Source organism: Massilia sp. PAMC28688, from assembly GCF_019443445.1.
GTDB lineage: Bacteria > Pseudomonadota > Gammaproteobacteria > Burkholderiales > Burkholderiaceae_D > Telluria_A.
The window spans coordinates 4,648,193-4,763,535 of the sequence record NZ_CP080378.1; the positions used below are offsets into that span (position 1 = coordinate 4,648,193).

Here is a 115,343-nt window from a genome sequence, read left to right on the forward strand (position 1 = left end):
GCCTGGCAATCGCCGCAGCTGTTGCGGCGTTGTCGCCGGTGATCATGGCGACCTTGAGGCCAACGGCATGCAGCGCCTTGATCGCTGCCGGCGTGGTCTCCCGGATCGGATCGGCGACAGCGATGACCGCTGCCAAGCGGCCGTCGATCGCCGCATACAGAGGACTCTTTCCTTGATCGCCGAGACGCTGCGCTGTGGGCAGGAAACTCGATACGTCAAGACCGAACTGCGTCATGAAGCGGTCCGCGCCGACGGCCACGGTTCGCCCGCCGACTGTGGCCGCCACGCCGAAGCCCGGTGTCGCGTCGAAGCCCTCGATGGGGACGATCGTAATGTCCCGTTGCTTTGCGGCGGCGACGATCGCTTCAGCAATTGGATGCTCGGAGCGGGCCTCAACCGCCGCCACGAGCGCCAGAACCTCGTTGTATTCGAAGCCCTCGGCAGTGACGAGGTCGGTCAGCTCGGGCCGTCCCTTTGTCAGCGTGCCGGTCTTGTCGAGCGCGATGACGCTCACGTCGCGCAGTCCCTGCAACGCTTCGCCCTTGCGAAACAGAATCCCGAGCTCGGCAGCGCGGCCGGTACCTACCATGATCGAGGTCGGCGTGGCCAGCCCCATGGCGCAAGGGCAGGCGATGATCAGAACTGCGACCGCATTGACGAGCGCGAAAGTTAGCGCCGGTTCCGGACCGAAGATCAGCCAAGCCAGGAAGGTCAGGGCGGCCGCCGCCATTACCGCGGGGACGAACCACATTGTCACCTTGTCGACCAGCGCCTGGATCGGCAGCTTGGCCCCCTGCGCCTGTTCGACGAGACGAATAATCTGCGCGAGCACCGTGTTTGCGCCGACCTTGGTGACGCGGAAGCTGAACGCGCCCGTTTTGTTGATCGTGCCGCCCACCACTTCGGCGCCCACACCCTTCGATACGGGCACCGGCTCGCCGCTGATCATGCTTTCGTCAACATATGATGCGCCCTCGACGACCTCGCCGTCGACTGCAATCTTCTCGCCCGGACGAACAAGCACGACGTCGCCGACCGCCACCTGATCGAGCGCAATCTCGACCGTCTCGCCGTTGCGCTCGACACGGGCGGTCTTGGCCTGAAGTCCGACCAACCGTTTGATCGCCTGTGAGGTCCGTCCCTTGGCGCGCGCCTCGAGCGTGCGTCCGAGCAGGATCAAGGTCACGATGACAACGGCGGCTTCGAAGTAGACGTTCGCGGTGCCTGGCGGAAGCAAGTCGGGAAGGAAAGTCGCGACCACCGAATAGCCGTAAGCGGCCGCCGTGCCGAGCGAAACCAGCGAGTTCATGTCGGGTGCGGCGCGCAGCAGCGCCGGTACGCCCTTGCGGAAGAAGCGCAGACCGGGACCGAACAGCACAAGGGTGGCGAGCGCGAACTGAATGTACCAGCTCGTCTGCTCGCCCAGGACGCCCATTACCCAATGGTGAATGGCCGGTACGAGGTGAGAGCCCATTTCGAGAATGAACACTGGTAAGGTGAGGATGGATGCAATGAGCAAAGCGCGGCGCAGTTCCCGTGCCTCGGTCTCGCGACGCTCGGCCTCGTGATCGCCCGAATCACGGTTTACGTCGGACAAGCCGCGGGCTTTGTAACCGGCCTGTTGGACTGCGGCTACAAGGTCGGCCGTTGAAACGACCCCTTCGAGGTGGCGCACGCGCGCACGCTCGGTCGCCAGGTTGACGGCTGCTTCCAGCACGCCCGGGATTTTTGCAAGCGCGTTCTCGACCCTGCCGACGCACGAAGCGCACGTCATGTCCGCGATGGCAAGCTCGGTGATCTCTTCTCGCACGGTGTAGCCTGCGCCCTCAATGGCACGGAGAGCCGCCAGTGGGTCGGCCAGGCCTGTGAAGGTGACGTCGGCGCGATCGGTGGCGAGATTGACTGCGGCCGACTGCACGCCGGGTACCTGATTCAGCGCACGCTCCACGCGGCCAACACACGAAGCACACGTCATCCCGGCGACAGGCAGGCTCAGGCGAGTGCCTGAGGAAATGGGCGAATTTGCGCCTTGTTGAGCAACGGAAGTCATTGAAATACCCCTTGATTGTCTTTGTTAATAAGAAGCTTCAAGCATCCCACGATGGGAAGGTCAAGGCCCGGCGAGCGATTTTTTTCACGACGGCGAGCATCCGATCGCAGATCCAGACAAGCGTCGTGGCTTGGGCCGTCCAGCCGGCGCCTCCTTCATGCGCTCTCAAGTATCGCCCTGCTAAAATGCTGGCAATCCGAACAATGTCATTTTTTCCGGGAGCGCCACATGAACCGCAGTTTTCGAGCCATCTCGTCCTCCGTCCTACTGGCTGTGCCGGCGCTGGCCAGCGCAGCAATGCCAGTCATAGAAGTTTTTAAAAGCGAGTCCTGCGGTTGCTGCGAGGCGTGGACGAAGCACCTGAAGGAGCATGGTTTCACAGTCAAGATTAACAATGTGGCCAATCCCTCGGACTACCGCCAGAAGTTCGGGATACCGACCGCGATGGGCTCGTGCCATACGGCAAAGGTCGCGGGATACGCAATAGAAGGGCACGTCCCGGCCAGTGAAATCAAGCGTCTGGTGGCGTCTGGCGTCAAGGCGCGCGGCCTAGCAGTGCCGGCGATGCCCCTTGGTTCGCCCGGCATGGAAGCTGGCCGAAGCGACCCGTACGATGTGTTCCTGGTGCAGCCGGATGGGCGGCCGACCGTGTACAAGCACTACAGCGGCAAGTCCTGATCTCCAGGGCCGTCCAGCTGGAAACGGGCGCGAGGGTGGCGAGAGCCTTCATGCCCGGCCTGTTCCGGGACCGAGCATCGGTTTGGGCGAAGCGGTCCGCAGGGATTCCACTGGCTCTAGGCGCGTAGGATTAGACGCGTTGCGGTCGCTGCCGCGTAGCCGCCGGATAATTGATTTGACTTGAAACGTTTTCGACATAAAGCGATACAGAGTTGGGCTTTTGCGTTACGATACGCGCTCAAACTGAATCACGTCATGGAAAAAACGTTTCAATGCCGTTCCCTCACCTATCCGAAGTTCTGAAAATTCTCGACGGGGCGTTGAAAGCCAACGCCACCATGTCGACCAATTACGCTGGTTTGTTAGCTGACAAACTGGAACAAGAGGGCGAGCGTGAAACGGCCGGGCGCATTCGCGAGCGCCTGGCACGCGCGCCCGTCGCGGTGGCCCACACCCAGGATGCGTCGCGCATTTCCGCGGGCTTGCCCGTCGATCAGGAAAGCCGCCTCGATACCGTCGACATCAGCGCCCCCGTCCAGGGCGCGGTGACTCTCTATCTTCCCGGGGGAACCGAGAACCGGATAAACGAGTTCCTGCAGTCGGTCCGGCACTATGACCGTTTGCGTGCCGCCAAAGCCGCGCTTCCGCTGCGCTTGCTGTTGTATGGCTTGCCAGGCACTGGCAAAACCCAGACGGCGCGCTGGATCGCGGGCGAGCTGGGCCTCCCATTGCTCACCGTGCGCTGCGATACGTTGATCAGCAGTCTGCTCGGCCAGACCAGCAAGAATCTGCGGCGCGTCTTCGACTACGTGGAACAGCGGCCATGCGTCCTGTTTCTTGACGAATTCGACGCTCTGGCGTCGGCCCGTGGCAACGAGCGCGATGTTGGAGAGCTGCAGCGGGTCGTAATCGCCCTGCTGCAAAACATTGATGCGCTATCCGAAAACACCATCATGCTGGCGGCGTCGAACCACGAACGCCTGCTCGACCCGGCGGTCTGGCGTCGCTTTCCCTTCCAGCTCCCCTTGCCGTTGCCCGATGTCGAGCTGCGCTCGTCCATGTGGAAGGCGATGCTCGGCGCCTTTGCTCCTGAAAACCTAGACCTAACCGCCGTGAGCGCCAAGGCGGACGGGGCATCGGGGGCATTAATTGAATTGGTGGCGATGGACACCAAGCGGCACGCGATCATGGCAGGGCAGCCCCATGTTGACGAGGGCCAGCTGTTTCGCAGGCTTTCGCTGGCCATGGCCTTGAGCCAGGGTGAAACGCTGGCATCGCTGCGTGACGAAATTTGCTGGCTACGCCAGTGGGACGCAAAAATATTCTCGATCAGGGAACTGGCTCGGTTATATTGTGTTTCGACTAGGCAAATAAACCATCATCTCGTCCAAGGCAAAAATGGCAACGCAGGCAAATCGTCCCGCAAGAAGTAGCGCCAAGACCAGTAATCCGATCGCCCACGTCGCCTACCAGTCGCGCGACCTGTTCGGCGTGGTCACCCAGGGGGGCGGGGGCAAGGAGCTCGTCACCGTCACCGACGAGCTGCGCGGGATATTGCAGCGCTCCATGGGCGCCGCCGGCGCCGAGATCTTGGCGGAGGCGACAGCGCCGGATGTTCCGGGTGTGATGGTTATCCGCATGCGCGATATCGCAGTGGCGAAGTCGCATCGGCCGATGACGCTGATCTCCGAGGCGGGCATGCCGCCTGCGGGGCATGGCGAAATCAATGAAATGCTGGTTGCGGTCAATCCAGTGAGCCTCGCTCAGCTCAAGGAAGTGATCGGCAAGCGTACCACCAAAGCCATCCGTGCCAATCTGTCGGCGGTGGACGGTTTCGACGCTTGGAACGCTGAGCGCCGCTTGCCCAGATCCCTGCGCGGCTTGTCGTTTCCAGAAGTGCTGCTAAGCCTGCAGCGCATGCAGCGGCGGCTGATGATCAAGGTTTTCTCGCATCAAGCAGCTGCAACCACCCAGCTGGTCGTGGAGCGCCTCCTTCAACTCCTGCGCGGCTACCAACTCGTCTTTACGTCAATCGACCAGCGCGTCGGGCCGCCATTATTTATCGTCGAGATAAACGACGCCTTCACACAAGAGGCCCTCGGCGCAATTTTGCAGTACCAGGGCATTCGCTATGTGCGGCCTGAGCCGCGCGTATTGCCTGCGGCGGCGGGCATGCCGGCCCCCGCGGCAGCGCCGCAGTTCACCGCGGCGCCACCGCCGGCAGGTCTTCCGACGGTGGCCGTGTTCGACTCGGGCGTCGATCCCGATGGCGCCGCGCTTGGTCCTTGGGTGATTAGCCGCGACATCTACGTCCTTCCGCCCGACACCGACTACGTGCATGGGACCGCCGTGGCATCCCTGATTGTCGACAGCTCCGGCATGAACGGATCGCACCCGTACTTCCCCCAGGCTGCCTGCCGTATTCATGACGTCTGCGCCCTCGAGGCGAATGGCGCACCCGAGTCGGATCTGATTTTGCGTCTGCGCGAAGCGCTGGTGAAGCATCCGGGCATCAAGGTCTGGAACCTGTCGCTCGGCGGCATCGAAGTCGGCGACGACGAGTTTAGCGATTTCGGCCGGGAGCTGGATGCCTTGAGCGATGCGTTCGGCGTGCTGTTCGTGGTCGCTGCGGGCAATTACACGCTGCAGCCGCGGCGCGGCTGGCCGGCTGGCTCGGGGGTGCTCGCGGACCGCATCACCAGTCCTGCCGATTCGGTACGCGCCCTGACGATTGGCGCGGTTACGCACCGGGGCAACGCGACAAGTCTGGTTCAGGCCGATGAACCTGCACCATATTCCCGGCGTGGCCCGGGGCCTGTGTTTACCCCCAAGCCGGACATCGTGCATGTGGGTGGCAATGCGGACATGCATATGAATGCATCCGGCGTCGGCGTCCATGTGCTCGCTCCCGGGGTCAACTTCACGGTTGGTTGCGGCACAAGCTATGCGGCGCCAATCGCCGCCGCGATGGCTGCCCGCACGTGGCAAAGCCTCGCGCTGCCAGGCAGGCCCTACGATGTCGCGGTGTCGCCGACCATGGTCAAGGCGCTGATGGTGCATAGCGCGCAGCTCAATTCGCCCGAGCGCGCGATTGCCGAACGCCGCTACTTTGGGGCCGGAATGCCGGGCGACCCCGATATCGTGCTCTACGATTCCGATTCCAGTTTCACGATGCTCTTCGAACTCGACATCATCGACACCATGAAATGGCGCAAGGCTCCGTACCCGATCCCGCCGTCGTTGATGAAGAACGGAAAATTGCGCGCGGAAGTCATCATCACTGTGGCCTATGCGCCGCCGCTTGACCCGGCGGCGGGCGCCGAATATGTCAGGTTCAATGTCGATGTCGGTTTCGGAACCTTTACTCCCAATCCCGGCGGTGAGGCGCGCTTTCACAGCTGCGTGCCTTTCGAAGGGGAACGGGGTACAACTGGCCTCGAAGCAGCCCAGGTGGAACACGGCGGGAAATGGTCGCCGGTCAAAATCTACCGGCGCAGCTTTACAAATGGTGTTGCCGGCGACACGTGGGGGCTGCAGGCGACCTTACTTCGCCGGGCCGTGGAACCGCACCTCGCCCAGCCCCTCCGGGTCGTCATTGCGGTCACGCTGCGTTCATTGGACGGCAATCCGGACGTGTACGGAGAAGGCAGGACGCTGCTTGCTGCGAGCAACTGGATCAACCAGGATCTGTCGTTGCGCGTCGACGTACCCGTGCGGGCCTGACAATCGGACCCAATGAATCAGTCTTGACGCGGGAGAGTCCCCACAATTAGTTGGGGGAACGGTGGTTGGCACACTCGCGTACGCCCCCATCGTTTTGCGCATAACTGTAATCCACAGAGCCCCTGGCACTTGCGGTTCAGTTCCTGCGAAGGTCGTTCACTTTCAGAAAAGGATATAAGTTGGGACAGGCAAAATCAAAACAGCGGGCTGCGTTCTCGCCGGCGCAAATACACTGTTGGGAGGAAACCGACTGTGTCAACTTTGCAGTGGCGCTAGCCAGGATGACCGGGTGGCTGCTGCACGTGGACTGGTGGTCGACGTCGACCCAACACAGGGAAGACATACCTATTGAGGAATTGCGACCGCTGCGAGTTTATGTCGCCGACAATCACGACAGGGTATTCGATGTGCGTGGCATCAAGACAATAATGGAATTTAATGAAAGCGTGATCCGCAGGAAGGCGCAACAGGCGTATCCGGGCAACGGCTGCGTTTATACCCGCTATTACGCCGAGGACCGTCTTGCATCACTTCCCTTGCGCGTACAGCCAGATCCGCTCTTGATTTCCTTGGCTGCGGACGCGGTTCGGGGCAATGTGCTGTACCTCGCAGCCATACCTGCGAGAATGATGCCGTGCATTCCAGCGCACCAGGCAGCGCGCTACTCGTATGGGGCTTGTGCGGCATTTGCCGAGGCGATGCGCGAGGTTTATGGACTTCGCGCAACGGCGCTGCTTGCAACTCGCTTTTCGCCCATGTTCGAAGGGACTAAGCGGGGAAAGAGCGGATATTTCCACAGCGTGGTCCTCCATGATGACGGGACCGCCGAAGACGCCTGGGGTAGGGGGACTCTCGAATCGATAGCCGCGCGCTTCGGTGCCGTTGAATTTGAGGTAAGCGTTGAAGAGCACCTTGCCGTCCTCGAAAGATTTCGACAGACGTCGAGTGAAGCTTATGGAAATGCATTCAACGATGCAGTTCGCCTGATTCGAAGCATGACCGAGACCAGTGGGGCGGGGGAGGGAACATAGGATGGTAGACCCACACGACGCTTTAGTGAGTTATCAGCAGGCTTTCAAAAACGGGATAATTTCTCCCACTCCCGGCGCACTTCACCGGGACCTCGTGGTGTTGATGGACGATGCGAACGGCATGCGACGAATCACTTATGCCATCGTTGAAGCGGGCGTGGTCAAGGCAACCGTGGTTTATTTGGCGTTGGAACCACTAGAAGGCAAGCCATGCTTTCAAGCCGGATATGCCGTAGCGCTGCCGTTCAGGGGCAAGGGGCTCGCAACATCCATCCTGTCCAAAAGTATTGAAGAAATGCAGCACGGGTTCAAACGGCATATGAAGAAATTCTATATCGAGGCAGTCGTAAATGTCGACAATGAGGCCTCCAAGCGCGTTGCGGAGCGAGCATTTCCAGAGCTCCCGAGCGAGATCGTCGATTCATATTCCGGCGAGCGTGCCCTGCGGTTCTTGAGACTAGTCATCAATGAGTAGTTCACTTCATTCACCAATATTACGGAGCGAGCATGTCGCAGAAGATTGTTTGTCCAGAGTGCCATGCGGCTCTTGTGGTGACTGATTTTTCCGGCGGGACTCCTGGTGGCAAAGAGAAGGAACAGGGCCACTGTCCAAACTGCTCGGCGCTCGTAGTAGAACGCGTGACTTCCGGCCTGATCTCTGTTCGGCTCGCTGAATCCGGACCAGCGCCGGAGCGCTGAAGATCCAGGCGGTTTTGGCAAAAGTAGAAGCTCGCCGGACGCTTTGCACAATAGAGAGGGTCGGCCGGGATTCGTGTAAAAATACCCAGTTTAAGCTGTAAGTATCTGTTTTATTGAAGAATCTTGGTTTTGTAGTTCATTGGCGGCAGCTTTCTCTCCAAGTCTAAGGTGTAATCGCCGTACCGATTAATGTGTTCCGTTCTATAGGGCGCAAGGCCGGCAAGGATCTCTTCATCGATCGGCAACCCCTCCCCCTGCATTTCCTTCAATACACCCGTCATCGCCTCAACATTGTGCAGAATGGCCAGGTTGGCCACCAACTGATTGTATTTCACAACCTTGCGCTGCTCGTGCCGCACGTTTTCGGCGATGATGCCCTGGTTGCCGAAAAACAGCCACTTGATGAACTGGTTGAATTCCTAATGGCAACCGCCCGTATGCGATCCTAAATTAATTGCGTCCGCGCTTTCACCCTGAGCAAGTCCCTGCAAAATCCCGCAGTCACGTACCGATTGACTCGCACTGCACTGCCTGCGGAGTTCTTTCAGTTGTCCCTGCAGCGCCTTTAGTTCCTTAATGCGGCGCGCGACATGCCCGATGTGCCGATCGAGCAAGTCGTTAACGCCGGCACAGTCCTCGTTTGGTCCGTCGCGAAAATCGAGCAGCGCGCGCACTTCTTCCAGCGTCATGTCCAGAGACCTGCAATGACGGATAAATTGCAGGCGCTCAACATGGGTGGCATCGTAGAGCCGATAGTTGCCTGAAGTACGCGAAGGACTGGGAAGCAATTTTTGCTTCTCGTAAAAACGGATTGTCTCCACCGACGAGCCGGTGTGGCTTGCCAATTCACCGATTTTCATATGTGCAAGCGCCATGATTTATTGATCCCGAGTACCATACCTGTGAAACAACTTTACTCTGTAATAGCTACAGGGTTGCCGGTTGATAGTGTAACGCTGTTTTGGCGTTGGCGCCGGTGGAAAATTAATGCTTGACCCTGTACCTGCTACAGGCTGTCCAATAGCGTTTGTACTGTCGAAACTTTGAAGCTGTCTAGGATAAATCATGCAATGCTGTGACCACGAAAAGAAAATCCCGAACGGGGAAGCATGCGCTCCCGCAGCGGTGGTTGAAATTGCTTCTGGAGCCACTGCCGTCCTCCTGATCCATAAAATGGATTGTCCGACCGAGGAAAAGCTGATCCGGGACCGCTTCGCTGGGATGCCTGGTATCGACGGCATGCAATTTAACCTGATGCAGCGCGAGCTGACGGTTCGGCATCATCTCCCGTCCACCGACCCGATCGTTGCGGCGCTCAAGGCACTCGACCTGGAGCCGGTGCTCAAGGCCGATTCACTCGCCGCTCCCGGGGCAGTGTCGGCGGAAGCAGCCGATCTGTCCGCGGACTACCGCATCTCGACCACCAAGTGGGTGCTCATGGGCATCTCCGGCGTCGCCGCGGTGACCGCAGAGGTGGTCGCCTGGTCGACCGGGACGGATTCGTCGCTCCCGGTCGTGGCGCTGGCCCTGCTTGCCATCGCCACCGGCGGGCTCGACACCCTGAAGAAGGGCTGGATCGCTGTGCGCCATTTTTCCTTGAACATGAACTTCCTCATGTCGCTCGCCGTGATTGGTGCCGCAGTGATCGGGCAATGGCCCGAGGCCGCTGTAGTGATATTTCTATTCTCGGCGGCCGAAATGATCGAAGCGCTGTCGCTCGATCGCGCGCGCAATGCCATAAAAGGCTTGATGGCCATGGCTCCGGATATGGCCACGGTTCAAGGCGCCGACGGCCAGTGGGCAGCGGTGCAGGCTGGCACTGTGGCGCTTGCGGCGGTCGTGCGCGTAAAGCCAGGCGAACGAGTTCCCCTGGACGGCGAGGTCGTTGCCGGTCAGACAACGATCAACCAGGCGCCGATCACCGGCGAGAGCATGCCGGTTTCGAAACAGGCAGGCGACCCCGTGTACGCGGGCACCATCAACGAGCGTGGGGAGATCGACTACCGCGTGACGGCCGTGCAAAGCAATTCCACGCTGTCGCGAATCATCAAGAGCGTCCAGCAGGCGCAAGGCGAGCGAGCGCCGACGCAGCGTTTCGTCGATGAGTTCGCGCGCTACTACATCCCGGCAGTCGTCGTCATGGCGTTGATCGTCGGCCTGGCGGTACCGCTGTTGATGCAGGCGCCGTTCCAGCCGTGGCTGTACAAGGCGCTCGTGTTGCTGGTCATCGCCTGTCCATGCGCGCTGGTCATTTCGACCCCGGTCACGGTCGTCAGCGGCCTGGCTGCTGCCGCTAAACAGGGAATGCTCATCAAGGGCGGCGTCTACCTCGAACAGGGACGCAAGCTGAAGGCGCTAGCGCTCGACAAGACCGGTACCATCACGTTGGGCAAGCCATCGGTGACGGACACCATCGTCGTTGGCGATGGGGATCAGGCGAAATGGATGCGCTACGCGGCCAGCCTGTCGAACCGTTCAGATCACCCGGTGTCTACGGCTGTGGTCGCGCATTGGAAGGGGCTGGGTCTCCAGGACGCCCTGTTCGAGGTAAGCGACTTCGAGGCCATTACAGGCCGCGGCGTTAAAGGCACCATCGACGGAGCCACCTACTACCTGGGCAACCACCGCCTGATCCACGAACTGGGAATTTGCACCCCGGAGCTTGAAGCAAAACTGGAGACGTTCGAGAAAGACGGCAAGACGGCCGTGCTGATTAGTTCTGCCACCGCCCCCATGATGATTCTCGCCGTCGCCGATACTATCCGGGACAGCAGCGTGGCGGCCATCGCACGCATTCAAGCCATGGGCGTGCACGTCATCATGCTGACCGGCGACAATCCGCACACCGCGAAGGCGATCGGCGCGAAGGTCGGCATCGACGACGCCCGCGGCAATCTGCTGCCCGAGGACAAGCTCACGGCCATCAATGACATGGTGAGCAAGTACGGCTATGTCGGCATGGTAGGCGATGGTATCAACGATGCGCCGGCGCTGGCCAAGGCGGATATCGGATTTGCCATGGGGGCGGCGGGGACCGATACCGCACTGGAAACTGCCGACGTCGCGCTGATGGACGACGACTTGAGCAAACTCGCCGACTTCTTGACCTTGAGCCGAAGAACCAGCCGCATCCTGATGCAAAATATCGCTGTGGCACTGGGGATCAAGGCTGTTTTCCTCGTCCTGGCCCTGACGGGACTGGCAACCCTTTGGATGGCCGTGTTCGCCGATATGGGCGCCAGCCTGCTGGTCGTTTTCAACGGCTTGCGCCTGCTGCGGCGGTCGAAGTGAACCGCAGAAACGTCCTAAACCCCGTCGTATTGCGTATAACGCTATAATCCGAGCCATGGTCAAACGTTTTCTCTACATGCTAGCACTTGCATTTGCTCTTCAGATGAGTGCTGGCGTGGCGAGTGCGTATTGCATGCATGAAACCGGCAAGGCGAGTGAACATTTCGGTCATCATCAGCATGAACATCAGGACGCTGGCGGCGACGAGGACAGTTCGGCGCCGACCAAAAAAGCGGGCTTCGATCCCGACTGCGCATCGTGTTCGCACGGAACATCGGTTACGCCGTCATGGTCATCGGATATCTCACAGCATCTGCTTCCTGCCCACCTGCAGCGCGCCCAGCTTCCCGCGCGTCCCACGCCCTACCTCGGTCTGCCCGAACGCCCCAATTGGATGGTCGCCGCCTAAGTTCGGCGCCGGTCCAGCCATAAATTCCTGATACAGGTTCCCAATACGCTCACGCGTAGGCTTGTCGTCGCCGAATTCCTTCCATTACCCACTGGAGAATTCGATGCGATCAATATGTTTCCCTATCGGGCTCGCGTTGCTATGCGCGCAGCCTTTGCTGGCCGCCGCACAGGCGCCGGCCCCGCTATACCCGGAACTCAAGCCATCTTCGGCCCAGTCTTCATCGTTGACGCTGGAAGCGGCGATCAGCCGTGCCTTTGCATCAAATCCCGGTCTGCGAGCAGCCGGCCGCGATCTCGACATCGCGGCAGGCCAGCGCGCGCAGGCTGGCGCATTCCCCAATCCGGAGCTTTCTTACCTTTCTGAAGGAATCAAGAAAGACGCTCGTACTACCACCGTCCAAGTCAACCAGGCCGTCGAGTTGGGCGGCAAGCGCGGCGCCCGGATCGCGCTGGCCGAACGCGAGCGCGACGTTGCGTCGGCGGATCTGGCCACTTATCGCAGCGCACTGCGAGCCGATGTCGTCACCGCATTCTTCGATGTCCTGACGGCGCAAGAACGGTTATTACTCGCCCATGCGACGCAGGAACTCTCGCAAAAAGTGACAGGTGTCGCAGCACGGCGGGTGATTGCGGGAAAAATTTCGCCGGTGGAGGAAACCCGCGCCCGGGTCGCCGAGGCAAGCACCAAGATTGAACTGAGCCAGGCTGCCAACGATTTGGCGCTGGCCAAGCGGCGCCTGTCGGCCACCTGGGGCAGTTCGGAGCCCATGGTGGGCCCGGTCGAGACACCCGCGATGCCGGCTGGCGTCAATCCGACAACGGACGAGCTGCTCGCACGCCTTCCTGCGGCGCCGCAAATCATGCGGTCGCGCCGCGAGATCGATCGGCAAAAAGCCCAGGCCGACGTCGAACGCAGCCGCCGTTACCCTGACCTGACGGTCAGCCTGGGAAGCAAGCGCGACGAGCAGATCGGCCAGCGCCAGACCGTGGTTGGCCTTGCGATCCCGTTCCCCTTGTTCGACCGTAATCAGGGCAACCTGGCAAGTGCATTGCGGCGAACCGACAAGGCGCGCGACGAGCTGCTCGCCGTACAAAACAAGTTGTCCGCGGAATTGGCGCAGGCGTCATTGCGAATGAACGCGGCCGCGTCTGAACTGGCGATCCTGCGCGACGAGATCCTGCCAGGTGCGCATAGCGCGTACGAAGCGGGTACCAGGGGTTTCGAGGCCGGCAAGTTCAGCTTTATGGAGGTACTAGACGCTCAGCGAACCCTGTTCCAGGCAAAGACGCAGTACGTCCGTGCACTGGGAGAGTCGCATCGCGCCGCAGCCGACATCGAACGCATCATCGGAAACGTCGAGCAGCACGGCGGCTTGACGCCTCCCCAGCTCCAAAACAAGGAAATGCAATGAAAATCTCGAACATCGACAAAAAAACGCGCATCGCGATCGCCATCATCCTGGCTGTCGGCGCGCTACTCCTGGCCGTCATCCTAATCCCAGGCAAGAAATCGGCAGGGTCCGAGGAAGCTGGGGAGGCCGGGCACAGCGAAGCGGCGGAGCACGCTGACGGCGACCAGCATGGCAAGAAGTCCGAGGCCGCACATGGCGACGAAAAAGCCCATGCAGGCGAGGAACAGCATGCAGAGCCTCCAAAAAAAGGCCCTCACGGTGGATCCCTTTTCTCCCAGGGAAGCCTGAGCGTGGAAGTGCTCCTGGCGGAGCAAAACGGCGAAGCCAGGCATCAATTGTGGGCTTACCAAAATGGCAAACCAATTCCGCCCACGGCTTTCAGCGCAACCGAGCAGGTCAAACGGCCCCAGGGCGACGTGCAGGACCACACCTTTGCAGTCCAGGGCGACAGCCTGATCACCACCAAGACAATCGCCGAGCCGCACGTGTTCGAAGCCGCCTTTGTCGTGAAACGAGGCAAGGATGTCGTCAAGTTCAACGTCGAGAGCGAGGAAGGCAAAGTCGAACTGAGCGACGCCCAAGCCAAGGCTGCCGGAATCAAGCTCGAAACAGCGGCGCCAGCGCGCATCCGTAGCGCGTTCCAGCTTGCTGGTGAGATCAGGTTCAACGAAGACCGTACGGCGCACGTGGTGCCGCGCCTGGCAGGCGTGGTCGAAAGCGTGTCGGCCAATCTCGGGCAGCAGGTCAAGAAGGGACAGGTCCTCGCAGTCATCGCCAGCTCGGACGTGTCCGAAATGCGCAGCCAATTACTGTCGGCACAACGACTGCAGACCCTGGCGCGGGTGACTTACGAAAGGGAGAAAAAACTCTGGCAGGACAAAATTTCGGCAGAGCAGGACTATCTGCAGGCGCAGCAGGCGTTCAGGGAGGCCGAGATCGCCACCCAGAACGCGCGCCAGAAGCTCGCTGCGATCGGCGCCTCTGCTGGCGCCGCCGGTGCACTGAACCGGTATGAACTGCGGGCGCCGTTCGACGGCGCCATCGTCGAAAAGCACATCGCGTTGGGCGAGGCAGTCAAAGAGGATTCGAATGTTTTCTTGATTTCGGACCTGTCCTCAGTGTGGGCGGAAATCATCGTCCCCGCCAAGGACCTGGGTATCGTCCGGGTTGGCGAGCGCGCCACCGTCAAGGCCACTTCCATCGGGTCCGTCTCGACCGGCACGGTGTCGTACGTGGGATCGCTCCTCGGAGAGCAAACGCGCACGGCCAAGGCCCGCGTGACGCTGGCAAATCCCAACATGGCCTGGCGCCCGGGTCTGTTCGTCAATGTCGAGCTCACTTCGGATGAGAGGAACGCAGCTGTCGCCGTGCTCGCCGATGCGATCCAGACCGTCAACGACAGCCCGACCGTCTTCGTCAAGGTTGATGGCGGCTTTGTCGGCCAGCTGGTCACGACCGGCCGCAGCGACGGGAAGTACACAGAGATTCTCACCGGGATCAAACCCGGGACCGCTTACGCGGCCAGCGGAAGTTTCGTCGTCAAGGCGGAACAAGGCAAGGGCAGCGCCGAGCATGCACATTAAGCGGGAGAGATCACATGTTTGAACGAATCATTCGCTTTTCCATTGAACACCGCTGGCTGGTGATGCTTGCCGTCGTCGCCATGATGGCCATCGGCGTCTTCAGCTACAAAAAGCTGCCGATCGATGCCGTCCCCGACATCACCAACGTCCAGGTCCAGATCAACACGGCGGCGGCCGGCTACTCTCCGCTAGAGGTCGAGCAGCGCGTCACGTTTCCGATCGAGACCGTCATGGCAGGCCTGCCGGACCTGGAGCAGACGCGTTCGCTGTCTCGCTACGGTTTGTCGCAGATCACCGTCGTCTTCAAGGACGGTACCGATATCCACTTTGCCCGCCAGCTGGTCAACCAGCGGATCCAGGAAGCGAAGGAAACCCTGCCGGACGGCGTCAGTCCAATGATGGGCCCGATCTCGACCGGGCTTGGCGAGATTTACCTTTGGACTGTCGAGTCGCTACCCGGCGCCAAAAAGGCCGATGGTACGCCTTACACGCCGACCGATCTGCGCGAGATCCAGGACTGGATCATCAAGCCGCAGCTGCGCAATGTCATTGGGGTTACCGAGATCAACTCGATCGGGGGCTACGCGAAGGAGTATCACGTCACGCCCAACCCGGCGAAGCTGGCGTCCTACAATCTGACCTTGCAGGATCTCGTTGTCGCGCTGGAACGCAACAATAGCAATGTCGGCGCCGGCTACATCGAGAAAAAGGGCGAGCAATTCTTGATCCGCGTCCCAGGACAGGTGCGCAACATCGAGGACATCCGCAACGTCATCCTGAGCAACGTTCAAAGCGTGCCGGTCCGCATGCGCGACGTGGCCGAGGTCGACGTGGGGCGCGAATTGCGTACCGGCGCCGCGACCGACAACGGCCAAGAAGTCGTGCTGGGCACCGTGTTCATGCTGATCGGGCAAAACAGCCGCGTCGTGTCGCAGGCGGTGGACAAGAAGATGGTCGAGATCAACCGCACCTTGCCCGCCGGCGTAAAGGCTTACACGGTCTACGATCGGACGGTACTGGTCGACAAGGCGATCAGCACCGTCAAGAGGAACCTGCTGGAAGGCGCGGTACTCGTCATCGCCATCCTGTTTCTCTTTCTCGGCAATATCCGCGCAGCGCTCATCACGGCGATGGTTATCCCCCTGTCGATGCTGTTCACCTTCACCGGCATGGTGACGTACAAGGTCAGCGCCAACCTGATGAGCCTTGGGGCACTCGACTTCGGCATCATCATCGACGGCGCGGTCGTGATCGTCGAGAACTGCGTGCGGCGTCTGGCGCATGCCCAGGAACACCACAAGCGTTCGCTGACCCGCGCCGAGCGCTTTCATGAAGTGTTCGCCGCCGCCAAGGAAGCGCGCCGGCCGCTGCTGTTCGGCCAGCTCATCATCATGATCGTCTACATCCCGATTTTTGCGCTCACTGGCGTGGAAGGAAAGATGTTCCATCCGATGGCGTTTACAGTGGTCGCGGCCCTGGTGGGCGCAATGATTCTATCGATGACCTTCATTCCGGCCGCCGTGGCGCTGTTCATTGGCGAACGCGTGTCCGAGAAGGAAAACCGGCTGACGAAATGGGCAAGTCAAGCATATGAGCCGACGCTCGCGCTGGTGATGCGTAGCAAGGCCGTCGTGTTGACCCTGGCAGCAGTGCTCGTTATCCTGTCGGGGGCGCTTGCGACCCGCTTGGGGAGCGAGTTCGTGCCCAGCCTGAACGAAGGGGACTTCGCCATCCAGGCGCTGCGCATTCCCGGCACCAGCCTGACGCAGTCACTCGCGTTGCAAAGGCAGCTTGAGAGCGGCCTGAAAGCGAAGTTCCCGGAGATCGAGCGTGTCTTTGCCCGGACCGGCACCGCGGAGATCGCTTCCGATCCCATGCCGCCGAATATCTCGGACGGCTACGTCATGCTGAAGCCGCAATCGCAGTGGCCAGCGCCGAAGAAAACGCGGGACGAGCTGCTGGCGGCGGTGCAGGCCGAGGCCGCCAGGTACCCGGGGAACAACTACGAGTTCTCGCAGCCGATCCAGCTGCGCTTCAACGAACTTATTTCGGGAGTGCGCAGCGACGTCGCCGTCAAGATCTTTGGCGACGACATGGACGTGCTCAACGACACCGCCGCCAAGGTGGCAGCGACACTGAATCGCGTGCCCGGGGCAGCGGAGGTGAAAATCGAGCAGACGACCGGGCTTCCCATGCTCACGGTGAACATCGACCGGGAAAAGACCACCAGGTACGGCTTGAACATTGGCGATGTACAGGAAACGATCGCCATCGCCACCGGCGGTCGCACCGCCGGCACGATGTTCGAGGGCGACCGGCGGTTCGACATTATCGTGCGCCTGCCCGAGCACTTGCGCACCGACCTGGAGGCGCTCAAACGCCTGCCTATACCGCTATCCGGTTCAAAGGCGGGTGCGGAAGGTGGGGATGCCGGCGCGACGAGCTACATTCCGCTCGCGGAGGTGGCCACACTCGATTTCACGCCCGGCCCGAATCAAATCAGCAGGGAGGATGGCAAACGGCGCATCGTGGTGAGCGCCAATGTACGGGGGCGCGACATCGGGACGTTCGTGCCGGAAGCCGAAGCAATGATCTTGAAAGAAGTAAAAATCCCACCCGGGTATTGGACGCGCTGGGGCGGGACATTCGAACAGCTGCAGTCGGCGACACAGCGCCTGCAAGTCGTGGTGCCGCTCGCGCTGTTCCTGGTGTTCACGCTGCTGTTCGTCATGTTCAACAACGTCAAGGATGGGTTATTGGTCTTCACCGGGATCCCGTTTGCCCTCACGGGCGGCATCCTGGCCCTGTGGCTGCGCGATATTCCGATGTCCATTTCAGCAGCGGTGGGGTTCATCGCCCTGTCAGGAGTGGCGGTGCTCAATGGCCTGGTCATGCTGTCTTTCATTCGCACCCTGCGCGAGGAGGGAATGGGACTGGACGATGCAATCAATACGGGCGCGCTTACGCGTCTGCGGCCGGTGCTGATGACCGCGCTGGTCGCTTCGCTCGGGTTTATTCCAATGGCGATTGCGACCGGTACTGGCGCGGAAGTGCAGCGGCCCCTGGCCACGGTGGTCATCGGTGGCATCCTCTCGTCGACCATATTGACGTTGCTCGTTTTGCCACTGCTGTATCGGCTGGCCCATGGCAAAGACAGCGAAGAGGAAGTTTATACGACCACCAAGAATGAAGTGGTCGCGTAACAGGTATTGAGCCGACAAGTGTTTCAATTAGATGTGCCGGTCGCCCGCCAAACAAGGCCACGCGACCGGAAATGCAAAGCGATCAGAGGAGAAGAGGATGAGTGCAGGACATTCGCATGGTGTGAGCGCTGGGCAAAGCGAGAAGCCGCTATGGATAGCATTGACGTTGACATCGTTATTTTTGACCGCGGAATTAGTGGGGGGAATCCTGACCAACAGCCTGGCCTTGATCTCGGACGCAGCCCACATGTTTACCGATGCGGCGGCTCTCGGAATATCGCTGGCTGCCATGAGAATCGGGCGACGGCCGGCCGATAGTAAGCGCACCTTTGGCTATTATCGTTTCGAGATTCTTGCGGCTGCATTCAACGCGATATTGTTGTTCATGGTTGCGCTCTACATCGTCTATGAGGCTTACGAGCGCCTGCAGACGCCCGCGCAAATCGAGTCGGGCCCGATGTTGATCATTGCCGCCATCGGACTGGTCGTCAACCTGATCAGCATGCGCTTGCTCAGCGCAGGGAAGGATACCAGCCTGAACATGAAAGGCGCCTATCTGGAAGTCTGGAGCGACATGCTCGGGTCGATCGGCGTCATTGTCGGGGCGCTCTTGATCCGCTACACCGGTTGGAGTTGGGTGGATTCGGTGATCGCCGTAGGCATCGGACTATGGGTATTGCCCCGGACGTGGACCTTACTCAGGGAAAGCATGAACGTGTTGCTGGAAGGCGTGCCGGAAGGAGTTGGCATCGAAGAGATCGGCGCCGCGATTCGCGCAAAACCGGGCGTTACAGGCATCCACGATCTGCACGTGTGGTCCATTTCAAGTGGCAAAACCAGCCTGTCTGTTCATGTGGTCAGCAACGGCACGCCGGCGACCTGGCCAGCCCTGGTCGCATCCGTGCGCGATATGCTGGCGCACGATTTCGAGATTCACCATACGACCGTTCAAGTGGAGGATTCGCCATGCGAACAAGCCGCCGAGCTGCACGAATTCACCCCGGACCACGGGCCGAAGGAGCTGCACGATGATTAAATTTTTGCCCACGCTTGCAGACAGGGTGACGGTGCGCACGTGAGCCTTAAGGAGCATGCGGCGGCGCCCGACTGGCTGGTCGAGGCCTGCCTTGCCATTTTTATTTTGGCCATCGTGATAATGGGCGCAATCGCCGTGGTGGCTCGGTTGCGTCGCGGCCCAGACAAGCCTGGCCGGCCAAAAGCTAAGCTGCGGTTCAAAAGAAAACGACGCCGAGGCCGGAAATGAATGGCGGACGAAGCGTCAGATCCACCGCCGGGTGCGGCCGCTGTAAGCACGATAACTTTCGCCGTGCTGTTCTTGCAAGAATGCCTCTTCCAGGCGCACTTGCACTTGCATGATCACGTCACCGACAAGCCAGAGCGCCAGCGTTACCGCGTTCGGCCGAATCAGCACCAGGCTCAGGAGGCACACACGCATCGCCAGAAAAATCGGATTGCGGGACCACCCGAAGAGGCCGCTGGTCACCAGTGCAGTGGTGTGGTTGGTGTCAATCCCGATGCGCCAGGAACGGCCCATCTGCGCCTGAGCGATGACGGTCCACAATATGGCAATCGACAATCCAAACCAGCCGGCGATTTTTACGGGGGTGTGCAACAGCCAAAGCAGCGCGCCCATCCCTTGTTCGATATTGGGCCAGATTAGCTGCCCGACGATATATGCGAAGAGGCAGATCATCAAGGCGCGCATCGCCGACGTCACGAAGCCGTAAACGTCGTCCGATGACGGCAGTACGTAAGGGTTCAGATTGCTCAGGCGCCACACTCGAACGGTCGGCCAGACGAAGGCTACGGCGAAGTACATGACAAAGACCAGGGCGAGCATGACGCTTTCCGACATTAAAGTCATTGGTAACTCCTCAAAAATTAAAGCGGTCGTGACCACTTGGCTAGAACCCTATTAGAAACTCTATAGCTACTATAGGGTCAAGCTTTTCGTTCGAGCACTTTTGAGATCGGCTTATTTGCTGCTGCTTCGCACTCGCTGCGGGCGAAACGGATATTGAGGGGCGGCCGGGATATAGCGTAAAACTCCGCAAAATGTCTCGTATCTGATTGATTGCAATAACTGACTCGCTTGACCTTCGCCCGCCGGCATGGCCAGTAGCCGGAGGCATGCGTTTTCATTCACGTTCAGTGATCTGCCCGCCAGTGGTCGGGCATGATTGCTCAATGCGGTGCCGTGCAAACGGATCGGCGCCTTCGACGTAACGCAGCGCCGACTGTACGTTTTTCCAGCCGACATATTCCATAAGCGTCTTGATGTCCCAATCGTTTGCGGTGGCCCACTGGGCGAAACCACGCCGTAGCGAATGCCCGCTGTACTGAGCGGCGAAGGCGATGCCGGCATCGCCAAACAGCGAGCGCAGCAGTGGAACGAAACTATTAATGTGCAATCCTTGGGCGCCTATGTGCCCCCAGCGATCGATGCTGCGAAATACCGCGCCTTCGGTCAGTCCGGCTAGGGCGATCCAGGCGGCGTAGGCTTCGACCGGACACAGCCGGGCGAGCGCCGGCGCTTTGAACGTGGTGCCTTTGTGGCTTCGGTCGCCCTTGGACTGGGGCAGAAAGCACGTCATCCCCTCGCCGTGCGTAATGTCGATGTATTCGACCTGCAACCGCGTCAATTCATCCCCGCGAAATCCGCGCCAGAAGCCCAACAGCAGAATAGCCTTGTCGCGCGCGCATCGCAACTGCGCTGGCCTATCCCCCGCCACTGTCGCGGTAGCGATTTGAACGTCGAGCCACTGGGCTACTAGTGCCAGTTGCTCGAGCTGCAGTGGCCGCGCGCGCTTTTCCTGCGCCGGGTGCAGTGCCTGAATGCCCCGCAAGACCTTGCGCACCACGGGCGCTTTGGTCGGATCGGGAAACCCCTGGTCAATGTGCCACTGCGCCAGCGCGGCAAGACGCTGACGCAACGTGTTGATGGCCAATGATTCGGCATGGTCGACCAGGTAACGGGCGATCGAATCTGCCGTCGCGGGCAGGAAGCCCCCCCATTCGATTTCAAAATGCCGGGCTGCCGCTTGATAGCTGCGCCGCGTGTTCTCGCGGGTCGCTGCGTGAACATAGGTATCGATTTTGCTCATTGCATTCCAATCCGATGAAAGGACGTCCAGCGCCGGCCAGATTTCATTCGGGAATCAGCCTCTTGATTTCCCCCTCGGCGCTGTATGGCATATCTTCCCGTTCCATGCGCCGTACTTCCGCAATGATCGCTTTGGCCCGCGCCAACTTGTCCTTGCGCCACTGGGCTTGGTCATAGTTCAGGGTTAGGTTATCAAAGATCGTAAACAGGTAATCGCGCAAATTTAGCGCCGTGGGAAAAGAAAGGGTAATCACCCACCGTTCTAAACTGAATGAATCGTAGACATAGCCGTTCTGCGCGTTCCAATACTTCAGCAGTCGAATGGCGGGCTTGATTTTGGAAAGTTCCGCATTGTTCTTTGTGACCAAGCTGGCATTGAAATCGTTGGGGTTCGTCGACTGCCAGGCAGTCGCTCCATTTGGGATTCGGTATCCGGCCGCATATTGTTCTTTCAGTGCGGGCACCAGGTCGAATCGGATGTGGTTTAGCAAGAGGACAATCGTCGGCGACGACTGTTTGATGTCGGAGCGCGAGTAATGAGTTTCCGCGAAGCGCTTGAGGCGGTCCAGGTAGGTTTGCGGAGAATAGCTGCCCTCGGCAAACACCACCATGTAGTCGATGTCGGAGTGCTCATCCATTGCGCGGGGCAAGATGGTGCCGCGGGTCGACGACCCGAATCGAAACTGATCGCTCAGGCCGCTTCCAAAGTATGTGGTGAGCCTTGATTTGAGGGTGCTGATCGACGTATTGATCGAACTCTGCTCGCTGCTCGAAAGCACCGCGTCACTCGCACGCTTGTCCAGATAGGTGATGAGCGACATTTATGCGCCTCCAGGCAGGTCGACGCGATGTGCTCCCTCGCCCTCGTCGATACCTTTGCGCGCCAGTTCGAAGTCCGCGCGTGAGAACTGCGCGCTTGCTTGGTTGAGCTCGTTCCGTCGCTTTGTGAACTCGTCCAACCCGGCGATCGCAGCCAGCTCGTCACACGCGTACTGCAGGCGGATCTCGCGAAATACGCGCGCATCGTTACGCAGTGTCAAATACTGGTCGCCACTGCCTTTATGGGCTGCGGCCCGCTCCGACGGCTTCAGAAAGGTCATCAGAGATGTGAGTACGGCGACTACGGATGACATCACGCCGGCTGCGCTGCCGTAATCCTTGAAAAATGCCGCTCCCGCCAGGGCGCTCAGAACGACGGACGGAACGCCGAGCCAATAGTGGTAACGCGCCCACCGGTCGCCGGCGTTAAAGTGCGCTTTTCCTGAGTGGATACAGTCTTCCTCGATGCGTTTAAGTTCAGCCCCGATGGCCGATTTGGATGCATTTGCGTTTTCCACGTATTCCTCTCTATTGGTTTCGGATCTGGCCGGGAGACGCCCCCATCAAGGGAACGCATGGGCCAAAACGGACCCGTACGCCATTGTTGCGACAAATATCCATCCATTCTCGGATCACATGGGATAAGAATACATTATCCATTATTAGAAATTGCTATCCGACCACGAACTCTTGAGCTAGAATCCCATGTTATTACGTGGTATGTAATCCAGTACGCTATTTCGTGGAGGCCCGATGGCCCGGACCGGACTGTATCAATCGGAAGTGAAGAAGGCGCGGGACGCCCTGATCGCGCAGGGCAAGCATCCGTCGGTCGACGCGGTGCGGGTTGCGCTCGGCAACACAGGGTCAAAGACGACCATCCACAAGTACCTGAAGGAACTCGAAGAGCAGGACGGCGGGGCCGGTGACCGCAAGGCGTCCATCACGGAGGCATTACACGATCTTGTCGCCAGGCTGGCGGCCCAATTACACGAGGAAGGCAATGCGCGCGTCGTCGAGGTCGAGGCGCAGTCCCTTGAGAAGGACCGCGTGCACGCCGCAGCCCTGGCCGCGCTGCGCAGCGACATCGAATCGCTGGGCGGTCGGCTCGAACGCGTCCAGGCCGGAGCAGATCGGGAAAGTGCAGCGCACGCCGAGGCCCGCGCGAACCTTCAAGATGAGACGATTGCGCGACACACGGCCGAGCAGCAGGTGGCCGACCTCAAGGAGCGGGTGCTTGAGAACGATGCGCACCGGCTCTCGCTCGAAGAAAAACATAAGCACGCCCGCGAGGCGCTGGAGCACTACCGCCAATCGGTCAAGGAGCAGCGCGAGCAGGACCAGCGCCGCCACGAGCAGCAGATACAGCAGCTGCAGGCCGAAATGCGCCAGCTGCAGCAAAGCCTGATCGTCAAGCAGGACGACATCACCCGGCTGAACCAGGAAGGCGCGCGCCTGGTCTCGGACCTCTCGCATGCGCAGGCGGCACTATACGCCCAACAAGCCCAGGGCCGGCAATTGGTGCAGCAGATTGCGACGCTCCAGGATGCCGCCCAACAGGCATTGATCCGGCTCGCAGCCAAGGATGCACAGACAGGGGCGCTGCACGAGCAGGCGGCGGCGGCCGTGTCGAAGGCGGAGGCGGCATTCGGCCGGGTGCGCGAGCTCGAACTGGCGCTGGCGACGGCGGACGCGACGCTGGCGTCGCAGCACGAGGTGGCCAGCGAACTTCGCGCCCATCTGGCAAGCCGGGCTCAGAAAGCGGATAACGAACCAGAAGCCCGGACCTGATTCGCGCAGCGAGCTAGCCCAAAGCCATCTGCAACATCAATGCGTATGCCTAAGTCTCAGAAGCGGGCGCGTTTGACAAGCTACATGTAACGGCGTAGTCTAAAAAAGGTCAATATCCCAGTTCGCATGAAAACATCCTATTCCAAACGTCTACTGACGGCCATCGTAGCAATTTTCAGTATGCTGTTCATGCAGCTGGCTGTAGCTTCGTACGCCTGCCCAGGGATGTCGGCGGGAAGCAATACGGGCGTTTCGACTGCCCCAACAATGATGGAAGACATGCCGAACTGCGACGGTATGGATCCCGAGCAGTCGACACTGTGCCATCTGTACGCATATGGCGAACCAGCCAAACAGTCACTTGATAAGACACCAGCACCGGTCGTGCCGCCTTTTGTGGGCGTCGAGTTGGTGTTGAGCTTGGCCATTTTCGATGTAATTGTCATTCCCTCCCTACCGGCCTATCCGCCAATCGCTTTGACGCGAACGTCCTCCCCGCCAATTGCGATCCGCAATTGCTGTTTCAGAATCTAATATTCCAGACTGCCTAGTTCGTCATCGCATCGCCGTTCGCGGTGAGTGCGCTGTTGTTCGTCGCATTCTGGAGGTTCCATGTCATTCCCTTTATCAGCGCGTCTTGACGCGCGCTCGAATCGTCTTCGCATCGTGTCGAAGATTTCGCTTGTCCTGTCGCTGCTCGCCAGCGAAGCAGCAATTGCGGCGCCGCAGCCGTTAACTCTTGGGCAAGCCCAGAAACAAGCGGTCGCCCGCTCCCGTCAGCTGACGGCCGAGGACCATGCAATCGCGGGAGCACGCGACATGGCCATAGCCGCCGGTCAGCTTCCAGATCCGGTTCTAAAGGCTGGTATCGACAACCTTCCTGTCAGCACCAGTGACCGCTTCAGTTTAACCAAGGATTTCATGACCATGCGGCGCATTGGCATCTCGCAAGAGCTGACGCGCGCCGACAAGCGGCAGTCGCGCTTTGCGCGTTATGAGCGCGAAGCGCTCAAATTCGCGGCCCAGAAAGACGTCGTGCTCGCCACGATCCAACGCGAAACGGCAATCGCCTGGTTGGAGCGCTATTACACCGAACAGATGGCTGCGCTGATCTCTGTGCAATCCGATCAGGCGCGGCAAGAGATCGAAGCTGCAGAGGCGGCTTATCGCGGCGGTCGCGGCACGCGTGCCGATATACTTGCGGCCCGCTCAGGGCTATTGCTCCTGGATGATCGGGCCAGCGAAATTGACCGCCGGCTCCACGTTTCACAGACCATGCTCGCGCGCTGGACTGGCGTACATGACAACTCGGCGTTAGCCGGAACCCCCGATATCGACCATATCCGTCTTAATACCGCGACGCTCGATAAGGACCTGGCCCATCATCCAAAGATCACCGTGCTGAACCGGCAGGAGGAAGTGGCGCGCGCTGAGGCCAATGTGGCGCGGGCAAACCAGCGCGCCGACTGGAGCGTGGAAGTTTCGTTCCAGCAGCGCGGTTCTGAGTACTCGAACATGGTCTCTGTCGGGCTTTCCGTGCCGCTGCAATGGGATCGAAAAAGACGGCAAGACCGGGAACTAAGCGCAAAGCTTGCCATGGTTGAGCAGACGACGGCCGAACGTGACGAGATGCTTCGGGACCATGTCGCTGAGACGCGCGCCCTGATCGTCCAGTGGACAAGTGGACGGGAGCGCATTTCCCGGTACAGGAGTCAATTGATTACGATTTCTGGCGAACGAACCCAGGCCGTTTTAGCCGGATATCGCGGCGGAAAGGCGACGCTCAGCGAGGTGCTTGCAGCAAGGCGCAACGAGACCGAGGTCCGCATGCAAGCGATCGAGCTGCAACTGGACACAGCCAGGATATGGGCGCAACTGAACTTCCTCTTTCCCGAGGCCCAAGGTTTCCAGCATGCCACTACATTCAACCCAAAGGACCCAAAATGAAGAACAAGAAGGTTCTCGCGCTGATCATCGTAATCATGGTCGCAGCCGTCGCCTACGGTGCCTACCACCTCGGCATGCGTCAGGGTATGAAGGAGATGCCGATGGCATCAGGCGCGACAGCAAACGGCGCTCACGCGGCCGCCAACAGCGGTGGAAAGAAGCCGTTGTACTGGCACGATCCGATGGTCCCCGGCCAAAAGTTTGACAAGCCGGGTAAGTCGCCCTTCATGGACATGCAACTAGTTCCCGTGTACGGCGGCAGCGAGGGTGACGACGGCACAGTGTCGATCAGTCCCCGGGTCCAGCAAAATCTGGGCGTGCGCACCGCGGCAGTCACGACGGGCAAACTTTCTTCAGGCGTCGTCGCGGTGGGAAGCGTCGCCTATAACGAGCGGGACGTCGCATTAGTCCAAGCGCGCAGCAATGGTTTTATTGAGCGGCTCTACGTACGCGCCCCATTAGATCCCGTCAGGAAGGGGCAGCCCCTGGCCGAGTTGTACGTGCCGGACTGGATCGCCGCTCAGGAGGAATTTCTGGCAGTGCGGCGGATGCGGGGAAGCGGCATGGCATCCCTGGTCGACGGTGCGCGCCAGCGCATGCGTTTGGCTGGCATGACAGCGGAGCAGGTGCGCCTGGTCGAGTCAAGCGGCAAGGTGCACTCGCGTGTGACGATTTCGGCCCCCGTAAGCGGTGTCATCGCCGAGCTTGGCACGCGTGACGGGATGACTGTGATGGCGGGTGCCCAACTATTTCGCATCAATGGAACCAGTTCCGTGTGGGTCAATGCCGAGGTGCCGGAGAGCTTGGCTGCGAAGGTGCGGCCCGGCGATGCGGTCGAAGCTCGTGCGCCGGCGCTCCCGGGGAGCGTATTCAAGGGTAAGGTGGGCGCCATTCTGCCCGAAGTGAACGCCGCGACACGTACGCTAAAAGCGCGAATCGAGCTGGCCAATCGGAACGGCAAACTGGTGCCAGGTATGTTCGCATCCCTCACCTTTTCCTCTAGTGGTGGAGACGACGTCTTGCTGGTGCCCTCGGAGGCAGTGATACAGACCGGCACCCGCAGCGTCGTGATGCTTGCCCAAGACGGCGGCAAATTCATTCCTGTCGAGGTCGAGCTTGGCAGCGAGAACAATGGCCAGACCGAGATCCGCAAGGGTCTGGCACTTGGGCAAAAAATAGTCGTGTCTGGTCAGTTCTTGATCGACTCGGAGGCCAGCCTCAAAGGGGCGGCGACTCGCATGATCGATATCCCGGCACCAGCGGCCGAGCAAGCGGCTCGGCTGCACCATGGGGAGGGCAAGGTAGAGGAAATCAGCAAGGACGAAGTCACGATATCGCACGGCCCCATCCCTTCTTTGCAGTGGGGGCCAATGACAATGCCTTTTACATTGACCGCAGCGATTCCCAGCAACGTGCGCGTGGGCGATCATGTTGCGTTCGATGTTAAGCAGCGCAAAGACGGCAGCTTTGAAATTGCCGCGATTTCGCGCCTTCCCGCCCAGCCTGCAAAAACTGCCAAACCCGCGGAAAGCGCCATGGAGCCAGGCATGAAGATGCCGGCGCCGACGGGAGTCAAGAAATGATCGCCAAACTGATCCGCTGGTCGATTGTGAACCGATTCCTGGTGCTTCTCGCAACGCTCCTGTTAACCGCATGGGGCATCTGGTCGCTCTCGAAAACACCGCTCGACGCCATTCCCGATCTGTCGGACGTGCAGGTCATCATCCGTACGACATTTCCAGGGCAGGCGCCCCAGATCGTGGAGAACCAGGTCACCTATCCCCTGACAACGACCATGCTGTCGGTGCCAGGCGCCAAGACGGTGCGTGGCTACTCGTTTTTTGGTGATTCCTTCGTCTACATCCTGTTCGAGGACGGCACCGATCCCTACTGGGCCAGGTCGCGCGTACTTGAATACCTGAACCAAGTACAAGCCCGCCTGCCGGCGCAGGCCAAGACGGCGCTAGGGCCGGACGCGACCGGCGTAGGATGGGTTTATCAGTATGCGCTGGTCGACCGTAGCGGCAAGCTGGACCTATCGCAGTTGCGCGCCTTGCAGGACTGGTTCCTGAAATTCGAGTTGAAGGCGGTTCCCAACGTTTCGGAAGTGGCCAGTGTCGGCGGAATGGTTCGGCAGTACCAGATCGTCCTCGACCCCGACAAGTTACGCGCCTTTTCGATCACGCATGGCAAGGTAATCGAGGCGATTCAGCGCGCTAACCAGGAAACGGGAGGCTCCGTGCTCGAACTGGGCGAGGCCGAATACATGGTGCGCGCCTCCGGCTATCTGCAGTCGCTCGACGACTTCCGAAAAATACCGCTGACGAGCACCGACGCCGGCGTCTCGGTACGCTTGGGTGACGTGGCGCGCGTGCAACTGGGACCCGAAATGCGGCGCGGGATCGCCGACCTGAACGGCGAAGGCGAAGTCGCAGGCGGCGTGATCGTCATGAGATCGGGCAAAAATGCACTTGAGACGATCGAGGCCGTAAAGGCCAAGCTGGCTGCGCTCAAGTCGAGCTTGCCCGCGGGCGTGGAAATCGTCCCTGTGTATGACCGTTCCAAGTTGATCAAGCGCGCCGTGACGAATTTGGAACACAAGCTGATCGAGGAATTCATTGTCGTCGCGGTCGTTTGCCTGGTCTTCCTGTTTCACATCCGCTCGGCTCTCGTGGCCATCGTGTCCCTTCCGCTGGGTATTTTGATCGCTTACATCATCATGTCCTACCAGGGCGTCAACGCCAATATCATGTCCCTGGGGGGCATTGCGATCGCGATCGGCGCCATGGTTGACGCCGCCGTTGTGATGATCGAAAACGCCCACAAGCACATCGAGGCATGGAATCACGCAAATCCTGGCCGCAAGCTGGAAGGTGAGACGCAGTGGACCGTCATTGGCGACGCGGCGGTCGAAGTGGGCCCGGCACTGTTCTTCTCGCTGCTGATCATCGTGCTGTCATTTATCCCGGTGTTTACGCTCGAGGCACAGGAAGGACGTCTGTTTGCACCGCTGGCATTTACCAAGACTTATGCGATGGCGGCGGCAGCCGGCCTGGCGGTCACGTTGATCCCGGTCCTGATGGGATACCTGATCCGGGGACGAATCCCAGACGAACAGAAAAATCCGATTAACCGTGGGTTGATCGCCTTATACCGGCCGTTGCTGGAAATCGTGCTGCGCAGGCCGAAGGCGACCTTGGTCGTGGCTGGACTACTCGCCATGATCACGCTCTGGCCCATGTCGCGCCTGGGCGGCGAATTCATGCCGCCGCTGGACGAAGGCGATTTGCTCTATATGCCGTCCGCGTTGCCGGGCCTGGGAACGGGAAAGGTCGCCGAGCTGCTCCAGCAAACCGATCGTCTCATCAAAACGGTGCCGGAGGTGGAAAGCGTGTTTGGCAAGGCCGGCCGAGCCGAGACTGCGACCGATCCGGCGCCGCTGGAAATGTTCGAGACAACGATCCAGTTCAAGCCGCGCGACCAATGGCGCTCAGGCATGACGACCGACAAGCTCGTGGAGGAACTGGACCGCATTGTCAAGGTGCCGGGCCTTTCCAACATCTGGGTGCCGCCGATCCGCAACCGTATCGACATGCTCGCGACGGGAATCAAGAGTCCAGTAGGAATTAAGGTCGCTGGCGTCAGTTTGCAGGAAATCGACCGCATTGCAGGCGAGATCGAGCGCGTCGTCAAACGCGTACCCGGCGTCTCCTCCGCTTTGGCGGAGCGCCTAAACGGGGGCCGCTACATCGACATTCAGATCGACCGCGACGCAGCCGCGCGATATGGCATGAACATCGCCGACGTTCAAAGCATCGTCGCAAGCGGCATCGGCGGCGACAACGTTGGCGAGACTGTGGAGGGACTGCAGCGTTTTCCCATCAATGTGCGCTATCCCCGCGAAGTGCGTGATTCGGTGGAAAAGTTGCGGGAGTTGCCCGTTCTGACCGAGCGCGGCGCGCAAATCCGCTTGGGCGACGTCGCGGCGATCAAGATCAGCGATGGTCCGCCTATGCTCAAAAGCGAAAACGCCCGGCTGTCGGGCTGGGTATATGTCGATATTCGCGGACGCGACCTCAGTTCGGCGGTACGCGAGATGCAGCAGGCGGTGAACAAGGAAGTAAAACTTCCAGCCGGTTATTCCGTGTCCTGGTCGGGGCAGTTTGAATACCTGGAGCGCGCGACGGCAAAGCTCAAGATAGTCGTTCCGGCAACGCTGCTCATCATTTTTGTACTGCTGTATATGACGTTCAAACGCTTCGACGAAGCGGCGCTGATCATGGCCACGCTGCCGTTCGCCCTGGCAGGCGGCATCTGGCTGTTGTGGGCGCTGGGACACAATCTTTCGGTTGCAAGCGGGGTGGGTTTCATCGCGCTCGCCGGCGTGTCGGCTGAATTTGGCGTGATCATGCTGCTCTATCTGAAGCACGCCTGGGAGGCGCGTCTGGTCAAAGGCACGCCAGACGAGTCCGACCTGCTCGACGCCATCAGGGAAGGCGCCGTGCTGCGCGTGCGACCGAAGGCAATGACGGTGGCCGTCATCATCGCGGGCCTGGTGCCGGTCATGATTGGTTCGGGCACGGGTTCCGAAGTCATGCAACGCATTGCCGCCCCAATGGTGGGTGGGATGATCACCGCGCCGTTGCTGTCGATGTTTGTGGTGCCAGCAGTCTACTTGCTCATGCGGCGCAGGCAGCTGCGCGCACCAGCTCCTTTGCCCACCGCAGACGGTAGTCGTGGCGACAAGGTGCCGAGCCACGTTGGCCCGGGGAAAAGTACCGCAAATCACACTACTAACTAGGCGCAACAGGATTCACTTCTCAATTTCTGAAGGATTTTTATGAATAGGCTTACTACCGCAATTACCACCATTGGCGTCGCCGTGCTTCTGTCAGCCTGTGCCAGTCCAAGCGGGACCAACAGGGTTGTACTGCCACTTGATCATGGGCCTCGCGCGCAAACGACGCCGTGGGAAAACAAGCAACGCTTGCTGCGCGCCGAACTGAAGGCTAAAGCAACTTTCGAAAAGCCGGTCCCTGGGGCAGTCCCTGGGGTGCAATGAGCGATCTGTTCGGCCCCATTTAGCCTGATTAATTTTCTACTACCGAAAGGAAATATTATGAAATTTACCGCCATCCGCTCACTGGTTCTTGCAACGATCATCTCCGTTCCTGCGCTGGCGCAGGCCGATACCATGAAGGGAATGAACGACGCAGGGATGAAAACGAAGGATATTGGCATGCAGGATTGCATGGCCATGAAGGGCATGAAGATGGATGCAAAGAATATGAAGAATATGGACGCGCACAAGTGCAAGACCATGATGTCTGGCATCGATGGAAAGCACGCCTCAAAAAATGCCACGATGAAGACTCACAGAACAGCCGCAGTCGTCAAGGAAATCGATACGGCCAAGGGAAAGGTGATGCTGGCGCACCAGGCTGTGAAAAGCTTGAACTGGCCGGCGATGACGATGGGGTTCAAGGTCATGGACAAGGATCTTTTGCCCAAGCTGTCTGTAGGCAAGCGAGTAAACGTCGAATTCCGAAAGGAAGGGGCAGACTATGTCGTAGTGGCAGTCAATTAATTCTGGCGATAGATGGCGGAGCACCCTTTATGAATATCGCAAAAGTGTCAGGGTAGCTGGCCATGCAAATCGGTGTCTGTTCAAAAGAGCATTTTGTTGCGGCATGTCCCCGAGACGCCTCCCCCTGTGGACGAGGCGTGATCGATTGAGTTGTGGTCATGTCGCAGTGGAGGACTACTGCTCAGACATCATAAGCAGGCTAATTGGCGTACATGGGGTTTTCACCCACATGGACGGTAACGTCCGACGAGCCAGGCAGAATTTTTGATAATGGAAACGTCGGCAGGCCAAACGTATCAAATGTCCAAACCACAACAGAGGAACCATTGACAATACGGTAAGTCTCAAGTCGAACTACCCTGATGTGACGTGTCTTGCCCGCCACAATAGTGATTTCCTCGGCAGCAGTACCAGAGGCGGCCACATACCCCAACGGGCTATCCTCACGAACTTCCTTATTGGTCCTGGCTTTAGTGGCCGCCGGCGCTTGCGACGAACTAGCGTCAGCGGCCGATGTGGTCGACGAAATGACGAGTGCGGCAGCTGCCACGCATGGGAGAAATATAGATGACAGTTTCATTTTTTGAGTCCTTGTTTTCAGTTAAAAGGCGGCAAACGCCGTCTGGTGGAGCGATATCTCGTCTTGTCCGAAAAGGCCGTGCGAAACTCGCCGGCTAGTCGGACATTTCCCACCATCGGATTTCCGAAAGATGGGATACGAATTTAGAGATCGAGGCGCAAACCAGGAGCTGGCGAGCGGATCTCGACGTTGAATGAGGGATGCCTGGAAGGATTCAAATAGTCTGGGGATTGGCTTTAGGAGCCAGATGGCCAGACTTGATGTGCACTCGTTGCAGGCTTAGCGACGAGAAAACCACTTGGGCCGGTGGGGGCCGTCGGAAATGTGCGACTCGAAATCGAGTTCGGGAGGCAGCCGAGTATGCTCAGCATTTGCGAGTGGACTCAGATTAAGCGAGCTTGATATAACAGCGGCCGACAGGGTGCAGCCTGCAGGGCAGACCGTCCCACAACCTGGCTCCGCACTTGTGTCTGGCTGCGCTTCAGCTGCACTATCGGTCAGTATCACGATAGTACCGGCCACGTCTACGCTCCCCACGATACTGCACAGGCCTGCCGACCAGGCCGTTTGAAGCGGCAACAGGATGATCAGAAAGATGAGGAGAAGGCGTTTCATGACCGCATTATACAATCACATTCCGATGATAAGTCGGCAATGTCTTGGCCAACTGACGAGACTCAACTACGCCGGTTGCGAAGCGCCGCGCGCATTTGGAAAAGCCTTGACCTTCAACCCGCTACAAGGTGTGTAATACCCGCAATAACGTCGCTGTGAACGGTCAAGAATGAAACACCCCGTCTGGAAATTATTTCTCCATCTCGCATTTTGCTGCAGTTTTGCGCTGAACTATGCCAACGCTGCCCCCCAGTCAAACGAGTCGGAGATCCGACAACTTTGGCAACTACTCGACTATGTCGCCGTGGACTATGCCGGCGCCGTCCAAAACGGGACGGTTATCAGCGAGATGGAATACAAGGAAATGCAGGAGTTTTCTGGGCGCGCCCGCTCACAGGTTGTCGCACTGCCACCCCATGCTTCGCACGCTGAGTTGACTTCGATCGTAACTCGCCTGCAACAGGCGGTTGCACGTAAAGACCCACCGCTGCGCGTCGGCGAGCTCGCCAGGGACGCGGGCAAGCTGCTCCTGGCGGCTTATCCTTTTCCGGTGGCGCCTAGAAGCGTGCCGGAGCTATCCCGTGGTGCCGCGCTATACAAGGTGCAGTGCGCGTCCTGCCACGGCGCGACCGGAGCCGGTGACGGCTCGCTCGCAAGCAGGCTTGAACCGAAGCCAATCGCGTTCACCGATAGGGAGCGGGCTCGCTCGCGATCTCTCATGGCACTACACCAGGTGATCAGCCAAGGTGTTGCAGGTACCTCCATGCCGGCTTTTGCCAGTTTGTCAGACGCGGATCGCTGGTCCCTGGCGTTCTATGTCGGAACACTCGGCTTCAACGATACGGACTTAAAAACGGGCAAAGAAGCGTTCGCTCGCGATACTGCGCTAGGTAAAACGCTACCGGACATGAGCGCACTTGTAACCGTGACGGAGGAGGAGCTTGCAAAGGCAATGCCGCCAACTATCGCCCGGGCGGTAGTTGCGCATACACGGACCCATCCGGAAGTGATTGGTCAGCAACAGGGGCAGTCCGGAATTGCTCTGGCTCGCAAACTGCTTCAGGGCAGCTTGCAGGCATTGAAAGTCGGAAACCGCGCCACGGCCACCGAACTGGCGTTGTCGGCTTACCTGGATGGCTTCGAACCACTTGAAGCGACGCTTGATGCTACCGACCGCCAACTACTGATCGACGTGGAAAGAACCATGCAACTGTACCGGGGGGCCGTCACCAGTGGCAACCTGGCAGCTGCATCGGAACACGCACGGCAACTCGATGTCTATTTTATCCGTGTGGAAGCGGTCACAGGCAAAGACAAAACCAACGCCACCACAGTGTTCGTTGGCGCCCTCACCATTCTCCTGCGCGAAGGGGTGGAAGCCTTACTGATCGTGATCGCGATGGTTGCATTTCTACGTAAAGCCGAGCGGCCACGGGTACTACGCTATGTACATGCTGGATGGATCTCCGCGCTGGCGGCCGGCGGCGTCACGTGGCTAGTTGCGACCTACGTTGTCAGCATCAGTGGCGCCAGCCGGGAGATTACAGAGGGTTTGTCGTCGCTTTTTGCAGCGGCGGTGCTGCTGTCCGTCGGGCTGTGGATGCACCAGAAGGGCCAGGCAGGGCAGTGGCAGGCATATTTGCAGGGGCAGCTCAGCGCAGCGATGCAGAAACGCTCGGCGTGGGCACTGTTTGCCCTTGCCTTCATCGCGGTGTACCGAGAAGTGTTTGAGACGGTCCTTTTTTACTCGGCACTCGCTGCCGAGGGCAACGGATCTGCATTGCTCGGCGGATTCATGACCGGGCTAGTTCTGTTATCGGTGATTGCCTTCGTGTTTCTGCGCACCAGTGCGCGCATGCCAATCGGAAAATTCTTCTCATACAGCTCGGTGCTGATCGCCGCGCTGGCCGTAGTCCTCGTTGGAAAGGGAATCGCTGGTTTGCAGGAAGCAGGCTGGCTGATGGCGACACCGGTGGACGGCCTGCGGCTACCTATCCTTGGCATCTATCCAACCTGGCAGACCTACGGCGCGCAGCTACTCTTGCTTTCGGCTGCAGTGATCGGATTTGGATTCAACATGGTCAAAGCACGGCGGTAATCCTCTTTGCCCCTCAGCATTACGCTTTGTCGGAAGAGGAAACGTTCTCGCTGGCGCGGAAAAGCTCGTTCAAGATGAGCACAGTGGCGCCCAGCGTAATGCCAATGTCAGCAATGTTGAAAGCTGGCCAGTGATGTACCCCGGCGTACAAGTCGATCCAGTCCACAACTCCCATGCGGGCGGTACGATCAGCCAGGTTTCCAACGGCGCCACCGAGAATCATCGCCAGACCAAGCCTTTCCACAGAGCCGATCCCGGGCTTCCTTATCATGTGAATCAAAAATGCCGACGCCAGCACGGCTATCGCTATGAACAAATAGCGTTGCCACCCTCCCGCTGTGGCGAGAAGACCAAAGGCCGCACCTTCGTTGACCGCATGAACAAGGTTCAGTGAGGGCATCATCTCAATTTTCTGACCGTACGCCAGGTGTTTAATCACCAGAGCCTTGCTTCCGAGGTCGGCCGCACAAATCAGGCCGGCAAACAGCATAGCAACGAGGGGCGTTGAAGGCTTACGCATATGTTTTTTGCTAACAGAGAACATCAAATGTTGAGGGCGCGCTTATCAACGGCGAGGGCCGCTTCCCTGATCGCTTCATACAGGGTCGGGTGTGCGTGGCAAATCCGGGCGATGTCTTCGGACGAGGCTGAAAACTCCAATGCCATCGCCGCCTCACCAATCATTTCGGACGCGAGTGAGCTGACAATGTGCACGCCCAACACCAAATCAGACTGAGCGTCAGCAAGTACCTTCACAAAACCCTGTGCCTCTCCGCCACCGAGAGCGCGGCCATTTGCCGAGAACGGAAACTGCCCCGTCTTGAAAGAGCGGCCCTCACGCGTCAGTTCCTGCTCCGTCTTTCCGACCCATGCCGCTTCGGGGCTGGTGTAGATGATTGAGGGAATGGCGTGATAGCTCACATGACCGGATTGCCCGGCGATGATTTCAGCCACCATGATGCCTTCCTCCTCGGCCTTATGCGCGAGCATGGGGCCGCGAACTACATCGCCGATCGCAAACACGTTAGGCACTGCTGTTCTGCAATGCTCATCGACTGGAATATATCCGCGCACGTCAAGTTGCAGGCCAATGACGCCGAGCTCAAGGCCATCTGTATTTGGTACCCGTCCAATCGCGACAATTACCTTGTCGCTGGTAAGTTGCCTCGGCGCGCCGGATCCGTCCCGATACGAAACGACGGCCTCCCCAGTGGCAAGCGCTATGCTGTCAATGCTTACGCCGAGATCCAGCTTCAGCCCCTGGCTTGACATCAACTTGAACATCTCTTTCGAGACGGCGATATCGCAGCCAGGCAGGAAGTCGGACATGGCGTCAAGCAAAGTTACCTCTGCGCCCAGACGGCGCCAGACCGAGCCCAACTCAAGGCCGATGACGCCTGCCCCGATCACGCACAGGCGCGATGGCACTTCCCGGAAATCCAAAGCTCCCGCGTTGTCGCATACAGTCTGATTGTCGATCGGGGTGCCCGGCAGCTGCCGCGGCGTCGATCCGGTAGCGATAATGATGTTGCGCGCCGAGATCCGTTGCGTTAAACCGTCCTTCAACACCTCAAGCTCGTACAAGCCGTCGCCCACGCCCACGAATTTCGCGCGCGCCTTGATAAATTCGACTTTGTTCTTCTTGAACAGGTATTCGATACCTTTGGCCATCTTGGTCACCACACCATCTTTGCGATCGACCATCTTGTTGACGTCGATCGTCGCATTTCCAGTGCTAATGCCGTGCTCGGCAGTGTGGTGTACCACCTGCTCATACAGGTGACTGGACGCAAGCAATGCTTTAGATGGGATGCAGCCCACGTTCAGGCATGTCCCGCCGGGCCGCGGTTGGCCATCCGGCGCCGCGTAAGGATTCGATTCAATGCACGCGACCGACAACCCGAGCTGTCCCGCCCGAATCGCGGCGATATACCCGCCCGAGCCCGCGCCGATAATCGCTACGTCATAATGTTTTTCCATGTCCTGTCCTTCAGGTTCAATAACAACCGAGTTTCGATCTCATCAGATTCCCTCGGCAACGCTTTCCTCGGGCCGAGCAAAACGCCGGTACAGAGTAGGCAGCATAAACAGCGTCAGGATCGTGGCCGAAATGAGTCCGCCAATGACTACGATGGCCAACGGGCGCTGGACCTCGGCGCCCGCGCCGGTCGCCAGGGCCATCGGAACGAATCCCAGCGAGGCAACCAATGCCGTCATCAATACCGGCCGCAGTCGCCGCAACGCACCTTCGCGCACGGCTTGATCCCACGGCAGCGTTTTCGCCAGGTCGTCGATCGAGCCGGCCATCACCAGACCGTTTAGCACCGCCACACCGGATAGCGCGATAAAACCCACCGCTGCCGAAATGGAGAATGGCAAGCCACAAATCCACAGTGCTGCGATACCACCGATCAGAGCAAGTGGCACTCCGGTGAAAACGACAGCAGCGGCGCGCCATGAGCCTACGGCCGAGTAAAGCAACACCACGATAAGTGCGAAGCAGGCTGGAATCACCACCGCCAGACGTAAGCGCGCACGCTCAAGGTTTTCGAACTGGCCGCCCCACGTGAGCCATACGCCCGCAGGCACGCGCACGTCAGCGTTGATACTGCCCTGGGCTTCCTTGACGACGCCGGCGATGTCACGACCGCGCACGTTCGCTTGTACCACTACCCGGCGCTTGCCGTTTTCACGGCTGATCTGATTGGGGCCCTTGGCCGTGGCCAGTACCGCGACCGATCCCAACGGCACAAATTTGCCGCTCGGAGTAATGACCGGCAGTTGGCGCAGCGCCTCCACATCATTTCGTATCCCTTCACCCAGCTTTACCACGACATCGAAGCGCCTATCGCCCTCGTAGATCGAACCGGCCTCGCGCCCCGCGACAGCCGCCGCCAAGGTGTCGTACACGTCCTGCGCAGTGAGCCCGACCCGCGCCATGGCGTCTCGATCAAGACGGGCATCGAGTAGCGGTAGCCCTTGCACTTGTTCCACGCGCACATCCTCAGCTCCCTCCACGGCACGAAGCTTCGTCGCGATCTGTTCCGCAGTCCGTACCATCACGTCGAAATCGTCACCATAGACCTTGACGGCGATATCCCCGCGGACGCCGGCAAGCAGCTCGTTGAAGCGCATCTGGATCGGCTGTGTAAGTTCGTAGTTTTGACCAGGGATGCTCGCTACGGCATGCTCGATCTTCTCAACCAATTCAGCCTTGCTCATCTTAGGCTTTGGCCACTCAGCGCGGTCTTTGACGATGACAAAGGTGTCCGTGATATTCGGCGGCATGGGATCTGCCGCCAGCTCCGCCGTCCCTGTTCTCGAAAAGACCAGCTTTACCTCTGATAGCTTCGCGACAGCCTTCTCCACTGCGAACTGCATGGCTTGGCTTTGATCGATGGAGGTTCCTGGAATGCGGGCCACCTGTAGCAGTACGTCTCCCTCATCGAGCGTCGGAAGAAATTCCTGGCCTAGTGTAGAAAACAGTCCCATGGCACCGGCAAAAGCGGCGACGGCGATCACGCCGATCAGCTTGGGCCGGGTTAGAGCCCGGTCCAGCCAAGGCGCGTAAGTCGACGAGACGGCTTTCACCATCCTGTTTTCCTTCTCATCGACATGGCGGGAAAGCCATAGTGCGATAGCCGCTGGCACGAACGTCAGGGACAGAACAAAGGCAAACAAGAGCGCGAGTATGACCGTCAAGGCCATCGGCGCGAACATGCGGCCTTCTACGCCTTGAAAGGTCAGCAGCGGTACATACACGAGAATGATGATTGCCTGGCCGTAAACGCTCGGCCTGATCATTTCGCGCGCTGCAGCCGCTACCGTTTCAAGCCGCTCGGACTTTGACAGCACTTTGCCGAGAGAATGCTGGCGTTCCGCGATGCGGCGCAGCGCGTTTTCCACGATGATCACAGCGCCGTCGACAATCAGTCCAAAATCGAGCGCGCCCAGACTCATAAGATTGGCCGATAGACCTGCTTTGAGCATGCCGGCGGAGGTCAGCATCATGGTGACCGGGATGACCGCTGCGGCGATGAGTGCCGCGCGCAGATTCCCGAGAAGCGCGAACAGGACGGCGATCACAAGCAACGCACCTTCGGTCAGATTAATCGCAACTGTCTTGATAGTCGCATCAACGAGCCGGGTGCGATCAAGCACCGGCCGGATCAGCATGTCAGGAGGGAGTGAGCGCGCGATTTCCTTTAATCGCAAGTCCACCGCAGCGGCAACCGTCCGGCTGTTCTGGCCAATGCGCATCACGGCAGTTCCAACAACAACTTCCTGCCCGCCTTCGGACGCGGATCCGAACCGCACCTCCTGTCCGAGGCCGACGGTGGCGACATGCGACACCAGAACCGGGGTACCGCTCCGGGTCGTGATGACGGTCTTGGCCAATTCTTCCGTCGAAGTGATGCGCGCATCGGCCTTGACGGTGAGTGCTTCCCCGTTTTGGAAGACTACGCCAGCGCCTACACTGGTATTGTTGCGTTCAAGTGCTTCGCCAAGCATCGACAAACTGATTCCCAGAGCCGCCAGCCGTTGTGGATCGGGCGTGACCACATACTGTTTGACATAGCCGCCAATGACGTCGACGCCGGCCAGGCCTTCCGTGTTTTTTAGCTGGGGCGCGACGATCCAGTCCTGTACCGTACGAAGATAGGTCGCCTTCTCTGCGGCGCTGCGCAGCACCTCGCCTTCGGGCGTGACATAACTGCCATCGGTCTTCAGGCCGGCACCTGAACTTGCCTTCGCGCCTGGCTTCGCCGCGAACTCGACGGTCCACATATAGACGTCTCCAAGACCGGTCGCGATCGGGCCGAGGCTTGCGTTCGCGCCTTGGGGTAGTGATCGTTCGACAGCCCGCAGTCGTTCGGCTATCTGCTGGCGCGCAAAATAGATGTCGGTCCCATCCTTGAATACGGTTGTCACCTGCGCGAACCCATGCCTTGTTAGCGAGCGCGTAGATTCAAGTCCTGGGATGCCGGCGAACGCGGTTTCGATCGGGTACGTTACCTGGCGCTCGACATCGGCTGGCGAGAGGGCCGGTACCACGACGTTGATTTGGACCTGCGTATTGGTGATGTCCGGTACCGCGTCGATGGGAAGACGGGTTAGCGCGACAGCACCGATTATCGACAGCAGAATTGTCACGATGAGTACATGCCACCGGCGAGCGACAGAAAAATTGACGATGCGTGAAATCATGGTTGGAAATCCTGGGAATGTTCTGGGATGAGGAAATTAGTCATCGTCGCCAGCCTCACCTTTGCCGTGTTCGGCTTTCAAAAGATATGTATTGCTCACGGCAATCTGTTCATTTCCTTCCATGCCCGACAATATCTTCACGTAGCCAGCTGCTGCAGCCCCCAGGACGACATGCTTGATCGCGAACCCATCTTTCGCGCGAACAAACACGCTTGGCTTGTCCTCGACGGTTTGTACCGCAGTGCGTGGGATTGCAAGCTGGCCACCATCGGCCTTGCCCGAAAGAGCGATCGAGGCGCGCGCGGTTTCTCCGATGCGCCAGGTACCGCGCTCATTGGGCAGCATCGCGATTGCGCGCACTTGACGCGTTGTTGGATCCAGAATTCGCGACATACTGGTGATCCGGGCGGATCCGGTACGACCATCCGTCGAGACATCAACGGTCGCGCCAACTGCCACGCGCGCCGCGTCATCGGGCGATAGGGACAGCTCGACGGACAGCTTGTCGAGATTGGCGATCTCGAACAAATGCGCGTTCGGTTCGACAATGTCGCCAAGCGCAATCTGCCGGGCTGTAACATTTCCCTTGATGGGCGAGCGCAACATCAGGCGGTTCAGCTGCCCCCCGCCCGCGCCGCCTGCGGCTGACAATTGCTGCTCAGCCAAGCGCAAGCGCGTTCCTGCCTCTTGCGCCGCGGTACGGGCCACTTCAAACTCCTGGCGGGATGTAACTTTTTCGCCGTACAGGCGTTCTTCCCGCTTGAAAGTTGCCTGGCCCAGTTCATATTGGCGTCTTGCAATCTCGATGTCGGCGCGCAGCTGGGCAATGTCGCGGCTTTCGATGACAGCAAGCACGTCGCCGCGACCGACCGCTTCACCCAGATTGCGCCTCACTTCGACCACCCGGCCGCCGACCGAACTGGACACAACGGCCGCCTGCTTGGGATCGGCGGCGATCACAGCCGGGGCCTCAATGGCGCCAGCAAAGGATTGTCGTACCGGCGCAACGTCAATTCCAGCGGCTCGAATCTGCTGATCAGAAATAGTGACAAAATCTTCCTTGCCCTCCGACCCACCTTCTTTCTCTTCGCTTCCGCCGCTCTCCTTAGCCTCGCTCTTGGCCTCGGACTTGGCTTCCGTTTTCTCTTCCTTCGCGTCCTTATCGTTTTTCTTATCGTCGCTCTGTGCCACGACCGATTCTTTTGGCTTTGCCGTTTCAGGCTTGGGGGAGCACGCGCTCAACAGAATGATGGCGGCGCATAGGCCAGATCGATATACCGCTTGCATGGTCAGTCCTTGTAGATTGGAGAGTTGGAACCTTGTAGCCGCGCCAGCCGTGCACGTGCAGTGTGCAATGCCGTCAGCGCATCTACAGACTGCTGGCGGGTTTCAGCCAACGAACGCTCGGCCTCGATCAATTCGAGTTGGGGGAATTTGCCTTCGCGGTAGCCAAGCCGTGCGATGCGTGCCGCTTCCTCAGCAGCGGCCAAGGCGGGACCGTTCGCCGCGCGCGCAGCTGCTGCTGCATCAGCAACCTCGGCGTTTGCCTGCTCCATGGACTGTTCAAATGCCAACCCAGCGGCACGGCGGGCGGCCACCGCTCGATCATATTCGGCCCGCGATCGGGATACAGCTGCCGTGCCTGGATTGAACAGTGGAAGGGGGATTGACAGCCCGAGAACAGCGGCCTTATCGGACGTTTCTCCATAGCGGCGCATTCCGGCGGTCAGTGTAACGTCGGGAATGCGATCACTCCTGGCCGCGATAATGCGGGCGTAGGCAGCGTCGACCTCGGTCTCTGCCGCCACAATTGCCAGTCCCGCGCCAGACCCGGCGGGTGTCTCGATATGTTCGACATGCTCAAACCAGGGCGATGCAATCGTAAATGGCTTCGCAACGCCCGTCAGCCGTACCACATTGGACTGAGCCAACTCGGCTGCGCGCACTGCTTTGCCCAGGCGGACTTCCGTATTAATACGCAGGACGTCCGCGCGCTGCTCTTCGATTGGGGATGCCTTACCGGCCCGCACCCGTTCTCGTGCCGCGTGGAAGGCGCGCTCGGCCAACGCGTGACTCGTTTTCGCTATCTGCGCGTGCCGCTCGCTTGCGGCCAGACTAACGAAAGCCTCGGTTACCTGCAGCGTCAGGTCGGCTTGGGCCGCTCTGGCGCCAATCCCAGCAGCAGTACGTTCGGCCCGCGCCACGCCCACCCTGGCCTGACGCTTACCGCCCAGTTCCAAGGGGATCGAAAACGAGGCCGTCTTTTCACCGCCGCCCAAACCGGTGTAGCGGCCTGAACCCATTACGTTCTCAGCCTCTAACGACAGCGTCGGGTTCGGCCGCAGGCCGGATAGCTGCACGTTGGCCTCGGCTGCACGCACGGCAGCATCCGCCCCCTGGAGAGCGGGAGCCTGAAGCTGCGCCTTCGCCACAGCTTCCCTCAATGTGAGGGCAGTACCATTTTCGACGGCCGATTGGGCAACAGCGGTCGTAGCCAGCAAAGTGGCAATAATGAAGACAGAAATCCGGATACGCATAGGTTCCATGGCTTGACGGGATGGCAAAGAGTCTTTATAAACCTTAATGTCACTTTAAGGTCAAGCGCCATGTCAACTACTTTTACGATTGGCCAACTGGCCAGTGCAGCCGAGATACCGGCTGCCACGATTCGCTACTACGAAAAAATAGGACTGCTCGCGTCGCCGTCCCGCACAGGGAGCAATTATCGGCAGTATGGGAATGACGACCTCGACCGTCTTACCTTTGTACGGCGTGCACGCGACATCGGTTTTACGATTGACCAGGTGCGGAGCCTGCTATTTTTTTCTGACCAAGAGAATGGCGACTGCTGTACGGTAACGGCGCTGACCGAGGAGCATCTTGCTGCAGTGGAACAAAAGATTGCCGATTTACTCTTATTGAAGGACCGACTAGCTGGTCTCTTGACCTCCTGCAGGGGCGGCCTGGTCGCCGATTGCCGCATTATCGATGCCCTGACACCTCGCTAATAGTCAACGTGTACAGTGCTTGACGTTAAAGCTGCTTGAAGCTTTAAGCTGAGCGAATTCAACTCGAAAGTCTATCGCCATGACGCCAGATCCATCTTCCGCTCCCGTTGCCTTGGAAACCGATTTATTCGTGTCCAAGATGGACTGCCCATCCGAAGAGAATTTGATCAAGATGGCCTTGGGGAGCGTCCCAGATATTGACCGCATGGCGGTCGACCTGAACACTCGCACGGTAACCGTGTTTCATCGCGGTGCGCCGGAGGCTCTAGTCGATGCGCTGCTGCCTTTGGGACTGGGCGTCGAACTGCGCCAGTCACGCCCTGCAGCCGCCCAAGCAACACGCACGACCAGCACCCTGGGGATTCCCAAAATGGATTGCCCGTCAGAAGAGAACATGATCCGCATGGCGCTCTCCGATATAGAAGATATCAAGTCGCTCAACTTCGATATCGCACAGCGACAGCTCCACGTGACCCATACCGGCACCATCGATCCCATCCTGTCGAAGCTCATTCCCTTGCAGTTTGGTGCGTATATGATCAGTGCGGCAGCAGCAGTCCCCGAAGATGGTGCCGACGCTGACAAGGCGGGGAACCAGTCGGAGGCGAAAGTCCTTCGCTTGCTCCTCGCGATCAATGCCGCCATGTTTGTAGTTGAATTGGTGTGGGGTCTTATTGCTCAATCGGCGGGCTTGGTAGCCGATTCACTGGATATGTTCGCCGACGCAGCTGTATATGGCCTTGCGTTGTATGCCGTGGGCCGCGCCGCATCGCTCAAGACGCGCGCAGCTCATTTTGCTGGTTGGCTGCAGATGGCGCTTGCGCTCGGGGCACTTGGAGAAGTCGTACGGCGCACTTTACTCGGCAGCGAGCCGGAATCCAGCTTGATGATGGGCGTCGGCGCAGTCGCGCTGGCCGCCAATGTGGCGTGCCTGGTGTTGATCGCAAAGAAGCGTGATCGCGGCGCCCATATGAAGGCAAGCTATATATTCTCCGCCAATGACGTCATTGCGAACATCGGAGTGATTGTGGCGGGGGCACTCGTAGCCTGGACTGGCTCCCATTATCCTGATTTAGTGATTGGCACGGTCATCGGCATCATCGTATTAAATGGGGCGCGTCGAATTCTAAAGTTATAATAAATGGGGCGCCTAGCTACGCCACGGCAAGCGACCCTGGCATCGCAGCATGAGATTATTTCAGCGTTACGCAATCGTCTGGCAGAGCAGGGGGATACGGAACGGGACAGCGATGGCCAATGAGTCGACAAAGCTTCCTTTGGCAACCGAAAGATTCACTGTGTGAGAGCATAAGAAATACCCCCACAAAATCAAGCGGTTACAAGATGATTTGGGTATTTTTACACGAATCCCGGCCGACCCTCAATAGAGAGCCGGTTTTTGACGAGCTTGTAGAAGACACCTGCTTGGTTCTGATCGCGTGCCATGCGCCGAAAAACCCCGTCTTTGACAAGCCTGATCTTCTTGTCGCCGCTGCGCACCTCGGTGCGCGATCAAAGAAAACTAGCGGCGGCGCCGCAACCGGCTGATGAATTTTGTATAGGCCGGCTTGGGCGGGTTCCGCTCGGCTCTTAGAATATTCTTGATATGGACAGGCACTCGTCGCACGGCATAGACTTGCCCGTTAAGCCGCACAACGCAATCCATAAAATGCTTGCCGATGTATGAGGTGTGTTCGCGCACGCTTAGCAATCGCATCCCCATTTGCCGATGTCCGAGGTCGCCGATGCCGTCGGCCTCCTGGCCTGCGTTGCGAACCGTCCACTCGACTGTCGCATAGTCCGGAATGATGTGCGCGTTCTTTATCCGGAAATCCAGCCAACAATCCTTGCCGACGTTAGGGACTTCATTCTCGTACGTTGCGTGGGCCACTTTGCTGTCGCCGAGGTAGACAGTGATTACCACATCGGGGATTTGCATGACCGCCCGGCCCGAGGCTTCTTCTTGCACTTCCACAGCTTCGACTTCTGGCAAGGGCATAAGAAAGGAAAATGGCTCAGACCAAATCAGAGCGGCTGCCGCTTCATCGGCAGCATCGACGGCACGGGCAGCCGCATCGTCAAGGGATTGCAGGTTGCTAAGGAATGCATCCCAAGCGCCGGCAGGCATTCGGTTGAGGTCTTCGTTATCGTCTACTGGATTGCGCACTTCTCGTGACGCGAAGAGCCGCTTGTGAATACGGACGACAACATCCACCAAGGCGTCTTCGTCGTCGCAAAGCGCAAACAGGCGGTCTCCCCATCCCTCTTGATATGCCTGGGTTACTACCACCGTTAGCAGGATGGAAGACGGCCGGGACTCAGGCGTCTCCACGAAAGCGACAGCGGCCCATCCCTTCAGGTACCGGATGAGCCTGCGCAGCTGCTCCCGCGCGCTTCCCGATGCGGCATCCTTAAACCATTTGTATATGGGTTTGGGATCACTTTTTTCCCAGGCGTTACTCAAAGTGGCGAGCTCCCGCGCGTCGGTGGACGGGTCGAGATGGTAGACCGGCGTGTCGATGTGAAATCGCATGTTATACACGGCTCTTGAGCATCGCTCTTTTGCGGGGTCCTCAATTTTGCGGACATCACTACACTCGTCCGCATAGCCAACCAGTTCGGTCTGAACCCATGTGCGAAGCTGCTCCGGAGCTGGGAATGCTTCGCCGTCTTTCTTCTCCCACTGGAAGTAGATGCCGACATCGACATCGTATTCCTCATTAATGTGAACGGGCCGGATCAGCGTGCCGTACTTATACGATCCTTGAAGCCATGTGGAAATCGGATAGCCAGATTCCTCTTGTAGCTTGGGACACACATAGTCACGCATAGCGTTCCACTGCTGCTGCAGGAACTCGCGCTGCTCAGCGGTAGGGGTCACGCGGTTGATGAGTGAGTCGGGCGCGTTTCCGCTGAAAAGATGCGCAGCTTTGGCCATGATTAATTTTTAATGATACGCAAGTAAGGTGTATGGGCGAGAAAGGGCGGCAATGTCGTGTTCACGATGTCGGTGACGGCCTTTTTGGCCAGGCTAATGAGCGTCGAGCGCGCACTTTCTGTTGCGATATCGAGCCCGAGTTCTGCCGCCTGTTCATGCGAGGGTTCGCGATCGATCCGAAGGTAGCGCTCACCGAGGCGATGGGCAATCACCTGTCCCACGAACTGCTGCTGTGCTGAAATCATGACGGAAAGTAGGCGTGCGTCGTCCATCCATGTGGCGATACCAAAGTCGCGGCCGGCGGAATGGGCGACTGAATAAGACCGCGTTGTGGTCCCGATGCTTAAAATGTGTACGGAGCTGGAAGGCACACCGAAATAATGTTCAGCCTCATGAAGAGCGATCTGGTCCGGAGCGTTCGCAAACAGTCCTCCATCGGCGTAACGGTCGCCCCCGATTTCGGCCAACTCGAAGAAGGTGGGGGCCGCTGAGGTCGCGAGCGCAACATCGACAACCTTCAACTTGCTGTCGCGCTGCCACTCTGCCTTGTGCCGTGTTTTAAAGACTTGCGGACTTCCTTGCGTAAGATTGACGGCTGGGATTGCTACAGGATGAATTGCATCGCCGAGAAGCGTACCCGACGGTATCAGTGCCTCTACAGCGGCGCGCAGAGGCGAACTTTCGTATCGTGGCTTACCCAAGTGCCTTGCCAGGTCAATTTTCTTAAAGAATCCATCGTCCGGGGCCCGGCGATCGGCAGGAAAGATCAACGGCCCCCGTGATTCGAATACCTCGACAACCTTCGCCATAGGAATCTCAAACGCTGCGGCGACAGCCACTATTCCACCGATGGACGTTCCACAGATGAGATCGAAGCTTCGACCGATTGGCTGCCCGGTGGCTTCTTCAATACTCGCAAGTGCTTGGGCCGTGAACAGGCCCCGATAACCTCCACCAGTAAGTGCTAATGCGTGAAACTGCTGCTTGTCAGGCCATACTTGGGAATCATCTGCCATAGATCGCCACTAAAATTAAATGTTCAAATATACACCAGTATTTCTCCGCATATATTTTTTCGGCGATACCGGCAAATTCAGCTTTGATAGTCCGGCAAGAGGAGAGGGACATATTGATGGGCGATCGCGAAGTCTCAGGTTCGTGCACGGCGTCCGACAAGCATGCGTCGGCCGCGGGGAAGCAGTGGAAGCAGGTAGCTGCGCAGCAGTCTCTACGCAGCCAAGTCCCTTCGTATCAGGTAAATGTGCAAACTAGGAAGGGATCGACTGCTCCACGGCGATCGTCTCGGGGGATGTACGCTCTAGAGCACGTACCAAATCGAGCGCATCCTGGTCGGTGTAGATCATGGTCGTGTCGACACTGGCGTGACCAAGTAGGCTCGCCACTTCCCGCATCGATTGCCCTTTGAGTAAGGCGGCCTTGGCGAACGTATGGCGCAGCCAGTGCGGTGAAGCTTTCTCCAGTTCAGCGGCGAGCTCCAACTTGCCGGAGGCAACCAGGAAGCTTTGGGCCAGAGCAAGCCGTTCCTTCACGATCTTGTAGAGTCCCTGCCTGGTTCCAATCGCATGCCAAGCGCCGAAGAAGCGCCTGTCGCTCACATGCTTGATCTTCTTGTCGCCGATGTGCACCACCTTTGTTCGTGACGAGAGCAGCAAGGGCGTATCGTCACCGTGCGCGGGCAGGGCGGGCAGGCCGAACGCCTGGCGATAGACCATCAGGCTGGCGAGCAGGGCGCGCGTCACCGGAACGCGGCGCTCCTTGGCGCCTTTCCCCGTTTCCGCCGTCACCAAAAAAATCCAGTACCGGTTTCTCGTCGCCGGGTCGGTGAGCTGGTAGAACGCCCCCATTTTCGCGCCAACCAGTTCGCTGGCGCGCAGGCCCAGTTCCCTGAACGCGGTCAGAATGAACACATCGCGCAGCTGACGCTGTCGCTCTGAGAAGGAAATGACGTCGCTGCTGGACAGCGTGCTGAGCACGATGTCGAAGACTGCCTCGCTGATTGACCGTTCGACGTTGATCTTGCGCGCGCTCATGGTTCCTGTCAGCGCCATCGGATTTATGCGGATGTAGCCCATGCTGTGCCAGGCTTTCAGCAGCGCGTGCACGAAGCGCTGGATGTCGGACTGGCTGCTCTTGGCGGGGCGCTTGCGAAACGGCGTGTACCCAGATTCGCCCGGCAACGCGTAGCGGCCGGCGCCCATGGCGCACAGGCCGTCGTCCGGCACATCTTCCAGGAATCTATAGAAGTCCTCGACATCCTGCATGCTCCACCGCGAGGGCGTCACGCGGCCCACATTCTCGCAGTACCAGCGCAATTTCGCCAGGTGATATCCGTAGGTGTCGCGCGTGGCGGTCGAGCCGTTGCCGGACTTGCGTCCGACCGCAGCCAGCCAGACTTCGGCCGCCTCCCAGTCGTCGGCCACCGGGCCGAGAGCGTGGCCGTCCTGCGGCCGGGAAAGCATCAGTTCCTGGCCATCCAGGTTGTCGGTAAAAACATTCATGTCGGTTTGCGTTCGAGGGCAGGGGGGATGTCGGCACCCTGGCGATACGCCAGGCGCCGGAACGTTTCGGTCAGCGACAGTTGTTCCTTGTACTGCGCCTCGGCCGCGGCGCAGCGCTCTTTCCAGGCCCGCGTTTCACCACGGGCCTCGTCGATGGCGAGCAGGGCGAACTGGCGCGCATCGTCAATTGCAACGCTCAGCTTTGCAAGCTCGGCGGTCATGGCGGCGCCGGCGGCGCGCAGCATATCGATCTGTTCGCGGTCGTGCAGTGCCTGCGCCGCCAGGATTTGGCGCTGCGCTTCGACCTGATGGGCGCCATCCTTGGCTTGGGCAAGTTGTTTCTCGCTGTGCGAAAGCCGCTGCTGCAAAAAATCGCATTGGGCCTGCAGGTAGCTGTCCGCCTGCGACGCGCCTCGCGGCGCCCGCAAGGCAGCCAGATCCTCGAGCGCCTGCCGGATTTCCATCAGAAGGTTGCCGCCATGACCGGAAGGCGCCGTGTTCGAATCCGCGCCAATGGTGGCTGGCGCCGCTTCGAGCTCCTTCACGAAACGTTCTCTTTCAAGCGAGAGTGTGGCGGTGGACGGTTTGCGCTGCGGCGCGTAGGCCGACAGCAGCCTGCGATAGATTGCCGGGCTGTAGGTTTTGCCTGTGATCTTATGGATGAGACGGATGAACTCGCGCACGTAGCGGCGGTGGTCGCGTGGGTTGACCGGGCAGCGCGCCTCGACGCCGCCCAGTTCGCGGACCAGCTGGCGTGCTTCGTCGTCGGAAAGGGAAAAGGAGGGCCTGGCCATGAATTCAATTTGGTCGATTGGTGACAGGTACATTAACACGGTTATTTGTACCTGTCAAAATACGGTAGTTTACTTAGCGCACACTAAGTAAACTATAGTTGGGGAGGGGAGTTCAGTTCCACGACATTGCATAACGCGTTGTAAAACCAGTGCATAGCGGCATTACGACGAAATTCCTTGCGCACGAAAAATCACCTTGGACATACGGAAGCACTAGCTATAGTGGTTCGTGTGCGGAATACGTCAACTTATAGTGTTTTGTATGACCCGCGCACTGAGGCGATCGAAAATGGCTGGAAATATCTACGGCGGCTGCCTGTGCCCTGGCCAGTTGACAGGAAAGTCTAAGGAAGCTTGGTGACAACCGGCGTAGGCCAGAGTACCCTTCGAAAGGTATCGGAATGCAGCGGAATTTACTCTTGCAGTTAACGTCAGAAACGAAACCATCATCAGGAGACGAAGATGCAAAAACCAGAAAATATAAGCGCCGACAAAGAACAGGCCGGTTCTCAGTGGCCGGGTAGAGACACCCCGGATCGCCCCTGCAGTATTGGAGACCACCCCGTTTCCATGGGCATCTACCACTGCCCCACCGTGATGTTGGAGGAATTGACTGCATGCGTTACCGCATGGATCGATACAGGGGTTGAAGGGGCTGTCATTTCTTCGCCGCCCGGGTCGGGAAAGACTCACGCAACGCGATGGGTTAGCCAACACCTGGGTCAGCAGTTTCCCGAAGTCGGATTCGCAAGGGTTAGCGCCAGCGCATCCAGCGTGTCAGGACTAGGTGTCGGAACTTTTACCACTTTTTCCAGAGATGGAGAGCCAGTTGGGCCAATTTTTATTAAAAACGGCGGTATGCTTCAGAAGTCTCTGGAGGACTTTGCCGATCGCACGGGGCAACGAACGATTGTTCTGTGGATCGATGACGCGCATTTCCTGACCACTTCGGCCGATGATAAATTGCGCCGAGTAAAGGATGAACTCAAAAATAAGGCGATACGGTTATTTGTGTTTCTGGTTGAACAGGGGAGCGTGCACGGACTGAATGAAAAGCTGGCTTCTTTCTCCTCCGAAATTGCTCCAACTTCGATCGCTGTCGATGAATTTCAATTCAGCGGCCTGCACTCAGTAAGTGATATCGAAACCAGCCTGGACGCGTTCGACGAGACTCTGTTTCCAATCGGCTCTGGCCCCGTTACTCCTATAGAACCTTCATTCGGCGCTGTTGAATTTGAACTCCGCGGCCTGCGCTCAGCAATCGATATTGAACACAGCCTAAACGCGATCGACACGACCTGTTTTCCAAGCGGCTCTAATTGGTCCTTCACACAATTTTTCTTGCCTCAAGCATATCAAAACGGGCTACGTTTGAAGACGCATGCTGCTGCGCTCTGGCGTGTATTTCTCGAGGAGGGCGATGGCGGCGATGAGACGGAGGTGCAAATTCTATATTTCTTGCGCGCAGTGGAGTGTGCGCTAATCAATGGTGCGGAGCTGGACTGTGCAGATCTCGTCCTAGATGAGGAATTCTGGAGAGCTGCAGTCTTACAATCAGGCTGGGTGAACAGCCAAAATTTTCAACGTTCATTCCTACGATCGTACGGGTAAATCAACCCTAAATATCGCAAACCGTTCGCCCGTGCTACCTAAACCGTGGTGCGGAAGCGCTGGGCCTGGAAACGGGCAGCGCCTCACCAAAAAAAGCCATTCGATTGGATTCAGCGCCGCTCGATTCAGTTGATACGCATGCCGTCAAAAATGCCGGATATTGACGTCGCCCATAGAGAGGCACTCGGATGGAGCTCGGCCAAAATAGTCGGATTGTGGGCACTTTCGCTTCAATACATTCGGCTATTGTCAATTTCGCTTCAGCCCACAGGGTACTTTTGCTTCACCGGACGGCGTTGCTGATCTCTGCTGCCCGAGAAATAACACTATTTTACATAATATAAATTATGCGAACCGTGCAATCTGGTAGTAGGCAAAGGCGAGTTTTCACGCCAGGCAAATTCGCTAATCCCCTTGTCCACGAATTCGCCGGCAAGTCTTTAGCTTGATGCAGTCGCTGCCGCCCGCGCCACATGCAGCTTTCGGTAGCTGTCGATCAGCCGCTGGTGCCGGTCCAGCCCTTCGAGTTTCATGCTTGTCGGCGTGAGACCATGGAAACGCACGCTGCCGTCCACGCATCCGAGTACGGCATCCATCCGCTCATTGCCGAACATCCGACGGAAATTGACGACGTAATCGTCAAGCTCCATATCGTCGTCGAGCACGACTTCGAGCACGACCTGCATTGCCTGGTAAAACAACCGGCGTTCTACCGTGTTGTCGTTGTACTGCAGGAATGCGCCTACAAGATCCTGTGCGCCTTCAAATGACTTCAGGGCAAGCTGGATCAGCAATTTCAATTCCAGCACCGTCAGCTGGCCCCATACTGTGTTCTCATCGAACTCAATGCCGATTAGCGTCGCAATATCGGAGTATTCATCGAGTTCGCTGTTTTCCAGCCGTTCCAGCAGTGCTGAAAGCCCTGCATCATCGAGCTGATGCAGGTTGAGGATGTCCGCGCGGAACAGCAGCGCCTTGTTGGTGTTGTCCCATACCAGATCCTCGATGGGATAGACTTCGGAGTAACCGGGCACCACAATCCTGCACGCCGTGGCGCCCAGATGCTGGTAGACCGCCACATAAGCCTCTTTCTCCATCTCTGCCAGAATGCCAAACAGGGTTGCTGCTTCATCGGCATTGGAGCTTTCGCCCTGGCCTGAAAAATCCCATTCAACGAAGTCGTAGTCGGCCTTTGCACTGAAAAAGCGCCATGAGATGACGCCGCTGGAATCGATGAAGTGCTCGACAAAGTTATTCGGCTCGGTGACTGCGTGACTTACAAACGTTGGCGGCGGCAGGTCGTTGAGGCCTTCAAAACTGCGCCCTTGCAGTAATTCCGTCAAACTGCGTTCCAGCGCCACTTCCAGGCTCGGATGCGCGCCAAACGATGCAAACACGCCGCCGGTACGGGGATTCATGAGCGTGACGCACATTACAGGATACTGGCCGCCGAGCGACGCATCCTTCACCAGCACCGGAAATCCTTGCTCTTCCAGCCCATTGATGCCGGCCACGATGCCAGGATATTTGGCCAGCACTTCCTGCGGCACATCTGGCAAGGCGACTTCGCTTTCGATAATTTCGCGCTTGACCGCCCTTTCAAAAATCTCGGACAGGCACTGCACCTGCGCTTCGGCGAGCGTGTTCCCGGCGCTCATGCCGTTGCTGCCGTAAAGATTTTCCACCAGATTGGACGGGAAATAGACCACCTGGCCGTCGGACTGGCGCACGAACGGCAATGAACAAATGCCGCGATCCATATTGCCGGAGTTGGTGTCATACAGATGCGTTCCCAGTAACTCGCCATCCGGATTGTAAATATCGATGCAATAGTCATCGAGAATCTCGGCTGGCAGCGCATCTTTCGGGCCCGGCTTGAACCAGCGCTCGTCCGGGTAATGCACGAACGGCGCCGTCGCAATGTCCTCGCCCCAGTAGGCGCCGGCGTAGAAATGGTTGCAGTTGATCCGCTCGATATACTCGCCCAGGGCCGAGGCCAATGCGCTTTCCTTGGTGGCGCCCTTGCCGTTGGTGAAGCACATCGGGGAATGGGCGTCGCGGATATGCAGCGACCATACGTTGGGAACGATATTGCGCCACGATGCGATTTCAATCTTGATGCCCAGACGCGCCAGCACCGATGACATGTTGGCTATGGTCTGCTCAAGTGGGAGGTCTTTGCCGACAATATAGGTAGCCGAATCGGACCCGGTTTCAAGGCGCAAGAGCGCCTGCGCATCGGCGTCGAGATTGTCGACTTCTTCAATCACGAATTCGGGACCGCATTGCACAACTTTCTTCACGGTGCAGCGGTCAATCGAACGCAGGATGCCCTGGCGGTCCTTGTCTGAAATATCGGCCGGCAGCTCCACCTGGATCTTGAATATCTGCTGATAGCGATTTTCAGGATCGACGATATTGTTTTGCGACAGGCGGATGTTTTCAGTCGAGATATTGCGGGTATCGCAATACAGCTTCACGAAATAGGCAGCGCACAAGGCCGACGACGCGAGGAAATAGTCGAACGGGCCAGGCGCCGAGCCGTCGCCCTTGTAGCGGATGGGCTGGTCGGCAATGACCGTGAAATCGTCGAATTTCGCTTCCAGACGAAGCTTGTCGAGAAAGTTGACCTTAATTTCCATGAGGGTTCCAGATTGATGCGTCGATGATGTAGCCGCTATTATCCTTTATTTGGCGTGCCGCCAAGGATTGATCCCCTCCTCTGCTTACCCGCGCCCCTGTTCGAGGGATATGGCAACGTTGACAAGGCACTGCTGCATCCGCTACTGTGACGCGGATCTTCATAAAAGGAACGCCTTGGATCTGCGTGACGCCACTGCTGACGATGCCCCGGCAATCGTCGTCATCTACAACCATTACGTCCTCAACACGACGATCAGTTTTGAAGAGTCTGTCGTTACCGAGGCAGACATGCGCGCGCGCATTGAAGCGGTGCGCGATAGCGGCCTGCCCTGGATCGTGGCAACGGAGGGTGGTGAGATTGTGGGTTATGCCTACGCGACCAAGTGGCGTGTGCGCCATGCCTATCGCTTTTCGGTCGAAAGTTCGGTGTATGTGGCCAACAATGTCGCGCGCAAGGGAATTGGATGCGCGCTGTACACGGCGCTGATGGCCCAGCTGCGTGACTCAGGCGTGCACCTTGTCATAGGCGGCATTGCCCAGCCCAATCCCGCCAGCGTCGCCCTTCACGAACGCATGGGTTTCGTGAAGGTAGCGCTGTTTGAGGAAGTCGGCTTCAAGTTTGGCCGCTGGATTGACGTGGGTTACTGGCAGCTCAAGCTTTCGGCGCAGCCCGATACAGCGGCATTACCGCCGGAATAAGCTCGCGCAGCTCGGCAATGCGGCTGTCGTTGGCCGGATGGGTCGAGAGGAATTCTGGTGGCCCTCCCCTTTCATTTGCCTGACTCATCTTTTGCCACACGCTGACCGATGCCTGCGGATCGAATCCGGCACGGGCCGCCAGTTCGAGTCCGATCTTGTCGGCTTCAATTTCGGCCTTGCGCGAATTGGGCAGGTTGTACAGGATATCGGCAAACTGGCCTGCCATCTTTACCTGCGCTTCCCGCGATTGCATGGCGCCCAGTGCCACCGAGGTGAGCACGTTTTGGGCCGCCGCCTGGGAAATGCGTTCACGCCCGTGCTCGCGCAGCGCATGGGCAATTTCGTGGCCCATCACCATGGCAATCTCGTCGTCGGTCAGCCGGAGCTGGCGGATCAGCCCGGTGTACACGGTAATCTTGCCGCCCGGCGCGACCGACGCGTTCAGGGCCGGCGAATCGATCAGCACGGTTTCCCAGTTCCAGCTCGACGCGTCAGACCGGAAGGCCGGCGCCTGCCGAATCAGGCGGGCCGCAATGCGGCGCAGCCGTTCCAGTTCGGGGCCCTGGGTGACCAGCTTGCCTGCGGCGCGTGCCTTCTCGTTTTGCTCGTTAAAGCTGATCAGCGCCATCTGTTCGACCGTGGCGGCCGGGACGATGAGCAGCTGGCGCCGGTCCACGTCGACCGCCCCGGGGCTGGTGGTGGAGGCGCAGGCAGCCAGCGTCAGTGCGGCTCCCGCAGCCCCAAGCCTGTTCCACAATGGCGCGGCCATGTCAGTGCAGGGCCGTAACGGCGTAACCCTTTTCCGCAATCTGCTCGGAAAGGTGCTCGATGTCGTAATCGGGAATCTGGTCAGCCTGGTCTTCCACTTCCAGCGCCCTCGCCTCCACTTGCCAATCGGTATTGGTCGCTTCGTTAGGAATGTCGCGGTCTTCGGGCACTGCGAGATAGGAAAACTTGCCGTCGCTCTCGGCTCGGCGGTAGATATCAAGGCGCATGATGAATCCTGTTGACGTTTGGGAGTCCCACTGTAAGGTGGCCCCTTCCCCTCGTCTGTTAGATGCCCCACTTAGATCCACTCGGGCGCCCCGCCAGGCCGCTCAGCGCCCCGGGTTGCCGCCCAGCACGCGGGCCGGCAGCATGACGATGGCGCGCAGGAATTCAAAGACGCCTCCCACGGCAATGCCCAGCAGACGGAACGGCAGCAGCACCAGCCACACCAGGGGATAGAGCAGCAAGGCCAGCAGCGCCAGGGGCCAGCACACAACCAGCAAGACCAGCCACAGCAGGAAACTCAACATCGCAGGCTCCAGTAAGTACGTGAAAGATGGCTTACTGTAGTGGCGCCGCGGCGCCCGGGCAATGTCCATGCGACCGGCTGCATCTAGCGCCGACCGGCGTAGCGAAATGCGGGATAAACGGGGGAGTTACTGCCCGACGCAAATGATCTTGGTCGCGTATTCGCGCGCATTCGGTTTGCGCGCGGTGGCCCAGGCAATGGCTTCCTCGGCCTCGGCCACCGTCATGATGGTGGCCTTTTCCTTGTTCTTGATGAACGAGACACCTTCGAACTTGCCTTCCTTGCTGCGCATCACCTTGGCAAACACGGGCGGCTTGCTGCCCTCGTCGCTGAGTTTATTTTGCTGCACAAGGTAGCGCTGGTCGATGGTGTCCATGGTAAAGCCTTCAAAACCTCTATTTTAATCGATCAGGCGTAGGCTGCCATCTGGGCGGTTGCGGCTTTTTCGCCCACCACCGACACCCGCAAGGCCGCTTCCAGCGCGGGGATGGAGCCGCCCGTACGGTACTGGAACGATACCTGCAGCACGTCGCCCGCCTTGACCTGTACCGGGTTGGCGATTGGCAGTGACATGTAATGGTTGAGCCAGTCGATGGTGCTGTTTTCTTCCGGCACCACCGCCAGAATATTCTTGGTGACAAAGCGCATGGCATTGACGCAGCCGGCTTTTTCGATGCGCATCTGCCCTTCCCAGGAAATGAGCGTGTCATTGGGCTGGCTGAAGTCGAGAATGCTGTACACGGCCGCGGGAGCGAGTTCCACCGTGCCAGGCATTTGGACGTTGGTCGCCTGGAACTGGACGATGGGGGCGTAAAACCCTTCAAAATCGTAATCCTGCTGCAGCGGCTGCACCGCCATGATCACCGCTTCCGGCAAGAACAGGGGCAGCGGGCCGCCAAAACGGGCCAGGTAGCGGCGCTTGAACGATTCCATCATTTCCACCTGCTTTTCACGCACCATGGCCACATGGATCATTTCGCAAATCACGACGTCAACCGGCTCTGGCGGCAGGTATTCAAAGGCATCGGCGTGCACCACCTCGACCTTGTGGCCGTTCGGATTCATGGAGAGCATCTTGCGCGCCGCTGCGACCATGTCGGGATTAAATTCCACGCAGTAGACCTTGGATGCCTTGCCTGCCGCAAACCAGGATAGGACGCCGGTGCCGCCACCCAACTCCAGCACCCTGGCGCCCGGCTTGACGGCATAGTTGATCGCAGACTTGAAACCGTGCATGCGGTTCTGGTCCATCAACATGTTGTGATGGTAATGGACAGGGATAAATTGTCCCAGGTAGCAGCTTTCGATCTCGCGTTCGTTCAACATGGTGATTTCCTTTAGGCGCAGTGGTCAGTCAGACAGCCCTATTATCATCAATCCAAGCACGAATCGATTCCCTAAGGAAATACCTCTTTCCATGCCAGTTCGCCGCTTAAGGAACTCATGGCAGTAACGTCAGCGCGCCGCGAGGTGCCTGGCAATGATGCCGGCAATCTCGGTGTGGCCGGCGCGCAGAGCGATTTGCTGGGCCGTCAGGCGTTCATTGTTGGTGAGCGTGGCATCGGCGCCTTCGCGCAGCAGCAGTTGCGCCACTGCCGCGTGCCCTTCGCGGCCGGCAATCATCAGGGGCGTGAGCTTGCTGGGCGACTCGGCATCAATGTACGCCGAGTGTTCGAGCAAGATCGCGGCGATGCCCGTGTCGCCGCTGGCAGCGGCGTAGTGCAGCGCCGTCCAGCCCGGGCGGGTGACGATGGCGCCCTTGGCGATCATGGCCACCACGGCGGGCTTGTTGCGTTTGAACGCGGCCAGCATCAGGGCAGTGTTGCCGTTGGGGGCCTTCTGCTCCAGGTCAATATTGGGCTGCGCCAGCAATTCGCCGACGACCTTGTTGGCCTCTTCGCGCAGCGCGATCATCAGCAGCGTTTCCCCTGTCGTGGGGTCGACCGTGTTGGGACTGCCGCCCTTGCCGATCAGGCGCCGGATGTTGGAGGCGTTGTCCATCTGCGCCGATACCACCATGTCGCGCGCCTGGTCGGCCTGTGCCGAGGGCAAGGCGAGGCACGCTGCTATCAGTACAGACTTAAGCTTTTTCATGAGCTTGTTCGTGTACGACATTGAAAAGATTGAAGAAATTGTCGGACGTCTGTTGGGCAACCTGGGCCAGCGGCACGCCCTTGAGGTCGGCAATATACTCGGCCACGTGCTTGACGAAACCCGGCTCGTTCATCTTGCCCCGGTGGGGCATGGGCGCGAGATAAGGGGAATCTGTTTCGATCAGCATGCGCTCGAGCGGCACCACCCTGGCCACGGCTTGCAGGTCGCGTGCGCTCTTGAAGGTGACGATGCCTGAAAACGAGATGTAAAAACCCATGGCGAGGGCCGCTTCCGCCACTTCCAGCGATTCGGTGAAGCAATGCATGACGCCGGCCACGCCACCCTTGTCGGTGCCGGCCCCTTCTTCCTGCATCAGGCGGATGGTGTCTTCGCTGGCCGCTCTTGTGTGAATAATCAAGGGCTTGCGCGTGATTCTTGAAGTCTTGATGTGAGTGCGGAAGCGCTCGCGTTGCCACTCCAGGTCGCCTTCGAGGCGGAAATAGTCGAGGCCGGTTTCGCCAATGGCAATGATCTTGGGATGGTCGGCCAGCGCCACCAGCTGCTCGACGCTCGGCTCGGGCGTGTCCACATAATCAGGGTGCACGCCGACTGACGCATAGATGTGAGGATATTGCTCCGCCAGCGCAAGCACCTGTGGAAAGTCTGGCAAGTCGACCGACACGCACAGGGCGTGTGTGACCTTGTTTTCAGCCATCTTGGCCAGGACCTCGGGCATCCTGGCGGCAAGCTCGGGGAAGTTGATGTGGCAGTGGGAATCGATATACATCCCACAATTGTAGCCGCTAGGCGACCCGCTTGCCGAGGATAATCAAGTCGCGCTCGATGCCATCGAGGTTGGCCACGCGCGGGAAATTGGCCCAGGTATCGAAACCGTAAGCCTTGAACAGACCAAGGCTGGGCGCATTGTGTCCAAAAATGAATCCCAGCAAGGTGTGGACCTTGATCGCCGGGGCGTGGGCAATGCCCTGCTCCAGGCAATAGCGGCCCATGCCCTTGCCGCGCCACGCCTCTGCGATATAAATCGACAGCTCCGCCGTGCCGGAATAGGCCGGCCGCCCGTAAAAGTTGGAGTACGACATCCAGCCGATGACTTCAGGGTCGGCCGCCGTATCGTCGCTGGCATGGATGACCCACAGCGGGCGGCGCTCCGGGTCATGGTCATCAAACCATTGCTGGCGCGAGGCGACCGATACCGGCTCGGTGTCGGCAGTGACTTCGCGCGAGGCAATGGTGGAATTGTAAATCTCGACAATGACGGGCAGATCTTGCTGACGGGCGACGCGATGGGTGTAAGACGGCATATCTCGATGAAAAAAGGGAAAAGGCTTACAGCGTGTGCGTGGCGCGCGAAGAGCGCAATGCCGCGCCCAGGATTTCTTCAATGCGCAGCTTGGCGCGGTGGCCCGTTTCGTCGTCCGGGAAATGCACGCCGATACCCTGCGCCTTGTTGTTGTTGGCGCCGGCAGGCGTGATCCACGCCACCTTGCCTGCAATCGGATATTTATTGGGATCGTCCATGAGGGCAAGGATGAGATAGATCTCGTCGCCCAGCTTGTACGGCTTATTACTCGGCACGAACATGCCGCCGTTCTTCAGGAATGGCATGTAGGCGGCGTACAGCGCCGCCTTTTCCTTGATGGCGAGCGACAGTACCGACGGCCGCGCGGGCTGCGCAAGGTTCGGATCTGCTGGTTTGCCGTTCATCTATTTCCTTTCAGGTACAGCATGCAGTGTAATCAAGCAGCATATCTTCCACAAACAATTTGGGCGACAGGGGATGATCCGCTGTCGCGCGGCGCTCGTTGGCGCTTTTGATTGCCCGCATCAAGCTGGAAGTGTGCACTTTCGCGGCGAGCGCGGCAAGTTCCTTTTGATAGCGGGGGAAATATCTGATGCTCCCCGACAGTTTGTAGGAAAAAACGTCGTAAAGCCAGCGTTGCTGGTAAGAAACCAGCAAACTGAGGGGCACTTTGCTCAATTTGTCGGCTGTTTTCAACGCTCCGTCCACCGTGGGGTTGGCCAGCAGTTGCAGCAAGGTGTCCATTTCGTCACGATTGCCCACTTCCGACTGGGCCAGCGCGGCCAGCGGGGCGCCACCCTGCTCGCGCAGCCAGCTGTCGGCATCCTTGAGACCTTGCTCGTTGAGCCAGGCGCTGGCCTGGGCGTGGTCGGGCATGGGCAAGGCAAACTTGCGGCAGCGCGACAAGATGGTGGGCAGCAGCCGGTCCAGGCCATTGGACGAAAGCAGGAACACCGTGCCTGGGGGCGGCTCTTCCAGTGTCTTGAGCAAGGCGTTGGACGCCGGCGTGTTGAGCGCTTCGGCCGGATACAGCACCACCACGCGCAAGCCCTGCCGGTGCGTGGAAATGTTCATGAAGTCGGCCAAGGCCCGGATCTGTTCGATCTTGATTTCTTTGGAAGGCGTCTTGGTGGACTTGGCTTTCTTGCCGGTATCGGCGTCCGTGCCCTCTTCACCCTCGGGGGGCTCGTCCTCCAGTGCCTCCGGGCGCACGCGGCGGTAGTCCGGATGATTCTGCTGGCTGAACCAGCCGCAAGAGATGCAGGCGTCACAGGCGTGGCCATCGGCGCGCACGTTTTCACATAACAGCGACTGGGCAAAGCGCTCGATGAAGTCAGCCTTGCCGGTGCCGGCGGCGCCATGGAACAGGATCGCGTGCGGCATGCGCTCGCGCAGCAGCTGCAGGCGCTGCCACGATGCTTCCTGCCATGGATAAATGGAAGTGCTCATGAATTCAATGACTTGCGAGGTGAACCTGAAGTGATATATGCAGCCATGAAGTTAAAGCAGTTTCTCAACAATGGCAGTCAGCCGGGCCCGGATGGCATCGATCGACTGGCTTGAATCGATAACGACAATTCGTTCAGGAAACTGAGCCGCGCGGCGCAGATATTCATTGCGGCAGGCGGCAAAGAAGTCGGCCTGCTCCTGCTCGAACTTGTCCAAGGTGCGGGTGGCGTCGAGCCGCGCGCGGGCGACGTCGAGCGGGACGTCGAACAGCAGCGTCAGGTCAGGCTGCAGATGGGGGTGCACCCATTGCTCCAGCGCTTCCATCTTGGCAAGGTCGAGGCCGCGCCCGCCACCCTGGTAGGCGAAGCTGGCGTCCGTAAAACGGTCTGACAGCACCCAGTCGCCGCGTGCCAGGGCGGGCGCGATGACCTGCGCGATATGCTCGCGGCGGCTGGCAAACATGAGCAGGGCTTCCGTTTCCAGGTGCATCTTTTCATGCAGGAGCAGCTCGCGCAATTTTTCGCCCACGGCCGTGCCGCCGGGCTCGCGCGATGACACCACCGTCTTGCCGTGATTCTCGAGCCAGCTGGTCACAAAACCAATATGCGTCGACTTGCCGGCTCCGTCAATGCCTTCGAAGCTGATGAACTTGCCCGTGGTACCGCTGTCAATAGGACTGTTCTTCATCGCTGGTACTGGTTCACGGCCTTGTTATGGTCCGGCAGATTGGTTGAAAATTGACTGCTGCCGTCACCGCGGGACACAAAGTACAGTGCTTCCGTCTTGGCCGGCCCCAGGGCTGCCGCCAGCGACTGGGCGCCAGGCAGGGCAATCGGGGTGGGCGGCAAGCCTACCCGCGTATAGGTATTGTAGGGCGTATCGGTTTCCAGGTCCTTCTTGCGGATATTGCCGGCGTAGCTGTCACCCATGCCGTAGATAACGGTAGGGTCGGTCTGCAGCATCATGTTCAGGCGCAGGCGGTTGACGAACACCCCGGCAATCATGGCCCGCTCCGATTTCTGGCCGGTTTCCTTTTCCACAATGGAAGCCATGATCAAGGCTTCATATGGCGTCTTGTAAGGCAGGCTGGCATCGCGCTTTTCCCACGCCGCATTGAGGCGGGTGAGCATGAGCGCGTGCGCCTGCTTGTAAATCTGCAGGTCGCTTGTATTCTTGGCAAACAGGTAGGTATCGGGGAAAAACAGCCCTTCCGGCGACTTGTATTCGGTCGAAATCTTGCTCATCAATTCCTGGTCGGACAGCTGGGCCGTATCCTGATTCAGGCTTTTTCTGGCGGCGATGGCAGCGCGCATTTGCTTGAAGGTCCAGCCTTCAATGATGGTCAGCGATTCCTGGGCAAATTCGCCGCGCACCAGTTGGTTGATCAGCTGGCGCGGGGTGGTGCCCGGTTTGAGTTCATAACTGCCGGCCTTGATCTTGCCGGCGTTCTGCGTCACGCGCGCCAGCATTGAAAACAGGAATGGCTGCACCGGCACGCCGGCCCTGGCAATCTGCTGCGAGGCCAGGCCCACGCCACTGCCCGGCGTGACGGTAAATGGAATGGGCTCACCCGATTCGGTAATCGGATTCTTGGCCCAGAAAATGAAAGCCACCATGCCAGCAATCGCACAGACGATGGCCAGGTAAATCAGTTTTTTTATCAGTCGCATGCTTGACTTCTTGGTTTTGCGCGGTGTCCGGCGCGATTGTCTCGACATCTCTATAATGAGCCCGTAATGATAAAGCTTTAAACCATACAATTATTGAAAATTTATGACGAACTGGAAAGAATTTCTCTCATCGCAAGCTGCGCGTCATAGTGCCACAGAGCCGGCACATGTGCTCGATTTCGGGCGCACCCTCGCGCCCGCTGAGCTGGCCGAGGGCTTTGTTGCCGTCATCGACGACCAGGGACTCATTGCCGTGACCGGCGACGATGCAGCCAGCTTCCTGCACAGCCAGCTCACCAATGACGTCAAGCAGCTCGGCGAGCAGGAAGCCCGCCTGGCCGGCTATTGCACGCCAAAGGGGCGACTGCAGGCGACCTTCCTCATGTGGAACAGCGCCGGCACCATTTACCTGCAGCTGCCGCGCGCCATCCAGGCGCCCCTGCAAAAGCGCCTTTCCATGTTTGTCATGCGCGCCAAGGCCGCATTATCCGATGCCACGGGCAATAGCGCCACCCAAGTGGTGCTGGGCTTTGGCGGCGTGCGGGCGGCGGCCGTACTGGAACAGCAGTTTGGCGCCCTGCCCGCGGCACCCTTTGCCAAGATCGATCATGCGTCCGGCACGCTGATCCGCCTGCCGGATGCGTTTGGCGCACCGCGTTTTCAGTGGATCACGTCGGAACAGGCTGCCATGGCCGCCTGGCCTGCGCTAAGCACGGCACTCACCCCGGCGGGCAATGATGCATGGCAGCTCTCCAGCATCCACGCCGGGGTTCCGCAAGTCACCCTCAAGACGCAGGAACAGTTTGTGCCGCAGATGATCAATTTCGAGCTGCTGGGCGGCGTCAACTTCAAGAAGGGCTGCTATCCCGGCCAGGAGATTGTCGCGCGCAGCCAGTACCTGGGCAAACTGAAGCGCCGCACGGCCATCGCCAGTATTGACGCCGCTTCTGCCCAGGCGGGCGACGAAGTATTTGATGTCAGCGATCCCGGCCAGCCCTGTGGCATGGTGGTCAACGCCGCGCCGAATGGCAGTGGCAGCGGCAGCGATGTGCTGGTCGAAATGAAACTGGCCGCGCTCGACCAGGGCGATATTCGCCTTGGCTCGGCAGACGGCGCCCCCCTGCGCTTCCAGCCCATGCCCTACCCGCTGGACGCACTCGACCTGTAGCATGGACGACCTGTATATCTATTACCGCGTGCGTGACGAGCACGCCGCCCTGCTCGCCCCACGCGTACGGGCCATGCAGGCAGCGCTCGGTAGCGGGAACGTCAAGCGGCGCCCCGGATCTGCCGACGGCAAGCAGACCTGGATGGAAATCTACACCGCAACCGGGCCGCAGTTTTCCGCCATGCTGGAACAGGCTGTGGCACAAGCAGGCCTGCTGGAACTGACCGATGGCCCACGCCACACCGAAATTTTCACGGACCTAGCCCCATGTGCCTGATCGTTTTTGCCTGGCACGTGATGCCTGGCGCGCCCCTGGTGGCGGCCGCCAACCGCGACGAATTCTATGACCGGCCTGCCGCGCCGGCCGGCGCCTGGCCGGACTACCCGCATATTTTTGGCGGCCGCGATTTGCAGGGCGGCGGCAGCTGGATGGGCATCAGCCAGCAAGGGGCGAACGGACCTCGCTTCGCGGCGCTGACCAATATCCGGGGCCCCCAGGAACGGCGCCTTGATGCGCCGTCCCGCGGTGCGCTGGTTGCCGATTTCCTTGCCGGCGACCTGAGCGCGGAAGATTACATTGCCCGGATCGCCCCAGGCGCCGATGCCTACAATGGGTTCAACCTGGTGCTGGGCGACCGTGAACGGATGTTCTGGTTCTCCAACCGCGGCGCGCAAGACCCGCGCAATGGCAAGGAACTGGCGCCGGGCATCTACGGCATTTCCAACAGCCTGCTCGATTCTCCCTGGCCCAAGGTGCTGCGCACGAAGGCGCAGTTTGCCAGCCTGCTGTGCCAGGGCGCGCCCGATGACGCCTTCTTTGAAATGCTTGCCGACACCACCCGCGCCTCCGACCTGCGCCTGCCCGACACCGGCATCGAGCGTGACCTTGAACGGGTGCTGTCGGCAGTGTGCATCGAAACGGCCGGTTACGGCACCCGCACGTCCACCGTGGTCAAGCTGTACAACGACGCTCCTGCCGAGCTGCATGAGCGGGTACTGCAATAAGGTGCCGAACCCGCGCCGCGATCAGCGTGACCGGACAAATGTTGGAGAATCAAGATGGCCAAATACCTGATTTCCTTTCCAAGTGCCGCCATGGTGGTATCCGGCGCCGATCTGGAAGCGGCAGGGCGTGACGCCGGCGCCGTGATTGAAGAGGCGAAAGCCGCCGGCGTCTATGTCTTTGGCGGTGGCATCGACGAAAGCGTGGCACCAGTGCTGGTATCCGGCGATGGCGCCGTTGCAGCGGGCGGCTATCCGTGGGCGCCCGCGCTCAACGGCGGCTTCACGATACTGGAATTGCCTTCTCGTGAAGACGCCATTGCGTGGGCGGCCCGGATAGCCAAAGCCTGCCGCTGCGACCAGGAACTGCGTGTTTTCGGTGACGATCCCCGGTCCTGACAGCGCATAACAGCGCCGGGCGCGGCGCGAGGTGCATTCCTTCGCCTGCCGCGCCTGCTTGCTTTCCTATTTGGTACAGGTGATTTTCAGCGAACGCATCTGGTCGAAAAATCCCAGCCGCTTGCTGACATCGGCAATGCGCACCCCTGGCTTGAAGGTTGACACCAGCTGATGGTAGTTCTCGTTGTCGTAGACCATCAGCGTGGCCTTGGGCCCCGTTTCGACGCTGCTGATCTTGCCCTTCCAGTCAATGCCGAAAGGCCCGACGAGGGTCGGCATGTCAAGCGGGCCTGCCACTGTCAGGGCGTCGCCGCTGAAACTTTGCCCATCGTGCAGCCTGGCCCAGCATCCGCCTTTGGTGATCGGATCCTGGGCCACCGGAACAATTGGCACCAGCACCAGGCTGACGATTGGTGCCGGCGCCCCCTTGGTGCTTTGCGTGCCGGCGGCCTTGGCAGTGCTGGTCTGGGCGGTCTGGGCTTTTGTGGCGCTGTCCTGGCCTGCGCCGACAGCATGCGGCTGGATCGCCAATGCCATCAGCGCAGCGGCGAGCAGGGACATGCGACAACTCTTGCCAATGGAAAGGTAGTTATTTTTCATATGACCTCCGTGTGGTGTGTTGCAAATCTATGTCGGCAGCCGATAGCCACCGGCCCCTGGACGGCATTACTTAGAGCCGGAAGGGGCAATATAGATCCACACAATTAGCGCAATGTTAGTTAGCTTTCTGGAGGTCAACGGTATGCGGGTATCACTTGATACAAGCTGATCCCCTGCCTTGGCAGCCCGCACCGCCCACGCGGCCCCGCCTCATTGGTTTGGCAGCACGCCCAGGGCATCCAGGCCGGCACGGCCCAGGGGTATGCGTTTAGCTGCGTCTTCATCAGTGACGATGTCGATATTGAGGGCAAAAGCATAGGTGCGGCCCTCCTTGCGCACCCAGCCCACCCACCAGCCGATATCGGGATTGGGCGCCTCGGTCCAGCCGGTCTTGGCATACAGCGCTGCATTGTCGGTTTTGCATTGCAGGACAATATCGCGCGTGGCCGCCATGGCCGAGGCAGAAAACGGCAGCGCGTCCTGCGACAGTTTTGCCAGGAAACGGGTCTGCTCGACGGCACTGATGGCCAGCGGTCCGCGCAGCCAAAACTGGTCGATCACCTCGCCCATCTTGCCGTTGCCGTAATTGAGCTTGGGCAGTTCCTCCTGCATGCGCTGCATGCCGATGCGGCGCGCCAATTCCTGGTACACGGGCACATTGGAAACCTTGATCGCCTCGCGCAGGGGCATGTCCTGCTCCCATACTTTCAAGCGCTGCGGCTTGCCGCCGTACGGCAGCACCTGGTCCACACTGCTCACGGCGCCGGTGGACAGGCCAATCAGGGTGTTGGGAATCTTGAAGGTGGACGCAGGAAAGTAGCGGGTGTTGGCGCGCTTGCGGTTGTGCACCAGCATGCGGTCAGCCTGCACGTCATAGACGACAAAAGTCCCGGTCAGGCCGCTGTGCCTGAACGCGCGGGCCAGCTCGGGGCTGTCCACCAGCCTGGCCGCCTGCACGCTGGTGGCCACCGCTGCCAGCGCGAACACCCCTACTTTCAGCAAAGTCATGCTTCTCCGATATTCATCTTGGCCCGCAGCCGCTCGCGCACTTGCGGGGTTGCCTTGTATGGATCACCAGGATTGTTCGCGTGCACGATCGCCTCCATGCGCTCGGCCACGCCGCCCAATGCGCCGGGATGGGAGTAAATATAGAACTTCCCGTCGCGGATGGCGTCAAACGTGATGGCCGCCACTTCCGCCGCCGTCACTTTGCCAGATTCGACCGCCTTCACCGTCATGGCCTGGGCAGCGACCTGACTTGCCGTTGCCTTGTCCGTCATTGCCACGTCGCTGGGACGGTTGCGGTGCGACTGGCTGATGCCGGTCGGCACAAAATACGGGCACAGCACGGATGCGCCAATGGGCGCGCCCACCAGGTCCAGGTCCTGGTACAGCGTTTCCGACAGCGACACAACCGCGTGCTTGGACACGTTGTACACGCCCATGGTCGGCGCGTTGAGCAGGCCAGCCATCGAAGCAGTGTTCACGATGTGGCCTTCGAACGCGGGATCTTTCTTTGCGCACTCCAGCATGAGCTTGGTGAAAATGCGCACGCCATGGATGACGCCCCACACGTTCACGCCCAGCACCCATTCCCAGTCGGCTTCCGAATTTTCCCAGATCAGGCCGCCCGAGCCCACGCCCGCATTATTGAATACGAGGTGGACAGCGTCGAATTTTTCCATGGTGGCATCGGCCAGCGCCTGCACCTGCTCGCCCTTGCGCACGTCGCACAGCATGGCCAGCACGCTTGCACCCTGCGCTTCGAGCTCGGCGCGGGTGGCGTCGAGCGCATCCTGCTGCACGTCGGCCAGCACGATTTTCATGCCCAGGCCGGCGGCGGTGAGCGCAAATTCGCGGCCAAGGCCACTTGCCCCGCCCGTGATGACCACAACTTTGTCCTTGAAGATTTTCATTTAGATGAGCCTTACGAGTTGTTTGCCAAAATTGCGGCCAGAGAGCAGGCCGATGAATGCGTCCGGTGCCGCCGCCAATCCCTGGGCCACCGTTTCGCGGTACTTGAGTTTGCCAGTCGCCACCAGTTCGCCCAATTCCCGCAAGCCTTGCGGCCACAAGTCCATATGTTCGGTAACGATGAAGCCGCGCATCGACAAGCGACTGGTGAGCATGTAGCGCAGGTTGCGCACCGCCATGTCGTCGCCGTTGTAACCGGCGATCAAGCCGCACAGGGCGATGCGGCCGAATGCGTTCATGAGGGGCAAGGCTGCATCAAAGCCTGCGCCACCCACATTTTCAAACAAGGCGTCGATGCCGCCGGGCGCCGCCGCGGCCAGGTCTTCTGCCAACCTGCCCCCCTTGTAGTCGATGCATGCGTCAAAACCGAGTTCGTCGACCACGTAGGCGCATTTTTCAGGGCCGCCCGCAATGCCGATCGCGCGGCAGCCTTGCAGTTTGGCCAGCTGGCCCACGGCGCTGCCGACCGCCCCGCTGGCAGCCGATACCAAAATGGTGTTGCCGGCGGCCGGCTGCATGATGTGGTTCAGGCCATACCAGGCCGTCATGCCCGGCATGCCCAGCACGCCAAGGTAGGCAGACAAGGGGATGCTGGTCGCATCCACCTTGCGCAGCATATTGCCGTCGGCAACGCCCATCTCGGCCCAGCCCAGCATGCCGACCACCCGGTCGCCGGGCGTAAAACGCGGGTGCTGCGACGCCACCACTTCGCCGGCCGTGCCGCCGATCATGGTCTCATCGATCGCCTGCGCTGCCGCATAGCTCTTGGCCTCGCTCATGCGCCCGCGCATGTAGGGATCGAGCGACAGGTAGTGGTTGCGCACCAATACCTGGCCCTCGCCGAGGGCGGGCACGGTGGCCGTTTCCAGGCGAAAGTTTTCCGGCAACACCGCCCCGCGCGGACGCGAAGCGAGCACCATGCGCTTGAACGTCGTCACGCTCACACCGCCGATACGCCGCCATCGACGGCCAGGGTCTGGCCGGTGATGTGCTTGCTGGCGTCGGAGGCGAACAGCAGTGCCGCGCCCTTGAGATCTTCATCGTCGCCGATGCGGCCCAGCGGCGAATCCTTGGCCAGCTTTTCTTCACCAATGGCTTCCAGCACGCCCTTGGTCATCTTGGACGGGAAAAAGCCCGGTGCAATGGCATTGACGGTAATGCCAAAGCGGCCCCACTCGCCTGCCAGGGTGCGCGTGAAGTTGATCACGGCGCCTTTGGACGTGTTGTAGGCCACCGTCTGCATGGTGCCCGGCGGGTTGCCGGCCAGCCCTGCGATGGAGGCGATATTGATGATGCGGCCGTATTTGCGCGGGATCATGGACAGCTTGCCCACAGCCTGCGAGACCAGGAAGATGCTGCGGATGTTCAAGTTCATGACCTTGTCCCACGCTTCCACCGGATAGTCTTCGGCGGGCGCGCCCCAGCTGGCGCCGGCGTTGTTGATCAGGATATCGATGTGGCCCAGGCGCTTGATCGCTTCATCGACCATGGGGCCGATGTGGGCATCCTGCGACAGGTCGGCGGCAATGGCGGAGGCGTCGATGCCGCGCGCCTTCAGGTGGGCCACGGCCTCGTCCAGGTCCGACTGCTTGCGGGAAGAGAGCACCAGCCGGGCGCCCTGCTCGCCCAGCGCTTCGGCCATTTGCAGGCCAAGGCCGCGCGAGCCGCCGGTGATGAGGGCCGTCTTGCCGGCCAGCGAAAACAATTCTTGGGTCGTACGCATAATTTTTTCCTCTTCTTAGATGTCGTAGTCCATGCACTGGCGCTCGCTGCGCACGGCGCCAATGAACGGGATGATGGCTTGATGGGTGGGGTGGGCAGCGTAGGCGGCCAGTGCCTCGCGGCTTTCAAATTCGGAATACAGGATCACGTCATAGGTGGCTTCCAGCCCAGGCTGGGCCAGCGCCACTTCAAACTTGAGGATGCCCGGCAGCTGCGCGCACGACTCCAGTTTTTCCTTCATTCTGACGGCATTGGTGGCCTTGTCGGCCCCTTCCGCGGCATCCTTGAGCTTCCACATTACAATGTGCTTGATCATGTTGTTCCTTAAAACCACGCATCCTGCATGTCGAGCGTGGTGGTGTCGATACTGGCCAGCAGGTCCAGCTGCGGGGTAATTTTGGGCAGTTCCCAGCGGTAGAAATAGCGGCAGGCCTGCAGCTTGCCCTGGTAGAACGGCTCGTCGTCGCGGGCAGCGCCGGCCAGTGCCTTACTCGCCACCATGGCTTGCTCCAGCCACAGCCATGCCACCACGGCATGGCCCACCGCTTCCAGATAGACGCTGGCGTTGGCCAGGGTCTTGTTCATGTCGCCGGCGCCGTACAGCTGGGCCGTGACCTGGGCGATGCGCTGCCATTGCGCTTCCAGCTCGCCGGCGAACCCTGCCAGCTCGGCGTTGCCGTCCTGGCGCGCCCTGGTGACGCTGGCCGCAATCTCCCCAGACACGGACTTGAACAGGGCGCCGTCCTGGATCGAGACTTTGCGTCCCAGCAGGTCAAGGCCGTGGATGCCGTGCGTGCCTTCATGGATGGCATTGAGGCGGTTGTCGCGATAGAACTGCTCCACATTGTATTCACGCGTGTAGCCGTAGCCGCCATGGACCTGGATGGCCAGGCTGTTTGCCTCCACGCACCACTGCGAGGGCCACGACTTGGAAATGGGCGTGAGAAAGTCCAGCAGACGCCCGGCGTGGGCGCGCGCCTCGGCCTCGGGCGCGGTGTTGGCCTCATCGACCAGCCTGGCCGAATACATGACCAGCGCCATGGCCCCTTCCACGTACGCCTTTTGCGCCAGCAGCATGCGCCGCACATCGGTATGTTCGATGATGGGCAGCTGCGGCTTGACGGGATCCTTCTCGGCCGGGTGACGCCCCTGCGGACGGCTGCGGGCATAATCGAGCGCATGCAGGTAGCCGGTCACGCCCAGCACGGCCGCTCCCAGGCCCACGCCTATGCGCGCTTCATTCATCATGTGGAACATGTTGCGCAAGCCCTGGTGCGGTTCACCCACCAGGTAGCCAATGGCACCGGCGCGGCCGCCAGGCTTGTGGCGCCCTTCGCCAAAATTGAGCAGGCAATTGGTGGTGCCGCGGTTGCCCATCTTGTGATTGAGTCCCGCCAGCACGACGTCGTTGCGCTCGCCAATGCTGCCATCTTCATCGACGATGTACTTGGGCACGATGAACAGGGAAATGCCTTTGACACCGGGGATGAGGCGTCCGTCCGGGCCGGGAATCTTGGCCAGCACGAGGTGGACGATATTGCCGGCCAGCTCGTGTTCGCCGGCCGAAATCCACATCTTGTTGCCGGTCAGGCGGTACTGGCGCTCGCCTTCCGGGCCTTCGACAGGATCGGGCTCGGCGCGGGTGGTGATGTCAGACAGGCTGGAGCCCGCCTGCGGCTCGGACAGGCACATGGTGCCAAAGAACTGTCCCGCCAGCAGCGGACGCACGAAGCGCTCCACCTGGCGCGGCGTGGCGCACTTGAGCAGGGTATTGGCATTGCCGACGGTCAGGAAGATGTAGGCCGCGGTGGCCACATTGGCAGCCGTAAAGTAGGCCGACAGCGCCTTGTCGACCACGTAGGGCAACTGCATGCCGTCGAATTCATAATCCTGACCGGCGGCCATGAGCCCGGCGGCGGAAAAGGCATCGAGCGCGGTTTTTACTTCCGGGATGATGGCGACTGTTTCGCCATCGAATTGCGGCTCGTGATTGTCGTTCTTTTTATTGTGCGGCGCAAACAGGTCGGTGGCGATCTGTTCTGCGGTATCAATGGCAGCGTTGAAGGTTTCGCGGCTGTGGTCCTGGAAACGCGCCCTGGCGGTCAGCGCCTCCACATCCAGCCATTCATACAATAGGAATTCGATGTCGCGGCGCGACAGTATTTTCGATTGCATAGGTGTCCCGGCGAATGGGGGCACGCGCCGGACGGCGCGGCCCCATGAAGAGGATTAGACGACTTCGAACAGGCCGGCAGCGCCCTGGCCGCCGCCGATACACATGGTGGCAACCACGTACTTGACACCACGGCGCTTGCCTTCGATGAGGGCGTGGCCCACCAGGCGCGCACCCGACACACCGTACGGATGGCCTACGGCAATCGCGCCGCCATTCACGTTCAGGCGGTCCATCGGGATGCCCAGCTTGTCGGCGCAGTACAGCACCTGCACGGCAAACGCTTCATTGAGTTCCCACAGGCCGATGTCGTCCACCGACAGGCCGGCTTTCTTGAGCAGCTTGGGAATGGCGAAGACGGGGCCGATGCCCATTTCGTCCGGCTCGCAGCCGGCCACGGCAAAGCCGCGGAAGATGCCGAGCGGCTGCAAGCCCTTGGCTTGCGCTACCTTGTCGCTCATGAGAACGGCAACCGAGGCGCCGTCCGAGAACTGGCTGGCATTGCCGGCGCTGATCACGCCGCCGGGAATGGCGGTGCGGATCTTCGATACCCCTTCGAGGGTGGTATCGGCGCGAATGCCTTCGTCAGCCGAGATGGTCACTTCGCGCGTGAGCAGCATGCCCGATTCCTTGTCGGCCACGCCCATGATGGTGGTCATGGGCACGATCTCGGCGTTGAACAGGCCCGCGGCCTGGGCCGCTGCTGCGCGCTGCTGGCTCTGCACGCCATATTCATCCTGGCGGTCGCGGCCAATGTTGTAGCGCTTGGCGACCATTTCGGCCGTCTGCAGCATGGGCCAGTAGATTTCCGGCTTGTGTTCCTTGAGCCATGGATCGGCCAGCATGTGGGTATTCATTTCCTGCTGCACGCAGGAGATCGATTCCACGCCGCCGGCGGCGTAAATGTCGCCCTCGCCCGCAATGATGCGCTGGGCCGCGGTGGCAATGGTCTGCAGGCCGGACGAGCAGAATCGGTTGATGGTCATGCCGCCGGTGGTGACCGGGCAGCCGCCGCGCAGGGCGATCTGGCGCGCGATGTTGGCACCGGTGGCACCTTCAGGATTGGCGCAGCCCATGATCACATCTTCGATCTCGCCGGCGTCGATATTGGCGCGCGCAATGGCCGCCTGCAATGCGTGGCCGCCGAGGGTGGCGCCGTGGGTCATGTTGAAGGCACCCTTCCACGATTTGGCCAGGCCCGTGCGGGCGGTCGATACGATGACTGCGTCGGTCATTTAAGTCTCCTGAAAGTAGGGATGTACTGCGGTTTCAAGGCGTAAGGCCCTGTTGATCGGTACGAGAATAGCATATTTTAGTACGACCGTTCGCAAAATTTTTGCAGCTCTTTTTCATCGGTGAATATGGCAGCGAACATGGCGTAAGTTTGCCGTAAGTTTGAAGCAAGGATGCCGTAAGGTTATCGGAACACACTGCGCTGAGCTGGACCGGTGCAGCCCGACCGGAACACAGCAGACAACATAAAAAATCTTGGAGACAACTATGGCTATAACATCAGGCACCACCGCCGGCGGCGCGAAGGTGGCCCCGGCATCGAAGGACCTGACCAAGGAAGAAAAGAAGGTCATCCTTGCTTCCTCGCTCGGCACCGTGTTCGAGTGGTACGACTTCTACCTGTACGGTACGCTCGCAGCGATCATCGCCAAACAGTTTTTTGTCGGTGATCCGACCACCACCTTCATCTTTGCCCTGCTCGCGTTTGCCGCCGGCTTCATTGTGCGTCCATTCGGCGCCCTCGTGTTTGGCCGGCTTGGCGACATGATCGGCCGCAAATACACCTTCCTGATCACCATCTTGCTGATGGGCGCCTCGACCTTTATCGTCGGCCTGCTGCCCAACTATGAAACGATCGGCATCGCGGCACCTATCATCCTGGTGACGCTGCGCATCTGCCAGGGCCTGGCGTTGGGCGGTGAATACGGCGGTGCGGCAACCTATGTGGCAGAACACGCGCCCGAAGGCAAGCGCGGCTTCTTCACGTCCTGGATCCAGACCACCGCCACCGTCGGCTTGCTGCTGTCAATCGTGGTCATCACCCTGACCCGCACCGCCCTGGGCGAATCCGAGTTCGAAGCCTGGGGCTGGCGCGTGCCATTCCTGGTGTCGGTCCTGCTGCTGGGCATTTCCGTGTGGATCCGCCTGTCGATGGAAGAGTCGCCGGCATTTGCCAAGATGAAGGCGGAAGGCAAGACGTCCAAGGCACCGCTGACGGAATCGTTTCTGAAGGCAAAGAATGCGAAGATTGTGCTGCTGGCCCTGATCGGCCTGACCATGGGCCAGGCAGTGGTCTGGTACACGGGCCAGTTCTACGCCCTGTTCTTCCTGACCCAGACGCTCAAGGTTGACCTGCTCACGGCGAACATCTTGATCGGCATCGCCCTCATTCTGGCCACGCCTTTCTTCATCGTCTTCGGCATCTTGTCGGACAAGATTGGCCGCAAGTGGATCATCCTCGGCGGTTGCCTGATTGCGGCGCTGACCTTCTTTCCCATCTTCAAGGGCCTGACCCACTTTGCCAACCCTGCGCTGGAATCGGCACTGAAGAATTCCCCAGTGACAGTGGTAGCCGATCCCGCAACCTGCAACTTCCAGTTCAAGCTGACAGGCACGGAAAAGTTCCCATCTTCCTGCGACGTTGCCAAGAGCATGCTCACGGCTTCGTCGGTCAGCTACACGGCGGTGGATGCGCCAGCCGGATCGCTTGCCAAGATCATGATCGGCGACAAGGAACTGAGCTCGTTTGAAGCCGTCATGACGGCCGACGGCCTCAATTTCGACGATGCCAGCAAGGCGCGCGAAGCGGCATTCAAGAAGGAAGTGGCGGACGCGATCAAGGCTGCCGGCTACCCTGCCAAGGCCGATCCGGACGCCATCAACAAGCCGATGGTCGTGGCGCTGCTGTTCATCCTGGTGCTGTACGTGACGATGGTGTACGGCCCGATTGCCGCCATGCTGGTGGAAATGTTCCCGACCAAGATCCGCTATACCTCCATGTCCCTGCCCTACCATATCGGTAACGGCTGGTTCGGCGGCCTGCTGCCGACGACGGCCTTTGCGCTGGTCGCGTTCAAGGGCGACATCTACTACGGCCTGTGGTATCCGATCATCATTGCCCTGGCTACCGTGGTCATTGGTGCCCTGTTCGTGAAGGAAACCAAGGACAACGATATTTACGCCGCTGACTAGGTAGTCGTCACCAGCCGGTCGCACAGACCAACAATGCCGCTAGCAATAGCGGCATTTTTTTTGCCCGGCGAGTATGATGTCGGCAGCAAGCCGTGCCGCTGGGCACTAATATAATTTTGGGGATACTCGCAATGATTTCACGTCTGTTCATACTGAGCGCCGCGGCATTAGCGGTTGGCAGCGCCTATGCGGCGCCACGCGGCTTTACCGCGGAAGACCTGGTGCGCCTGGAGCGCGTTGGCAGCCCGGCCCTGTCGCCGGATGCATCGAGCCTGGTGTACACGGTGCGCAGCACCAACATGGAAAAGAACAAGGGCAACACTCAGCTCTACCTGCTCGATGTGCGCAAGGAGAATGCCCAGCCGGTGCGCCTGACCCAGGGCGACGCCAGCAGTACCGATCCGGAATGGTCGCCCAAGGGCGATGCGATCTACTTCCTGTCGGCACGCTCCGGTTCCAACCAGGTCTGGCGCCAGCCCATCGGTGGCGGCGAAGCCGTGCGCGTGACCGACCTGCCGCTCGATGTGGAAACCTTCCGCCTGTCGCCAACGGGCGAGCGCATCGCCCTGTCGATGGCCGTGTTCCGCGACTGCCCGGACCTGGCTTGCAGCAAGACGCGCGCGGCGGCCGCCAACACCAACAAGGCCACCGGCAAGGTGTACGACCGCATGTTCGTGCGGCATTGGGACACCTGGGCAGACGGGCGCAACGGCGTGCTGTTTTCGGCCCCGCTCGATGCCAGCGGCCGCGTGAGCGGCACGCCGGTCAGCCTGTCCGGCAGCCTGGACGGCAATGTGCCATCGAAGCCTTTTGGCGACCGCGAAGACTATCGTTTCAGCCCGGATGGCCAATCCATCGTGTTCTCGGTGCGTATTGCCGGCAAGTCGGAACCGTGGTCCACCAACTTTGATGTGTACCAGGTCCCGGCCGCCGGCGGCGCCGCACCGCGCAATCTGACGGCCGAGAACAAGGCGTGGGATGCCAAGGCCGCCTTTTCGCCAGATGGCAAGACGCTCGCCTACCTTGCCATGAAGCGTCCCGGCTTTGAAGCCGACCGTTTCCAGCTGGTGTTCATGGATGTCGCGACCGGCAAGAAGCGCAATATTGCTGCAGGCTGGGATCGCTCTATCGGCGAGTTCCGCTGGAGTTCGGACGGCAAGACCATCCTGGCCACTGCCGACGACCTGGGCCAGCACCGCCTGTTTGCCATTGACGCGGCCGGCGGCAAGGTCAAGGCACTGACCGACAAGGGCTATGTCGGCGGCTTCGATGTCCAGGGCGATACCGTCGTCATGTCCAAGGCCAACCTGGCGTCGCCTGCGCAGCTGTACAGGACCAGCCTGGCCGGCGGCGACGCCGTGCAAATCACCGACCTCAATGCCGAAGCGCTCAAGGACGTGAAATTTGGCGAGTACGAGCAGTTCTCGTTCAAGGGCGCCCGGGGCGAGACCGTGTACGGCCACGTCATGAAGCCGTGGAATGCGGTGGCAGGCGAGAAGTATCCCGTGGCATTCATCATCCATGGCGGCCCGCAGGGCAGCTTCGGCAACTCGTGGAGCTACCGCTGGAATCCCCAGACCTACGCCGGTGCCGGCTACGCCAGCGTGTTCATCGACTTCCACGGTTCGACCGGTTACGGCCAGAAGTTCACCGACTCCATCACCGGTGACTGGGGCGGCAAGCCGCTGGAAGACTTGAAAAAAGGCCTGGCGGCAGCGACCAAAAAATATCCATGGCTTGACCGCGAGCGCAGCTGCGCACTGGGCGCCTCGTATGGCGGCTACATGGTGAACTGGATTGCCGGTAACTGGAGCGACGGCTTCCGCTGCCTGGTCAACCACGACGGCATCTTCGATACGCGCGGCATGGCGTATGCAACGGAAGAGCTGTGGTTTACCGAGTGGGAAAACGGCGGTACCTACTACGACAACCCGGCAGCTTACGAGAAGTACAATCCGGTTCATCACGTCAAGAAGTGGAAGACGCCAATGCTGGTCATCCAGGGCGACCTCGATTACCGCGTGCCGACCACCCAGGCGCTCGGCACCTTCTCGGCGCTGCAGCGGCGTGGCATTGACAGCCAGCTGATCGTGTTCCCGGACGAGAACCACTGGGTGCTCAAGCCAGCCAATTCCTTGCAGTGGCACAAGGTCGTCAAGGCTTGGCTCGATACGCATCTCAAAGCGAAGTAATCAGCGTAGTCAACCGCGGCTTGAAGCTCCCATTTTCCGGAGCTCTTGCCGCGGTATGCAGACCATGCGGCCCGACTTGATCTTGCAGGATCAGCACCTCCATACGCTTACAGTGCTGATCGACAGTTCAAGGAAGGCAACCATCGGGCGAGCGAGGTGTAAGCTTGGGCATTACGACTCCGGCCCTTTGTCTGATGCAGGGTGCAAGATTGACTCATAGTCTCCTCCACCGTAAAAGATGCCGATAATCGAAATTGTCTCACCGTCCACGGCGTATGCGATCACCACACGTTTTTTGTAATTAGTTATTCGCAGCCCCATACGTATATTATCGCGCGCAGTTCCGCGATTGGGGAAGGTACACAGGCTCTCGCAATAGCTCACAATTGCTTCGGCATACCGTGATGCGATGTCGGGCGACGATGCTGCGGCGACGTATTGATACAGTGAGACAAGATGTTCTTCGGCCTCGGGAGCGAAGACAACATGATAGCTCATCGGGTCTTGGTGTCCTCTGCAGCAAGGCGGGCGCGAACCTGGTCGACCGAAAGCGCCCTGCCCGGATCATTCTTCAGCGCGTCATACGCCGGCCCGACCTCTTCGAGCAGCCAGGTTTCAACGGCCACGTCGCGTGCCAAGAGAATACGCAATCCGTCGTGCACCATTTCGCTTTCCGACGCGTACTGTCCGGCTCGGACCATTTCTTCGACAGCATCGGCCAGATCTGGTGGCAAGGTGATACTTAGTTGCCGTGTTGCTCCCATGGCCACTTCCCATTCTTTAATAAGGTTCGATCGTACGCACATCGCAGAATGCAGTAAAGCGCAAACTTATTTGATCTGGATCTCAGGGTAAAGTTCAAATAGAGGCGTGTGAAATGCTTCAAGTAAATTTGTGCGATCACATCGAGTTCCCGCACGGCAATTGAAACTTGCAAATTCGCATTTGTTTGTACAATGACATTACGTTGTTAAACAAACACTTTGGAGATTCCTGTGCGCACCCAAATCATGAAAATAAGCGCGATCTGCGCCCTGCTGCTGGCAGCGGGCTGCCAGAGCACTGGCGACACCAACTCTGCTGCGCAGAACGAAACGCCGCCGCCGAGCAACCCGCAATTCGCGAGCCAGATGCAAAAGTTCGAGAAGCAATTCCCGAACGCGAAGAACATGAAGTATGAAGACGAGTCGCTGGCCTATAACAATGCCAACAAACTCGACATGAAGGGCAACTGCCACGGCATGTCGATTTATCCGGTGACGATTCTGCTGACGCTCGATGCCAGCGGCCGTGTTACCGATACCATGACCGACGTCCAGAACAAGAAAGCGGAATGCTTCCGCAAGGCGTATGCCAACGTGCAGTTCCCCAAGCCACCTGTCGCGCCCTACTTCAAGCCGATTCGCCTCAAGTAAAGCCAACAAAAAGCCTTCGCAAGCTGCAAGCGAAGGCCTTGCGCTGCCGGTCCGGCCAGGACCGGCATTCGCCCATTACGCCGTGACGGCTTCTTCCTGGACTGCCGCAGGCTCGGTGACCGGCTGCCGGATCAGGTAGTCAAACGCGCTCAGCGCAGCTTTCGATCCCTCACCGGCCGCAATCACGATTTGCTTGTACGGCACGGTCGTCACGTCGCCTGCAGCAAACACGCCCGGCAAATTCGTGTGGCACTTGGCGTCGATCATGATCTCGCCAAACTTGTTAAGCTCCAGCGTCCCTTTGAGGAACTCGGTGTTCGGCACCAGCCCGATCTGGACAAACACGCCTTCCAGCGCCACATGGTGGACCTGCTCGCTGACGCGGTCACGGTAGCTGATGCCATTGACCTTCTGGCCGTCGCCCGTGATTTCGGTGGTCTGCGCATTGACGTGGATGTCGACATTGGGCAGGCTTTTGAGCTTCTTGACCAGCACCGCATCTGCCTTGAGCACATCGGCAAATTCGATCACCGTCACATGCTGGACGATGCCAGCGAGGTCAATTGCCGCTTCGATGCCGGAATTGCCCCCGCCAATGACAGCTACGCGCTTGCCCTTAAACAGCGGGCCGTCGCAGTGCGGGCAGTAAGCCACGCCCTTGTTCTTGTACTCGGCCTCGCCCGGCACATTCACATTGCGCCAGCGCGCGCCGGTGGAAATGATGACACTGCGCGAGCGCAGCACGCCGCCATTTTCCATGTGCACCGACACCATGCCGCCAGGCGCTGCCGCCGGCACAATGCGCGAGGCCCGCTGCAGGTTCATGATGTCTACATCGTAGTGGCGCACCTGCGCTTCGAGCGCGAGCGCAAACTTGGGGCCGTCGGTCTCGAGTACGGAAATATAGTTTTCGATGGCCATGGTGTCATTGGTCTGGCCGCCGAAGCGGTCCGCCGCAATACCCACGCGGATGCCCTTGCGCGCCGCATACACGGCAGCGGCCGCGCCGGCAGGTCCGCCACCGACGATCAGCACGTCATATGGCGCCTTTTCGTTGAGCTTGGCGGCATCGCGGTCGGCCGAATTGACGTCAAGCTTGGCCACGATTTCTTCCAGCGTCATGCGGCCCGATCCGAACAGTACGTCGTCCTTGAACACCATCGGCACCGCCATCACCTGGCGCGTTTCCACTTCATTCTGGTACATGCCGCCATCGATGATGACGGTATCAATATTGGGGTTGAAAATGGCCATGAGCGCCGCAGCCTGGACCACGTCCGGGCAGTTATGGCAGGACAGGGACATATAGACTTCAAAGTTGGCGGCGTCGAGCGACTTAATCTGCTCGATGATTTCGGGCGCGACCTTGGGCGGGTGGCCACCGGTCCACAGCAGGGCCAGCACCAGCGAGGTAAATTCGTGTCCCAGCGGGATGGCTGCGAAGCGTACGCCGCGCGTTTCGCCCTGGCGGGCAATCACAAACGATGGGGCGCGGACGTCCGTGCCGGACTCGTCAATGCTGACTTTATCGGACAGGCTGGCAATCTCGGCAAGCAGCTCACGCAGTTCCGCGCTCTTCGCGCTGTCGTCAAGCGTCGCGATCAGCATGATCGGGGTGCGCAGGTTTTGCAGGTAAGCCTGCAACTGGGTTTTGAGGGTAGCGTCGAGCATGGCCGGTATCCGTAAAAAAGGTGAACAGTGAAACAGGGGCGTGGATGCCGCCCCGCGAACGGGAGAGGCGCCAGGTGGCGCCCCCTCCCCTTGCCACAGTTAGATCTTGCCGACCAGGTCCAGCGATGGGGTCAGCGTCTTGGCGCCTTCATTCCACTTGGCAGGGCATACCTGGCCTGGGTTGGCGGCGACGAACTGGGCAGCTTTGAGCTTGCGCAGCGTTTCCTTGACATCACGCGCGATGGCGTTGTCGTGGATTTCCAGGGTCTTGATCTGGCCTTCCGGATTGACGATGAAGGTGCCGCGCAGGGCCAGGCCTTCTTCCTCGATGTGCACGCCAAAGCCGCGCGACAGAGCGTGGGTTGGGTCGCCAACCAGCGGGAACTGGGCCTTGCCGACAGCCGGCGAGGTCTCGTGCCATACCTTGTGCGAGAAGTGGGTGTCGGTGGTGACGATGTAGACTTCGGCGCCGGCTTTCTGGAATTCGGCGTAGTTGTCAGCAGCATCTTCCACTTCGGTCGGGCAGTTGAAAGTAAAGGCTGCTGGCATGAAAATGATGACCGACCATTTGCCCTTCATCGTTTCGTTCGAAACCTCAACGAATTTGCCGTTGTGGAAGGCTTGCGTTTTGAATGCTGGTACTTGGGTATTGATCAGTGACATGGAGATCCTCTTGTTATGGGTGCCGGTTAAGTAAAACTATCGAATGAGCAGAACTCATTGGAATCATGATACAACAAGAAGGTCCGCGCGCCGATTGGTTCTATTAATCGGTGTGATTGAAAATGCCATTGCCGGGCCGCCGGCAGCATGTGGCGCACCACTGAAAAATGGTGGCGAGCGCCCGGCCCGGTGGCAGGAGCGGCAAGGCAGTGGCGGCCCGGCGGCCGCCGCTGCTTGAGATGCGGTGCTAGGTGGGTGACTGGCGGCGCACGGCAATGGCCAGCGCACTGAGCGCCACCAGCAGCAACAGCTCCGAGGCCGGCTCGGCAACACGGCTGGCCGCGGACTGGGTACTGTTCAAGCCACTCTTGGCGGGACTCGCATGGGCTGCCGCCACCGCACCGCCGGCAAAGCTCTGGGCCGGCGCCTGGGCCAGCGAGGCTGTCAGCCGGTCAGGGGGCAATTCGCGCATGATGGAAGGATCTGCAGCCATGGTGACGGCCGATTGTGCCAGTTCCGGATCGACGAACTGATACGGCGCACCGGTGTGCCCCGCAGGCAGTCCGCCATCCTGGACCAGACCGGAGGGCGGCGTTTGCGCCTGTTCTTTGAGGTTTGCAGCCTGGGCGCCAGCAAAGAGCGCGCCAGTAAGGATTGCGCCAAAGACGAATTTATAATTCTTCATAGCATCATCTCTTGTTGATTTTGTATGAGCCATTAAAGCACAAATCGTAGTGAATTGACACTACTCAAACGCGTGCGCGGCCTATTTACAACGTACTTAACAGGCGGCAAAGAGACGAACACAACAGTTTTGCACGCACGAAAAAAAAGCGGCCATCGCTGGCCGCTCCCGGAAAACTGCGTTGTTGCTTAGCTATTAAAACCTTTGCCTTCGCTTGCCAGCTTGACCATCAGCGGCGCCGGCGCCCAGGCGTCGCCATGGCGGCCGCGCGCGTATTTCTCCATCGCGACCAGCACATTGGCCAGGCCCACGGTATCGGCGTAGAACATCGGGCCGCCGCGGAAGACGGGGAAGCCGTAGCCGGTCAGGTACACCATGTCGATGTCGGAAGCGCGCATGGCGATGCCCTCTTCCAGGATGCGCGCGCCTTCATTGACCAGTGAGTACACGAGGCGCTCCACAATTTCCTGGTCGCTGATCTTGCGGCGCTCCACGCCAATGTCGGCCGAGTGCTTGACGATCATGTCGTTGACTTCCTGCGACGGATAGGCCTTGCGGTCGCCCGCCTTGTAGTCGTACCAGCCGGCGCTGGTCTTCTGGCCAAATCGGTTCATCTCGCACAGCAGGTCGGCAGTCTTGGAATAGGTGATCTCGGGCGACTCCACGTAGCGGCGCTTGCGGATGTACCAGCCGATGTCATTGCCGGCCAGGTCGCCCATGCGGAACGGCCCCATGGCAAAGCCGAATTTTTCGACAGCTTTGTCCACCTGCTCCGGCAGGCAGCCTTCTTCCAGCAGGAAGCCGGCCTGGCGGCTGTACTGTTCGATCATGCGGTTACCGATAAAGCCGTCGCACACGCCCGACACCACGCCGGTCTTGCGCAGCTTTTTCGACAGCGCCAGGGTGGTGGCCAAGACGTCCTTGCCGGTCTGCTTGCCGCGCACGATTTCCAGCAGCTTCATGACGTTGGCGGGGCTGAAGAAGTGGGTGCCGACGACATCCTGCGGACGGCTGGTGAAGGCGGCGATCTTGTCCACGTCCAGCGTCGAGGTATTGGACGCGAGGATGGCGCCCGGCTTCATGACGGCGTCGAGCTGCTTGAACACCGACTCCTTCACGCCCATGTCTTCAAACACCGCTTCCACCACGATGTCGGCGTCTGCAATGTCGCTGTACGACAGCGTGCCGCTGATCAGGCCAACCCGCTGCTCGAATTTTTCGGGCGTCAGTTTGCCCTTCTTCATCGTGTTTTCGTAGTTCTTGCGGATCGTGGCGATGCCCTTATCGAGCGCTTCCTGCTTCGTTTCCAGCAGGACGACGGGAATGCCGGCGTTCACGAAGTTCATGGCGATACCGCCGCCCATGGTGCCGGCACCGATGACGGCAGCCTTCTTGATGTCGCGCGTTGGGGTATCGGCGGGAACGTCAGGCACCTTGCTGGCAACGCGCTCGGCAAAGAATGCATGGCGCAGCGACTTCGATTCCGGCGTCTGGATCAGGTGCAGGAAGCGTTCGCGCTCGAACTTGAGGCCATCGTCAAATTTTTTGGTGACCGACGCTGCCACGGTTTCCACGCATTCGAGCGGCGCCGGGAACGGGCCGGCCATGGCCTTGACGGTGTTGCGCGAAAACTGGAGGAAGGCTTCGTGGTTGGGATAGTCCACCTTGCGGTCGCGTACGCGCGGCAGCGGGCGCACATCGGCCACCTTGTTGGCAAACGCGACGGCCGATTCCAGCAGGTCGGCGCCGGCCGGGAACACTTCGTCGAACAGCGCCGTCTTGGCCAGTTTGTCCGACAGGATGGGGGTGCCGGAGACGATCATGTTCAGTGCCATTTCCAGGCCGAGCACGCGGGGCAGGCGCTGGGTACCGCCGGCGCCTGGCAGCAGGCCCAGTTTCACTTCCGGCAGCGCGATCTGGGCGCCAGGCAAGGCGACCCGGTAGTTGCAGCCCAGGGCCAGTTCCAGGCCACCACCCATGCATACCGTATGGATGGCGGCAACCACTGGCTTGGTCGACGATTCGGCCACGTTGATCAGGGTATGCAAGGTCGGCTCGGTGAGTGCCTTGGGCGAATTGAATTCCTTGATGTCCGCACCGCCGGAAAATGCCTTGCCGGCGCCGGTGATCACGATCGCCTTGACGGCGTCGTCGGCCAGCGCCTTGCGGATGCCGTTGACGGCGGCCGTGCGCGTTTCGAGACCTAAGCCATTGACTGGCGGGTTGTTGAATGTGATGACGGCTACACTGCCATTGACCTGGTATTCGGCACTCATGTCTCTTCCTTTATTAGTTAAAGCAATCTCTCAACTATACCCCATAATAGAACGGTCGTATTATTTTTTTGAGGGCTTTTTCATGGGCCCTGTGGGCACAGCGTACATGTGAAGTCCCAGCAAATCGCGGTTCTCACTGATGTTGCTTTCTCCTTTGCGCGCTGTTAATGGCACGACAGTGAAGCCGTCCGATAGTTCGTAGCGAATATGACCAAAGGATGTTAATTGCGGTTTGTTTAGCGGAAGTCCCGAGAAGAACGACACAGCACTCAGACAGCGCTCGGAAGGTGCATAATGAACCCGCAATCAGGAGGACAGTATGTCAACCAGACGCCGTCGCGCCTCGCCCGCTATCAATACGCCGGCCCCGGACAATCAGCAACTACCGGAAAACGCAATTGTCGAGAATGCCTATCCTCGTGTGCTCGGAGGGAAGGCGTTAAAGCAACTGGCGATACCCAAATCACTTTTGCCCGGCCCGGCAAAGCCCCGCGAACCTGGCACTACAGTTAAAGCATCTGATTTGGCCCAGATTCTTGCAGCGATAAAGGCCAGAAGGCGGTAGCTTGGTAACCTTCAATGTTGAGGATGAAGCAGGCTTCGTGGCTCCTTGGAATTTTTGGGAGAATCCGCGCAAGCCGAGGTGCTAAGTGCATTACTGAATATTGCCGATGCCTCGCTCTCATGGGACGAGTTCGTTGACAAGCACGGTTCTCGCGTGATCCTGGCCGGCCACGATACCTATCCCGGTGCCGACCCGCTATACTGGTTTGCGGTGGTCGGGGCTTCGGGCGCCATTTATCAGATCGCCGGGAAAGGTCCGTATGGCCAAGTCATCGTCTGCTCAGCGGTTTTGAGGTGACATTGAAGCCCATGGGACACCGTCGTTTGAACTGACGGCCCAGCCGAAGCATGGCGCAACTCAACGGGGACGCACGTCCAAAAATTGCTTTGGACGTGCGTCGACACCAATCAAACCTCCAGCCACTCCTTGCGCACCGTCGCATTCTCCTTCAGCTGGGCCGGCGAGCCTTCGAACACGATCGCGCCGTGCCCCATCACGTACAGGCGCTGCGAGATATCAAGCGCAATGGCCAGCTTCTGCTCCACCAGCAGGACCGAGACGCCCTTCTCCTTCAGCGCCATCAAATACTCCGCCACCAGTGCCACGATCTTGGGCGCCAGTCCTTCGGTCGGCTCGTCGATCATGATCAGGTCCGGGTCGCCCATGAGCGTGCGGCACAGGGTGAGCATCTGCTGCTCGCCGCCCGAGAGAAAGCCCGCGGCCACCGCGCGCCGCTCTTCCAGCCGCGGAAACATGCGGTACATGTCGGCCAGCGTCCAGCGGCCCGTCTTGCCGGTCTTCTTCTGACCGAGGATCAGGTTCTGTTCCACCGTCAGGGTCGGGAAGATGTCGCGGTTCTCGGGCACATAGCCCAATCCCTTATGGGCAATCTGGAATGCCTTCAGTCCCCGCAGCTCCTGTCCCTTGAATCGCACGGAACCGGTCGATTCCACCTGCCCCATGACAGCCTTGACGAGCGTCGAGCGCCCCACTCCATTGCGCCCGAGCAGGCTGACAATTTCGCCCTCGCCGATATGCAGGTCGACGCCATGCAGGATGTGGCCCTTGCCGTAGAACGCATGCAGGTCCTTCACTTCGAGGATATTGTTCATGCCAGCTCCTCGCTCGCTTCGTGGCCCAGGTAAGCCGCCTGCACGGCCGCATTGCTGCGGATATTGGCCGGCGTGTCGCAGGCGATCACTTCGCCATACACCAGCACCGCGATCTTGTCGGCCAGGCCGAATACCACGCTCATGTCATGCTCCACCATCACCAGTGATTTGCCCTCGGTGACGCGGCGGATCAGTTCCACGGCGGCGTCCGATTCCGAGCGACTCATGCCGGCCGTCGGTTCATCGAGCAGGATCACGTCCGCCCCTCCTGCAATGGTGATGCCGATTTCAAGCGCCCGCTGTTCGGCGTACGTGAGCACACCGGCCAGCACATTGCGCTGGCGCTGCAGGCCAATCTGTTCGAGCACCTGCTCGGCGCGCACGTGCGCGTCGCGCAGGCCGCCGAGGCGCTGCCAGAACGAATACTTGTAGCCCAGCGACCAGAGCACGGCGCAGCGCAGGTTTTCGTACACCGACAGGCGGTCGAACAGGTTACTGATCTGAAAACTGCGCGCCAGGCCAAGGCGATTGATCTGGAATGGCGTCAGGCCGCTGATGCTGCTGCCGTTGAGGCGAATGTCGCCGCCTGAAATGCCAAAGCGGCCCGACACCAGGTTGAACAGGGTGGACTTGCCGGCACCATTGGGACCGATCACCGCCACCCGCTCGCCCTTCGCGACCGACAGGCTGGCGCCGCGGATGATCTCCGACTTGCCAAAGCTCTTGCGTACATCCAGCAGTTCAAGTGCAGCTGTCATATTGGTAGTAGTCTGTTGGGTCATGCCGCACTCCCGCGCTGTTTGGCCGCGATTTCGGCGTTCACGTCATGCCATACCGCGCTGTAGCCCGGCTGGAGCACCCGGTACAGGACAATGGCCACCGCTGCCAGGCCGGCGGCGATGAGCCACGGCGTGACGGTCTTGGTGTCGATGGCGTAGCCGGCGCGCGTCATGACGCTGCCATTGGCGCCTTCGAGGGTGAGGTGGTACAGCATCTCCACACCGAGCACCAGGCCGGCCAGGCCAAGCAGGCTCGCTACAAGCAGGCCCGCGAGGGGCTTCCAGATGCGGGCAAACTTGCCAAAGCTGGCAACCCGCAGCAGCAACAGGATCAGGCTGGCCAGGCCGGCCGGCGCATAGCGCACCAGCAGGATGAAGAACAGGCCAAGGTACAGCTGCCAGGCCGGCGTGTACTCGGACAGCATCACCGAAAAGAACACCCCGACCACGGCGCCGATCAGGGGACCGAAGAAGAAGCCGATACCGCCAATGAAGACGAACAGCAGCACCGCGCCTGAGCGGATGGCGCTGACGTTTTCGGCGCTGACGATCTCGAAATTGATCGCGCCCAGGCCACCGGAGATGCCGGCGAAGAAAGCGGACAGAATCAGGGTCAGGTAGCGCACCCACTGGGTGTTATAGCCGATGAATTCGACCCGCTCCGGGTTGTCGCGCACGGCATTGACCATGCGCCCGAGCGGCGTCTGGGTGAACGCGAACATGGCAATGGTGCTGATGAAGAGCCAGAACGCGATCAGATAGTAGACCTGGATCTGGGGGCCGTACGTCACGCCAAACAGTCCTTCGCCGCGCACCCGGTTGGTGGTGACGCCACCCTCGCCGCCGAAAAAGCCGGGGAACATGAGCGAACTGGCAAACACCAGCTCCACCAGGCCAAGCGTGATCATGGCGAAGGTGGTGCCGGACTTCTTGGTCGTCACGTAGCCAAACAGGACGCCAAAAGCCATGCCGGCGACGCCACCGACGAGCGGAATGAGCGAGGTCGGAATCGCCGCGCCGATGCCGGCACTGTTCATGGCGTGGACGGCAAAAAAGGCGCCCAGCCCGGAATAGACGGCGTGGCCGAACGAGAGCATGCCGCCCTGCCCCAGCAGCATGTTGTACGACAGGGCAAAGATCATGAGGGTGCCGATCTGCGACAGGATCGACAGCGATGCCCCTTCGGTGAAGATCTTCGGCGCCACGACCAGGATCAGGGCAAACAGGCCCCACACGAAATAGCGGGAAAGGTTAACTGGAGCGTACTTCATTCGCGCGTCCCCATCAGCCCCTTGGGGCGGAAGATCAGAATCAGGACCAGCAGCAGGTATGGCAGGATGGCCGCACTCTGGGCAATGGTCAGGTTAAGCAGGTCGTAGCCCGGCGTGCCGGCCTCCACGCTGCCTCCCAGGGCGGTCACGATGGACATGAGCGAATAGTCGAGTGCCACCGCAAAGGTCTGCAAGACGCCAATGAGCAGCGACGCGACAAAGGCGCCGGCCAGCGAACCCATGCCGCCGACGACGACCACCACAAAGATAATGCTGCCCACCGTGGCGGCCATGCCAGGTTCGGTGACAAAGGCATTGCCCCCGATGACACCTGCCAGGCCGGCCAGCGCGCAGCCGCCGGCAAACACCCACATGAAGATGCGCGGCACATTGTGGCCAAGCGCTTCCACGGCATCGGGATGGGTAAGCGCGGCCTGGATCACGAGGCCGACGCGGGTGCGCGTGAGCACCAGGTAGATTGCCACGAGCATGGACAGCGCGACGAGCATCATGAAGCCGCGGTACATGGGGAAACTGGTGGAAAACAGGGTGAACAGCGGCCCGTCGAGCTCCGGGGGAATGGGGTAGCTGACGGCGGCCCGGCCCCAGACCAGCTGGACCAGTTCGACGATCAGGAAGGACAGGCCAAAGGTGAACAGCAGTTCGGGGATATGGCCGTACTTGTGCAGTGGACGCAGGCCGTAACGCTCAACGAGCGCGCCCATCAAGCCTACCGCCACTGGCGCCAGAACGAGCGCCGGCCAGTAGCCGACGACGGAACTGATGGTGTACGCCATGTAGGCGCCGAGCATGTAGAAACTGGCGTGCGCAAAATTGAGCACGCCCATCATGCTGAAAATAAGTGTGAGGCCGGACGAGAGCATGAACAGCAGCAGGCCGTAACTGACCCCGTTCAGCAGCGTGAACAGCGTGAATTCCATGGGAGGATCGCAGACAAAAACAAAAGTGAACGACGTGTTGAAAGACGCGGTGGAGGTCTATCCCTCCACCGCGCACGCGCGTGACGCAGGCCCGGCTTATTTAGGCGATGGCCGCTTCATCTGGCAGGAAGTCGGCTGCGTGGCGTAGTAGGCATCGATCTTCTTGTCCATCTTCCAGCCGTAACCGGTGTTTTCCTGGTCATACTTGACGGTTTTGCCGTCCACTTTGGTCCAGGTGCCGATGTACAGCGGCTGCTGCAGTTGATGGTCGACCTTGTTCATGGTGACCTGGCCGTTGAGGCTATTGAACTTGGCGCCTTCCATGGCAAACGCCACCTTGACCGGGTCGGTGGATTTGGCCTGCTTGATGGCCTGGGCCAGCATGCCGATGCTGCTGTGGGTCTGGGCCGTGTAGTAGTCATCGTTGTACTTCTTCTTGAAGCCTTCCACGATTTCCTTGCCGGCGTTGTTCTCGGCATTGACCATCCAGTTGCCGACGATCTTGACACGGTCGGCGCCGGCCGCGCCCATGGCCGTTGGGACGCCCGTGGTCACGCCATAGTAGGTGTAGAAATCGGCCTTGAGGTCGGCATCCTTGGCCGCGCGGATCAGCAGCGCCAGGTCGGCACCCCAGTTGCCGGTGATGACGGTATCGGCACCGGACGCCTTGATCTTGGCCACGTACGGCGAGAAATCCTTGACCTGGGCAATCGGGTGCAGGTCGTCGCCGACGATCTTGACGTCCGGGCGCTTGCGCTTGAGGTAAGCCTTCGCTGCGCGGCTGACGGCCTGGCCAAAGGCGTAGTTCTGGCCAATGATGTAGACATTCTTGACGTTCTTGTCCGTGGCCATGTACGAGGTGAGCGCTTCCATCTTCATGTCGGAATTGGCGTCAAAACGGAAGTGCCAGAAGCTGCACTTGCTGTTGGTCATGTCCGGATCGATGGCGGCGTAATTCAGGAACACCACTTCCTTGCCCGGGTTGCGCTCGTTGTGCTTGTTGATCGCGTCCAGCAGGGCCAGGCCGACGCCGGACCCATTGCCCTGGGTGATGTAGCGGTAGCCCTGGTCGATGACGGCCTTGAGCTGGGTGAGCGACTCTTGCGGGCTGCCCTTGTTGTCAAAGCCCACCACCTGGATGGTGTGCTCGCCCGCCCACTTTTGCTGGTTGGCCAGGTCGGCAATGGTCTGGAAGCTCTTGAGCTGGTTCTGGCCCACCGGGGCGAAGGGTCCCGACAGTGGGTCAATGAATGCAATCTTGACTGTCTCTGCCTGGGCAGCGGCGGACAGCAATGCGAGTGAAACGGCCAGGGTCAACGGGCGAATGTTCTTGATCATGTGTCTCCATCCTTCTATTTTCTAAACTGGGTCTATGCCCACTGCAGCGAAGTGCTGCCCTTCATGAAACGCAAAAACGGTACGCTAGGCTGTCGCCAGCTTGTGCTCCTTGAACTGTTCACGCAGCTTGTTCTTTTGCACCTTGCCGGTGGCGCCCATGGGCAGCGCGTCGACAAAGACAACGTCGTCCGGCGTCCAGAACTTGGCGATTTTTCCTTCAAAGAATGCGATCAGCTCGTCGCGCGTGACTTCCTGGCCCGGACGTTTGATCACCACCAGCAGCGGACGTTCATCCCATTTTGGATGGGCGATCCCCACGCAGGCAGCCTGCAGCACGGCCGGATGCGCCATGGCGATGTTTTCCAGGTCGATGGTGCCAATCCATTCGCCGCCGGACTTGATCACATCCTTGCTGCGGTCGGTGATCTGCATGTAGCCGTCGGCATCAATGGTGGCCACGTCGCCGGTCGGGAACCAGCCATCCTGGAGCACGTCGCCACCCTCGTTCTTGAAGTAGCTGCTGATGATCCACGGCCCCTTGACCAGCAGGTGGCCATAGGTGGTCCCGTCCCAAGGCAATTCCTTGCCGCTGTCGTCGACAATTTTCATGTCCACACCAAAGACGGCATGGCCCTGCTTTTGCAGGATCTTGCGCTGTTCTTCCTTGGGCAGCGACAAATGCTTGGCCTGCAAGCCGCCCGCCGTTCCCAGCGGCGACATTTCCGTCATGCCCCAGGCGTGGATGACTTGCACGTCGAGCTTGTCGATGAGGGTGTCCATCATGGCCGGCGGACAGGCCGAGCCGCCAATGACGGTGCGGCGGAACGTGGAAAACTTGAGATTGTTTTGCAGTGCATGATTTACCAGGCCCAGCCACACGGTGGGCACGCCGGCCGAGAATGTCACGCCTTCGGCTTCAAACAGTTCGTACAGCGACTTGCCGTCGAGCGCGGCGCCCGGGTACACCATCTTGGCGCCGGACAGCAGGACCGAATACGGAAGGCCCCAGGCATTGACGTGGAACATCGGCACCACCGGCAGCACCGTATCGGCCGCCGACACGTTCAGCGCGTTCGGCATGGCCGAACCATAGGCGTGCAGCACGGTCGAACGGTGGGAGTACAGCGCACCCTTGGGATTGCCCGTGGTGCCGGACGTGTAGCACAGGGATGCGGCAGCATTTTCGTCAAACACGGGCCACTGGTATTGGTCCGAACTGCCGGCCATGAGTTCTTCATAGCACAGCAGATTGGCGATCTTGCTCTCCTGCGGCATGCGGTCGCGTTCGGCCATGAGCACAAAGCCCTTGACGCTCTTGCAGTGCGCGGCAATGGCTTCAATCAGCGGCAGGAAGGTGAGGTCAAAGAACAGGTACTGGTCTTGCGCATGGTTGCAGATGTAGGCCAGCTGCTCGGGGTGCAGGCGCGGATTGATCGTATGCAGCACCGCGCCGGAACCGGAGACAGCGTAATACAGCTCCATGTGGCGGTAGCCATTCCAGGCCAGGGTCGCCACCCGTTCGCCCATGGTCACGCCCAGATCCTGAAGGACATTGGCCAATTTCCTGGCCCGGTCGTGGCAGTCGCGGTAGGTATATCGGTGCATGTCGCCCTCAACCCGGCGCGACACAATTTCGGTAGTGGGATAGTGCTTGGCTGCGAATTCGAGAATGCTGGAAATGAGCAATGGCTGGCTCATCATCTGGCCCATCAACGGACTTGCCTGGTATGACGTCATCGACTCTCCTGTAACGCATTGCGGTAGGAATGATCAGTTTCGTACGACCGTGCTAAAACAGTCAATGCTTTTCGATGGTGCGGTGCAACAAGCTGCGCGGGGAACCCTCTTTCGCACTTTTTCAGTGCAATTGCAGCCGACATCCGGTGGTTTTTCGCGAACGAACCGTTTTTGGTCCTTACGGTAAAATCAGCGCATCACTAGCCACCGCAACTGGAACTGCCATTACTGCCATCGACCTGCCTTTTGAGAATTCGTTCGCGGAACTGCCGCCGGCGTTTTATACCCGCCTCATGCCTACACCGCTGCGCGAGCCCTACTTTGTGGCAGCCAGCGCCCGGGCCGCACAGCTGGTCGGCCTGACAGCAGCCGATTTGGCGGGCGACGATTATGTTGCTGTCTTTACGGGCAACACGGTGCCCACGCGCGCCGCGCCCCTGTCGGCAGTCTATTCGGGCCATCAGTTTGGCGTGTGGGCCGGGCAGCTTGGCGATGGGCGCGCCATCTTGCTGGGGGAACTGGCAGGACCGCAAGGGCCCATGGAATTGCAGCTCAAGGGGGCCGGCATGACGCCCTATTCCCGCATGGGCGATGGCCGGGCCGTGCTGCGCTCGTCCATCCGGGAGTTTTTGTGTTCGGAGGCGATGGCTGCGCTCAACATTCCTACCACGCGCGCGCTCATGATTACCGGCTCGGACCAGGGCGTGATGCGCGAAACGGTGGAAACATCGGCCGTCTGCACGCGCATGGCGCCCAGTTTCGTGCGCTTTGGCTCCTTCGAGCACTGGTTTTACCGCGACAAGCCGGAGCAATTGCGCACGCTGGCCGATTACGTCATCAACACGTTCTACCCGGAGCTGGCGGGCGACTCCAACCCGTACACATCGCTGCTGGCGGAAGTGTCGCGCCGCACCGCGCACATGATTGCGCACTGGCAGGCGGTGGGATTCATGCATGGCGTGATGAACACCGACAACATGTCCATCCTGGGCCTGACCCTGGACTACGGGCCATTCGGCTTTATGGAAGCCTTTGATTCCCAGCACATCTGCAACCATACCGACCAGCAAGGCCGCTATTCGTATGCCAACCAGCCCCAGATCGGGCACTGGAACTGCTTCGCGCTGGGCCAGGCGCTGCTGCCCTTGATTGGCAGCTTGGAAGACGCGCAGGAAGCGCTGGCCGTGTACGAGCCCGCCTTCGCCGCCAAGATCGACGAACTGCTGCACGCCAAGCTGGGGCTGGAACTGGTGCGCGACGACGACCACCAGCTGTTTGCCGACATGTTTGCACTGCTGCAGGCCACCCATGTCGACTTTACGCAGTTTTTCCGCCGCCTCGGCATGCTGCAGGTGGAGCAGCCGGAGCTGGACGCGCCCGTGCGCGACCTGTTCATCGACCGCGACGCCTTCGACACCTGGGCCGCCGCCTACCGCACGCGATTGCGCATGGAAAGCCGCAACGACATTGCCCGCCGCCGCGCCATGGATGGCGTCAATCCCAAGTACGTACTGCGCAACTACCTGGCCCAGGTGGCCATCGAAAAAGCCCAGAAAAAGGATTTTTCAGAGGTGGCAAAGCTGCTGGCCATCCTCGAACATCCCTTTGACGAGCAGCACGAGCACGAAGCCTACGCCGCCCTGCCACCGGACTGGGCCAGTCACCTTGAGGTAAGCTGCTCTTCCTGAACCGACCGCATCATCACAGAAAGCGACCATGACAGACAAAGTTACCAAGAGCGACGCCGAATGGCGCGCCATGCTCGACCCCATGCAATACCAGGTCACGCGCCACGCTGCCACCGAGCGCGCCTTTACCGGGGAATTCTGGGATCACCACGAGCACGGCATCTACACTTGCGTGTGCTGCAATACGCCCCTGTTCGCCTCCGACACCAAGTTCGATTCCGGCTGCGGCTGGCCCAGCTACTTCAAGGCACTCGACCCGGCCAATGTGATTGAGAAGGTTGACCGCACGCATGGTATGCTGCGCACCGAAATTATCTGTGCCGTGTGCGACGCCCACCTGGGACATGTCTTCCCCGACGGGCCGCCGCCCACAGGCTTACGTTATTGCATTAATTCCGCCTCCCTGCGGTTCGACCCTACTTAAACGATGAAATTTCTGTTCGACTTTTTCCCGATCCTGCTCTTTTTCGGGGTCTTCAAGCTGGCCGAGGTGTTCGAGCCGACCGCGCACAGCCTGGTCACCACCTACCTGGGGGGCATGATCGCCGGCGGCACCATCAAGCCGGACCAGGCGCCGATCATGCTCGCGACCGTGGTGGCGATCCTTGCCACGACGCTGCAGATTGCCTACGTCAAGGCGCGCGGCCGCAAGGTCGACCTCATGCTGTGGGTATCGTTTGCCATCATCACCATTTTCGGCGGCTTGACCATCTACCTGCATGACGACAATTTCATCAAGTGGAAGCCGACCCTGATCTACCTGATCTTTGCGCTCGGCATGCTCATTGCCCAGTTTGGATTTCGCAAGAACCTCATGCGCGAAGCCATGGAATCGCAGCTCAAGCTGCCTGATGATGTCTGGAGCAAGGTGGGCCTGTCGTGGGCGGCATTCTTCCTGTTCTTAGGTGTGCTCAACCTGCTCGTGGCCTTTGTCATCTTTGAAGGCAATACCAGTGCCTGGGTCAGCTTCAAGGTCTTCGGCATTACCGGGCTGATGTTCGTGTTCATCATTGGCCAGACGGTGATGCTGTCGAAATACATCGAAGCGGAGGACGACAAGGCCGACGACAAGATCGTCAAGGACCAGGCATGAGCGCCGATACCCGCATGGAACGCATCCGCGCCCAGCTGCAGCAAGCGCTGGCGCCGTCGCTGCTGGAACTGACCGATGAATCGGCCCTGCACGCCGGCCACGCCGGTGCTGCCTCCGGCGGCGGGCATTACCGGCTTAAAATTGTCTCCAGCCAATTCGAGGGGCAGAGACTCGTCATGCGACATCGACTCGTGTATGATTCCGTGCACGCTATGATGCACAGCGAGATCCACGCCCTGGCCATCACTGCGCTGGCACCGTCAGAAGTGTAGCCCTTGCGGGTTCAGCGTGTCTTAAGAAATCTGTCTGACAATTGCAGCGCCAGTAAAAACAATTCAACGAAACTTTGTCCAGTAACTGTCTTCTTCAGGAAAATCCATAATGACTTTTAAGCCAGCCCGCTTGCTGTTAGCACTGATCGCCGTTGCTGCAATGCCTGCATTTGCCCAGAACGCCGCCGTGGTCAACGGCAAGCCAATCCCGACTTCGCGCGTGGATAACTTCGTCAAGCAGGTCGTGGCCCAGGGCCAGCAGCAGGATTCCAAGGAACTGCGCGAAGCGATCAAGCAAGACCTGATCGCCCGCGAAGTCATGATGCAGGAAGCGGTCAAGCAGGGTTTCGACAAGAACGAGCTCGTCAAGCAGCAGCTGGAAGCGGCGCGCCAGCAGATCGTGGTCAGCGCCATGATGCGCGAGCATGCCAAGAAGCAGCCCATTAGCGAAGCCGAAATCAAGGCCGAGTATGACCGCTTCAAGGCCCAGAACGGCGACAAGGAATACCATGTGCGCCATATCCTGACCGAGACGGAAGCCGCCGCCAAGGACGTGATCGCCAAGCTCAAGGCCGGCGCCAAGTTCGAAGACCTGGCCAAGACCTCCAAGGATACCGGTTCGGCCAATTCCGGCGGCGACCTTGACTGGGCAACGCCTTCGTCGTTCCCCAAGCCGTTCGCTGATGCTTTCGTCGGCCTGCAAAAAGGCGCAGTGACCCAGACCCCGGTGCAGACCCAGAACGGGTGGCACGTGATCAAGGTGGACGACACGCGCCCGGCCAAGATTCCTGCGCTGGCAGAGCTGAAGCCGCAGATCACCGAGTCGCTGCAACAGCGCAAGCTGCAGGCGTACCAGGAAGAGCTGTTCAAGAAAGCCGTGATTAAGTAAGTTGATCGTTCAGGACGGCCCGTGCCTTGCCCGGGCCATGTCTGTAAATTTGATAGGATTGATACAATGATTTTGAAGCCTGCCCGTCTGATCGTAGCCCTGGTCGCCCTGTCAGCCGCTCCTGCATTTGCCCAGGTCGCCGCCACGGTGAACGGCAAGCCGATTCCAAACTCGAAAATTGACCTCATCGTCAAGCAAGTCGTTGCCCAAGGCAAGCAGACCGATACGCCACAATTGCGCGATGCGATCAAGCGTGACCTGATCAACCGCGAAGTGCTGATCCAGGAAGCCGACAAGCAAGGTTTTGGCACCCGTGCGGATGTAAAAGCTGCGCTGGACAATGCGCGCCAGAGCATCATCATCAATGCCATGCTGGCGGACTACGTGCGCAAGAATCCCGTCAAGGAAGCCGACGCGCGCGCCGAGTACGAGCGTTACAAGTCGCAAATGGGTGACAAGGAATACCATGCCCGCCACATCCTGGTACCCACCGAAGAAGAAGCCAAGGGCGTGATCGCCAAGCTGAAGACCGGCAGCAAGTTCGAGGACCTGGCCAAGGCGCAGTCCAAGGACGGCTCTGCAGCCAACGGCGGCGACCTCGACTGGGCCAGCCCGGCCAACTTCGTGCCGGAATTTTCCAAGGCCATGGTGGAACTGAAAAAAGGCGCCATCACCGAAGTGCCGGTCAAGACCCAGTTCGGCTACCACGTCATCAAGCTCGAAGACAGCCGTGCAGCGAAGATCCCCGCTTTCGACGACGTCAAGCAGCAGGTCGTGGAGCAGATGCAGCAGCGCAAGCTGGCCCAGTTCCGCGAAGAGCTGATGAAGAAAGCGACGATCAAGTAATCGTTGTTGGATTAAAAAAGCCGCCACTAAAAATGGCGGCTTTTTTTTACGTCTGTCGTCAGATCATGCATGGCCGATGCCGCCGTCGCTGGTACAAGGCGGCGCCAGGCGCATGATCAGGGCCGAACAGAATCGGCGCGTGCCGAACCTGATCCGCTTGATGGTGTGCAGCGCGATACCTCGACGTCCAATAATGTGAGCGTGAAGGTTTCACCTGCGCTGCAGACCAGCTGGCCCGACCTTGCGCCAGCTGTACCGCGCCAAACTTTCCGCGAGCCTAGCCCACCCATTTCCGCGCATTGCGGAACATGCGCATCCATGGCGAATCTTCGCCCCACGCTTCTGGATGCCAGGATTGCTGCACGGTGCGGAACACCCGCTCCGCGTGCGGCATCATGACCGTAAAGCGCCCATCGGCCGTGGTGACCGCTGTCAGGCCCGCGGGCGAGCCGTTTGGATTGAACGGATAACGCTCGGTGGCCTCGCCCCGGTTATCGACATAGCGTAGCGACTTGACCACTGCGCCAATGTCGCCCGTCTGCGAGAAATCGGCAAAACCTTCGCCGTGGGCGATCGCAATGGCCGTCTGCGTGCCAGCCATGCCATTGAAGAAGATGGAAGGCGAGTCGAGTACTTCCACCATCGCAAAGCGCGCCTCGAACTGCTCGGACTTGTTGCGGGTGAACTTGGGCCAGGCCTGGGCACCGGGGATGATTGATTTCAGGTTGCTCATCATCTGGCAGCCATTGCACACGCCCAGGCCAAAGCTGTCGCTGCGGGCGAAGAAGCGGGCAAACTGCTCGGCCAGCTGTTCATTGAACAGGATGGTCTTGGCCCAGCCTTCGCCCGCGCCCAGCACGTCCCCGTATGAGAAGCCGCCCACGGCGATCATGCCCTGGAAGTCGTCCAGTTTGGCGCGGCCTGCAATCAGGTCGCTCATGTGCACGTCCACGGCCGTGAAGCCCGCCTGGTGCATCACCCAGGCTGTCTCGATATGCGAATTGACGCCCTGCTCGCGCAGGATTGCCACGCGCGGACGCACGCCGGTGGCCAAAAACGGCGCCGCCACATTGTCTGCCAGGTCGAAGGTGATCTTGGGCGAAATGCCAGGATCGGTTTCATCAAGCAGGCGGTCGTATTCGCTGTCGGCGCAGGCCGGATTGTCGCGCAGGCGCGCAATGCGCCAGCTCGTTTCGCTCCACAGGCGGTGCAGCGCGCTGCGTTGTTCGCTGTAGATGACTTTTGCGTCGCGCGTCAGTTCAATCGCGCTGCGCTCATTGAGCTTGCCGATGATGTGGCTGCAGGCGCCCAGGTTGAAATCGCGCAGCACGTTCATGACGGCAGTCTTGTCCTCGGCACGCACCTGGATCACGGCGCCCAGCTCTTCGGCGAACAGGGCGCGCAGGGTCAGCTCGTTGCGCCGTTCGGCCACCTGGCCGGTCCAGTTCTTGGCGTCGCCCCAGTCGGCCGCGTGCTCGCCTTCGAGCGTGAGGATGTCCAGGTTGACCGTCACGCCGGTGCGGCCGGCGAATGCCATCTCGCACAAGGTGGCGAACAGGCCGCCGTCCGAGCGGTCGTGATAGGCCAGCAGCTTGCCGTCCCGGTTCAACTGCTGGATGGCGCCAAAGAAGGCCTTCAGGTCGTCCGCGCTGTCCACGTCCGGCACCTCATTGCCCAGCTGCTGGGTCACCTGCGACAGTGCCGAGGCGCCAAGACGGTTCTTGCCCCGTCCAAGGTCGATCAGGATCAGGGCCGTGTCACCGCTGTCGGTCTTGAGCTGCGGCGTCAGCGAACGGCGGATGTCGGTCACGGGGGCAAACGAGGAGACAATCAGCGACACCGGCGAGACCACCGCCTTGGATTCATCCTGGTCGCGCCAGGTGGTGCGCATCGACAGCGAGTCCTTGCCCACCGGGATACTGATGCCAAGGGCCGGGCACAGGTCCATGCCGACTGCCTTGACGGTGTCGAACAGCGCGGCATCCTGGCCGGGCTGGCCGCAGGCCGCCATCCAGTTGGCCGACAGCTTGATGTCCGAAATATCGCCAATTGCGGCAGCGGCGATGTTGGTCACCGCCTCGCCCACGGCCATGCGGCCCGAGGCAGCAGCGTCGATCACCGCCAGCGGCGTGCGCTCGCCCATGGCCATCGCCTCGCCGAGATAACCCTCGAAGCTCATCGCCGTGACGGCGCAATCGGCCACCGGCACCTGCCATGGGCCCACCATCTGGTCGCGTACCGTGGTGCCGCCCACGGTACGGTCGCCAATGGTGATCAGGAAGGACTTGTCGCCCACGGTGGGCAGCAGCAGCACGCGGCGGGCCACATCGCCCAGTTCCAGGCCGGTGAGCTCGACCGGCGGGAAGTCGTTGTGGACGCGGTGCGCATCGCGCTGCATCTTGGGCGGTTTGCCGAGCAAAACATCCATTGGCATGTCGACCGGGTAGTTGCCCTGCTCCGGGTCGATCAGCTTGAGCTGGCGTTCCTCGGTTGCCACGCCCACCGGCGCAAACAGGCAGCGCTCGCGCTCGCACATGGCGGTAAACAGCGCCAGGTTTTCCGGCGCGATGGCCAGCACATAGCGTTCCTGCGACTCATTGCTCCAGATTTCCTTTGGCGCCATGCCGCTTTCTTCCAGCGGTATCTTGCGCAGGTCGAAAATCGCACCGCGCTTGGCGTCATTGGTAATTTCGGGAAAGGCGTTGGACAGGCCACCCGCGCCCACGTCGTGGATCGAGATGATGGGATTGTCCGCGCCCATTTGCCAGCAGCGGTTGATCACTTCCTGCGCGCGCCGCTCCATTTCGGGATTGCCGCGCTGGACCGAATCGAAATCCAGGTCGGCGGTGTTGGTACCGGTGGCCATGGATGATGCGGCGCTGCCGCCCATGCCGATGCGCATGCCGGGGCCGCCCAGCTGTACCAGCAGGCTGCCCACCGGGATGTCGTTCTTGTGGGTGTGCTGGCCGGAGATGTTGCCGATGCCTCCGGCGATCATGATCGGCTTGTGGTAGCCATACACGGTGTCCGGGGCGCCTGCGACCAGGCGGCCCACGTTCTGTTCATAGGTGCGGAAGTAGCCGCCCAGGACCGGACGGCCAAACTCGTTGCTGAAGGCGGCGCCGCCCAGGGGGCCCTCGATCATGATCTGCAGGGGCGAGGCAATGCGGTCCGGCTTGCCGTACGCAGGCGCGCTGGCGCGCGCGGCAGCGCCGGCCGTAACGCTGGCCGCGTTCTCCCATGGCCGCACGGCGTCCGGTAGCATCAGGTTGGACACGGTAAAGCCGGTCAGGCCTGCCTTTGGCTTGGCGCCGCGGCCGGTTGCGCCTTCGTCGCGGATCTCGCCGCCGGCGCCGGTGGAGGCGCCGGGGAACGGTGAAATGGCCGTGGGGTGGTTGTGCGTTTCCACCTTCATCAGCGTGTGCGTCAGTTCCGACGACGCCGCGTATTCGTGCTGGTCGCCGCGCGGGTAGAAGCGCGTGACGGTCGCGCCTTCCATGATGGACGAATTATCGCTGTAGGCGACGATCGTGCCCTTGGGCTGGAGCTGGTGGGTGTTTTTGATCATCTGGAACAGGGACTTGTCCTGCGCCTGGCCGTCCACAATCCAGTCGGCGTTGAAGATCTTGTGGCGGCAATGCTCGCTGTTAGCCTGCGCGAACATCATCAGTTCGACGTCGGTCGGGTTGCGGCTGGCGCGCGTGAAGGCTTCGAGCAGATAATCGATTTCGTCTTCCGACATGGCCAGGCCCAGGTCCGTGTTGGCCTTTTCCAGCGCGTGCCTGCCTGCGCCGATCACGTCGATCGACTCAAACGGCTTCGCTTCGAGCTCGCGGAACAGGTGCACCGCATCATCGGCGCTGCGCAGTACACTTTCGGTCATGCGGTCATGCAGGAGCGCGGCCACCGCGTCGGTTTCACTCTCCGACAGGTGCCTGGCGGCCCCCAGGCTGGTGCCCAGCAGCCCGCTTTTCAGCACCACCGTGTAGGCCACGCCGCGTTCGATGCGGCGGATGTGGGCCATGCCGCAGTTGTGCGCGATGTCGGTTGCCTTGGACGCCCATGGCGAAATGGTACCGAGGCGCGGGATGACAAAGAATGCCTCGGTCGCGCCATCGGCACCGCTGCCATCGAATGGCTCGCCGTAGGTGAGCATGGCTTCCAGCCTGGCCTGGTCTTGCCCGGAGAGGGGGACGCTGGCATCGATGAAATGGTAAAAGCGGGCCCGAACACCCACAATCGCGGGCGCGACTGCTTGCAGTTGGGTCAGGAGGCGTTGGCTACGAAATGCGGACAGGGCATTGGAACCCGGCAGAATCAACATGGTTGGGAGGTGGTTGATGCAGCGTGGCTGCGGGTTAAAGTGGAAACCTTTAGGCCGGTATTATACCGCGTTGCACCATCGTCAGCGAGCGTTGCGGCCGGCCGACTGCAAGCGGGTTTTTCCGGCATTTGTGTCCCGTACGCTGTCAAGTCTTTGACAAGAATGCCGTTACCTTCTATAAGTGAATGGTATGAGTGATTCGAGAGCGAGAAGCATGCAAGAGAACAGCAACCTGTCGGTCCTGGTCATCGACCCCAATCCCGGTATGCGCGGCAGCCTGCAGAACATGCTCAATCTGGCCGACATCACCAAGATCGAGTTTGCCGTCAGTTCGGGCACGGCCATCAAGCAGCTGTCCAAGCGCTCCTACGACATCATCCTGTGCGAATACGATCTCGGTGGCGGCACTGACGGCCAGGATGGCCAGCAGCTGCTTGAGGACCTGCGCCACCACAAGCTCATCGGCCTGCTCACCATTTTCATCATGATCACGTCCGAGGGCGTCTACAGCAAGGTGGTGAGCGCGGCCGAACTGGCGCCGACCGACTACATCCTCAAGCCGTTCACGGTCGATGTGCTGTCCGGGCGCATTGCGCGCGCCATCGAGCGGCGCAACGCCTTCCTGCCGGCCTACCAGCAAATTGGCCAGAACAATCCACGCGAAGCGATCAAGCTGTGCGCCGCGGGCGAAACGGCCCATCCGCGCTACGCGAGCGATTTTGTGCGCCTGCGCGCCGAATTGCATGTGAGCCTGAACGAACTGGCCGAAGCCGAAGCGCTGTACAAGGCCGTTCTGGACGCAAAACCCATCGGCTGGGCCCAGCTTGGTCTTGGGCGCACCCTGTTTGCCCAGGGGCGTACCGAGGAGGCCCAGGAAGTGCTCGCGCGGCTGGTGGCAGACAATCCCAAGATGATGGCTGCCTACGATTTGCTGGCGCGCTGCCGCGAGGCGGCCGGCGACGCCCAGGGCGCGCAGCGCATCCTGGAAAACGCCGTGGCGATTTCCCCGCACGTGGTACGGCGTTTGCGCCGCCTGGGCGAAGTGGCGCTCGAAGCCGGGGACGTGGCCGCGGCCGAAAAATCGTTCAAGACGGTGGTGGCCAAGGCAAAGTATTCGGAGTTCCGCAATCCCGAAGATCACGTCAACCTGGTCAAGACGCTCATCAAGAAGGGGGACCCGGCGCAAGCCAGTGCCGTCATCCGCGACATGGAAAAGTCCTTGCGCGGCAATCCCAACACCGATGTCTGCCGCGCCATTACCACGGCCATGCTGCACCAGGCGGCGGGCAACAATGCGGCCATGGTCAGCGAGCTGGGCACTGCCGTACAAGGCGTCCGGAGCGCCGCGGGCCTGTCGAGCGAGCTCAAGATCGGGCTGGCCAGGAGCTGCCTGACGAGCAAGCTGGACAAGGAGGCGTCCGACGTCATGCTGGCGGTCATGAATGATGTCAACAGCGGCGTCACGATGCAGCAAGCCATGGCCGTGTTCCAGAAAGCCGGGCGGGCAGACCTGGCCGAAGGCATGACAGTCCAGCTCAGGCAGCAATCGAATGAACTGATCGGGGTGGCCAACGAAAAAACCAATATGGGCGACCTCAAGGGCGCGGTGCAGACCCTGCTCGAGGCGCTGCACAAGAGTCCGGGAAGCCTGGAAGTGATGGTGGCGCTGGCCAAGGGGATCGGGCGCCAGCTCGATGAGCTGGGCTGGGACCACCAGCTGGGCGAAGTCTGGGCGCGCCAGATCGACAATATCCGCCAGCTCGACTACAAGCATCCCGAGCTTGCCAAGGTGAACGAGACTTATCTCGCTACCAAGCGCAAGTACGGCATGGCGGTCTGACGACCGGCGCCGGCCGGCCCGGGCGGCGCCGGCTGCCCGGTGTCAGCGACGCTTGAGACGCGCTTCGCATTCGCGCGCCAGCTCGCCGGGAATACATTTTCTTACTGGAACTTCCTCAAACTCGGCAGCCCGTTCGCGCGGCGGCGGCAGTGTCCTGCCCTGCACTTTCTTGCGCACGGGCTTGGCAGCGGCGCGTTTAGGCGCGCTCTTCTTTTTTACCGCAGGTTTGGCCGCCGGTTTCACGGCAGCCTTGGCCGGCGCGGCACTGGCGGCGCCGCGCTCTGCGGCGTTGGCGGCCGCAGGTGCCGACGGCGCGGGCGCCCCGGCCATGGTCCCGGCCGTGCTTGCCGCGCCGCCTTGCTGCTGCGCGGCAGCGGGATTGGCCGGCGGCTTGCCACCCTGCTCCGGCGGCAGCAAGACCAGCGGAGGCAAGGAACTGGCCGGACGCGGCGGCAGCGCCGGTGCCGGGGTCGCCGGCGCCTGGGTGCCCCGCTGCCGCGCTTGCGCATTCGCCTGCTCAGTCTGCACCCCCAGCTGCCTGATCTGTGTGAGGCTCTCGGCCCGATGTTCGCGCAACAGCCACTGGCCGCCCACGGCGCCAAGGGCCACGGCCACGCCCAAAGCCCCCACCCACAAGACCACACGCTTCCAGCGAGGCTCGGCAAGATCCTCGTTGCGCTTGTTCAGCCACGCCGGCATGTCCGCTGTGTCAGCCGGTTGTCCCGCCACTGGCGCGCCGGGAGGCGGAACGCCGAAGGCGTCCACCGAATCCAGGCTGGGTTCGCTTTTTGACGAGGAAAGGCGGTCGGTCTGGTCCAAAATCTACCCTGTGATAACGGTGAATGGCGATAGTGTAGCCAATTTTACAAACTTGCAGCGTACGGCTGCACGCCTCACGGCACCGTGCCGAAACCGCCCCCGCCCGGGGTTTCAATCACGAACACGTCGCCCGGCGCCATGGCCGTCTTGCCGATATGGGCCAGCTGCTCTTCGCTGCCATCGGCGCGCAGGACGCGGTTGATGCCGGTGGCACCCGGCTGGCCGCCGGCCATGCCGAACGGGGCGTGGATACGGTTGTTGGAGAGAATGGCGGCCGTCATGGGCTCCAGAAAGCGCACCTTGCGGATGCCGCCATTGCCGCCTCGCCACTTGCCGCCGCCACCGGAGCCGTGCCGGATTTCGTAGCTGTCGAGCCGGACCGGGAAGCGGAACTCCAGGATCTCCGGGTCGGTCAGGCGCGAATTGGTCATGTTGGTCTGCACCACGTCCGTGCCGTCAAAACCATCGCCGGCACCGGAGCCGCCGGAAATCGTCTCGTAGTACTGGTATTTCTCGTTACCGAAGGTGAAGTTGTTCATGGTTCCCTGCGAAGCGGCCATGACGCCCAGCGCGCCATACAGGGCGTTGGTGATGCAGGTCGAGGTTTCCACATTGCCCGACACGACCGAGGCCGGGTAATGGGGATTGAGCATGGAACCGGCGGGAATGATCACGCGCAGGGGCTTGAGACAGCCGGCATTGAGAGGAATGTCGTCATTGACCAGGGTGCGAAACACGTACAGCACGGCCGCCATGCACACTGCGGAAGGCGCGTTGAAATTGTTGGACAGCTGCGGCGAGGTGCCGGTGAAGTCGATTTCGGCGCTGCGCGCGGCGCGGTCGACCCGGATCGCGACCTGGATGCGGGCGCCGTTGTCCAGCGGGCAGGTGAAGCTGCCATCCTTGAGCGCCGTGATCACGCGCCGCACCGCTTCTTCGGCGTTGTCCTGCACGTGCCCCATGTAGGCCTGCACCACGTCCAGCCCGAAGTGCGCGACCATCTTGCGTAATTCCTCCACGCCCTTCTGGTTGGCCGCCACCTGCGCCCGCAGATCGGCCATGTTCTGGTCGGGATTGCGCGCCGGGTAGCGCGCGCCAGTCAACAGGGCCCGGGCCTCGGCGTCGCGCAGCAGGTGGTCGGCGCCGTCAACGAGCTTGAAATTGTTGATCAATACGCCCTCTTCCTCGATGCTGACCGAGTCCGGCGGCATCGACCCGGGCGTGGTCCCGCCAATGTCGGCGTGGTGGCCGCGCGAGCCGACATAGAACAGGATACCGGCGCCGGCTTCATCGAAGACGGGCGTGATGACGGTGACGTCGGGCAGGTGGGTGCCGCCGTGATACGGGTCGTTGAGCATGAACACGTCGCCGCTGTGCATGCGCCCGGCGTTTGCCGTCATGACGGTCTTGATGCTCTCGCCCATGGATCCCAGGTGCACCGGCATATGCGGCGCATTGGCGATCAGGTTGCCGGCTGCGTCAAAGATCGCGCAGCTGAAATCGAGGCGCTCCTTGATATTGACCGAGTATGCCGTGTTCTGCAGCCGCAGGCCCATTTGCTCGGCAATCGACATGAACAGGTTGTTGAAGATTTCCAGCATCACAGGATCGGCCGTGGTGCCGATGGCGCGCCGCGCGGGCAGCGCCTGCACCCGCGTCATGACAATGTGATCGTGCGGCGTGACCACCGCCTGCCAGCCTGGCTCCACCACGGTGGTGGCATTGTCCTCGGCGATGATGGCCGGGCCGGCGATGACGTCACCAATGTGCAATGACGCCCGCGGGTAGATGCCGCTCTGGTGCCACTGGCCGGCCGCGTACATCGGCACCCGCTGCTCCGGCTGCGGCGGCGGAGCAGCTGCGGCCCGCGCGCCGGCGCGCACCTGTTCCGCGGGCGCGTCGGCCATGCCGATTGCCTCCACGGACACTGCCTCCACGATTAGGCCGCGTGCGGCCATCAGGAAGGAAAAGCGCTTCCGGTAGGCCGCTTCAAACTGCTGCTGCATGCCCGCCGGGTCGGCGAACGGCACCACGATGGCAGAATCGGTGCCTTCGTAGCGCAGGTGGACGCGCTGCAGCAGCTGGATGCGTCCTGGCGCCACCCCCTGGCCCGCAAGCTCGGCACGAGCCGCTTCGCCCAGGGCATCGAGCCGGGCTTCGAGCGCACCCGGTGCCAGGCTGTCAAGGCGCTCTTCCACGGCCGCTTCGCGCATCGCGCCCTGGTCCGCCAGGCCCATGCCGTAGGCCGACATGACGCCGGCCAGCGAGTGGACGAACACCGTCGTCATGCCCAGTGCATCGGCCACCAGGCAGGCGTGCTGGCCTCCCGCGCCGCCAAAACTGGTCAGCACGTACTGCGTCACGTCATGCCCGCGCTGCACTGAAATCTGCTTGATGGCGTTGGCCATATTGCCCACCGCGATCTGGATGAAGCCATCGGCCACTTCTTCTGGCAGGGGCACGCTGCCGGTCGCCTCGCCAATTTGCGCTGCCATGACCGTGAATTGTTCGCGCACCGCGTCCGGGTCGAGCGGCTGGTCGGCATGCGGCCCGAACACGGCCGGAAAATGCGCCGGCTGCAGCTTGCCCAGCATGACATTGCAGTCGGTGACCGCAAGCGGGCCGCCGCGGCGGTAACTGGCCGGCCCCGGATTGGCGCCGGCGCTGTCAGGTCCCACGCGATAGCGGCTGCCATCGAAATGCAGGATCGAGCCGCCGCCGGCGGCCACCGTATGAATGCTCATCATCGGAGCGCGCATGCGCACACCGGCCACCTGGGTCTCGAACACGCGCTCGAACTCGCCGGAAAAGTGCGACACATCGGTGGACGTGCCGCCCATGTCGAACCCGATCACGCGCTCATAGCCGGCCAGCTGGCTGGCGCGCACCATGCCGACGATTCCGCCCGCGGGTCCGGACAGGATACTGTCCTTGCCCTGGAAGGTGTGCGCGTTGGTCAGACCACCACTCGACTGCATGAACTGCAGCTGCACGCCAGGCAGTTGCCCGGCCACCTGGTCAACGTAGCGGCGCAGGATGGGCGACAGGTAGGCGTCCACCACCGTAGTGTCGCCGCGCGCGACCAGTTTCATCAGGGGACTGGTCTGGTGCGATACCGATACCTGGGTAAAACCGATGTCACGCGCGATACGGGCTGCCGCCGCTTCATGCGCATGGTAGCGATAGCCGTGCATGAACACGATGGCCAGACTGCGCAGGCCCTGGTCATGCAGTGCCTGGAGCTGGACCCGCAGCCCCGCTTCGTCCAGCGGCTGCACCACCTCGCCGTGCGCGCCCATGCGTTCGTCAATCTCCACCACGCGGCTGTAGAGCAGCTCGGGCAGCACGATATGGCGGTCGAACAGGCGGGGCCGATTCTGGTACGCTATGCGCAAGGCGTCGCGAAAGCCGCGCGTGATCGCCAGCGCCGTCGGTTCGCCCTTGCGTTCGAGCAGCGCATTGGTGGCCACGGTGGTACCCATCTTGACCGCTTCGATGGCAGTCACGGGAATCGGGGCACCGGGAGCCAGGCCAAGCAGGTGCCGGATGCCGGCCACTGCGGCATCGCGGTATTGCTCGGGATTTTCCGACAGCAGCTTGTGCGTGACCAGCTGGCCATCGGGGCGGCGCGCGACGATATCGGTAAATGTGCCGCCACGATCGATCCAGAATTGCCAGTCCATGCCCGCTCCCTCAATGTGATCAAGTCCTTATTGTAGTGCGGCCCGGCCGAAACCTGATGTGGAAATGTTATGAGACCTTTGTACAGCGTCGCCGAAATCCGCGCGATCGAACAAGCTGCGGCGGCGAGCCTGCCGCCGGGGACCCTGATGCAGCGCGCCGGCCAGGCAGCGAGCAATCTGGCTGCGGACATGGCCGCCGGCGGGCCGGTACTGGTGCTCGCCGGTCCTGGCAACAATGGCGGCGACGCCCTTGAAGCGGCCGCCAACCTGGCGTTGCTCGGACGCGCCGTCACCGTTATTCATTGCGCCGGGGGCGGCCAGGTGTCCGCTGAAACCGCGCAGGCGCTGGCGCGCGCCCGGGCCGGCCATGTCCAGTTTGCGCAGGAGATGGACTGCGGCGGACAGTGGGCGCTGGTCATCGACGGCCTGTTTGGCATTGGCCTTGCCCGTCCGCTCGAAGGCCGGGCAAGGGAGCTGGCGCTGGCGGTCAATGCATTGGACTGCCAGGTGCTCGCGCTCGATGTGCCTTCGGGTCTGGATGCGGACACCGGCGCCGTCATCGGCCCTGACGGCGTGGCCATCGTGGCCAGCCATACCATCACGTTCATTGGCGACAAACCGGGCCTGCACACCTTTGCCGGGCGCGATCATGCGGCTCTGGTGACGGTGGCGGCCCTCGATATCGACCCCGCCCTGCTCCCGTCGACGGCCACGCACCTGAACGAACCGGCACTGTTTGCCCATGCATGCCAAGCCCGGCGCCATGACTCGCACAAGGGCAGCTTTGGCGATGTCGCAGTACTGGGCGGCGCCCAAGGCATGGGCGGCGCGGCAGTGCTGGCTGCACGGGGCGCGCTGTACGGCGGTGCCGGACGGGTGATGGTGGCCGCACTTGGCCCGGCACCGGCATACGACAGCATGCAGCCCGAGATCATGTTTCGCACGGCCGCGGAGGTCAATTTCAGCGGCTGCACGGTGGTGGCGGGATGCGGCATGGGCGCCGGTGCGTCCGCCATTGGCCTGCTTGCCAAGGTCCTGGACGGGGCCGGGCCGGCCGTGCTCGACGCCGACGCCATCAACCTTGTTGGCGCCAGCCCTGACCTTCTGGGCCGCGCGTCAGCGCGCGTGGGCCCCACCATCGTTACTCCCCATCCCCTGGAAGCGGCACGCCTGCTGGGCGTGACGGCGCCCGTGGTGCAGGCAGACAGGCTGGCGGCGGCGCGCGAAATTGCCGCGCGCATGCATGCCGTCGTGGTCCTCAAAGGTTCGGGCAGCGTGATTGCCGATGCCGGCGGGCGGGCCGTCATCAACGGGACCGGCAATCCGGGGCTGGCCACCGGTGGCACGGGCGATGTGCTGGCGGGCCTGTGCGGCAGCCTGCTGGCGCAGGGCTGGCCTGCGTGGGAGGCGGCACTGGGAGCGGTGTGGATTCATGGCCAGGCGGCGGATGACCTGGTGGCAGGGGGAACAGGACCGGTGGGCCTGACCGCCGGCGAATTGCCGGCGGCGATGCGCAAGGTGCTTAACCGCCTGCTGCGTTAGGAGACCAGGCGGCCCGCTGCAATGGTGATGGTGCGGCCGCAGCGCGCCGCGATGGACGGGTCGTGCGTGACCAGCACCAGCGTGGAGCCGCGTTCGCGGTTCAGTTCAAACATGAGCTGGATGACCGCTTCGCCGGTAGCGGCATCCAGGCTGCCGGTCGGTTCATCTGCAAACAGCATCGGCGGCTCGGTGACGAAGGCACGCGCCAGCGCGACGCGCTGCTGTTCGCCGCCGGACAGGTATTTGGGATAGTGCTTCAGGCGACTCGACAGCCCCACCCGGCCCAGCATGGCAGCCGCCTTTTCCCTGGCATCTGCCTCGCCGCGCAGCTCCATCGGCAGCATCACGTTTTCGAGTGCGTTCAGGTGGGCCAGCAGCTGGAACGACTGGAATACGAAGCCCAGTTTTTCCTTGCGCAGCGTGGCGCGGCCATCTTCATCGAGTGCAAAGATATCCTGGCCGGCCAGCACCACCTTGCCGCTTGACGGTGTGTCAAGACCGGCCAGAAGACCGAGCAGCGTGGACTTGCCGGATCCGGAGGCGCCCACGATGGCAAGCGTCTCGGCCGGTTGCACTGTAAAATCGACGCTATGCAGGATCGTCAGTTCGCCACTGGCGTCGGCGACCCGTTTCGACAGGTCGACCACCTCGATGGCGGGCCGCGCAGTTAGCGGTTTGGTAACCTCACTATTGGAAGCGTCTGAAATGTCACGCATGCTTGGTAATCTCAAAAAATGGACGATCTGCGGATTGCTCATGCTTGCCGCCTCGGCGAGCGCCCATTCTGCACCAAAAAAGGTTCTCGTGCTTGGCGACAGCCTGTCGGCCGAATATGGCCTCAATCGCGGCGAAGGCTGGGTGTCACTGCTGGAAAAGCGGCTGCAGAAGGAAAAGATCGAGGCCACCATCCTCAACGCCAGCATCAGCGGCGAGACCACCAGCGGCGGGCGCGCACGCCTGCCTGCCCTGCTCTCGCAGCACAAGCCGGACGTGGTGGTGATCGAACTGGGGGCCAACGACGGCCTGCGCGGCCAGCCGGTGGCGGCCTCGGAAGCGAATCTGCGGGCGATGATCGAACAATCGCACAAGAACAAGGCGCGCGTGCTGCTGGTGGGCATGCGCATGCCGCCCAATTATGGCCGTGCATACACCGAGAGCTTTTTTGGCATGTACAAGAAGCTGGCGACCCATTACAAATCACCGCTGGTGCCGTTCATGCTCGAAGGCGTGGCTGAAAAGCCGGCGCTGTTCCAGTCCGACCGGCTCCACCCTGCCGCCGCTGCGCACCCGATCATCCTTAACAATATCTGGCCGCATTTTGTCGCACTGGTGAAGGCGCCATGAAGTATCCGGCGCTGGTCAATTTCATGCACGTGCTGCCCGAGCTGGAGCAGTTCGACTGCATCATCGATGCCCGCAGCGAATCGGAGTACGCCCTCGACCATATTCCCGGCGCCATCAACTGCCCGGTGCTCAATGACGAAGAGCGCATCCTCGTTGGCACCACCTACAAGCAGGTGAACGCGTTCGAAGCAAAAAAGATCGGCGCGGCGCTGGTGTCAAAAAATATCGCCCGCCATATCGAGACGCTGTGGCTGGACAAGCCGCGCGACTGGAAGCCGCTGGTCTACTGCTGGCGCGGCGGCAATCGCAGCGGTTCACTTGCCCATGTCCTGGCCAAGATTGGCTGGCCCGCCATTCAGCTCGATGGTGGCTACAAGGCGTATCGGGCGCATGTCAGTTCTGCGCTGGAGGACCCGCCACGCCACGATTTCCGGGTCATTTGCGGGACGACGGGCAGCGGCAAGAGCCGGCTGCTGGAGGTGCTCGCGTCCATCGGCGCGCAGGTGCTGGACCTGGAAAAGCTGGCGGCGCACCGGGGATCGGTGCTGGGCAACCTGCCGTCCCAGCCGCAGCCTTCGCAAAAGATGTTTGAAACGCTGATCTGGCAGGCACTGCGCAAGTTCGATCCTGCGCGGCCCGTGTTCGTGGAGTCGGAAAGCAAAAAGGTGGGCAACCTGCGGGTGCCGGGCGCGGTGATGGAAAAAATGCGGCAGTCGCCTTGCGTGTCGCTCAATCTGTCGCGCCAAAACCGGGTGCGCCTCCTGATGGAAGACTACGAGCATTTCACGAACAGCCCGGAGACCCTCAACACCCAGCTCGATTGCCTGGTCAAGCTGCACGGGCGCGACAAGATCGACCGCTGGCACCAGTTGGCCAACAGTGGCCAGATGCCCAACCTCGTCGAAGAGCTGCTGGCAGATCATTACGATCCTGCCTATGTGCGCTCGATCGACCGCAACTTCATCCAGTTCGGGCAGGCCCAGATCGTGGAGCTGCCCGACATCGGCAGTAGTGACTTCATGGCTGCTGCCACCGCGCTGCACGGGCAGCACGCAGGCTAGGCCCCTCGGCGCATCGCAGGCAAAAAAAAAACCCGGCCAAGGCCGGGTTTTTTGTTGGTCTGGCGTGAATCTACTTCACATCAGCGGCCGCTGCCGGCTTGGCGGTGATTTTCGCCTCTGCCTTCGCTTCCAGCGCCTTGACATAGCTGTAGATCTCGCCCTGCGCCACAGCGCCGCTGATTTCTTCCAGGTCCTGGGCGCGGCGTGCCATGTTTGGCTGTGCCGGCTGGCTGACCTTGCCGATGCGGTACACGCCGTAGCCTACGCCGGGCACGTCCACGCCGACATATGCGGGCAGCTTGCTCACATCGGCCTTCAGCACTGCCAGGGCAGCGGCCGGTGCAATGGTGGGCGCCTTGGAGCGGCTCAGCACCTTCACTTCGCCGAAACCGGCAGCGTCGCCGGCAGCCTTGGCCGCGGCCATTTTCGCTTCACCGGCCTGCTTTGCCAGCCTGACGGCTTCTTCCTGGGCCACGCGCTGGCGGATCACCGCCTCGACTTCGGCCAATGGACGCTTGGCGGCCGGCTTGTACTCGACCACGCGGCCTGCGATCAGCACGGTTGGCGCCACTTCGATGGCTTCCGTATTCCGCTTATTCTTCAGCGAATCGGCAGAAAACAGAGCGGTGAGGAACTTGGCGTTGTTGAACGGCGCGTCACCCAGTGCCGGCGATGGCGTGCGGGTCAGGTTCTCGGCGGTCTTGATCTCCATGCCCAGCTTGTCGGCGGCAGGCTTGAGGCTGTCCGACTGCTCGTACACGAGATTGTTGAACTGTTCGACCAGCTCGGTGTACTTCTTCGACATCTTCTGCTTCTTTACTTCGGCCAGGATCTGCTCTTTCGCTTCTTCAAACGACTTGACCGATTCCGGCTTTACGCTCGTGACAGTGACGATGTGGTAACCGAATTCCGACTCGACCAGGCCGCTGATCTCGCCCTGCTTGAGCTTGGAAATGGTCGCTTCCACCGGCGCCGGCAGCACGCCAGGCGCAAGGGCACCGAGATCGCCGCCGTTGGCGCCCGATTCCTTGTCGTCCGATTTGGCACGCGCGATATCGGCAAACTGGGCCGGCGCCTGCTGCACTTCGGCCAGGATGGCGGCAGCACGGGCCTTGGCCGCGGCCTTGTCGGCAGCGCTCGCGCCGGGGCTCACGGCAACCAGGATGTGGCTGGCATTGCGCTGCTCCTTGGTGGTGAAGCTGCTCTTGTTCTTGGCGTAGTACTCGGCCGCTTCTTCGTCGGTGACGCTGACCTGCTTTTCCACCACCGAGGAATCAAATACCAGGTACTCGGCCTTGACCTGCTCCGGAATCTGGAACAGCGACGCGTTCTTGTCGTAGTAAGCCTTGACCATGGCATCGGTCACCTGCACTTGCGGCAGATATTGGGCGACCGGGAACAGGATTTCCTGCACTTCGCGTTCCTGCTCGCTGATGTCGGACAGGCGCGCGGCCACGGTACGCGGCGCAAAGGCGGTGGCCTGGATGGCGCCGGAGAGCTGCTGCAGCGCGAGGTCACGGCGCATGCGTTCCTGGAACATGATCGGGCTCATGCCCTGGGCGGCCAGCAGCGTCTTGTACTGCTCCATGTCGAAGCTGCCGTCGGCCTTCTTGAATGCGTCGATTTCCCGCACCTGCTTGATGACGGTTTCGTCAGGAACGGTCAGGTGGCTCTTGCGCAGTTCCGCGTCAATGGCGCGCTCTGCCACCAGATTTTCCAGGATCTGCTGCTTGGCGGCGGGCGTTTCCAGCACTTTCGGGTCGAAATCGTTACCGGCGCGGCGACGCGCATTGTCGATTTCCTGGCGCTGCGCCTCTTCCCACTCCTGCTGGGTGATTTTCTTGCCGCCGACAATGGCGACTTCCGCCGCGCCAGCACCACCACCACTGCCATATTCGCTGACACCGACCAGAATGAACGAAGGGGCAATAAACAAGACCAGCAGAAGCTGCATCCATTTTTTATGCGAGCGAATAAATTCAAACATGGGCTGACCAATTCAAAAAAAGCCATTAACACGCAAGCGAAAAAAAAGGCGAACTCTCGTTCGCCCTTTTTCTTCTTCATATTGGCGGAGCGGACGGGACTCGAACCCGCGACCCCCGACGTGACAGGCCGGTATTCTAACCAACTGAACTACCACTCCAGAATTCTGGTGTATTTTTTGGCGGAGCGGACGGGACTCGAACCCGCGACCCCCGACGTGACAGGCCGGTATTCTAACCAACTGAACTACCGCTCCCAAAAAAATACGGGTACTGCTGTGTTTGGTGGTGGGCGCTGAGAGGCTCGAACTCCCGACCTAAGCCTTGTAAGGGCTCCGCTCTACCAACTGAGCTAAGCGCCCGATCAGACAACAACCGGGTGCCTCCAAACATCTTTCAGTGATTGTCACCTCACCGAAGGCAATTAGTTTACTGCATCCTTGAGCGCTTTGCCAGCTTTAAATTTAGGAACTTTGGCGGCAGCGATCTTGATCGCTTCCTTGGTGCGCGGATTGCGGCCCGTGCGGGCGGCGCGCTCGCCGACCGAGAAGGTGCCAAAGCCAACCAGGGTGACGCTGTCGTTGTTACGCAAGCTCGTGGTGACAGCTTCCAGGACGGCGTCCAGCGCGCGCGTCGCGGAAGCCTTGGTGATGTCTGCCGACTTCGCGATTTCTTCAATCAATTCTGTTTTGTTCACATGTGCCTCATTGCTGGATAATTGCGGTGGGAAAATACCGCAGCAGCGTATTAAACAATCGGCCACATTAAGTGTCAAGCGCAAATAAAAACAGGCGCCACGAGGACGCCTGTTTTGTTACGCGACAGTTGCAGATCAGTGCTTGACCACGTCGCTGCCTGCGGCACCGTCGACATTGGGCGCGGCCACCACCGGCGGCGCTTCCACCACCGGGGTTGGCTGACGCTCGAGCGCCACTTCCAGCACCTTGTCGATCCAGCGCACCGGCACGATTTCCAGCTTGTTTTTCACATTGTCCGGAATGTCGGCCAGGTCTTTCACGTTCTGCTCCGGGATCAGGACCGTCTTGATGCCGCCGCGGTGCGCTGCCAGCAGCTTCTCTTTCAGCCCGCCGATCGGCAGCACTTCGCCGCGCAGCGTGATCTCGCCCGTCATTGCGACATCGGCGCGCACGGGAATGCCGGTAAACACCGACACCAGTGCCGTCGTCATCGCGATACCGGCCGATGGACCATCCTTGGGCGTTGCACCTTCCGGCACGTGGATATGAATGTCGGCCTTTTCAAACACGTCATTCTTGATGCCCAGGCGGTTGGCGCGCGAGCGTACCACCGTGCGCGCCGCTTCAATCGACTCCTTCATCACGTCGCCCAGGGTACCGGTGCGTACCACGGCGCCCTTGCCGGGCATCTGCATCGCTTCGATGGTCAGCAGGTCGCCACCGACTTCGGTCCAGGCCAGGCCGACCACCTGGCCGATCTGGTTTTCTTTCTCGGCCACGCCAAAGTCGTAGCGGCGCACGCCGAGGAACTTGTCGATGTTCTCTTCGGTGACCGTGACCTGCTTGTCCGATTTTTTCAGCAACAGCATCTTGACCACCTTGCGGCAGATCTTCGACACTTCGCGCTCGAGCGAACGGACACCGGCTTCGCGGGTGTAGTAGCGGATGATGGCGCGAATGGCCCCCTCTTCCACCGTGATCTCGCCATCCTTGAGACCATTGGCGCGGATCTGCTTGGGCAGCAGGTAGCGCTGCGCAATGCTGGTCTTCTCGTCTTCGGTGTAGCCGGACAGGCGAATCACTTCCATGCGGTCGAGCAGCGCCGGCGGGATGTTGTACGAGTTCGAGGTCGCCACGAACATCACATCCGACAGGTCGAAGTCCACTTCAATATAGTGGTCCGAGAACGTGTGGTTCTGTTCCGGGTCCAGCACCTCGAGCAGGGCCGATGACGGATCGCCGCGGAAGTCCGCGCCCATCTTGTCGATCTCGTCGAGCAGGAACAGCGGGTTGCGCACGCCGACCTTGGCCAGCGACTGCAGCACCTTGCCCGGCATGGAGCCGATGTAGGTACGGCGGTGGCCGCGGATCTCGGCTTCATCGCGCACGCCGCCCAGGGCCATGCGCACGAACTTGCGGTTGGTGGCCTTGGCGATCGACTGGCCAAGCGACGTCTTGCCCACGCCCGGAGGACCGACGAAGCACAGGATCGGCGCCTTGAGCTTGTCGACGCGCTGCTGCACCGCGAGGTATTCCAGGATGCGTTCCTTGACCTTGTCGAGGCCATAGTGGTCGCCCTCGAGCACCTTCTCGGCATTTTCCAGGTCGTTGTTGACCTTGGACTTCTTCTTCCAAGGCAGGTTGACCAGGGTGTCGATGTAGTTGCGCACCACGGTCGCTTCTGCCGACATGGGCGACATCAGCTTGAGCTTCTTGATCTCGTTGTTGGCCTTGTCCAGGGCTTCCTTCGGCATCTTGGCGGCGATGACCTTCTTTTCCAGTTCATCGATGTCGGCGCCGTCTTCGCCCTCGCCCAGCTCCTTCTGGATGGCCTTGACCTGCTCGTTCAGGTAGTACTCGCGCTGCGACTTTTCCATCTGGCGCTTGACGCGGCCGCGGATGCGCTTTTCCACTTGCAGGATATCGAGTTCGCCTTCGAGCTGGCCGAGCAGGTGCTCGAGGCGCTTGGCAACGTTGAAGATCTCCAGGATCACCTGCTTTTGCTCGAGCTTGAGCGGCAGGTGGGCCGCGACGGTGTCGGCCAGGCGGCCTGCGTCGTCAATGCCCGCCAGCGAGGCGAGGATCTCGGGAGGGATCTTCTTGTTCAGTTTGACGTACTGGTCGAACTGCTGGACGATGGCGCGGCGCATGGCCTCGACTTCGGAGTCGTCGCCGATTTCAGAATCGAGGGGCGTGATGTCCGCCATGAAGTGCGCCGGCGCATCGCTGATGTGATTGATGCGCGCACGCTGTGCTCCCTCGACCAGGACCTTGACGGTGCCGTCGGGAAGTTTAAGCATCTGGAGAATATTGGCCACGCAACCGATCTCGTAGATGTCGGTTGCCGATGGCTCGTCTTTGGCGGCGGCTTTTTGCGCGGCCAGCATGATGCTCTTGCCCTGTTCCATGGCTGCTTCAAGCGCCTTGATCGACTTCGGACGGCCGACGAACAGTGGTATCACCATATGCGGGAAGACGA

The 115,343-nt window shown here is 60.4% G+C and carries 96 protein-coding genes, 3 tRNA genes and 1 pseudogene (2 of these 100 running past the window's edge); 40 read left to right on the plus strand and 60 right to left on the minus strand.

Annotated elements, in window-relative coordinates; all coding sequences use genetic code 11:
* Positions 1 to 2,050: the 5' portion of a heavy metal translocating P-type ATPase gene (locus tag KY495_RS20710; protein WP_219881183.1), read on the minus strand. Its footprint begins 521 nt before the window's first position; only the first 2,050 of its 2,571 coding nucleotides appear in the window; the start codon lies at positions 2,048 to 2,050; the stop codon falls past the left edge of the window.
* Positions 2,051 to 2,278: 228 nt separating this feature from the next.
* Here KY495_RS20710 and KY495_RS20715 point away from each other — a divergent pair, with 228 nt between their 5' ends.
* The 5 genes from KY495_RS20715 to KY495_RS20735 all read left to right on the plus strand — a co-directional run bounded on the left by KY495_RS20715 (position 2,279) and on the right by KY495_RS20735 (position 7,957).
* Complete coding sequence (locus tag KY495_RS20715) at positions 2,279 to 2,728, plus strand: DUF411 domain-containing protein (protein ID WP_219881184.1); 450 nt, start codon at positions 2,279 to 2,281, stop codon at positions 2,726 to 2,728.
* Between the two features lie 272 nt (positions 2,729 to 3,000).
* On the plus strand, positions 3,001 to 4,161 hold the full coding sequence (gene iteA, locus KY495_RS20720; protein ID WP_219881185.1) for an anti-phage ATPase IteA: 1,161 nt from the start codon (positions 3,001 to 3,003) through the stop codon (positions 4,159 to 4,161).
* Entirely contained in the window at positions 4,127 to 6,451 is a 2,325-nt protein-coding gene (iteS, locus tag KY495_RS20725; protein WP_219881186.1) for a S8 family anti-phage peptidase IteS, read from the plus strand. Before iteA ends, iteS begins: the two co-directional genes overlap by 35 nt.
* A 179-nt stretch (positions 6,452 to 6,630) precedes the next feature.
* Positions 6,631 to 7,482 carry a hypothetical protein gene (locus tag KY495_RS20730; RefSeq protein ID WP_219881187.1) on the plus strand — a complete coding sequence of 284 codons (852 nt, stop codon included), beginning with the start codon at positions 6,631 to 6,633 and terminating at the stop codon, positions 7,480 to 7,482.
* Between the two features lies 1 nt (position 7,483).
* Positions 7,484 to 7,957 carry a GNAT family N-acetyltransferase gene (locus KY495_RS20735; RefSeq protein WP_219881188.1) on the plus strand — a complete coding sequence of 158 codons (474 nt, stop codon included), beginning with the start codon at positions 7,484 to 7,486 and terminating at the stop codon, positions 7,955 to 7,957.
* Positions 7,958 to 8,291: 334 nt separating this feature from the next.
* Here the strand turns inward: KY495_RS20735 and KY495_RS20740 are convergent.
* Positions 8,292 to 8,600 (minus strand): annotated as a pseudogene (locus KY495_RS20740) (Tn3 family transposase); the annotation flags it as partial.
* The gene (gene cadR, locus KY495_RS20745) at positions 8,601 to 9,056 is read right to left on the minus strand and encodes a Cd(II)/Pb(II)-responsive transcriptional regulator (RefSeq protein WP_307728212.1); all 456 of its coding nucleotides are present in this window, start codon (positions 9,054 to 9,056) and stop codon (positions 8,601 to 8,603) included.
* Positions 9,057 to 9,246: 190 nt separating this feature from the next.
* On the opposite strand from cadR, the gene KY495_RS20750 reads away from it, so the two are divergent.
* The 6 genes from KY495_RS20750 (at position 9,247) to KY495_RS20775 (ending at position 19,117) form a co-directional block, all read left to right on the plus strand.
* Positions 9,247 to 11,472 carry a heavy metal translocating P-type ATPase gene (locus KY495_RS20750; RefSeq protein WP_219881189.1) on the plus strand — a complete coding sequence of 742 codons (2,226 nt, stop codon included), beginning with the start codon at positions 9,247 to 9,249 and terminating at the stop codon, positions 11,470 to 11,472.
* A gap of 55 nt (positions 11,473 to 11,527) precedes the next feature.
* Entirely contained in the window at positions 11,528 to 11,881 is a 354-nt protein-coding gene (locus tag KY495_RS20755) for a hypothetical protein (RefSeq protein WP_219881190.1), read from the plus strand.
* A 61-nt stretch (positions 11,882 to 11,942) separates the two neighbouring features.
* On the plus strand, positions 11,943 to 13,295 hold the full coding sequence (locus KY495_RS20760) for a TolC family protein (protein ID WP_219881191.1): 1,353 nt from the start codon (positions 11,943 to 11,945) through the stop codon (positions 13,293 to 13,295).
* Positions 13,292 to 14,878, plus strand: coding sequence for an efflux RND transporter periplasmic adaptor subunit (locus KY495_RS20765; protein WP_219881192.1), 1,587 nt, complete (start codon positions 13,292 to 13,294; stop codon positions 14,876 to 14,878). The genes KY495_RS20760 and KY495_RS20765 overlap by 4 nt, the downstream gene beginning before the upstream one ends.
* Before the next feature lie 14 nt (positions 14,879 to 14,892).
* Positions 14,893 to 18,081, plus strand: coding sequence for a CusA/CzcA family heavy metal efflux RND transporter (locus tag KY495_RS20770; protein ID WP_219881193.1), 3,189 nt, complete (start codon positions 14,893 to 14,895; stop codon positions 18,079 to 18,081).
* Positions 18,082 to 18,178: 97 nt separating this feature from the next.
* Complete coding sequence (locus KY495_RS20775) at positions 18,179 to 19,117, plus strand: cation diffusion facilitator family transporter (RefSeq protein WP_219881194.1); 939 nt, start codon at positions 18,179 to 18,181, stop codon at positions 19,115 to 19,117.
* A gap of 243 nt (positions 19,118 to 19,360) precedes the next feature.
* Here the strand turns inward: KY495_RS20775 and KY495_RS20780 are convergent, their stop codons facing one another.
* The 4 genes from KY495_RS20780 to KY495_RS20795 all read right to left on the minus strand — a co-directional run bounded on the left by KY495_RS20780 (position 19,361) and on the right by KY495_RS20795 (position 22,542).
* Positions 19,361 to 19,966: an isoprenylcysteine carboxylmethyltransferase family protein gene (locus KY495_RS20780; RefSeq protein WP_219881195.1), complete on the minus strand. Its 606-nt coding sequence runs from the start codon at positions 19,964 to 19,966 to the stop codon at positions 19,361 to 19,363.
* Between the two features lie 274 nt (positions 19,967 to 20,240).
* Positions 20,241 to 21,206 (minus strand): site-specific integrase, encoded by a 966-nt coding sequence (locus KY495_RS20785; protein WP_219881196.1) that lies wholly within the window; start codon positions 21,204 to 21,206, stop codon positions 20,241 to 20,243.
* Between the two features lie 43 nt (positions 21,207 to 21,249).
* A complete protein-coding gene (locus KY495_RS20790) occupies positions 21,250 to 22,026 on the minus strand; it encodes a nucleotidyltransferase (protein WP_219881197.1) in 777 nt (258 codons plus the stop codon).
* A complete protein-coding gene (locus tag KY495_RS20795; protein WP_219881198.1) occupies positions 22,027 to 22,542 on the minus strand; it encodes an SLATT domain-containing protein in 516 nt (171 codons plus the stop codon).
* Between the two features lie 235 nt (positions 22,543 to 22,777).
* Between KY495_RS20795 and KY495_RS20800 the strand changes: the two genes are divergently transcribed.
* The 6 genes from KY495_RS20800 to KY495_RS20825 all read left to right on the plus strand — a co-directional run bounded on the left by KY495_RS20800 (position 22,778) and on the right by KY495_RS20825 (position 31,349).
* Complete coding sequence (locus tag KY495_RS20800; RefSeq protein WP_219881199.1) at positions 22,778 to 23,815, plus strand: DNA-binding protein; 1,038 nt, start codon at positions 22,778 to 22,780, stop codon at positions 23,813 to 23,815.
* A gap of 126 nt (positions 23,816 to 23,941) precedes the next feature.
* Positions 23,942 to 24,349: a hypothetical protein gene (locus KY495_RS20805; RefSeq protein WP_219881200.1), complete on the plus strand. Its 408-nt coding sequence runs from the start codon at positions 23,942 to 23,944 to the stop codon at positions 24,347 to 24,349.
* A 78-nt stretch (positions 24,350 to 24,427) separates the two neighbouring features.
* Complete coding sequence (locus KY495_RS20810) at positions 24,428 to 25,762, plus strand: TolC family protein (protein ID WP_219881201.1); 1,335 nt, start codon at positions 24,428 to 24,430, stop codon at positions 25,760 to 25,762.
* The gene (locus KY495_RS20815; RefSeq protein WP_219881202.1) at positions 25,759 to 27,345 is read left to right on the plus strand and encodes an efflux RND transporter periplasmic adaptor subunit; all 1,587 of its coding nucleotides are present in this window, start codon (positions 25,759 to 25,761) and stop codon (positions 27,343 to 27,345) included. The genes KY495_RS20810 and KY495_RS20815 overlap by 4 nt, the downstream gene beginning before the upstream one ends.
* The gene (locus KY495_RS20820) at positions 27,342 to 30,563 is read left to right on the plus strand and encodes an efflux RND transporter permease subunit (protein WP_229518398.1); all 3,222 of its coding nucleotides are present in this window, start codon (positions 27,342 to 27,344) and stop codon (positions 30,561 to 30,563) included. The genes KY495_RS20815 and KY495_RS20820 overlap by 4 nt, the downstream gene beginning before the upstream one ends.
* 318 nt (positions 30,564 to 30,881) lie before the next feature.
* Positions 30,882 to 31,349, plus strand: a complete 468-nt coding sequence (locus KY495_RS20825; RefSeq protein WP_219881203.1) for a copper-binding protein — start codon at positions 30,882 to 30,884, stop codon at positions 31,347 to 31,349.
* 199 nt (positions 31,350 to 31,548) lie between these two features.
* Here the strand turns inward: KY495_RS20825 and KY495_RS20830 are convergent, their stop codons facing one another.
* Entirely contained in the window at positions 31,549 to 31,929 is a 381-nt protein-coding gene (locus KY495_RS20830; RefSeq protein ID WP_219881204.1) for a CzcE family metal-binding protein, read from the minus strand.
* A gap of 784 nt (positions 31,930 to 32,713) precedes the next feature.
* Here KY495_RS20830 and KY495_RS20835 point away from each other — a divergent pair.
* On the plus strand, positions 32,714 to 34,642 hold the full coding sequence (locus tag KY495_RS20835; RefSeq protein ID WP_219881205.1) for a cytochrome c/FTR1 family iron permease: 1,929 nt from the start codon (positions 32,714 to 32,716) through the stop codon (positions 34,640 to 34,642).
* 19 nt (positions 34,643 to 34,661) lie between these two features.
* Here the strand turns inward: KY495_RS20835 and lspA are convergent, their stop codons facing one another.
* The 5 genes from lspA to KY495_RS20860 are packed head-to-tail and all read right to left on the minus strand — an operon-like array spanning position 34,662 to position 42,387.
* Positions 34,662 to 35,162 carry a signal peptidase II gene (lspA, locus tag KY495_RS20840; protein WP_219881206.1) on the minus strand — a complete coding sequence of 167 codons (501 nt, stop codon included), beginning with the start codon at positions 35,160 to 35,162 and terminating at the stop codon, positions 34,662 to 34,664.
* A 23-nt stretch (positions 35,163 to 35,185) separates the two neighbouring features.
* Positions 35,186 to 36,622 carry a dihydrolipoyl dehydrogenase gene (gene lpdA / locus KY495_RS20845; protein ID WP_219881207.1) on the minus strand — a complete coding sequence of 479 codons (1,437 nt, stop codon included), beginning with the start codon at positions 36,620 to 36,622 and terminating at the stop codon, positions 35,186 to 35,188.
* 42 nt (positions 36,623 to 36,664) lie between these two features.
* Complete coding sequence (locus KY495_RS20850; RefSeq protein WP_219881208.1) at positions 36,665 to 39,850, minus strand: efflux RND transporter permease subunit; 3,186 nt, start codon at positions 39,848 to 39,850, stop codon at positions 36,665 to 36,667.
* Between the two features lie 36 nt (positions 39,851 to 39,886).
* Positions 39,887 to 41,137, minus strand: a complete 1,251-nt coding sequence (locus KY495_RS20855) for an efflux RND transporter periplasmic adaptor subunit (RefSeq protein ID WP_219881209.1) — start codon at positions 41,135 to 41,137, stop codon at positions 39,887 to 39,889.
* Between the two features lie 2 nt (positions 41,138 to 41,139).
* Positions 41,140 to 42,387, minus strand: coding sequence for a TolC family protein (locus KY495_RS20860; protein ID WP_219881210.1), 1,248 nt, complete (start codon positions 42,385 to 42,387; stop codon positions 41,140 to 41,142).
* 69 nt (positions 42,388 to 42,456) lie between these two features.
* Between KY495_RS20860 and KY495_RS20865 the strand changes: the two genes are divergently transcribed.
* Positions 42,457 to 42,858, plus strand: a complete 402-nt coding sequence (locus KY495_RS20865) for a helix-turn-helix domain-containing protein (protein ID WP_219881211.1) — start codon at positions 42,457 to 42,459, stop codon at positions 42,856 to 42,858.
* Between the two features lie 79 nt (positions 42,859 to 42,937).
* Entirely contained in the window at positions 42,938 to 43,996 is a 1,059-nt protein-coding gene (locus KY495_RS20870) for a cation transporter (protein ID WP_229518399.1), read from the plus strand.
* Between the two features lie 384 nt (positions 43,997 to 44,380).
* Here the strand turns inward: KY495_RS20870 and KY495_RS20875 are convergent, their stop codons facing one another.
* The 4 genes from KY495_RS20875 to KY495_RS20890 form a co-directional block, all read right to left on the minus strand.
* Entirely contained in the window at positions 44,381 to 45,796 is a 1,416-nt protein-coding gene (locus tag KY495_RS20875; RefSeq protein ID WP_219881212.1) for a cyclic GMP-AMP synthase DncV-like nucleotidyltransferase, read from the minus strand.
* Positions 45,797 to 45,798: 2 nt separating this feature from the next.
* The gene (locus KY495_RS20880; RefSeq protein ID WP_219881213.1) at positions 45,799 to 46,812 is read right to left on the minus strand and encodes a CBASS cGAMP-activated phospholipase; all 1,014 of its coding nucleotides are present in this window, start codon (positions 46,810 to 46,812) and stop codon (positions 45,799 to 45,801) included.
* Positions 46,813 to 47,064: 252 nt separating this feature from the next.
* Positions 47,065 to 48,315 carry a tyrosine-type recombinase/integrase gene (locus KY495_RS20885; protein WP_219881214.1) on the minus strand — a complete coding sequence of 417 codons (1,251 nt, stop codon included), beginning with the start codon at positions 48,313 to 48,315 and terminating at the stop codon, positions 47,065 to 47,067.
* Positions 48,312 to 49,142, minus strand: coding sequence for a hypothetical protein (locus KY495_RS20890; RefSeq protein ID WP_219881215.1), 831 nt, complete (start codon positions 49,140 to 49,142; stop codon positions 48,312 to 48,314). The genes KY495_RS20885 and KY495_RS20890 overlap by 4 nt, the downstream gene beginning before the upstream one ends.
* 429 nt (positions 49,143 to 49,571) lie before the next feature.
* On the opposite strand from KY495_RS20890, the gene KY495_RS20895 reads away from it, so the two are divergent.
* Positions 49,572 to 50,720 carry an AAA family ATPase gene (locus tag KY495_RS20895; protein ID WP_219881216.1) on the plus strand — a complete coding sequence of 383 codons (1,149 nt, stop codon included), beginning with the start codon at positions 49,572 to 49,574 and terminating at the stop codon, positions 50,718 to 50,720.
* A gap of 440 nt (positions 50,721 to 51,160) precedes the next feature.
* Here the strand turns inward: KY495_RS20895 and KY495_RS20900 are convergent, their stop codons facing one another.
* On the minus strand, positions 51,161 to 53,362 hold the full coding sequence (locus KY495_RS20900; RefSeq protein WP_219881217.1) for an OsmC domain/YcaO domain-containing protein: 2,202 nt from the start codon (positions 53,360 to 53,362) through the stop codon (positions 51,161 to 51,163).
* Between the two features lie 175 nt (positions 53,363 to 53,537).
* Between KY495_RS20900 and KY495_RS20905 the strand changes: the two genes are divergently transcribed.
* Positions 53,538 to 54,062 carry an arsinothricin resistance N-acetyltransferase ArsN1 family B gene (locus tag KY495_RS20905; RefSeq protein ID WP_229518400.1) on the plus strand — a complete coding sequence of 175 codons (525 nt, stop codon included), beginning with the start codon at positions 53,538 to 53,540 and terminating at the stop codon, positions 54,060 to 54,062.
* Here the strand turns inward: KY495_RS20905 and KY495_RS20910 are convergent.
* From KY495_RS20910 to mltG, 12 genes are all read right to left on the minus strand, one after another.
* Entirely contained in the window at positions 54,016 to 54,831 is an 816-nt protein-coding gene (locus KY495_RS20910; RefSeq protein WP_219881219.1) for a M48 family metallopeptidase, read from the minus strand. The two genes, KY495_RS20905 and KY495_RS20910, sit on opposite strands and share 47 nt — an antisense overlap.
* 1 nt (position 54,832) lies before the next feature.
* The gene (locus tag KY495_RS20915; RefSeq protein ID WP_219881220.1) at positions 54,833 to 55,057 is read right to left on the minus strand and encodes a DUF6139 family protein; all 225 of its coding nucleotides are present in this window, start codon (positions 55,055 to 55,057) and stop codon (positions 54,833 to 54,835) included.
* Positions 55,058 to 55,159: 102 nt separating this feature from the next.
* Positions 55,160 to 55,360: a hypothetical protein gene (locus tag KY495_RS20920; protein WP_219881221.1), complete on the minus strand. Its 201-nt coding sequence runs from the start codon at positions 55,358 to 55,360 to the stop codon at positions 55,160 to 55,162.
* Positions 55,361 to 55,486: 126 nt separating this feature from the next.
* Positions 55,487 to 55,735, minus strand: a complete 249-nt coding sequence (locus KY495_RS20925) for a hypothetical protein (protein ID WP_219881222.1) — start codon at positions 55,733 to 55,735, stop codon at positions 55,487 to 55,489.
* Positions 55,736 to 55,767: 32 nt separating this feature from the next.
* On the minus strand, positions 55,768 to 56,685 hold the full coding sequence (locus KY495_RS20930; protein ID WP_219881223.1) for a methyltransferase domain-containing protein: 918 nt from the start codon (positions 56,683 to 56,685) through the stop codon (positions 55,768 to 55,770).
* 129 nt (positions 56,686 to 56,814) lie between these two features.
* Positions 56,815 to 57,453, minus strand: coding sequence for an ankyrin repeat domain-containing protein (locus tag KY495_RS20935; protein ID WP_219881224.1), 639 nt, complete (start codon positions 57,451 to 57,453; stop codon positions 56,815 to 56,817).
* Complete coding sequence (locus tag KY495_RS20940; RefSeq protein WP_219881225.1) at positions 57,440 to 58,240, minus strand: TatD family hydrolase; 801 nt, start codon at positions 58,238 to 58,240, stop codon at positions 57,440 to 57,442. Before KY495_RS20940 ends, KY495_RS20935 begins: the two co-directional genes overlap by 14 nt.
* Before the next feature lie 16 nt (positions 58,241 to 58,256).
* Positions 58,257 to 58,775 (minus strand): GNAT family N-acetyltransferase, encoded by a 519-nt coding sequence (locus tag KY495_RS20945; protein WP_219881226.1) that lies wholly within the window; start codon positions 58,773 to 58,775, stop codon positions 58,257 to 58,259.
* A gap of 25 nt (positions 58,776 to 58,800) precedes the next feature.
* Positions 58,801 to 59,178, minus strand: a complete 378-nt coding sequence (locus tag KY495_RS20950) for a PilZ domain-containing protein (RefSeq protein WP_219881227.1) — start codon at positions 59,176 to 59,178, stop codon at positions 58,801 to 58,803.
* A gap of 10 nt (positions 59,179 to 59,188) precedes the next feature.
* Complete coding sequence (locus KY495_RS20955; protein ID WP_219881228.1) at positions 59,189 to 60,223, minus strand: DNA polymerase III subunit delta'; 1,035 nt, start codon at positions 60,221 to 60,223, stop codon at positions 59,189 to 59,191.
* Between the two features lie 51 nt (positions 60,224 to 60,274).
* Positions 60,275 to 60,910 carry a dTMP kinase gene (tmk, locus tag KY495_RS20960; protein ID WP_219881229.1) on the minus strand — a complete coding sequence of 212 codons (636 nt, stop codon included), beginning with the start codon at positions 60,908 to 60,910 and terminating at the stop codon, positions 60,275 to 60,277.
* Entirely contained in the window at positions 60,907 to 61,893 is a 987-nt protein-coding gene (mltG, locus tag KY495_RS20965; RefSeq protein ID WP_219881230.1) for an endolytic transglycosylase MltG, read from the minus strand. The genes tmk and mltG overlap by 4 nt, the downstream gene beginning before the upstream one ends.
* A 103-nt stretch (positions 61,894 to 61,996) precedes the next feature.
* Here mltG and KY495_RS20970 point away from each other — a divergent pair, with 103 nt between their 5' ends.
* The 4 genes from KY495_RS20970 to KY495_RS20985 are packed head-to-tail and all read left to right on the plus strand — an operon-like array spanning position 61,997 to position 64,462.
* Entirely contained in the window at positions 61,997 to 63,061 is a 1,065-nt protein-coding gene (locus KY495_RS20970) for a folate-binding protein YgfZ (RefSeq protein WP_219881231.1), read from the plus strand.
* Between the two features lies 1 nt (position 63,062).
* On the plus strand, positions 63,063 to 63,338 hold the full coding sequence (locus tag KY495_RS20975; protein WP_219881232.1) for a DUF4936 family protein: 276 nt from the start codon (positions 63,063 to 63,065) through the stop codon (positions 63,336 to 63,338).
* The gene (locus KY495_RS20980) at positions 63,329 to 64,066 is read left to right on the plus strand and encodes an NRDE family protein (protein ID WP_219881233.1); all 738 of its coding nucleotides are present in this window, start codon (positions 63,329 to 63,331) and stop codon (positions 64,064 to 64,066) included. The genes KY495_RS20975 and KY495_RS20980 overlap by 10 nt, the downstream gene beginning before the upstream one ends.
* Before the next feature lie 54 nt (positions 64,067 to 64,120).
* Positions 64,121 to 64,462, plus strand: a complete 342-nt coding sequence (locus KY495_RS20985; protein ID WP_219881234.1) for a YciI family protein — start codon at positions 64,121 to 64,123, stop codon at positions 64,460 to 64,462.
* A 66-nt stretch (positions 64,463 to 64,528) separates the two neighbouring features.
* On the opposite strand, the gene KY495_RS20990 is transcribed toward KY495_RS20985, so the two are convergent.
* The 8 genes from KY495_RS20990 to KY495_RS21025 form a co-directional block, all read right to left on the minus strand.
* On the minus strand, positions 64,529 to 65,023 hold the full coding sequence (locus KY495_RS20990; protein WP_219881235.1) for a beta/gamma crystallin domain-containing protein: 495 nt from the start codon (positions 65,021 to 65,023) through the stop codon (positions 64,529 to 64,531).
* 249 nt (positions 65,024 to 65,272) lie between these two features.
* Positions 65,273 to 66,070, minus strand: coding sequence for a class D beta-lactamase (gene blaOXA / locus KY495_RS20995; protein ID WP_219881236.1), 798 nt, complete (start codon positions 66,068 to 66,070; stop codon positions 65,273 to 65,275).
* Positions 66,067 to 66,978 carry an SDR family oxidoreductase gene (locus KY495_RS21000; RefSeq protein ID WP_219881237.1) on the minus strand — a complete coding sequence of 304 codons (912 nt, stop codon included), beginning with the start codon at positions 66,976 to 66,978 and terminating at the stop codon, positions 66,067 to 66,069. Before KY495_RS21000 ends, blaOXA begins: the two co-directional genes overlap by 4 nt.
* On the minus strand, positions 66,979 to 67,956 hold the full coding sequence (locus tag KY495_RS21005; protein WP_219884362.1) for an NADP-dependent oxidoreductase: 978 nt from the start codon (positions 67,954 to 67,956) through the stop codon (positions 66,979 to 66,981).
* Positions 67,957 to 67,976: 20 nt separating this feature from the next.
* The gene (locus KY495_RS21010; RefSeq protein WP_219881238.1) at positions 67,977 to 68,759 is read right to left on the minus strand and encodes an SDR family oxidoreductase; all 783 of its coding nucleotides are present in this window, start codon (positions 68,757 to 68,759) and stop codon (positions 67,977 to 67,979) included.
* A 15-nt stretch (positions 68,760 to 68,774) separates the two neighbouring features.
* The gene (locus KY495_RS21015) at positions 68,775 to 69,074 is read right to left on the minus strand and encodes a Dabb family protein (protein WP_219881239.1); all 300 of its coding nucleotides are present in this window, start codon (positions 69,072 to 69,074) and stop codon (positions 68,775 to 68,777) included.
* An 8-nt stretch (positions 69,075 to 69,082) separates the two neighbouring features.
* Positions 69,083 to 70,933 carry an acyl-CoA dehydrogenase gene (locus KY495_RS21020; protein WP_219881240.1) on the minus strand — a complete coding sequence of 617 codons (1,851 nt, stop codon included), beginning with the start codon at positions 70,931 to 70,933 and terminating at the stop codon, positions 69,083 to 69,085.
* A gap of 54 nt (positions 70,934 to 70,987) precedes the next feature.
* The gene (locus KY495_RS21025) at positions 70,988 to 72,166 is read right to left on the minus strand and encodes an acetyl-CoA C-acyltransferase (protein WP_219881241.1); all 1,179 of its coding nucleotides are present in this window, start codon (positions 72,164 to 72,166) and stop codon (positions 70,988 to 70,990) included.
* A gap of 265 nt (positions 72,167 to 72,431) precedes the next feature.
* On the opposite strand from KY495_RS21025, the gene KY495_RS21030 reads away from it, so the two are divergent.
* The gene (locus KY495_RS21030; RefSeq protein WP_219881242.1) at positions 72,432 to 74,135 is read left to right on the plus strand and encodes an MFS transporter; all 1,704 of its coding nucleotides are present in this window, start codon (positions 72,432 to 72,434) and stop codon (positions 74,133 to 74,135) included.
* Positions 74,136 to 74,266: 131 nt separating this feature from the next.
* Positions 74,267 to 76,327, plus strand: a complete 2,061-nt coding sequence (locus KY495_RS21035) for a S9 family peptidase (protein ID WP_219881243.1) — start codon at positions 74,267 to 74,269, stop codon at positions 76,325 to 76,327.
* A 171-nt stretch (positions 76,328 to 76,498) separates the two neighbouring features.
* Here KY495_RS21035 and KY495_RS21040 read toward each other — a convergent pair whose 3' ends face one another.
* Together KY495_RS21040 and KY495_RS21045 are read right to left on the minus strand one after the other, a co-directional pair.
* Positions 76,499 to 76,825 carry a type II toxin-antitoxin system RelE/ParE family toxin gene (locus KY495_RS21040; protein ID WP_219881244.1) on the minus strand — a complete coding sequence of 109 codons (327 nt, stop codon included), beginning with the start codon at positions 76,823 to 76,825 and terminating at the stop codon, positions 76,499 to 76,501.
* Positions 76,822 to 77,091: a type II toxin-antitoxin system ParD family antitoxin gene (locus KY495_RS21045; protein ID WP_219881245.1), complete on the minus strand. Its 270-nt coding sequence runs from the start codon at positions 77,089 to 77,091 to the stop codon at positions 76,822 to 76,824. Before KY495_RS21045 ends, KY495_RS21040 begins: the two co-directional genes overlap by 4 nt.
* A gap of 231 nt (positions 77,092 to 77,322) precedes the next feature.
* On the opposite strand from KY495_RS21045, the gene KY495_RS21050 reads away from it, so the two are divergent.
* On the plus strand, positions 77,323 to 77,742 hold the full coding sequence (locus tag KY495_RS21050; protein WP_229518401.1) for a hypothetical protein: 420 nt from the start codon (positions 77,323 to 77,325) through the stop codon (positions 77,740 to 77,742).
* 75 nt (positions 77,743 to 77,817) lie between these two features.
* Here the strand turns inward: KY495_RS21050 and ahpF are convergent, their stop codons facing one another.
* From ahpF to KY495_RS21070, 4 genes are all read right to left on the minus strand, one after another.
* Complete coding sequence (gene ahpF / locus KY495_RS21055) at positions 77,818 to 79,413, minus strand: alkyl hydroperoxide reductase subunit F (protein WP_219881246.1); 1,596 nt, start codon at positions 79,411 to 79,413, stop codon at positions 77,818 to 77,820.
* Between the two features lie 99 nt (positions 79,414 to 79,512).
* Positions 79,513 to 80,076, minus strand: a complete 564-nt coding sequence (gene ahpC, locus KY495_RS21060; RefSeq protein ID WP_219881247.1) for an alkyl hydroperoxide reductase subunit C — start codon at positions 80,074 to 80,076, stop codon at positions 79,513 to 79,515.
* Positions 80,077 to 80,323: 247 nt separating this feature from the next.
* The gene (locus KY495_RS21065; protein ID WP_219881248.1) at positions 80,324 to 80,761 is read right to left on the minus strand and encodes a hypothetical protein; all 438 of its coding nucleotides are present in this window, start codon (positions 80,759 to 80,761) and stop codon (positions 80,324 to 80,326) included.
* A 188-nt stretch (positions 80,762 to 80,949) separates the two neighbouring features.
* Positions 80,950 to 83,037, minus strand: a complete 2,088-nt coding sequence (locus KY495_RS21070) for a 3-hydroxyacyl-CoA dehydrogenase NAD-binding domain-containing protein (RefSeq protein ID WP_219881249.1) — start codon at positions 83,035 to 83,037, stop codon at positions 80,950 to 80,952.
* A gap of 610 nt (positions 83,038 to 83,647) precedes the next feature.
* Between KY495_RS21070 and KY495_RS21075 the strand changes: the two genes are divergently transcribed.
* Complete coding sequence (locus tag KY495_RS21075; protein WP_219881250.1) at positions 83,648 to 83,899, plus strand: hypothetical protein; 252 nt, start codon at positions 83,648 to 83,650, stop codon at positions 83,897 to 83,899.
* Between the two features lie 110 nt (positions 83,900 to 84,009).
* Here the strand turns inward: KY495_RS21075 and KY495_RS21080 are convergent, their stop codons facing one another.
* The 6 genes from KY495_RS21080 to KY495_RS21105 all read right to left on the minus strand — a co-directional run bounded on the left by KY495_RS21080 (position 84,010) and on the right by KY495_RS21105 (position 90,780).
* Complete coding sequence (locus KY495_RS21080) at positions 84,010 to 84,714, minus strand: ABC transporter ATP-binding protein (protein ID WP_219881251.1); 705 nt, start codon at positions 84,712 to 84,714, stop codon at positions 84,010 to 84,012.
* A complete protein-coding gene (locus KY495_RS21085) occupies positions 84,711 to 85,472 on the minus strand; it encodes an ABC transporter ATP-binding protein (protein WP_219884364.1) in 762 nt (253 codons plus the stop codon). The genes KY495_RS21080 and KY495_RS21085 overlap by 4 nt, the downstream gene beginning before the upstream one ends.
* 20 nt (positions 85,473 to 85,492) lie before the next feature.
* Positions 85,493 to 86,764, minus strand: a complete 1,272-nt coding sequence (locus KY495_RS21090) for a branched-chain amino acid ABC transporter permease (RefSeq protein ID WP_219881252.1) — start codon at positions 86,762 to 86,764, stop codon at positions 85,493 to 85,495.
* Entirely contained in the window at positions 86,761 to 87,705 is a 945-nt protein-coding gene (locus KY495_RS21095) for a branched-chain amino acid ABC transporter permease (protein WP_219881253.1), read from the minus strand. The genes KY495_RS21090 and KY495_RS21095 overlap by 4 nt, the downstream gene beginning before the upstream one ends.
* Before the next feature lie 96 nt (positions 87,706 to 87,801).
* A complete protein-coding gene (locus tag KY495_RS21100) occupies positions 87,802 to 89,040 on the minus strand; it encodes a branched-chain amino acid ABC transporter substrate-binding protein (protein ID WP_374041014.1) in 1,239 nt (412 codons plus the stop codon).
* 87 nt (positions 89,041 to 89,127) lie between these two features.
* Complete coding sequence (locus KY495_RS21105; RefSeq protein WP_307728214.1) at positions 89,128 to 90,780, minus strand: 3-(methylthio)propionyl-CoA ligase; 1,653 nt, start codon at positions 90,778 to 90,780, stop codon at positions 89,128 to 89,130.
* A 188-nt stretch (positions 90,781 to 90,968) separates the two neighbouring features.
* Here KY495_RS21105 and KY495_RS21110 point away from each other — a divergent pair, with 188 nt between their 5' ends.
* From KY495_RS21110 to KY495_RS21135, 6 genes are all read left to right on the plus strand, one after another.
* The gene (locus KY495_RS21110; RefSeq protein ID WP_374041015.1) at positions 90,969 to 92,468 is read left to right on the plus strand and encodes a YdiU family protein; all 1,500 of its coding nucleotides are present in this window, start codon (positions 90,969 to 90,971) and stop codon (positions 92,466 to 92,468) included.
* 28 nt (positions 92,469 to 92,496) lie between these two features.
* A complete protein-coding gene (gene msrB / locus KY495_RS21115) occupies positions 92,497 to 92,892 on the plus strand; it encodes a peptide-methionine (R)-S-oxide reductase MsrB (RefSeq protein WP_219881256.1) in 396 nt (131 codons plus the stop codon).
* Positions 92,893 to 92,895: 3 nt separating this feature from the next.
* Positions 92,896 to 93,561 carry a septation protein A gene (locus tag KY495_RS21120; protein WP_219881257.1) on the plus strand — a complete coding sequence of 222 codons (666 nt, stop codon included), beginning with the start codon at positions 92,896 to 92,898 and terminating at the stop codon, positions 93,559 to 93,561.
* Positions 93,558 to 93,833, plus strand: coding sequence for a BolA family transcriptional regulator (locus KY495_RS21125; RefSeq protein ID WP_219881258.1), 276 nt, complete (start codon positions 93,558 to 93,560; stop codon positions 93,831 to 93,833). The genes KY495_RS21120 and KY495_RS21125 overlap by 4 nt, the downstream gene beginning before the upstream one ends.
* A 109-nt stretch (positions 93,834 to 93,942) precedes the next feature.
* Positions 93,943 to 94,722 (plus strand): peptidyl-prolyl cis-trans isomerase, encoded by a 780-nt coding sequence (locus KY495_RS21130; RefSeq protein WP_219881259.1) that lies wholly within the window; start codon positions 93,943 to 93,945, stop codon positions 94,720 to 94,722.
* Positions 94,723 to 94,788: 66 nt separating this feature from the next.
* Positions 94,789 to 95,568 (plus strand): peptidylprolyl isomerase, encoded by a 780-nt coding sequence (locus tag KY495_RS21135; protein WP_219881260.1) that lies wholly within the window; start codon positions 94,789 to 94,791, stop codon positions 95,566 to 95,568.
* A gap of 277 nt (positions 95,569 to 95,845) precedes the next feature.
* Here KY495_RS21135 and purL read toward each other — a convergent pair whose 3' ends face one another.
* The gene (purL, locus tag KY495_RS21140) at positions 95,846 to 99,892 is read right to left on the minus strand and encodes a phosphoribosylformylglycinamidine synthase (protein WP_219881261.1); all 4,047 of its coding nucleotides are present in this window, start codon (positions 99,890 to 99,892) and stop codon (positions 95,846 to 95,848) included.
* Positions 99,893 to 100,106: 214 nt separating this feature from the next.
* On the opposite strand from purL, the gene KY495_RS21145 reads away from it, so the two are divergent.
* Entirely contained in the window at positions 100,107 to 101,732 is a 1,626-nt protein-coding gene (locus KY495_RS21145; protein ID WP_219881262.1) for a tetratricopeptide repeat protein, read from the plus strand.
* A 42-nt stretch (positions 101,733 to 101,774) separates the two neighbouring features.
* On the opposite strand, the gene KY495_RS21150 is transcribed toward KY495_RS21145, so the two are convergent.
* Positions 101,775 to 102,431, minus strand: coding sequence for a hypothetical protein (locus KY495_RS21150; RefSeq protein WP_219881263.1), 657 nt, complete (start codon positions 102,429 to 102,431; stop codon positions 101,775 to 101,777).
* A 194-nt stretch (positions 102,432 to 102,625) separates the two neighbouring features.
* A complete protein-coding gene (locus tag KY495_RS21155; RefSeq protein ID WP_219881264.1) occupies positions 102,626 to 106,234 on the minus strand; it encodes a hydantoinase B/oxoprolinase family protein in 3,609 nt (1,202 codons plus the stop codon).
* Positions 106,235 to 106,303: 69 nt separating this feature from the next.
* Here KY495_RS21155 and KY495_RS21160 point away from each other — a divergent pair, with 69 nt between their 5' ends.
* On the plus strand, positions 106,304 to 107,776 hold the full coding sequence (locus tag KY495_RS21160; protein ID WP_219881265.1) for an NAD(P)H-hydrate dehydratase: 1,473 nt from the start codon (positions 106,304 to 106,306) through the stop codon (positions 107,774 to 107,776).
* Here the strand turns inward: KY495_RS21160 and KY495_RS21165 are convergent.
* Positions 107,773 to 108,492, minus strand: coding sequence for an ABC transporter ATP-binding protein (locus tag KY495_RS21165; RefSeq protein WP_229518402.1), 720 nt, complete (start codon positions 108,490 to 108,492; stop codon positions 107,773 to 107,775). The genes KY495_RS21160 and KY495_RS21165 overlap by 4 nt on opposite strands.
* Positions 108,493 to 108,532: 40 nt before the next feature.
* Between KY495_RS21165 and KY495_RS21170 the strand changes: the two genes are divergently transcribed.
* Positions 108,533 to 109,120, plus strand: a complete 588-nt coding sequence (locus tag KY495_RS21170) for an arylesterase (protein ID WP_229518403.1) — start codon at positions 108,533 to 108,535, stop codon at positions 109,118 to 109,120.
* A complete protein-coding gene (mnmH, locus tag KY495_RS21175; protein WP_219881268.1) occupies positions 109,117 to 110,181 on the plus strand; it encodes a tRNA 2-selenouridine(34) synthase MnmH in 1,065 nt (354 codons plus the stop codon). Before KY495_RS21170 ends, mnmH begins: the two co-directional genes overlap by 4 nt.
* A 70-nt stretch (positions 110,182 to 110,251) precedes the next feature.
* Here the strand turns inward: mnmH and KY495_RS21180 are convergent, their stop codons facing one another.
* The 6 genes from KY495_RS21180 to lon form a co-directional block, all read right to left on the minus strand.
* Entirely contained in the window at positions 110,252 to 112,168 is a 1,917-nt protein-coding gene (locus KY495_RS21180) for a SurA N-terminal domain-containing protein (protein ID WP_219881269.1), read from the minus strand.
* An 82-nt stretch (positions 112,169 to 112,250) separates the two neighbouring features.
* Positions 112,251 to 112,327, minus strand: a tRNA-Asp gene (locus KY495_RS21185).
* A gap of 19 nt (positions 112,328 to 112,346) precedes the next feature.
* A tRNA-Asp gene (locus KY495_RS21190) sits at positions 112,347 to 112,423 on the minus strand.
* Between the two features lie 29 nt (positions 112,424 to 112,452).
* Positions 112,453 to 112,528: transfer RNA gene (locus tag KY495_RS21195), tRNA-Val, on the minus strand.
* Positions 112,529 to 112,590: 62 nt separating this feature from the next.
* The gene (locus KY495_RS21200) at positions 112,591 to 112,863 is read right to left on the minus strand and encodes an HU family DNA-binding protein (RefSeq protein WP_219881270.1); all 273 of its coding nucleotides are present in this window, start codon (positions 112,861 to 112,863) and stop codon (positions 112,591 to 112,593) included.
* Between the two features lie 135 nt (positions 112,864 to 112,998).
* Positions 112,999 to 115,343 carry the 3' portion of an endopeptidase La gene (gene lon, locus KY495_RS21205; protein WP_219881271.1) on the minus strand. Its footprint extends 61 nt past the window's final position, so the window shows 2,345 of its 2,406 coding nt (coding positions 62-2,406); the start codon falls outside the window, past its right edge; the stop codon is at positions 112,999 to 113,001.

Bases quoted from the DNA above. Each gene is read 5' to 3' on its own strand.
- KY495_RS20715 (WP_219881184.1), top strand. From the start codon at position 2,279: ATGAACCGCAGTTTTCGAGCCATCTCGTCCTCCGTCCTACTGGCTGTG.
- iteA (WP_219881185.1), top strand. From the start codon at position 3,001: ATGCCGTTCCCTCACCTATCCGAAGTTCTGAAAATTCTCGACGGGGCG.
- iteS (WP_219881186.1), top strand. From the start codon at position 4,127: ATGGCAACGCAGGCAAATCGTCCCGCAAGAAGTAGCGCCAAGACCAGT.
- KY495_RS20735 (WP_219881188.1), top strand. From the start codon at position 7,484: ATGGTAGACCCACACGACGCTTTAGTGAGTTATCAGCAGGCTTTCAAA.
- cadR (WP_307728212.1), bottom strand. From the start codon at position 9,056: ATGGCGCTTGCACATATGAAAATCGGTGAATTGGCAAGCCACACCGGC.
- KY495_RS20750 (WP_219881189.1), top strand. From the start codon at position 9,247: ATGCAATGCTGTGACCACGAAAAGAAAATCCCGAACGGGGAAGCATGC.
- KY495_RS20755 (WP_219881190.1), top strand. From the start codon at position 11,528: ATGGTCAAACGTTTTCTCTACATGCTAGCACTTGCATTTGCTCTTCAG.
- KY495_RS20765 (WP_219881192.1), top strand. From the start codon at position 13,292: ATGAAAATCTCGAACATCGACAAAAAAACGCGCATCGCGATCGCCATC.
- KY495_RS20770 (WP_219881193.1), top strand. From the start codon at position 14,893: ATGTTTGAACGAATCATTCGCTTTTCCATTGAACACCGCTGGCTGGTG.
- KY495_RS20775 (WP_219881194.1), top strand. From the start codon at position 18,179: ATGAGTGCAGGACATTCGCATGGTGTGAGCGCTGGGCAAAGCGAGAAG.
- KY495_RS20780 (WP_219881195.1), bottom strand. From the start codon at position 19,966: ATGACTTTAATGTCGGAAAGCGTCATGCTCGCCCTGGTCTTTGTCATG.
- KY495_RS20785 (WP_219881196.1), bottom strand. From the start codon at position 21,206: ATGAGCAAAATCGATACCTATGTTCACGCAGCGACCCGCGAGAACACG.
- KY495_RS20790 (WP_219881197.1), bottom strand. From the start codon at position 22,026: ATGTCGCTCATCACCTATCTGGACAAGCGTGCGAGTGACGCGGTGCTT.
- KY495_RS20800 (WP_219881199.1), top strand. From the start codon at position 22,778: ATGGCCCGGACCGGACTGTATCAATCGGAAGTGAAGAAGGCGCGGGAC.
- KY495_RS20805 (WP_219881200.1), top strand. From the start codon at position 23,942: ATGAAAACATCCTATTCCAAACGTCTACTGACGGCCATCGTAGCAATT.
- KY495_RS20810 (WP_219881201.1), top strand. From the start codon at position 24,428: ATGTCATTCCCTTTATCAGCGCGTCTTGACGCGCGCTCGAATCGTCTT.
- KY495_RS20815 (WP_219881202.1), top strand. From the start codon at position 25,759: ATGAAGAACAAGAAGGTTCTCGCGCTGATCATCGTAATCATGGTCGCA.
- KY495_RS20820 (WP_229518398.1), top strand. From the start codon at position 27,342: ATGATCGCCAAACTGATCCGCTGGTCGATTGTGAACCGATTCCTGGTG.
- KY495_RS20825 (WP_219881203.1), top strand. From the start codon at position 30,882: ATGAAATTTACCGCCATCCGCTCACTGGTTCTTGCAACGATCATCTCC.
- KY495_RS20830 (WP_219881204.1), bottom strand. From the start codon at position 31,929: ATGAAACTGTCATCTATATTTCTCCCATGCGTGGCAGCTGCCGCACTC.
- KY495_RS20835 (WP_219881205.1), top strand. From the start codon at position 32,714: ATGAAACACCCCGTCTGGAAATTATTTCTCCATCTCGCATTTTGCTGC.
- lspA (WP_219881206.1), bottom strand. From the start codon at position 35,162: ATGCGTAAGCCTTCAACGCCCCTCGTTGCTATGCTGTTTGCCGGCCTG.
- lpdA (WP_219881207.1), bottom strand. From the start codon at position 36,622: ATGGAAAAACATTATGACGTAGCGATTATCGGCGCGGGCTCGGGCGGG.
- KY495_RS20850 (WP_219881208.1), bottom strand. From the start codon at position 39,850: ATGATTTCACGCATCGTCAATTTTTCTGTCGCTCGCCGGTGGCATGTA.
- KY495_RS20855 (WP_219881209.1), bottom strand. From the start codon at position 41,137: ATGCAAGCGGTATATCGATCTGGCCTATGCGCCGCCATCATTCTGTTG.
- KY495_RS20860 (WP_219881210.1), bottom strand. From the start codon at position 42,387: ATGCGTATCCGGATTTCTGTCTTCATTATTGCCACTTTGCTGGCTACG.
- KY495_RS20865 (WP_219881211.1), top strand. From the start codon at position 42,457: ATGTCAACTACTTTTACGATTGGCCAACTGGCCAGTGCAGCCGAGATA.
- KY495_RS20870 (WP_229518399.1), top strand. From the start codon at position 42,938: ATGACGCCAGATCCATCTTCCGCTCCCGTTGCCTTGGAAACCGATTTA.
- KY495_RS20875 (WP_219881212.1), bottom strand. From the start codon at position 45,796: ATGGCCAAAGCTGCGCATCTTTTCAGCGGAAACGCGCCCGACTCACTC.
- KY495_RS20880 (WP_219881213.1), bottom strand. From the start codon at position 46,812: ATGGCAGATGATTCCCAAGTATGGCCTGACAAGCAGCAGTTTCACGCA.
- KY495_RS20885 (WP_219881214.1), bottom strand. From the start codon at position 48,315: ATGAATGTTTTTACCGACAACCTGGATGGCCAGGAACTGATGCTTTCC.
- KY495_RS20890 (WP_219881215.1), bottom strand. From the start codon at position 49,142: ATGTACCTGTCACCAATCGACCAAATTGAATTCATGGCCAGGCCCTCC.
- KY495_RS20895 (WP_219881216.1), top strand. From the start codon at position 49,572: ATGCAAAAACCAGAAAATATAAGCGCCGACAAAGAACAGGCCGGTTCT.
- KY495_RS20900 (WP_219881217.1), bottom strand. From the start codon at position 53,362: ATGGAAATTAAGGTCAACTTTCTCGACAAGCTTCGTCTGGAAGCGAAA.
- KY495_RS20910 (WP_219881219.1), bottom strand. From the start codon at position 54,831: ATGGCCGCGCCATTGTGGAACAGGCTTGGGGCTGCGGGAGCCGCACTG.
- KY495_RS20915 (WP_219881220.1), bottom strand. From the start codon at position 55,057: ATGCGCCTTGATATCTACCGCCGAGCCGAGAGCGACGGCAAGTTTTCC.
- KY495_RS20920 (WP_219881221.1), bottom strand. From the start codon at position 55,360: ATGTTGAGTTTCCTGCTGTGGCTGGTCTTGCTGGTTGTGTGCTGGCCC.
- KY495_RS20925 (WP_219881222.1), bottom strand. From the start codon at position 55,735: ATGGACACCATCGACCAGCGCTACCTTGTGCAGCAAAATAAACTCAGC.
- KY495_RS20930 (WP_219881223.1), bottom strand. From the start codon at position 56,685: ATGTTGAACGAACGCGAGATCGAAAGCTGCTACCTGGGACAATTTATC.
- KY495_RS20935 (WP_219881224.1), bottom strand. From the start codon at position 57,453: ATGAAAAAGCTTAAGTCTGTACTGATAGCAGCGTGCCTCGCCTTGCCC.
- KY495_RS20940 (WP_219881225.1), bottom strand. From the start codon at position 58,240: ATGTATATCGATTCCCACTGCCACATCAACTTCCCCGAGCTTGCCGCC.
- KY495_RS20945 (WP_219881226.1), bottom strand. From the start codon at position 58,775: ATGCCGTCTTACACCCATCGCGTCGCCCGTCAGCAAGATCTGCCCGTC.
- KY495_RS20950 (WP_219881227.1), bottom strand. From the start codon at position 59,178: ATGAACGGCAAACCAGCAGATCCGAACCTTGCGCAGCCCGCGCGGCCG.
- KY495_RS20955 (WP_219881228.1), bottom strand. From the start codon at position 60,223: ATGAGCACTTCCATTTATCCATGGCAGGAAGCATCGTGGCAGCGCCTG.
- tmk (WP_219881229.1), bottom strand. From the start codon at position 60,910: ATGAAGAACAGTCCTATTGACAGCGGTACCACGGGCAAGTTCATCAGC.
- mltG (WP_219881230.1), bottom strand. From the start codon at position 61,893: ATGCGACTGATAAAAAAACTGATTTACCTGGCCATCGTCTGTGCGATT.
- KY495_RS20970 (WP_219881231.1), top strand. From the start codon at position 61,997: ATGACGAACTGGAAAGAATTTCTCTCATCGCAAGCTGCGCGTCATAGT.
- KY495_RS20975 (WP_219881232.1), top strand. From the start codon at position 63,063: ATGGACGACCTGTATATCTATTACCGCGTGCGTGACGAGCACGCCGCC.
- KY495_RS20980 (WP_219881233.1), top strand. From the start codon at position 63,329: ATGTGCCTGATCGTTTTTGCCTGGCACGTGATGCCTGGCGCGCCCCTG.
- KY495_RS20985 (WP_219881234.1), top strand. From the start codon at position 64,121: ATGGCCAAATACCTGATTTCCTTTCCAAGTGCCGCCATGGTGGTATCC.
- KY495_RS20990 (WP_219881235.1), bottom strand. From the start codon at position 65,023: ATGTCCCTGCTCGCCGCTGCGCTGATGGCATTGGCGATCCAGCCGCAT.
- blaOXA (WP_219881236.1), bottom strand. From the start codon at position 66,070: ATGACTTTGCTGAAAGTAGGGGTGTTCGCGCTGGCAGCGGTGGCCACC.
- KY495_RS21000 (WP_219881237.1), bottom strand. From the start codon at position 66,978: ATGAAAATCTTCAAGGACAAAGTTGTGGTCATCACGGGCGGGGCAAGT.
- KY495_RS21005 (WP_219884362.1), bottom strand. From the start codon at position 67,956: ATGGTGCTCGCTTCGCGTCCGCGCGGGGCGGTGTTGCCGGAAAACTTT.
- KY495_RS21010 (WP_219881238.1), bottom strand. From the start codon at position 68,759: ATGCGTACGACCCAAGAATTGTTTTCGCTGGCCGGCAAGACGGCCCTC.
- KY495_RS21015 (WP_219881239.1), bottom strand. From the start codon at position 69,074: ATGATCAAGCACATTGTAATGTGGAAGCTCAAGGATGCCGCGGAAGGG.
- KY495_RS21020 (WP_219881240.1), bottom strand. From the start codon at position 70,933: ATGCAATCGAAAATACTGTCGCGCCGCGACATCGAATTCCTATTGTAT.
- KY495_RS21025 (WP_219881241.1), bottom strand. From the start codon at position 72,166: ATGACCGACGCAGTCATCGTATCGACCGCCCGCACGGGCCTGGCCAAA.
- KY495_RS21030 (WP_219881242.1), top strand. From the start codon at position 72,432: ATGGCTATAACATCAGGCACCACCGCCGGCGGCGCGAAGGTGGCCCCG.
- KY495_RS21035 (WP_219881243.1), top strand. From the start codon at position 74,267: ATGATTTCACGTCTGTTCATACTGAGCGCCGCGGCATTAGCGGTTGGC.
- KY495_RS21040 (WP_219881244.1), bottom strand. From the start codon at position 76,825: ATGAGCTATCATGTTGTCTTCGCTCCCGAGGCCGAAGAACATCTTGTC.
- KY495_RS21045 (WP_219881245.1), bottom strand. From the start codon at position 77,091: ATGGGAGCAACACGGCAACTAAGTATCACCTTGCCACCAGATCTGGCC.
- ahpF (WP_219881246.1), bottom strand. From the start codon at position 79,413: ATGCTCGACGCTACCCTCAAAACCCAGTTGCAGGCTTACCTGCAAAAC.
- ahpC (WP_219881247.1), bottom strand. From the start codon at position 80,076: ATGTCACTGATCAATACCCAAGTACCAGCATTCAAAACGCAAGCCTTC.
- KY495_RS21065 (WP_219881248.1), bottom strand. From the start codon at position 80,761: ATGAAGAATTATAAATTCGTCTTTGGCGCAATCCTTACTGGCGCGCTC.
- KY495_RS21070 (WP_219881249.1), bottom strand. From the start codon at position 83,037: ATGAGTGCCGAATACCAGGTCAATGGCAGTGTAGCCGTCATCACATTC.
- KY495_RS21080 (WP_219881251.1), bottom strand. From the start codon at position 84,714: ATGAACAATATCCTCGAAGTGAAGGACCTGCATGCGTTCTACGGCAAG.
- KY495_RS21085 (WP_219884364.1), bottom strand. From the start codon at position 85,472: ATGACAGCTGCACTTGAACTGCTGGATGTACGCAAGAGCTTTGGCAAG.
- KY495_RS21090 (WP_219881252.1), bottom strand. From the start codon at position 86,764: ATGAAGTACGCTCCAGTTAACCTTTCCCGCTATTTCGTGTGGGGCCTG.
- KY495_RS21095 (WP_219881253.1), bottom strand. From the start codon at position 87,705: ATGGAATTCACGCTGTTCACGCTGCTGAACGGGGTCAGTTACGGCCTG.
- KY495_RS21105 (WP_307728214.1), bottom strand. From the start codon at position 90,780: ATGACGTCATACCAGGCAAGTCCGTTGATGGGCCAGATGATGAGCCAG.
- msrB (WP_219881256.1), top strand. From the start codon at position 92,497: ATGACAGACAAAGTTACCAAGAGCGACGCCGAATGGCGCGCCATGCTC.
- KY495_RS21120 (WP_219881257.1), top strand. From the start codon at position 92,896: ATGAAATTTCTGTTCGACTTTTTCCCGATCCTGCTCTTTTTCGGGGTC.
- KY495_RS21125 (WP_219881258.1), top strand. From the start codon at position 93,558: ATGAGCGCCGATACCCGCATGGAACGCATCCGCGCCCAGCTGCAGCAA.
- KY495_RS21130 (WP_219881259.1), top strand. From the start codon at position 93,943: ATGACTTTTAAGCCAGCCCGCTTGCTGTTAGCACTGATCGCCGTTGCT.
- KY495_RS21135 (WP_219881260.1), top strand. From the start codon at position 94,789: ATGATTTTGAAGCCTGCCCGTCTGATCGTAGCCCTGGTCGCCCTGTCA.
- purL (WP_219881261.1), bottom strand. From the start codon at position 99,892: ATGTTGATTCTGCCGGGTTCCAATGCCCTGTCCGCATTTCGTAGCCAA.
- KY495_RS21145 (WP_219881262.1), top strand. From the start codon at position 100,107: ATGCAAGAGAACAGCAACCTGTCGGTCCTGGTCATCGACCCCAATCCC.
- KY495_RS21150 (WP_219881263.1), bottom strand. From the start codon at position 102,431: ATGCCGGCGTGGCTGAACAAGCGCAACGAGGATCTTGCCGAGCCTCGC.
- KY495_RS21155 (WP_219881264.1), bottom strand. From the start codon at position 106,234: ATGGACTGGCAATTCTGGATCGATCGTGGCGGCACATTTACCGATATC.
- KY495_RS21160 (WP_219881265.1), top strand. From the start codon at position 106,304: ATGAGACCTTTGTACAGCGTCGCCGAAATCCGCGCGATCGAACAAGCT.
- KY495_RS21165 (WP_229518402.1), bottom strand. From the start codon at position 108,492: ATGCGTGACATTTCAGACGCTTCCAATAGTGAGGTTACCAAACCGCTA.
- KY495_RS21170 (WP_229518403.1), top strand. From the start codon at position 108,533: ATGCTTGCCGCCTCGGCGAGCGCCCATTCTGCACCAAAAAAGGTTCTC.
- mnmH (WP_219881268.1), top strand. From the start codon at position 109,117: ATGAAGTATCCGGCGCTGGTCAATTTCATGCACGTGCTGCCCGAGCTG.
- KY495_RS21180 (WP_219881269.1), bottom strand. From the start codon at position 112,168: ATGTTTGAATTTATTCGCTCGCATAAAAAATGGATGCAGCTTCTGCTG.